73 protein-coding genes (1 of these 73 running past the window's edge) are annotated in these 115343 nt (G+C 37.7%); 62 read left to right on the top strand and 11 right to left on the bottom strand.

The features are described from left to right. The 3 genes from LUA90_RS10505 to LUA90_RS10495 form a co-directional block, all read left to right on the top strand. On the top strand, positions 1-538 hold the 3' end of the coding sequence (locus tag LUA90_RS10505) for a malectin domain-containing carbohydrate-binding protein (RefSeq protein ID WP_231490937.1). Its footprint begins 2972 nt before the window's first position; the window shows 538 of its 3510 coding nt (coding positions 2973-3510); its start codon lies off the left edge, out of view; its stop codon occupies positions 536-538. Positions 539-773: 235 nt separating this feature from the next. Further along, on the top strand, positions 774-2339 hold the full coding sequence (locus LUA90_RS10500; RefSeq protein WP_231490936.1) for a sodium:solute symporter: 1566 nt from the start codon (positions 774-776) through the stop codon (positions 2337-2339). Between the two features lie 54 nt (positions 2340-2393). Beyond that, positions 2394-3326, top strand: a complete 933-nt coding sequence (locus LUA90_RS10495) for a dihydrodipicolinate synthase family protein (protein ID WP_231490935.1) — start codon at positions 2394-2396, stop codon at positions 3324-3326. An 87-nt stretch (positions 3327-3413) separates the two neighbouring features. On the opposite strand, the gene LUA90_RS10490 is transcribed toward LUA90_RS10495, so the two are convergent. Further along, positions 3414-4283 carry an AraC family transcriptional regulator gene (locus LUA90_RS10490; RefSeq protein ID WP_231490934.1) on the bottom strand — a complete coding sequence of 290 codons (870 nt, stop codon included), beginning with the start codon at positions 4281-4283 and terminating at the stop codon, positions 3414-3416. Between the two features lie 322 nt (positions 4284-4605). On the opposite strand from LUA90_RS10490, the gene LUA90_RS10485 reads away from it, so the two are divergent. The 21 genes from LUA90_RS10485 (at position 4606) to LUA90_RS10385 (ending at position 44070) form a co-directional block, all read left to right on the top strand. Beyond that, positions 4606-6144 carry a fucose isomerase gene (locus LUA90_RS10485; RefSeq protein ID WP_231490933.1) on the top strand — a complete coding sequence of 513 codons (1539 nt, stop codon included), beginning with the start codon at positions 4606-4608 and terminating at the stop codon, positions 6142-6144. Positions 6145-6149: 5 nt separating this feature from the next. After that, positions 6150-6824 (top strand): DUF3826 domain-containing protein, encoded by a 675-nt coding sequence (locus LUA90_RS10480; protein ID WP_231490932.1) that lies wholly within the window; start codon positions 6150-6152, stop codon positions 6822-6824. Between the two features lie 33 nt (positions 6825-6857). Then, positions 6858-10028, top strand: a complete 3171-nt coding sequence (locus LUA90_RS10475; protein ID WP_231490931.1) for a TonB-dependent receptor — start codon at positions 6858-6860, stop codon at positions 10026-10028. Positions 10029-10038: 10 nt separating this feature from the next. Further along, the gene (locus LUA90_RS10470; protein WP_231490930.1) at positions 10039-11895 is read left to right on the top strand and encodes a RagB/SusD family nutrient uptake outer membrane protein; all 1857 of its coding nucleotides are present in this window, start codon (positions 10039-10041) and stop codon (positions 11893-11895) included. A gap of 115 nt (positions 11896-12010) precedes the next feature. Then, positions 12011-12988 (top strand): hypothetical protein, encoded by a 978-nt coding sequence (locus LUA90_RS10465; protein WP_231490929.1) that lies wholly within the window; start codon positions 12011-12013, stop codon positions 12986-12988. A gap of 382 nt (positions 12989-13370) precedes the next feature. Then, a complete protein-coding gene (locus tag LUA90_RS10460; protein WP_231490928.1) occupies positions 13371-15026 on the top strand; it encodes a polysaccharide lyase family 1 protein in 1656 nt (551 codons plus the stop codon). Between the two features lies 1 nt (position 15027). Next, positions 15028-16659: a polysaccharide lyase family 1 protein gene (locus tag LUA90_RS10455; RefSeq protein WP_231490927.1), complete on the top strand. Its 1632-nt coding sequence runs from the start codon at positions 15028-15030 to the stop codon at positions 16657-16659. Between the two features lie 230 nt (positions 16660-16889). Further along, positions 16890-20042 (top strand): DUF6298 domain-containing protein, encoded by a 3153-nt coding sequence (locus LUA90_RS10450; RefSeq protein ID WP_231490926.1) that lies wholly within the window; start codon positions 16890-16892, stop codon positions 20040-20042. Positions 20043-20044: 2 nt separating this feature from the next. Further along, positions 20045-21445, top strand: coding sequence for a glycoside hydrolase family 140 protein (locus LUA90_RS10445; RefSeq protein ID WP_231490925.1), 1401 nt, complete (start codon positions 20045-20047; stop codon positions 21443-21445). A 238-nt stretch (positions 21446-21683) separates the two neighbouring features. Then, positions 21684-22610, top strand: coding sequence for a glycoside hydrolase family 43 protein (locus tag LUA90_RS10440; protein WP_231490924.1), 927 nt, complete (start codon positions 21684-21686; stop codon positions 22608-22610). Positions 22611-22698: 88 nt separating this feature from the next. Continuing rightward, complete coding sequence (locus tag LUA90_RS10435; protein WP_231490923.1) at positions 22699-24525, top strand: exo-alpha-sialidase; 1827 nt, start codon at positions 22699-22701, stop codon at positions 24523-24525. 103 nt (positions 24526-24628) lie between these two features. Beyond that, positions 24629-26251, top strand: coding sequence for a sialate O-acetylesterase (locus tag LUA90_RS10430; RefSeq protein ID WP_231490922.1), 1623 nt, complete (start codon positions 24629-24631; stop codon positions 26249-26251). Next, entirely contained in the window at positions 26251-29061 is a 2811-nt protein-coding gene (locus tag LUA90_RS10425) for a glycoside hydrolase family 2 TIM barrel-domain containing protein (RefSeq protein ID WP_231490921.1), read from the top strand. Before LUA90_RS10430 ends, LUA90_RS10425 begins: the two co-directional genes overlap by 1 nt. Positions 29062-29342: 281 nt before the next feature. Continuing rightward, entirely contained in the window at positions 29343-32081 is a 2739-nt protein-coding gene (locus LUA90_RS10420) for an alpha-L-rhamnosidase (RefSeq protein ID WP_231490920.1), read from the top strand. Between the two features lie 117 nt (positions 32082-32198). Then, on the top strand, positions 32199-33335 hold the full coding sequence (locus LUA90_RS10415; protein WP_231490919.1) for an exo-alpha-sialidase: 1137 nt from the start codon (positions 32199-32201) through the stop codon (positions 33333-33335). After that, positions 33332-35161 (top strand): acetylxylan esterase, encoded by a 1830-nt coding sequence (locus tag LUA90_RS10410; protein WP_231490918.1) that lies wholly within the window; start codon positions 33332-33334, stop codon positions 35159-35161. The genes LUA90_RS10415 and LUA90_RS10410 overlap by 4 nt, the downstream gene beginning before the upstream one ends. Next, positions 35162-36085 carry a sugar phosphate isomerase/epimerase gene (locus LUA90_RS10405; protein WP_231490917.1) on the top strand — a complete coding sequence of 308 codons (924 nt, stop codon included), beginning with the start codon at positions 35162-35164 and terminating at the stop codon, positions 36083-36085. It abuts the gene before it with no gap. A 114-nt stretch (positions 36086-36199) separates the two neighbouring features. Then, positions 36200-38680 (top strand): L-rhamnose mutarotase, encoded by a 2481-nt coding sequence (locus tag LUA90_RS10400; protein WP_231490916.1) that lies wholly within the window; start codon positions 36200-36202, stop codon positions 38678-38680. A 259-nt stretch (positions 38681-38939) separates the two neighbouring features. After that, positions 38940-40025 (top strand): Gfo/Idh/MocA family protein, encoded by a 1086-nt coding sequence (locus tag LUA90_RS10395; RefSeq protein WP_231490915.1) that lies wholly within the window; start codon positions 38940-38942, stop codon positions 40023-40025. Positions 40026-40193: 168 nt separating this feature from the next. Further along, positions 40194-41780: a sodium/solute symporter gene (locus LUA90_RS10390; RefSeq protein WP_231463779.1), complete on the top strand. Its 1587-nt coding sequence runs from the start codon at positions 40194-40196 to the stop codon at positions 41778-41780. Positions 41781-41904: 124 nt separating this feature from the next. Then, positions 41905-44070: an alpha-rhamnosidase gene (locus LUA90_RS10385; RefSeq protein WP_231490914.1), complete on the top strand. Its 2166-nt coding sequence runs from the start codon at positions 41905-41907 to the stop codon at positions 44068-44070. 356 nt (positions 44071-44426) lie between these two features. Here the strand turns inward: LUA90_RS10385 and LUA90_RS10380 are convergent, their stop codons facing one another. The 3 genes from LUA90_RS10380 to LUA90_RS10370 form a co-directional block, all read right to left on the bottom strand. After that, complete coding sequence (locus LUA90_RS10380; RefSeq protein WP_231490913.1) at positions 44427-45041, bottom strand: transposase; 615 nt, start codon at positions 45039-45041, stop codon at positions 44427-44429. Next, positions 45017-45502, bottom strand: coding sequence for a transposase (locus LUA90_RS10375; protein ID WP_231490912.1), 486 nt, complete (start codon positions 45500-45502; stop codon positions 45017-45019). Before LUA90_RS10375 ends, LUA90_RS10380 begins: the two co-directional genes overlap by 25 nt. Before the next feature lie 315 nt (positions 45503-45817). Continuing rightward, a complete protein-coding gene (locus LUA90_RS10370; RefSeq protein WP_231490911.1) occupies positions 45818-46588 on the bottom strand; it encodes an IclR family transcriptional regulator in 771 nt (256 codons plus the stop codon). A 291-nt stretch (positions 46589-46879) separates the two neighbouring features. Here LUA90_RS10370 and LUA90_RS10365 point away from each other — a divergent pair, with 291 nt between their 5' ends. From LUA90_RS10365 to LUA90_RS10260, 22 genes are all read left to right on the top strand, one after another. Further along, entirely contained in the window at positions 46880-50017 is a 3138-nt protein-coding gene (locus LUA90_RS10365) for a TonB-dependent receptor (protein ID WP_231490910.1), read from the top strand. 10 nt (positions 50018-50027) lie between these two features. Beyond that, entirely contained in the window at positions 50028-51569 is a 1542-nt protein-coding gene (locus LUA90_RS10360) for a RagB/SusD family nutrient uptake outer membrane protein (protein ID WP_231490909.1), read from the top strand. 207 nt (positions 51570-51776) lie between these two features. Next, on the top strand, positions 51777-54536 hold the full coding sequence (locus LUA90_RS10355; protein WP_231490908.1) for a family 78 glycoside hydrolase catalytic domain: 2760 nt from the start codon (positions 51777-51779) through the stop codon (positions 54534-54536). Beyond that, positions 54529-55629: a glycosylase gene (locus LUA90_RS10350; RefSeq protein ID WP_231490907.1), complete on the top strand. Its 1101-nt coding sequence runs from the start codon at positions 54529-54531 to the stop codon at positions 55627-55629. Before LUA90_RS10355 ends, LUA90_RS10350 begins: the two co-directional genes overlap by 8 nt. Before the next feature lie 12 nt (positions 55630-55641). After that, positions 55642-58314: a beta-galactosidase GalB gene (galB, locus tag LUA90_RS10345; protein ID WP_231490906.1), complete on the top strand. Its 2673-nt coding sequence runs from the start codon at positions 55642-55644 to the stop codon at positions 58312-58314. A gap of 79 nt (positions 58315-58393) precedes the next feature. After that, positions 58394-59554, top strand: a complete 1161-nt coding sequence (locus tag LUA90_RS10340) for an ABC transporter substrate-binding protein (protein WP_231490905.1) — start codon at positions 58394-58396, stop codon at positions 59552-59554. Beyond that, positions 59551-60702 carry a CaiB/BaiF CoA-transferase family protein gene (locus LUA90_RS10335; protein WP_231490904.1) on the top strand — a complete coding sequence of 384 codons (1152 nt, stop codon included), beginning with the start codon at positions 59551-59553 and terminating at the stop codon, positions 60700-60702. Before LUA90_RS10340 ends, LUA90_RS10335 begins: the two co-directional genes overlap by 4 nt. A 322-nt stretch (positions 60703-61024) precedes the next feature. After that, positions 61025-62188, top strand: a complete 1164-nt coding sequence (locus tag LUA90_RS10330; RefSeq protein ID WP_231490903.1) for a CaiB/BaiF CoA-transferase family protein — start codon at positions 61025-61027, stop codon at positions 62186-62188. After that, positions 62181-63419 (top strand): extracellular solute-binding protein, encoded by a 1239-nt coding sequence (locus tag LUA90_RS10325; RefSeq protein ID WP_231490902.1) that lies wholly within the window; start codon positions 62181-62183, stop codon positions 63417-63419. The genes LUA90_RS10330 and LUA90_RS10325 overlap by 8 nt, the downstream gene beginning before the upstream one ends. After that, the gene (locus LUA90_RS10320; RefSeq protein WP_231490901.1) at positions 63416-64483 is read left to right on the top strand and encodes a Gfo/Idh/MocA family protein; all 1068 of its coding nucleotides are present in this window, start codon (positions 63416-63418) and stop codon (positions 64481-64483) included. The genes LUA90_RS10325 and LUA90_RS10320 overlap by 4 nt, the downstream gene beginning before the upstream one ends. A 273-nt stretch (positions 64484-64756) precedes the next feature. Further along, positions 64757-65197: a MaoC/PaaZ C-terminal domain-containing protein gene (locus tag LUA90_RS10315; RefSeq protein WP_231490900.1), complete on the top strand. Its 441-nt coding sequence runs from the start codon at positions 64757-64759 to the stop codon at positions 65195-65197. Between the two features lie 165 nt (positions 65198-65362). Further along, positions 65363-66652 (top strand): L-fucose:H+ symporter permease, encoded by a 1290-nt coding sequence (gene fucP, locus LUA90_RS10310; RefSeq protein WP_231490899.1) that lies wholly within the window; start codon positions 65363-65365, stop codon positions 66650-66652. Between the two features lie 82 nt (positions 66653-66734). After that, positions 66735-70145 carry a glycosyl hydrolase gene (locus tag LUA90_RS10305; protein WP_231490898.1) on the top strand — a complete coding sequence of 1137 codons (3411 nt, stop codon included), beginning with the start codon at positions 66735-66737 and terminating at the stop codon, positions 70143-70145. Positions 70146-70234: 89 nt separating this feature from the next. After that, positions 70235-72256, top strand: a complete 2022-nt coding sequence (locus tag LUA90_RS10300) for a glycoside hydrolase family 127 protein (protein ID WP_231490897.1) — start codon at positions 70235-70237, stop codon at positions 72254-72256. Between the two features lie 40 nt (positions 72257-72296). Then, positions 72297-73541, top strand: a complete 1245-nt coding sequence (locus LUA90_RS10295) for a ribulose-bisphosphate carboxylase large subunit family protein (RefSeq protein ID WP_231490896.1) — start codon at positions 72297-72299, stop codon at positions 73539-73541. Between the two features lie 4 nt (positions 73542-73545). Next, positions 73546-74943 (top strand): four-carbon acid sugar kinase family protein, encoded by a 1398-nt coding sequence (locus tag LUA90_RS10290; RefSeq protein WP_231490895.1) that lies wholly within the window; start codon positions 73546-73548, stop codon positions 74941-74943. Positions 74944-74964: 21 nt separating this feature from the next. Then, positions 74965-75630 carry an aspartate/glutamate racemase family protein gene (locus tag LUA90_RS10285; RefSeq protein WP_231490894.1) on the top strand — a complete coding sequence of 222 codons (666 nt, stop codon included), beginning with the start codon at positions 74965-74967 and terminating at the stop codon, positions 75628-75630. 4 nt (positions 75631-75634) lie between these two features. Next, entirely contained in the window at positions 75635-76930 is a 1296-nt protein-coding gene (locus LUA90_RS10280) for a bile acid:sodium symporter family protein (RefSeq protein ID WP_231490893.1), read from the top strand. Then, the gene (locus LUA90_RS10275; RefSeq protein WP_231490892.1) at positions 76911-78350 is read left to right on the top strand and encodes a sialate O-acetylesterase; all 1440 of its coding nucleotides are present in this window, start codon (positions 76911-76913) and stop codon (positions 78348-78350) included. Before LUA90_RS10280 ends, LUA90_RS10275 begins: the two co-directional genes overlap by 20 nt. 152 nt (positions 78351-78502) lie before the next feature. Continuing rightward, positions 78503-80737 carry a DUF5703 domain-containing protein gene (locus LUA90_RS10270; protein WP_231490891.1) on the top strand — a complete coding sequence of 745 codons (2235 nt, stop codon included), beginning with the start codon at positions 78503-78505 and terminating at the stop codon, positions 80735-80737. Positions 80738-80828: 91 nt separating this feature from the next. Next, a complete protein-coding gene (locus tag LUA90_RS10265; protein ID WP_231490890.1) occupies positions 80829-81617 on the top strand; it encodes an SDR family oxidoreductase in 789 nt (262 codons plus the stop codon). Between the two features lie 137 nt (positions 81618-81754). Beyond that, the gene (locus tag LUA90_RS10260; protein WP_231490889.1) at positions 81755-82768 is read left to right on the top strand and encodes a zinc-binding alcohol dehydrogenase family protein; all 1014 of its coding nucleotides are present in this window, start codon (positions 81755-81757) and stop codon (positions 82766-82768) included. A 1295-nt stretch (positions 82769-84063) separates the two neighbouring features. Here LUA90_RS10260 and LUA90_RS10255 read toward each other — a convergent pair. From LUA90_RS10255 to LUA90_RS10235, 5 genes are all read right to left on the bottom strand, one after another. Then, positions 84064-85764, bottom strand: coding sequence for a sodium/solute symporter (locus tag LUA90_RS10255; protein ID WP_231490888.1), 1701 nt, complete (start codon positions 85762-85764; stop codon positions 84064-84066). A gap of 17 nt (positions 85765-85781) precedes the next feature. Next, positions 85782-87272, bottom strand: a complete 1491-nt coding sequence (araA, locus tag LUA90_RS10250; RefSeq protein WP_231490887.1) for an L-arabinose isomerase — start codon at positions 87270-87272, stop codon at positions 85782-85784. 669 nt (positions 87273-87941) lie between these two features. Next, complete coding sequence (locus tag LUA90_RS10245; protein WP_231490886.1) at positions 87942-88643, bottom strand: L-ribulose-5-phosphate 4-epimerase; 702 nt, start codon at positions 88641-88643, stop codon at positions 87942-87944. Next, positions 88640-90340: a ribulokinase gene (locus LUA90_RS10240; protein ID WP_231490885.1), complete on the bottom strand. Its 1701-nt coding sequence runs from the start codon at positions 90338-90340 to the stop codon at positions 88640-88642. The genes LUA90_RS10245 and LUA90_RS10240 overlap by 4 nt, the downstream gene beginning before the upstream one ends. Positions 90341-90712: 372 nt before the next feature. Then, positions 90713-91744 carry a winged helix-turn-helix domain-containing protein gene (locus tag LUA90_RS10235; RefSeq protein ID WP_231490884.1) on the bottom strand — a complete coding sequence of 344 codons (1032 nt, stop codon included), beginning with the start codon at positions 91742-91744 and terminating at the stop codon, positions 90713-90715. A gap of 127 nt (positions 91745-91871) precedes the next feature. Here LUA90_RS10235 and rhaT point away from each other — a divergent pair, with 127 nt between their 5' ends. The 8 genes from rhaT (at position 91872) to LUA90_RS10195 (ending at position 100705) form a co-directional block, all read left to right on the top strand. Then, a complete protein-coding gene (gene rhaT, locus LUA90_RS10230; RefSeq protein WP_231490883.1) occupies positions 91872-92966 on the top strand; it encodes an L-rhamnose/proton symporter RhaT in 1095 nt (364 codons plus the stop codon). Positions 92967-92991: 25 nt separating this feature from the next. Further along, entirely contained in the window at positions 92992-95112 is a 2121-nt protein-coding gene (locus LUA90_RS10225; protein ID WP_231490882.1) for a bifunctional aldolase/short-chain dehydrogenase, read from the top strand. Between the two features lie 262 nt (positions 95113-95374). Continuing rightward, positions 95375-96658 carry a sugar isomerase gene (locus LUA90_RS10220; protein ID WP_231490881.1) on the top strand — a complete coding sequence of 428 codons (1284 nt, stop codon included), beginning with the start codon at positions 95375-95377 and terminating at the stop codon, positions 96656-96658. Between the two features lie 14 nt (positions 96659-96672). After that, positions 96673-98058: an FGGY-family carbohydrate kinase gene (locus tag LUA90_RS10215; RefSeq protein ID WP_231490880.1), complete on the top strand. Its 1386-nt coding sequence runs from the start codon at positions 96673-96675 to the stop codon at positions 98056-98058. Positions 98059-98071: 13 nt separating this feature from the next. Further along, complete coding sequence (locus tag LUA90_RS10210) at positions 98072-99217, top strand: alpha-hydroxy acid oxidase (protein WP_231490879.1); 1146 nt, start codon at positions 98072-98074, stop codon at positions 99215-99217. A 136-nt stretch (positions 99218-99353) separates the two neighbouring features. Then, the gene (locus LUA90_RS10205; RefSeq protein ID WP_231490878.1) at positions 99354-100199 is read left to right on the top strand and encodes an alpha/beta hydrolase; all 846 of its coding nucleotides are present in this window, start codon (positions 99354-99356) and stop codon (positions 100197-100199) included. A 42-nt stretch (positions 100200-100241) separates the two neighbouring features. After that, positions 100242-100457, top strand: coding sequence for a DUF2683 family protein (locus tag LUA90_RS10200; RefSeq protein ID WP_231490877.1), 216 nt, complete (start codon positions 100242-100244; stop codon positions 100455-100457). 71 nt (positions 100458-100528) lie between these two features. Further along, a complete protein-coding gene (locus LUA90_RS10195; RefSeq protein WP_304622671.1) occupies positions 100529-100705 on the top strand; it encodes a Txe/YoeB family addiction module toxin in 177 nt (58 codons plus the stop codon). A gap of 37 nt (positions 100706-100742) precedes the next feature. On the opposite strand, the gene LUA90_RS10190 is transcribed toward LUA90_RS10195, so the two are convergent. Then, the gene (locus LUA90_RS10190; RefSeq protein WP_231490876.1) at positions 100743-101690 is read right to left on the bottom strand and encodes an ion channel; all 948 of its coding nucleotides are present in this window, start codon (positions 101688-101690) and stop codon (positions 100743-100745) included. 274 nt (positions 101691-101964) lie between these two features. Here LUA90_RS10190 and trpD point away from each other — a divergent pair, with 274 nt between their 5' ends. The 4 genes from trpD (at position 101965) to trpA (ending at position 105833) form a co-directional block, all read left to right on the top strand. After that, positions 101965-102951 (top strand): anthranilate phosphoribosyltransferase, encoded by a 987-nt coding sequence (trpD, locus tag LUA90_RS10185; protein ID WP_231490875.1) that lies wholly within the window; start codon positions 101965-101967, stop codon positions 102949-102951. Further along, positions 102951-103586 (top strand): phosphoribosylanthranilate isomerase, encoded by a 636-nt coding sequence (locus LUA90_RS10180; RefSeq protein ID WP_231490874.1) that lies wholly within the window; start codon positions 102951-102953, stop codon positions 103584-103586. The genes trpD and LUA90_RS10180 overlap by 1 nt, the downstream gene beginning before the upstream one ends. Positions 103587-103801: 215 nt before the next feature. Further along, complete coding sequence (gene trpB / locus LUA90_RS10175; RefSeq protein WP_231459271.1) at positions 103802-104983, top strand: tryptophan synthase subunit beta; 1182 nt, start codon at positions 103802-103804, stop codon at positions 104981-104983. Between the two features lie 82 nt (positions 104984-105065). Next, positions 105066-105833, top strand: coding sequence for a tryptophan synthase subunit alpha (gene trpA / locus LUA90_RS10170; protein ID WP_231490873.1), 768 nt, complete (start codon positions 105066-105068; stop codon positions 105831-105833). A 277-nt stretch (positions 105834-106110) separates the two neighbouring features. Here the strand turns inward: trpA and LUA90_RS10165 are convergent, their stop codons facing one another. Next, positions 106111-106545, bottom strand: coding sequence for a GNAT family N-acetyltransferase (locus LUA90_RS10165; protein WP_231490872.1), 435 nt, complete (start codon positions 106543-106545; stop codon positions 106111-106113). A 938-nt stretch (positions 106546-107483) separates the two neighbouring features. Between LUA90_RS10165 and LUA90_RS10160 the strand changes: the two genes are divergently transcribed. The 4 genes from LUA90_RS10160 (at position 107484) to LUA90_RS10145 (ending at position 114437) form a co-directional block, all read left to right on the top strand. Beyond that, positions 107484-108089 carry a TetR/AcrR family transcriptional regulator gene (locus tag LUA90_RS10160; protein ID WP_231490871.1) on the top strand — a complete coding sequence of 202 codons (606 nt, stop codon included), beginning with the start codon at positions 107484-107486 and terminating at the stop codon, positions 108087-108089. 71 nt (positions 108090-108160) lie between these two features. Beyond that, positions 108161-109354: an efflux RND transporter periplasmic adaptor subunit gene (locus LUA90_RS10155; protein WP_231490870.1), complete on the top strand. Its 1194-nt coding sequence runs from the start codon at positions 108161-108163 to the stop codon at positions 109352-109354. A 492-nt stretch (positions 109355-109846) separates the two neighbouring features. Next, positions 109847-113041, top strand: a complete 3195-nt coding sequence (locus tag LUA90_RS10150; RefSeq protein ID WP_231490869.1) for an efflux RND transporter permease subunit — start codon at positions 109847-109849, stop codon at positions 113039-113041. Continuing rightward, entirely contained in the window at positions 113028-114437 is a 1410-nt protein-coding gene (locus tag LUA90_RS10145) for a TolC family protein (RefSeq protein ID WP_231490868.1), read from the top strand. Before LUA90_RS10150 ends, LUA90_RS10145 begins: the two co-directional genes overlap by 14 nt. The last annotated feature ends 906 nt before the right edge of the window (positions 114438-115343 follow it).

The following is a 115343-nucleotide window of genomic DNA, read 5'->3' as shown; positions in this document are numbered from 1 at the left end:
GAACAGTTTAAACACAAGCTTTAAGGTCTATCGTAAAAGATTTAATAAAGGAGAATCGGTAATGCTAGGCATTATTCCTTCAAATGCTTCAATGTATTCGGTTGCGGTTATGCCTCCGAGTGAATTAGAACCTGCTTACGATTTGAAAACGACAAGCAGCTATAAAGCTACTGATGCTAAACTGATTGGAAATGGTATTGTTAAAGAGGATTTAATGGGTAAACAAAGGGTAACTTTTAAATCTGCATCAAAAGATATTTTGGAATGGAGTTTTTGGGTTGGCGTGGCAGATACCTATTCTTTAACGATTAAATACCACAATCCTCTTGAGAAAATAATTAAAGCAAAACTCGAATTTCTATCTGCTGATGGTACGATAATGAAAACCGAAATGGCTGAATTTGCACCAACAAAAGCAGGTAAATGGAATTATTTTAATACAAATACCGGAACAATGATAAATGCCGGAAATTATAAATTAAGAATTTTAGCTGTTGATACCGGAGGATTATCAATTGATGCATTGGATGTTCAATAGGAAATCTGTTGCTTAGTCATCTCTTGCGAGTTTCATGTTGCCAGATATAAGTTTCCTGTTTTCGGTAACATATTGTATACGTCTTTGCTAAATTTAAATTACGATAGGTAACCAACAACATGTAACGGTTAACAGATAAAGATAATATCATACAATATGTGGCAAAAATCTTATATTAATATAGCTAACTAGCCTTGCATATTTGTTTTAACCAAATTAATAAACGAGCCAACCGATGATGAAGGGTTTACCTGTATTCGATCTTGCAATAATCTTCATCTATCTTGTTGGAATGATATTGGTTGGGGTTTATTTCTCCAGAAAAAACAAAAATTCCGAACAGTTTACAAAAGCTTCGGGCCTCATTCCCGGATGGGCAATAGGTTTATCAATTTATGCAACATTTTTAAGCAGCAATACATTTTTGGGCGTACCGGGTAAAGCTTTTGGCGGCAATTGGAATGCATTCGTTTTTAGTATCTCTATGCCTTTAGCCGCTTGGATAGCCTCAAAATATTTTGTTCCTTTTTATAGAAATACCGGTGAAATATCAGCTTATACGCATTTAGAGCATCGCTTTGGTGCGTGGGCAAGAGTTTATGCTGTAGTTTGTTTTTTGCTTACACAATTAGCCAGAATGGGTTCTATTTTCTTCGGAATTGCGCTAAGTCTGCAGGCATTAACAGGTTATTCCATGCAAATGATAATGGTTGTAATGGGTATTTCAATTATTATCTACACGGTTTTAGGTGGTATAGAAGCAGTTATATGGACGGAAGTTGTGCAAGCTGTGGTGAAAACTTTTGGCGCTTTGCTCATCCTATATTTAATTATCACCAATATGCCCGGAGGCGTATCAAAAGTAATCGAAATAGGTAAGGCAAGCGATAAATTTAGCCTGGGCAGTTTCGCTCCTGATTTTGTTGGTTCATCATTTTGGGTGGTGTTGCTCTACGGTTTTTTTATCAACCTTAATAATTTTGGAATGGACCAAAACTATGTGCAGCGTTACCATACAGCATCATCAAGTAAGGCGGCTTCTAAGTCAATTTGGCTTTGTGTTTGGTTATACATTCCGGCTTCGTTGTTGTTTTTTATTATAGGATCTTGCTTGTATGCGTATTATGATGTTAATCCAGAATTGGTACAATCCATTAAACATCAGGTTGCGATAGAAAGGCTACCTATAAGTGCCTCTGCATCAGAAATACTTGCCATGGAAAATAGCCTGAAACCAGCAGATTACGGCGATAAAATTATGCCACATTTTATGGTGACTAAGATCCCGGTAGGTTTGGTTGGTTTAATTGTTTCTGCAATCTTATCAGCAGCTATGAGTACCATTAGCTCTGGTATGAATGCTTCGGCAACGGTATTTTCTGTAGATATTTACAAGCGATACATTAAGCCAGATATAACGGAAAAGCAAAATTTATCGCTATTACACATTGCAACGGTCGGTTTTGGTTTAGCGGGAATGATTGCAGGTATCGCTATGATTGGCGTAAAAAGTATTCTGGATGTTTGGTGGCAACTTTCCGGTATTTTCGCGGCCGGAATGTTAGGCTTGTTTTTACTCGGAATAGTAAGCAAAAAAACTAAGAATCACGAGGCTATTATTGCCACAATGTTAGGAATAATAGTTATCATCTGGATGACACTATCTAGCTTTTTACCTGCTGATTTAGAAGCTTTTAGATATCCGTTGCATCAAAATATGATAATTGTAGTTGGCACTTTAACAATTTTTTTAGTGGGCGTTGCCTTAACCAAAATAAAAACAAAAGAACAAGCTACTTAATGGCTGGCAAATCTTTTTAGCAATATTTAATTAAAAATTATCCTTTACAAAATAATGGAAAACTCACAAAAAGGGTTCATCCCGGTTATGCTTACACCTTTTTTAAGCAACGGAAATATAGATTATCCGGCACTAACCCAACTTACCGAAATCTATTTGCAAGCTGGTTCGTCGGGTCTGTTCGCCAATTGCTTATCGAGCGAAATGTTCGAATTAACAGATGTTGAGCGTATAGATGCCATAAAACATGTTATTAAGGTAGTTGGTGGGGCTGTGCCCGTTGTGGCAACTGGAACTTTTGGTGGAGAAATTTCGAAACAAGCAGATTTTGTTAAGCATGTAAACGATACAGGAGTGGAAGCTGTTATTGCAATTACAGGTTTGCTTGCTGATGAAAATGCTGAGGATAATGTTTTTGATGATAATGTACATCAGCTTTTAAAACAAACCGATAATATTCCTATCGGATTTTACGAATGTCCTGTTCCTTATAAAAGGATTATAAAACCTCAGCAACTGGCAGATTTTGTTTCAACCGGAAGGGTGATTTATCATAAAGATACCTGCTTGGATTTGGCCCAGATTAAAGAAAAAATCAAGCTCACTAAAGTTCATAACTTTGGTTTATACGATGCTTATATCGTTCATGCATTAGACTCTTTAAAAGCTGGCTCCGCAGGTTTGTCATGCATTCAGGGTAATTATTTTCCTGAGCTTATTGTTTGGCTCTGCGATCATTATAATGATGAATCATTAAAGGAAGAACTGGAAGTTGTGCAACAGTTTTTGATTGACAATATGGATGTTATGCATAATGTTTATCCGCTGGTATCTAAATATTTTCTTCAAAAAAGAGGTTTGGATATTTCAACTTTTACCAGACGAGATGTAGGTAATTTTACACCTGATGTAAGGAAAGGAGTGGAGAAATTATTTGATGATTATACGGCCTTAAGGAGCGATTTGAATATTCAGGTTTATATTTAATTCTCAAAAGATTTAATTGCTTCATAGCGAAGCACGAAGCAATCTCAGGAGATAGATTGCTTCGTGCCTCGCTATGACTTAACCGACCTAATTCAAATACTTCCTTTTATAATCAAGCGGAGTCATTCCGGTTACTTTTTTAAAGTGCCTGTAAAAGTTAGATACATTATTAAATCCACAGTCAAAACAAATCATTTCAGTGGGTAACTTATTTTCAATTAGGAATCTGCAAGCATGGCTTACTCGTATTTCAATCAGAAAATCGTAGTATGTTTTCTTGGTCATCAGTTTAAAATAACGACAAAAAGAAGTTACACTCAAGTTGCTTAAGGATGCAACTTCTTCTAACGTAATGTCTTTTTTATAATTGCTAAGCGTGTAATTGCAAATTTTGTTGATACGGAGTGTTTCAGATTCGTTAGATTGGTAAAATGTATTAGAACTTGCTACAATGCTTACAAATTCGTCTGTTTCGGCTAAGGTTTTTAATATGGATAGTAAAATAATGATTCTGTCGATATTTGTTGCATCAACAGCATTCGTCATTAATTCTACTAATTTTTGTTTTGTCTCGCCACTAATAACCATACCACTTTTAGCCTTTTCGAATAATTTGGGGATAAGATAAGCTTCCGGTAAGTTGATTAAATATTTGCCCAAACAATCTGGTAAAAAATGGATAACCATTGCTTCTGTATTCAGGTTGGTGTTGTTCTGAAAATATTCATCTTTACAGCGCCAGGTATGCGGTAAATTTTCGCCGATTAACACCATTTCTCCAGGCTCAAAATTGCTGATATTATCGCCCACAAAACGAACCCCTTCGCCTTTAATAACGTAGTGCAATTCTAACTCCGGATGGTAGTGCCAGATGTTACCAAAATTTGGCTTTTTATCATGCCGAATACTAAAAGAACTTTGCAGCGTTACCGGAACTTTATGAAAATGAGGTTTCATGATTTTTACTAAAAATATTTGGTTAAAATATTCAATGGATTATGGCGAAACATAAACGTATCTTGGCTAAAGATAGCTGCTTTTAAGATAATATCCTATATTAATTAGATAAAAACTATCATAAATTAACTATTTTGATTGTTGAGTTTTGTATATAGCCACTCAGGCTCCAACCAAAATATAAACCGGCAAATTATTTTAATATAAATATTTTGTTCATTAATGAATTATGAAGCACGCAAAATTGAGCGAAATTTTACTTGTTTGCAGTGGTGATTTACGGCTTTCAGCTAACCAAAATTGCTGGCCCGCTCAACACGAAATGGAGCAAAAATTAACAGCCGAAATTGAAAAATTTGGTTGGTCGGTTAAGCGTGCTCATGCTTATGATTCAAGCAAAAAACATGGTTTTATAGATTCGCAAAGAATGGGCATTGATATCTTTAGAAATATCGACCCAAAACAACCAATAATTGTTGCCGAAAGTGTTTGGCAATATTCCCATCATGTACTGGCAGGTTTAACCACACATCAAGGACCGATTTTAACCGTTGCAAACTGGAGCGGACAATGGCCGGGTTTAGTTGGCATGCTAAATTTAAACGGCTGTTTAACCAAAGCCGATATTCCATACAGTACACTTTGGAGTAAGGATTTTAAAGACGATTTCTTTAACCAAGGTTTACAGGAATGGTTATCTACAGGTACAATCACTTACAATCAAAACCATGTTCAAAGTTTTGATTTAAGTAAAATACCAGCTGCTGATGATAAAAAAGGCAGAAGTTTTGCCAGCAATTTAAGAGAACGCAAAGTTATTATGGGCGTTTTTGATGAAGGTTGTATGGGTATGTACAATGCTATTATTCCTGATGAACTTTTACACAAAACCGGTTTTTTTAAAGAACGTTTAAGTCAATCGGCACTTTACGCGGCTATGTTAGAGGTTACAGATGCAGAAGCTGAAGCGGTTTTAAACTGGCTGTTAAAAAAAGGAATGACTTTTAACTGGGGAACTGAGGAGGAAATTCACCTTACAAAAAATCAAACCTTATCACAATGTAAAATGTACATCGCGGCTTTACGCATTGCAGATGATTTTAGTTGCGATACAATCGGGATTCAATATCAGCAAGGCTTAAAAGATTTAACCGTTGCCAGCGATTTAGTTGAAGGTTTATTAAATAATGAAGATAGGCCACCTGTTTTCTCTAAAGTGGGTAAAGAACTTTATGCCAAACAAGCATTGCCTCACTTTAACGAAGTTGATGAATGTGCAGGTTTAGATACCTTATTAACTTATAAGCTTTGGAAAGAGCTTGGCATGACTGGCGAAAACACCTTACATGATATACGCTGGGGCGAACATTACACGGGTGAGGGAATTGATGACTTTGTTTGGCTGTTTCTGATTTCTGGCGCAGCACCTCCGGCCCACTTTATTAATGGTTATGCAGGTGCAAGCAGTGATAGACAACCGGCCATGTATTTTAGATTAGGCGGTGGCTCTTTAAAAGGCATCAGTAAGCCTGGTTTTATTGTATGGAGCAGGGTTTACGTAATGGATAATGAGTTGCATTGCGATTTAGGTGTAGGCGAAGTTGTTGCCCTGCCTGATGCCGAAACGCAGAGGAGATGGAACAATACTACACCAGAATGGCCAATTATGCATGCCGTTTTAAAAGGCATTACCCGCGACCAAATGATGGCGAGACACAAGGCGAACCACATACAGGTAGTTTATACAAATTATGAAGCCAGTGCACATGAAGCTTGCAGAATCAAAGCTGCAGCATTGGATGAGTTAGGCTTAAAAGTTCATTTTTGTGGTGATGTAAAATTGATTGAAAAAAGAAATTAAAGGATATGAGATTAGGGATTATAACAATATTATTTACGGCGTTTATTTCTGTTAATGCAAATGCGCAAAGTAATTTATCGGCAGATGAAAAAGCTAAATATGTAAAGGCAATTACAGAACGTGCCGATAAAATTGTAAGCACATTAGAAATTGCGGATGCCAAAAAAGTAGAATTGGTTAGAAATACAATAAGAGACCAATACAGCAATTTGAATGATATTTACATCGTTCGCGATGCTAAATTGAAAGAGATTAAAGAAAAAAATGCTGATAATAAAGTAGAAAGAGATTCGGCAATAGCAAAACTTAATCGTTCTACTGAAGCTTCCTTGGCAAAACTTCATAAAAAGTACATCAGCAAACTTGCATCTAATTTAAATGAAACCCAGATAGACAAAGTTAAAAACGGTATGACTTACAATGTTTTGCCAATTACTTATAAAGCTTATCAGGAAGAAATTTTAACCTTAACAGATGCACAAAAGAAACAAATATTAATCTGGTTAACCGAAGCCAGAGAACACGCTATGGATGCAGAATCATCAGATAAGAAACATGCCTGGTTTGGCAAATACAAAGGCAGAATTAATAACTATTTATCAGCCGCAGGCTACGACTTAAAAAAAGAAGGTGTGGAGTGGGAGAAGAGAAGAAAAGCAGCTGCTGAAAAAGCAAACTAACCGAATAGATTAAAAACTAACCAAATCATAAATATGAAATTAAAATTTTTACGCAAATTTTCATGGTCCTTACTGGTTGCAATGCTTGTAAGTACAGTTCTTTTTGCACAACAGCGCCAAATTACTGGTAAAGTTGTAGATAAAAAGGACGGACAGCCGGTACCTGGAGTAACCGTTGGTATTCGTGGCAAAACGAATAATGTGAGCACCAACGATAGAGGTGAATTCTCTTTAGTTGCCGACCCGTCGACTGATGCATTGGTGTTCTCGTACATTGGCTATGTTAGGCAAACGGTTCCATTAGCTGGCAAGACAAACATCACTATTAACTTTGAAGAAGATAACAAAAATTTAGATGATGTTGTTGTAGTAGGTTATGGAACAAAGAAACGTTCAGAAATTTTAGGTTCTGTTGCAACTATTACAGGTACTGAAATTCAGGATGTTCCGGCACCAAATTTAGCAGGTGCTTTAAGAAATAGAATTGCCGGTGTTGGCGTTTCGCAACTTTCTGGTCGCCCGGGTGCTCCAATAACTATAAACATCCGGAATTCAAGTGTTTCGCCCACATTGCAGGGAACAGATGCTGGTGGAACTTCGGAACCATTATACATTGTGGATGGAATTACGGTTACCAGAGATGCTTTTGATAATATTGATGCATCAATGGTTGAAAACATGACTTTCTTAAAAGATGCTTCAGCCGCTATTTATGGTGCATCGGGTGCAAAAGGTGTTGTTTTAGTAACTACTAAAAAAGGTAAAGTTGGCAGACCAAGCATCACCTACAATGGTTATGTAGGTATTTCTGATGCTGCAAAAACACCAGAAATGTTATCCGGCTATGAGCATGCTAAATTGCTAAATGAAACTTATAGCATTCAAAATGCAAATGCCTCTGCCTATTTTTCTCCAGAGGATTTAGAATATATTAAAACATTAAATTACAAAAGCTGGTACGATGAACTTTGGCAACCTGCAACTACCCAACGTCATAACATAGGTATTTCTGGTGGTAGTGATAAGATTACTTTTTTTGCTGGTGGCAGTTATCAAAGTGAAAATGCGAACTATGCCGGAATGAAATTTGACAAATACAGTTTCAGAAGCGGTGTTGTGGCAACCTTAGTTGAAGGATTAAAAGCTGATATCAATTTTAACGTAGATTACGGAACAAGGGTTCAGCAACACAATGCAAGTGATACTGATGCTAACTTTTTTGAGAAACTAGTAACAACACCAAGGTGGGTGCCTATTAGTATTAACGGTAACTATGTTAATTATGTAGGTTTTCAAAATAATAATTTAAACCCTGCTGCGCAAGCAGAATCTGGCTACTACAACAATCGTAGCAATAAAGGCTACCGAATAAATGCAAGTTTAAATTACGAGCCAACATTCTTAAAAGGTTTTTCTGCAAGATTACAAATATCTCAGGCAAGTGGTTCTGCAAAGAGCACACAATATATTCCGCCTTACAGATTGTACAATTATGCCAGAATGGGAAACAACAGCTTATTGTTTACAGATCAATTAGTGAATACTTCAGCAACATCCTTTTTTGTTGAGCCAACAAGTGCAAGTGCTGCTACAATTACACCAGGCGTTTCAGAAAACAATAGTTATCAAGGTTTCTTAACCTTACAATATGGCAGAACATTTGGAAAACACACCATGAACTTATTGGTTGGTGGCGAGCAAAGCGAAGGTAATTCACAGGCTTCAACGGTTCGTTATACAAATCAATTAATACCAGGCATAGATCAATACTGGGCTTTTGATGCATCAACCTTAGCTCGTCAGGATTTTTCAAGAACAACGACTTCAAAACGTTCTGGCTTTGGGCGCTTAAGTTATGATTATGATAAAAAATATTTATTAGAAGTAATTACCCGTTTAGATGCTTCATCTCAATTTGCAACCGGAAATCGTTGGGGTGTATCTCCTAACGTAGGTTTAGGATGGGTTGTAAGTCAGGAAAAATTCTTTAAAGATTCTAAATTTTTAGGCTTTGTTAATTTCTTAAAATTAAAAGCAAACTGGGGTATTACCGGTGATGACAGAATTGGAACTCGTTTATGGCAAGATAGATTCCTGATTGATGTAACAAACGGATATCTTTATGGAAACTCTACACAAAACAGTTTAAACCGTTCTCGTTTAGCTAATCCGGATATTACCTGGGAGAAGAAACAAACCTTAAATATTGGTTTAGAAACTTCCATGTTTAACAATAAATTAGATTTTAGCGTTGAGGTTTTCAGAAATTACAATTACGATGCGTTTGATTTAGGTGGTAATAACTTATATCCACAATATTTTGGAACAGCAGCACCTATTATTAATTATAGAGAAACTTACAATTGGGGTTCTGAGTTTAGCATCGGTTACAAAGCAAAATTAGCAACCGACTGGAATTTAAACGCAAGTATTAACTTCTCGTATGGTAATTCAGTTGTAGATAAAATACTTTATGCTCCCGGAAATTTATTTAACAATGTAGCTACCGATTGGCTTATAGATTTCGGGACAGATCCTCGTGTATATAACTCAAGTAACATTGGCTTAAATACTATAGGTATGTTCAGAACACAATCTGAAGTTGATGCTTTCATGGCTAAAAATCCAAATTACAGAGTTTATGATCGCATTCCACAGGCAGGTTGGTTATACTATGAAGATACCAATGGCGATGGTGTAATCTCTGATAGTGATATGCTACCTATGTTTAAAAATACTAATGCGTTCTTTGGCGGTGGTATTAACTTAAACCTAACCTATAAGAGTTTCGCCTTAAGCACTAACATTAATGCAAGGTTTGGTGGTAAAGTTTTCTATGATGGAAGATCGAGAACAGCTCCGGCAGAAAATAGAAACGTTTTAACAATCTGGCAAGATCGCTGGACACCAGAAAATCCGATGCAAGGAAAGTATCCTCGTTTTGATGACCCATCTTTAGCTAGAAATTCTGATTTCTGGGCAGTTGATGGAACAACTATTCGTATAAACACGATGACTTTAAGTTACAAAGCTCCGGCAGGATTTACCAGAAAGATAGGTTTTAGTGGTGCACGCGTTTTACTTACTGGTAATAACCTGTGGACAATCGTAAACCCACTTCCTTACAAAGATCCTTACACTTCAAGTGCATGGGATTATCCTATCCTAAGAACAATATCTTTAGGTTTAAGTCTTAACTTATAATTTTTGAGCAATGATTAAGCAATTAAAAAACAACATAACAAAATCTTTATTGATTTTGGCCATTGCAGCAGCTTTACCTGCCTGCGTAAATAAAGATGAATTTTTTCTTTTACCAGATACCGAAGGTATTGATATTGCTATTTGGGATAATGAAGGGTCTGTTCAATTACATTTAAACAGAGTTTACGATGTAACCATACCATGGTTCCCATTACAAGTACTGCCAGATAGGATTGGTGTACACCTTGCAAGTGATGAAAATTATTATCCTAATGGAGATGCAAATGCAAGAGCCGCATTAGGTATGGAAGGTATGTTAGGTGTTAACGATGTTCGTGGTATTGTAGGTAATCAATACAGAGGTAATCCTGGTGATAATAAATATTGGGATATCGCAAGATGTAATGATGCAATTACAAACATTCCAAAGGGTGGAATGGCTCAGAACAGACAACGTGAGTATTTGGGCCAGTATTATGCTTTAAGAGCAATGGCTTATTTTGAGTTGGTTAAAATTTATGGTGGTGTGCCATTAATTTTAGAGCAGCAACTTGCAAATAGTGTTTACACAGAGGGTAGAAAAACTGCGAAAGAATGTGTTGCAGCTATTGTTAGCGACTTAAATAATGCAATGACGATGTTAGAAGGCTTTAATCCGGCTGATGGCGACGGTAGAGGCAAAATGACAAAACTTATTGCTGCGTGTTTAAAAGCTAAGGTTTTGCTTTATTGGGCTAGTCCGCAGTTTAATCCAACTAACGATCCGAAACATCCTTATGTTGCAGCTAGATGGACTGAAGCTTTAGCAGCCAACAAAGAAGCTTATGATTTATGTATTGCTGCCGGCAAAAGATTAATGCCAAGCTATATCGATATTTTCCGTACTGAAGGAACAGCCAATACAGAAGCAATTTTAGTTAGAACTTATTCGAATACTATTCCAAACAGAGGTCATAATGGTGAATCGAGAAACAGGCCAACTTCAGAAGGTGGTGGATACAATCAAATGTATACGCCAACGGTGAAAATGTTAGAGTCGTACCCAATGAAAGACGGAAAACCAAGAGGAACCTCAACCGACTTTCCTTATGATCCGGTTATGTTCTGGCAGAACAGAGACCCAAGATTTGATGCAACTTTTGCAACAAACGGTAGTGTTTATCCTTTAAGTGGTAATGCGACCAGAAAGCAATGGACTTACAATAATGCGATTAACGAATCTAACGGTAACGCTGTTTATGTGAAACGTTTTACAACACCAGGTTTAGCAGTTGGTGGTGTAAGTTACTCTAATGGTGTTGGTGGTAGTGGTATGGATTGGATTGAGTTAAGATTATCTGAGGTGATGTTAAACTATGCTGATTGTTTAAATGAAACAGGAAATATCGCCTTGGCCAAGGATTTGGTAAGACAAATCAGGGTAAGGGCTGGTGTAGTTGCAGGTAATGCAGATTATGGTTTGGGTTTAGCAAATAGCACTTCCGATTTCAGAACTTTACTTTTAGCAGAAAGACAAGTAGAATTTGCATTCGAAAACAAACGAAATGCTGATTTGAGAAGAACACGTACTTTCCATTTATTAACTGGTAACATGTCTAAATTAGAAGTTTCCTTAGCAAATACAGCAGATAAAGCAATTTTAGAAGCGGTAACAAACGGTGTAATGTTTAGAGAAACCATTAATGTAAACGATAAAACGACCTACCAAAGGTATTTCAGAAATGTAACAACTACGCCAAATTTTGGTGCTTACACAATTCCTGAGTTTCATTATTTCTATACGTTTCACAACGATTTTGTGAATTTTGGTGCCAACATAGCAACAACTGTTGGTTGGCCAGGTGGTACATTTGATCCACTTGACTAAAAACTTAGAGATTATAAACTGAGCCTATCAGATTAATAAAATTAAATATGAAACCTGCATGAGTGTGCTAATAAGCTGCTCCTGCTGGCTTCATTACCTTTAAAATGTTATTCAAATGAAAACTAAAAATATTCAAAAGTTATTCCTTATTGCAATAAGTGTAATGGTATTTGCCTCTTGCAAAAAGGAATCTGAAAATATATTTACCATGTTTAAGGATGTAACCGTAACTTTTAATAACAGCGATCCGCGTTGCGTTACAGATTACAAAGTGGTAAACGAGAAAGATGAAGTATGGATTGATTTTACAATCAACTCTGCTGCAGAAGATATGTATTCTTATGTGATAGAAACTTCGGCTGGTACAACAACACCATCCCGTATTACAACTGCAATTTCAGATCCGGCACAACGGAGAAGTTTTTCTTTTATATATAAAATTCCAAACAGCTTATACCCTGCATTAAGAGATGGTAAACAAAGTTTTAGAGTGTATGCTCTAAATCAAAAAGGAATTTATATTGGTGATGGTTACAAAAAAGTAACTATTGATGTAAACCCAAGCTACAAAATTTTTGCTAACAGAGATATCTTTTTACCAGATTCTACAGCTAAAGTTTTGCCTTCATTCTTCTCATTAAATGATGCTACAAGTTTTAGCTATACCAATGGTGCTGCAAATTCTACAAAAATAGATTTTGGAATATATCGTACCCTGTATAAAGATGCGCAAGGTGTTACTCAATATGCAATCAATTTGTATAATACTACAGCACCTGCAAGTGTGTTTCCAATTTACGATACAAGTACCTGGCAAAAAAGAGCAACAAAATTTAGTGCTCCAATCACAAATCAAGGAACAGTATTTTTAACCGGCGCTATCTCAGGCTCCACTATCGAAGCATTGGCAAAAGCAAGAACCATAAATCTAAATAATACAGTTGGAACTACAGCCGCAAACGGTTTAGCTGCGGGTAGTGCTGTATTTTTCCTCACACCAGAAGGTAAATATGGAATGATGTTAATCAATCAGGTTACTACTGACTTGCAAAAAAGACCTTATATAGACGTAAGTGTTAAAATGCAAAATTAAAATGCTTGCTTAATGGCGGGTTTAGCACCGCCACTTTTATATATATTTGGTTTGAAAAAGGGGAGCAGCGATTGCTCTCCTTTTTTATTTAAGAATGTTACATTTATATATGAATTTTTTATTTACCTTGTAACACGGCTTTGTTAATGAAGTTAATTTGTTACAGGTTATTTGTCCGATTGGTAATATTATACAATAGCTAGCGAAAATTATACATTAAAAAGGCTGTTTTTGAATGCAAATTTGAAAGATAATATACTTTCTAACCAAAATTTTTAACCAGGAATTACTACAGAATGAGCCACAATTTTTAATTTAACCCATAATTTTAATAGTTAAATTTAATCTGCTTAGCTTAGTTTTTCTTACGAGCAAAACACACATGAAAAAGAACTTATTTACGCTACTATTTTCATCGGCATTAATTCTCTCAGCTGGTTCAGCTTTTGCACAATACCCAAATATTCCAGATAAGATTAAAAAAGAATCAGATTCGATGATGAAGCAAGCTTATCGTCAATCGGATATTGCATGGGAAAAGGCAAAACCAATTATTGAGCAAGAAGCCAAACAAGGAAAGCCATATATTCCATGGGCAGGCCGACCAAATGATTTACCGCAGGCAGAAATTGTTGCTTTTCCGGGTGCTGAAGGTGGTGGTGCTTACAGTTTTGGTGGTCGTGGTGGTAGAGTAATCGTTGTAAAAAACTTAAATGATAGCGGACCTGGTTCTTTGCGTGATGCTTGTGAACAAGGTGGTGCTCGTATTGTTGTTTTCAACGTTTCGGGTATCATCCGTTTAAAAACACCTCTAATTATCCGTGCACCATATATCACAATTTCTGGTCAAACTGCACCTGGTGATGGTGTTTGCGTAGCCGGAGAATCGGTTTGGTTAAACACGCACGATGTAATTGTTCGTTTTATGCGTTTCCGCAGAGGCGAAACTTTTGTTGGTCGCAGAGATGATGCCATTGGTGGAAATCCGGTAGGAAATATTATGATTGACCACGTTTCTGCAAGCTGGGGATTGGATGAAAACATGTCGATGTACCGTCACATGTACAATGATAGTACAGGGAAAATTGAAGACAAATTAGGTACGGTAAATATTACGATTCAAAATTCTATTTTTTCTGAGGCTTTAGATTATTGGAACCATGCTTTTGGTTCTACTTTGGGTGGCGAAAATTGTGCATTTGTTCGTAATCTTTGGGCAGATAATGGTGCACGTAATCCATCAATTGGCTGGAACGGCATTTTTAATTTTGCCAATAATGTGGTTTTCAACTGGAACAACCGTTCTACTGATGGCGGCGATTATACCGCTCAGTACAACATCATCAATAATTATTACAAACCCGGACCAGTAACCGAATTAAAAGATCCGATTTCTTACCGTATTTTAAAACCAGAATCTGGCCGCAGTAAATTGCCTTATGTAGTGTTCGGAAGGGCGCATGTAGAAGGAAATATTATTGAGGGAAATGAAAAGGTAACAAAAGATAACTGGAATGGTGGTGTACAGTTAGAGGATAAAAAAGGTAATTTAATGAGTTATGAGCAGGCATCGCCATATTTTGCAGCAATGCGTGTTAAAAAACCATTCCCAATGCCAAAAATATCCATCATCCCAACGCTTCAGGCGAAAGACTTTGTTTTAACAAATGTAGGGGCAACTTTACCGAAAAGAGATCCGGTTGATGCCAGAGTAATTAAGCAAGTAAGAACAGGAATTATTGAGGTTCATCCGGATGCTAAACCATCTGCTTTTCAGTTTGAGCATCGCAGATTACCTGGAGACTCATATAAACAAGGTATTATAACAGAAATTTCTCAAGTTGGTGGCTACCCTGAATATAAGGGCACGCCTTACAAAGATTCGGATAACGATGGGTTGCCTGATGCTTACGAATCGAAAAACGGTTTAAATCCGAAAGATGCTTCTGATGCAGCAAAAATTACTAAAACTGGCTATTCAAACATCGAAAATTACTTAAATAGTGTGGTTCCCGTATCAATAGTAAAACCTAATTAATATGCGTAACTGGAATGCTATTTTAGGAGTAATTGTGCTTTGTGGTGTTGGAAATGCGGCTTTAGCCCAATATCCGGTTATCCCCGAAGCGATGGAGAAGAAATCAGATTCGATAATGGCGGTTTACGCTGAAAGGGCTAATCAACAATTTTTGAAAGCCAAAGCGGTAATGGATGCAGAAGCCAAAGCAGGTAAACCTTACATTCCCTGGGCTAATAAACCAGGTGATTTACCGCAATCAAAATTGGTGGCATTTCCGGGTGCAGAAGGTGGCGGTGCTTATTCTTTTGGTGGCAGAGGTGGTAAAGTTTATGTAGTTACAAGTTTGGAAGATTCAGGAAAAGGAACTTTACGCGAAGCTTGCGAGCAAGGCGGAGCCAGAATAGTTGTATTTAATGTTGCCGGAATTATTCGCTTAAAATCGCCATTAAATATCAAAGCACCATATATAACCATTGCCGGTCAAAGTGCACCTGGCGATGGGGTTTGCATTGCAGGCGAATCTGTATTAATTGACACACATGATGTTGTGATTCGCTATATGCGTTTTCGCCGCGGGGCAACTGATGTAACACGAAGAGACGATGCGATTGGAGGAAATCCGGTAGGTAATATTATCATCGACCACGTATCGGCAAGCTGGGGTTTAGATGAAAATATGTCTATCTATCGCCATGTTTATGATAAGAAAGATGGCTCAAAGCCCGAAAAACTAGCCACAGTAAATGTAACCATCCAAAATTCAATTTTTTCTGAGGCTTTGGATACTTATAATCATGCTTTTGGAAGCACCATAGGTGGATTAAATTCTACTTTTATGCGTAATCTCTGGGCTTCAAATATTAGTAGAAACCCATCTGTTGGTATGTATGGCGATTTTGGATTTGCCAATAATGTAATTTTTAACTGGTGGAATAGAAGTGCTGATGGAGGAGATAATGCTTCATTTTATAGCTTCATCAATAATTACTACAAACCAGGACCAATTACACCTGCGGGAGAACCGATTTCTTACCGTATACTGAAACCGGAATCAGGCAGAGATAAGCGTTTTGTAAACGATTTTGGACGTGCTTACGTAACCGGAAACATCATAGAAGGCAACGAAAAAGTAACCAAAAATAACTGGGATGGCGGTATTCAGCCAGAAAGCAAACGCGATAAACAGAAATTGTTAGATTCTATCCGTACAGATAAGCCTTTACCAATGGCGAAGATTTCAATCATCGACACAAAAAAAGCATACGATTATGTTTTGGCTAACGCAGGTGCATCTTTACCCGTTCGCGATGCAGTTGATCAACGCATTGTTAAGCAAGTTGCTACAGGGAAAATTGAGGTCTTTGAAGGCGCTCATCTAACAGAAAAGCAAAGTTATGTTAAGCGAAGATTACCTGCAGATTCTTATAAGCAAGGCATAATTTCTGATATTTCTCAGGTTGGTGGTTACCCCGAATATAAAGGAAAACCTTATACTGATTCAGACGATGACGGTATTCCGGATGGTTACGAGCTGAAAAATGGTTTAAATCCAAAGGATGCTAAAGACGCAGCAAAAATTACAAAATCTGGCTATTCGAATATTGAGGTTTATTTAAATAGTTTAGTGGATATAAATAAAGTTAGGCCTTAGGCGAGTTGTAGGTTTTACGTTATAAGTAATACGTTTTAAGTTGTACGTTTTAAGTTATACGTTATAAGTAATACGTTTTAAGTTATAAGTGGTACGTTTAAGCGGAATAACTAAAGCAGAAAAACATATACTCCTCGTCATTGCGAGGCACGAAGCAAACTCACAAAAGTATATTTTGCATTAAGATTGCATCGTGCCTTGCAATGACGGAAAATATAACAAAATAAAAAATGCAAAAAACTAACCATCTATATAAAATCAAAGTATTGCCAATATTGGCTTTACTGTTTTTTGCTACAAGTATTTCTTTCGCTCAAAAAACTAAGCCTATTGAGCCACCTAAGCCTCTTTTTAAAGATAAAGATGGTAAATTGGCTTATACATCTGATGAGCAGGGCAATCGTATCCCTGATTTTTCTTTTGCCGGATATATGGCAGGCGAAAAATCAATCCCAAATGCAAACATTAAAGTAATTGTTCCATTAAAAAATGGCGATGCAACTTTGCGCATTCAATCGGCCATCAACTATGTTTCAAAATTACCTATCGGGAAAGATGGTTTACGCGGGGCAGTTTTATTAGAGAAAGGAACTTATGAAGTTGCCGGAACTTTAAAAATTTCTGCTTCAGGCGTTGTGCTTCGTGGCAAAGGAATGGGCGAAAATGGCACAAAAATTTTTGCTACAGGTTTAGATAGAATTGGCGTTATCAGAATTTTGGGTAAGCACAATAAAATTGAAGAAAAGCCGATTGCTATCAGCGATAATTACGTTCCTGTTAATTCAACCAAACTTACTGTAGCAAATGCATCGGGTTTTAAAGTTGGCGATAAAATAGTTATTCATCGTCCGTCAACTAAAGAGTGGATAGAAACCTTAAAGACCGTAGAATTTGGTGGTGGCGAAAGTGCTTTAGGTTGGAAACCTGGGACAAGAGATATTCATTTCGATAGAAAAATTACTGCTGTAAATGGCGCTGTTATTACTATTGATGTTCCAATTACCACAGCACTTGATGCTAAATTTGGTGGGGCAACCATTTCAAAATACCAATGGAATGGAAGAATTTCAAATTCTGGTGTCGAGAATATAAAGGTAGAGTCTGATTATCACAAGGAAAATATTAAAGATGAATACCATCGCTGGACAGCCATCTGTTTAGAAAACGTAGAAGATGCATGGGTTCGTCAGGTGGTTTTTGAACATTTTGCAGGTTCTGCAGTAAATGTTTTAGAAACGGCAAAGCGCATTACCGTTGAAGATTGTAAATCATTAGCACCAATTTCTGAAATTGGTGGCGAACGCAGGTTTACATTTTTAACAACTGGACAGCAAACACTTTTTCAAAGATTATATGCTGAATTTGGTTACCACGATTTTGCAGTAGGTTTCTGCGCTTCAGGTCCAAATGTTTTCGTACAATGCCAATCCTATCTGCCATTTAGTTTCAGCGGTACAATTGATAGTTGGGCATCGGGCGTTCTGTTTGATATTGTAAATATCGATGGACAAGCCTTGAGTTACTTAAACAGAGGCCAGGATGGGCAAGGTGCTGGCTGGAGTGCTGCAAACAGCGTTTTTTGGCAATGCAGTGCAGCAAGAGTAGATAATCCACAACCTCCAACAGCTCAAAACTGGGCTTTCGGAACGTGGGCCCAGTTTTCTGGAAATGGTTATTGGGATATGTCCAACGAGCAAATTCAGCCTCGCAGTTTATACTATGCTCAACTTAAAGATAGATTAGGTAATGGGGTTGAAACCAGAACATTTCTGCTACCTGTTGAAACCGAAGCCTCGAGCAGTCCGCCTGTAGATGTTGCGCAGAAATTAACCAAACTTGCAGTTAAACCCACTTTAACAGTTGCCGAATATATTGATGCAGCAACTGAGCGAAATAAAATATCAACAGAACCAAAAGATGCGAAAACGATTGATAACATTGGTTTAGATAAAGTTGTTGAAATAAAACTGGCTGAAGCCGCAACCATCAAAAATGGTTGGTTGGTACGCGGCAATCAAATTGTTGTTGGCGATAGGCAAGATGTGCCATGGTGGAGTGGTAGTGCTCGTCCGCATGGTTTAAAGAAAACTAAATTTCATGCTACCCGTTTTGTTCCTGGTCGTGAGGGAAATGGCTTAACTGATGATTTGAATGCAATAACCGATTCTATGAAAAATGGCTTGGTTAAAGTGTTAGACCATAATTATGGTCTTTGGTACGATAGAAGAAGAGACGACCATGAGCGCATTCGCCGCATGGATGGAGAAGTTTGGGCGCCGTTTTATGAGCTGCCTTTCGCCCGTAGCGGACAGGGGAAGGCCTGGGATGGTTTAAGTAAATACGACATTACAAAGTATAATCTGTGGTATTGGGATAGGTTAAAAACTTTTGCAAACCTGGCCGACCAAAAGAGCTTAATCTTAATTCACGAAAATTATTTTCAGCATAATATTATCGAAGCAGGCGCACATTATGCTGATTTTCCATGGCGTACGGCGAATAATATAAACAATACAGGTTTCCCGGAACCGGTTCCCTATGCGGGAGACAAACGTATTTTTATGGCCGAGCAGTTTTACGATATCAGCAATGAAAATCGCAAAGCGATACACAGAGCGTACATCAGGAAATGTTTAAAAAATTTCGATGGAAATACCGGCGTTATTCAATTAATCGGTGCAGAATTTACTGGTCCGCTGCATTTTGTTCAGTTTTGGATTGATACCATAAAAGATTGGGAAAAAGAAACCGGCAAACACCCGATTATTGGTTTAAGCGTAACTAAAGATGTTCAGGATGCTATTTTGGCGGATAAAGAAAGGGCAAACGTTGTGGATTTAATCGATATCAAATATTGGCATTACCAGGCAGATGGAACGGCTTATGCACCACAAGGCGGGCAAAATTTAGCGCCTCGCCAGCATGCCCGTTTACTAAAACCAAAGAAAACATCTTTCCAGGAGGTTTATCATGCGGTATCTGAATATAAAACTAAATTTCCTGAAAAGGCAGTAATGTACTCAGGAGATAATTTTGATGCTTTTGGTTGGGCAGTTTTGATGGCTGGAGGTTCTTTAAGTAATGTTCAAAATCTCGATAAGTCTGTTTTAAATGCCATATCAACATTAAAAACAATCATCCCGATAGGGAAAAATGGCCAGCAATATGGTTTGGAAAATGCAGGCAAAACTTATCTGTTTTATAACGCATCAACAGATGTTATCAGTTTAGATTTAACTAAAACTGCTGGAAAATTTAATGTGAAGATATTCAATCCTAAAACCGGTGTATTGGTTAAGGAAGAAAAAATAAATGGTCAATCTATTTCAAAAATTAATAAAGTTGGAACTGGAGATGAGCTCATCTTCATTAATAAAATATAATTATGATGCCAAAATCTAAACTATACTTTCTACTTCTTATCAGCCTGCTCGCATTTGGATGTAAAGAAAAACCCCATTTTGGTGATAAAAGTTTATTAGTATCTGATAACGGACGCTTTTTTAGTAACGGAGATGGAAAGCCGTTTTTTTGGTTAGGCGATACAGGTTGGCTGTTGTTTAGTCGTTTAAATAGGGAAGAAACCAATACTTATCTCGAGGATAGAAAGCAAAAAGGTTTTAATGTGATTCAGGTAATGGTTCTACATGATGTTGCAGCCAAAAATATCTATGGCGATTCTGCTTTGGTTGCCAAGAATGTTTCAATACCTGTTGTTACAGATAAAAGCGATTTTAAAGATTCTACCGCTTACGATTATTGGGATCATGTAGATTATGCTATTGATAAAGCTGCAGAAAAGGGTTTATATATGGCTTTGGTTCCGGTTTGGGGTACAAATGTTAAAGAGAAAAAGGTTAATGAAGCTCAAGCGAAAGCTTACGCTAAGTTTTTGGCTGATAGATATAAAGACAAATGGAATATTATTTGGTTAAATGGTGGAGATATTAGGGGCAGTGATGGCTTAAAAGTTTGGAATACAATTGGTGAAACATTAAGAGCGAACGACCCAAATCATTTAATTACGTTTCATCCAAGAGGTAGAACAGCTTCTTCAGCTTGGTTTCACGATTCGAAATGGAGCGATTTTGATATGGTTCAATCCGGCCATCGCCGTTATAACCAAGATACTTCTGCTAAAGAGAAATTGCATTATGGCGAGGATAATTGGAAGTACATAGAAGCCGATTATAAACTTAAGCCAAACAAACCAACGATTGATGGAGAGCCATCTTACGAAGATATTCCGCAAGGTTTGCATGATACAAGAGAACCTCGATGGAATGACGCTGATGTTCGCCGTTATGGCTACTGGTCGGTTTTTGCAGGTGCTTTTGGCTATACCTACGGTCATAATTCAGTAATGCAGATGTATAAAAAAACGGATTTGAAACCCGCTTATGGTCCAAATGATACCTGGGATATAGCATTGAATGCTAAGGGTGCAACGCAAATGAAATTCCTGAAAGATTTAATGCTTTCGCGTTCTTATTTCGACAGAGTGCCAGACCAAACTTTGGTTGCAGGTACTAATGGTGAAAAGTACGATCGGGTTTTAGCCACAAGGGGAGAGGAATATGCAATGTTCTACACTTACACGGGTAAAACTTTTAGTGTACAATTGGGCAAAACCGATGGCGATGATGTAACTGCATCGTGGTTTGACCCAAGAACAGGAAAAACGACTGTTATAGGGGAATTTGAAAACAAAGGCATTAAGGAATTTAATCCACCAGGTGATGCTGCAAATGGAAATGATTGGGTTTTGATATTGGATAAGGTATAGGCAGCCTTTCATTGTGAGGAGGAACGACCAAGCATTTTATTTTACAAGACAGATTGCTTCAGCTCACACAAACCCGACTTCGCAATGACGACTGCCGTGAACGTCATTGCTACTAAAGCATAGCGAAACAGAGAAATCTTTGAACTTTATATGCTGGTTCAAAGATTTCTCCACTGTGGTCGAAATGACGACCGCTACAAAAATAGTAGATAAAGGAAATTATCAAATAGAATAATAAGTGTTAAAATCATCAATCATATCATCATTTCGCTTAGCTATAATTGGCCTGGTTTTGTGTGGATTAACATCTTGCTCTAATCAAGCGTATTTATTCACTTCATTTCACGAACCTGCAAACGAAGGTTTGAGATATTTATACAGCTACGATGCCTATCATTGGACAGATTTAAATAAAACATTTCTCAAACCAGCGGTTGGTACGCAAAAAGTAATGCGTGATCCATCAATTGCTCAAGGTCCGGATGGTACATTTTATTTGGTATGGACATGCAGCTGGAAAGGAGATAAGGGTTTTGGTTACGCCAGTTCGAAGGATTTAATTCATTGGAGTGAGCAAAAATTTCTTCCGGTTATGGCGCATGAGCCTAAAACGGTTAATGTTTGGGCGCCAGAAATTTTTTATGATGACGAAAAGAAAGAATTTGTAATCATTTGGGCATCAACCATACCATTTCGTTTTGAAAAAGGTATTGAAGAGGAAGAAAATAACCATCGAATGTACAGCATCACCACGAAGGATTTTAAATCATTCTCTGAAACAAAATTATTTTTAGATCCTGGTTTTAGCGTGATTGATGCAGTAATTGTAAAACGAGCTGCCAAAGATTATGTATTGGTTTTAAAGGATAACACCCGGCCAAATCGAAATTTAAAAGTTGCTTTCGCGGATGATGCTTTAGGTCCGTATAAAAATGTTTCTGAAACATTTAGTCCGAAATTAACAGAAGGACCAACGGTTGTGAAAGTTAAAAACGATTACCTGATTTATTTTGATGCTTATGGACAAAAAACCTATTCAGCTTACAAAACATCAGATTTCAAAAATTTTAAGGATGTAAGTTCCGAGGTTTCTATCCCCGAAGGACATAAACATGGAACTATTATAAAAGTAAAAAGGAAAGTGATTGAGAGGTTGAGGAAGTAAATAACCACCTCGTCATTGCGAGGCACGAAGCAATCTAATTTGCTGATGAGATTGCTTCGTGCCTCGCAATGACGAAATGCATAATAAAATGAAAATATTTAAAATACTTTATTTAGTCTTACCATTTGTATTTGCAAAATCGCAGGCGCAAGATACCGTTCGTTATACAGGTAAAACTTTGGTTAATGCCGATTATCATCACGGGCAACTTGCGCCGGTAATTGGAGTCCACAATATTCAGACTTTCAGGGCAAACAGAGAACATCCAGAATTAGCCGAAAACTTCGGCTGGACATATAATCATGCGCCAATGTTGGCTTATTGGAACAATAAATTTTTTGTAGAATATTTGAGTGATAAGGTTGGAGAAAGCATCCCGCCAGGACAAACATTTTTGCAATCTTCTGCTGATGGTTACACCTGGACGAAACCTGATGTAATTTTTCCGGTTTACAGAATTGCAGATGGAACCACCAAAGAAGGCAGAACGGATGTAGCTAAAGATTTAGATGCGGTTATGCATCAGCGAATGGGTTTTTATGTTTCAACAAAAAATGTATTTCTTGTTTTAGGATTTTATGCCATTAGTTTTGATGCAAAAGACGACCCGAATGATGGGCATGGAATTGGTAGAGCAGTTCGAGAAATACAAGCGGATGGCAAATATGGTCCAATTTATTTTATTCATTACAATCCGGGTTATTCAGAAAAAAATACAAAATATCCGTACTATACAAAAAGCAAAAATAAAGCTTTTGTTGCTGCGTGTAATGAGTTGCTTGCCAATAAGTTAATGACGCAGCAATGGAATGAGGAAGCCGATAGAAAAGACCCATTAATTACTTTGCAAAAGCAATATAAAGCCTTTAATTATTACCATTTACCTGATGGAAGAGTAGTTGGTTTATGGAAAAATGCACTAACTGCAATTAGCAATGATAATGGTAAAGGCTGGCCCGAAAACGCCACACGTGCACCAGGTTTTGTAAATAGTAATGCCAAATTCTGGGGACAGAAAACTGCTGATGGAAATTATGCAACGGTTTATAACCCATCTGAATATAGGTGGCCTTTGGCAATTTCGACCAGTAAAAACGGTTTAGATTACACGAACTTATTATTAATTCACGGCGAAATTACACCAATGCGTTATGGTGGAAATTACAAATCTTATGGTCCGCAGTATGTTCGTGGCATTATTGAAGGTAATGGAAAACCCGCTGACGGGAAGTTGTGGGTTACCTACAGCATGAACAAGGAAGATATTTGGGTTTCTTCAGTTCCTTTGCCCGTAAATGAAAAGGCGCTGCAACATGCTGATGATGATTTTAGCAAATTAACAAAAGGAAAAGAACTTGATGATTGGAATATTTATAGTCCGCTGTGGGCGCCTGTAAAAGTAGAAAATAGCCTTTTAGTTTTAAGAGATAAAGACCCATTTGATTACGCAAAGGCTGAAAGAATTTTTCCGGCATCGAAAAAGATAATCACATCATTCTCGGTAACGCCAAAGCAAAATGATTTCGGTTTACTGGAGATTGAATTACAAGATGCAAAAGGTATGGCAAGTGTTCGCTTAACTTTTGATACAGCTGGAAATTTAAGTGGAAAAGCTGGTGCCCGTTATAAAAATTTTATGAAATATGAAGCTGGCAAAAGCTATAATATCAAATTGAAATTGGATGCGCATACCAGATTTTACACGCTTACAGTTAATGGTAAAGAAGCCTCATTAAGTTTAGCTTATCAACCAGTTGCTGATGTTTCTCGAATTGTTTTTCGTACAGGAGCAACGCGTCGTTTTCCAAATGTAGATACACCTGCCGACCAGACTTATGATTTAAAAAATGCAGGTGAATCAGAGAAAAAAGAAGCGGTTTACTCGATTAAGTATTTAAAAACGGAAGGATTTTAGGATGGGAAGGAACATTAAACACATCGTCATTGCGAGGAGGAACGACGAAGCAATCTCATTCGATAAATTAGATTGCTTCAGCTCGCACAAGCCCGGCTTCGCAATGACACATGCATTATCGTCATTGCTTGGTACAGATAGTTCCGAATTTTCGGAAAAGCAATCGCCTCTTACCGTCATTTCGAGCAGAGCCGAGAAATCTTTGAACCTAACAAAAAAGATTTCTCGACAACGTTTCACTTTGCTCGAAATGACGGGAGTGCAATCGTCATCGGGAAATGGTAAAATGTGGCAATCTTTAATGTTCACTGCAATTTTTGCATTATTTTCATTTTCCGCTAACGCAAAAATCCTGTTGCCGCAAATTTTATCGAGCAATATGGTTTTGCAACGCGATAAATCCATTAATATTTGGGGTTATGCATCTCCTGAGGAAAAAGTAGAAGTTAATTTTGCTGGTCAAACCAAACAAACTGTAACAGATAAAAACGGCAATTGGCTGGTGGTTTTAGCGCCCTTGAAAACATCTGCAAAACCGCAAACCATGACCATCAACGGCTCCAATAAAATTGAGCTCAGCAATATTTTGGTTGGCGAAGTTTGGCTTTGTTCCGGTCAATCGAACATGGAATATCAAATGCGTAAGCTGGCTAAAATTTCGAAACCTAAAAATGAAAAACTTGGTTTCCCTGCAGATGAAGTCGAAAAAGCGGAAAACGAAGAAATCAGGATTTTTCTGGTAAACAGGAAACAATTAATTAAACCTGATTCCATTCACAAAAGCTGGGCGGTTGCGAAAGATTCAGCGCTAAAGGCATTTTCAGCAGTTGGTTATTTTTTCGCCAAAGAACTACAACATAAATTAGGTATTCCTGTCGGGATAATCTCTTCTTCGGTTTCTGGCAGCGCCATAGAACCCTGGATTGCTCCCGAAGCTTTTAATCAGGAAAAATATTTTCAGAACCAAAAGGTTAGTAACGACCCTGGAAAATTTTATACACCGATGATTGAGCCACTTTCCAAATTTAAAATCCGTGGTTTTCTCTGGTATCAAGGCGAAACAAATTGCTTTTTGAATGAAACCATTAGTTATTCGTTTAAATTAAAAACATTAATTAACCTCTGGCGGAAAGCCTGGGATGAAAAGGATATGCCTTTTTACTATGTCCAGATTGCGCCATACGATTACAGTAAGCAAAAAAGTGATAAAGTAACATTGACTGTAGAAACGCTGCCGAATTTTTGGGAAGCCCAACAGCAAATATTACGTATGCCAAATACGGGAATGATTTCTACCAATGATTTGAATGATAATGGTGCTGATTTGCACCCAACCTGTAAGTGGGAAGTGGGCAGGCGACTAGCGCTTTTAGCTTTGGGCAAAACCTATCAGCAAAAAATAGATTTCTCTGGGCCGACCCTGAAAAAAAAGCGCATCTATATGCAATATGTCATTTTAAGTTTCGAAAACCTGAAATTTTTTGTGTCACCTACTAGAGATGATTTTACAGGTTTTGAAATTGCCGGTCATGATAATAAGTACACTAAAGCAACCGCTTTTCAGAAAGGTACAGACATTGTGCTGAGTGCTCCAGAAGTTAAAAACCCTAAAAAGGTTCGCTACAACTGGTCCGAAAATCCGAAAGGAAATTTATATAATAATGGTTTACCAGCTTTACCTTTCCGAACAGATAATCCTTTAACCAATCAATTTAAACCCAATTAATGAGACTTAGATTTTTACTTTTCTTTTGTTTGGTAGTGATGTTTGATGCTGTGAAAGCTCAGCAAACGGAGAAATTATATCTTTCAGGAACTGGAAATGATAATACCGTAAATTGGGATTTCTTCTGTACGGCAGGTGCAAATTCGGGTAAATGGACAACTATTCCTGTGCCTTCAAATTGGGAATTGCAAGGCTTTGGAAAATACAACTACGGTTTTAATAAGGATGAAAATAAAGGTAAAGAACAAGGATTGTACAAGTTCAATTTTAAAGTTCCGGCAAATTGGAAAAACCAAAAAATCAATATTGTTTTTGAAGGTTCGATGACCGATACGGAAGTGAAAATTAACGGAAAACTAGCTGGAGAGGTTCACCAGGGTTCTTTTTACGTTTTCAAATACGATATATCCAAACTGATTAAACTTGGCGCCGATAATCTATTGGAAGTTAAAGTATCCAAACATTCTGCTAATCAATCGGTAAATGAAGCCGAACGCAAAGCAGATTACTGGATTTTTGGCGGCATTTTCAGGCCGGTTTATATAGAGGCTTTACCACAAACTCACATTGATAGGGTTCAGATTGACGCAAAAGCCAACGGAATTTTAAATGCTCAATTGAATTTTACTGGCGATGCGGATAAAGTTGAAGTGCAACTTATGCAAAAGGATGGCAAGAAATTCGGCAACAAATTCGCGGCTGATATTCCAAAAGGCACTCAGAAATTGTTTGTAAATCATCAATTTGATAAGCCTGAATTATGGTCTTCAGAATTTCCAAATCTCTACACCGCAAACTTTACCTTAATCAAAAAAGGGAAAGAAATTCATCAGGTAACAAAGAAAATCGGTTTCAGAACGGTAGAAGTAAAAGAACGTGATGGCGTTTACGTAAATGGTGTTAAAATGAAGTTTAAAGGCGTAAACCGCCATTCTTTCTATCCAACATCAGGCCGAACAACGAGCAAAAAAATCAGTATTGCTGATGTATTGTTGATGAAAGAAATGAACATGAACGCGGTGCGGATGTCGCATTACCCACCCGATGGACATTTTTTGGATGTCTGCGATTCTCTGGGTTTGTTCGTTATGGATGAATTGGCTGGATGGCATGGCAATTACGATAAGCCAACCGGAACAAAATTGTTAAAAGAGATGATGTTGAATGATGAAAATCATCCATCGATTATATTTTGGGCTAATGGAAATGAAGGCGGTCATAACCGAGATTTAGACCATATTTTTCCTGAAGAAGATATTCAAAAACGTGCTGTAATTCATCCATGGGAAGTTTTTGGCGGCTTTGAAACCACACATTACCGTGAGTTTAATTACGGCATAGGAAATTACGACCATGGGCATAATATTTTAATGCCAACCGAATTTTTGCATGGCATGTGGGATGGCGGTCATGGTGCCGGAATTGAAGATTATTGGACTGCTATGTGGAATAATCCACTTTCTGCCGGTGGTTTTTTATGGGATTTTGCCGACCAAGCCGTTGTGCGTACTGATAAAAATGGCGAATTGGATACGGATGGAAATCATGGTCCGGATGGAATTGTTGGACCTTATCATGAAAAAGAAGGCAGCTTTTTTACCATTAAAGAAGTTTGGAGCCCGGTTTTTGTCGAAAAAAGAGAAATGACCACTGGTTTTGATGGCTCGTTTTTGCTGGAAAACAGATACGCCTTCACCAATCTAAATCAATGTACTTTCACCTGGAAGTTGAAAAAATTAAATGCTGGCGCAGATGCCGATTTAAAATCAGGCAAAGCCGATGCCCCAAATGTTAAACCTTTTGAGAAAGGAAAATTGCAAATCAATCTTCCGGCAGATTGGAGAAATTTCGATGCACTGTATTTAACGGCGAATGGCCCTGATGGAAAGGAACTTTTTACCTGGAGCTATCCAATTGCTTTGCCAAAAGATGATGCTAACGAAATGGTAGTTAAAACTGCTTCATCAAAAGTTATTTTAAAAGAGGATGCTAAAGTTTATCAGGTTTCTGCAAATGGAATCGATTTAACATTTAATAAAGTTAACGGACTGCTGCAGCAGGCTAAAAATGCAAAGGGTGTAATTCCATTTTCAAACGGCCCCGTTTTACAGGATGCGGTAAATAATTTCAAAAATTTCTCAACCAAAATGGATGGGGAGAATTTAATTATTTCATCAAAGTTTGATAAAAAGGAAAGCTGGAATACTTTGCAGTGGACAATTTATCCATCAGGATGGTTAAAAATGGAAGTCAAATATTTTCCGTCAGCATATTTCACAACATTTGTTGGCTTAAATTTTTCGTATCCCGAAACAGAAATTAAATCCGTTGAATATAAAGGAAATGGTCCGTATCGTGTATGGAAAAACCGTATGAAAGGTACACAATTCGGTATATTTAAAAAGGATTATAATGATTCTGCAACGGGAGAACCAGCCTGGCAGTATCCTGAATTTAAAGGATACTATTCAAATTTGTATTGGTGCGAATTTGTGGGGAAAACGCAGAATTTTAAAGTGGTAACCGATAGGGAAGATGTATTTTTAAGATTATTTACGCCAAAAAAATCTAAAGATACGGAATGGGATAATATGAGTCCGACTTTTCCAAACGGCGATATTTCTTTTATGAACGGGATATCAGCCATAGGAACGAAGACACAAAAACCGGAAACTACCGGACCAATGGGCATGAAACACGTTTTTTATGATTTTGATAAGGAACCGGGCAGAGCTTTAGAAATGGTGTTGTATTTTGATTTTTCTCTCGATACGTCGTCATTGCGAGGTACGAAGCAATCTGATAAGTAAAATGATTTGACAAAAAAAAAGATAGATTGCTTCGGTTCGCTCAAATCCAGCCTCGCAATGACGATGATGGCTGCCGTCATTGCGAGGAGGCACGACCAAGCAATCTCAATTGAAAAAAGGTTAGATTGCTTCGGTTCGCTCAAACCCAACCTCGCAATGACGATGATGGCTGCCGTCATTGCGAGGAGGCACGCTGAAGCAATCTCAATTGAAAAAAGATTAGATTGCTTCGGCTCGCGCTAATCCAGCCTCGCAATGACGATAGTATAGAAATTAATTGAATGAATTTTAAAACCTACATATTAATCATCAGCATCTGCATCACGTTAGTTGGGCAAGCTTTTGCGCAAATTACTTTACAAAACACAACTTGCGAAATGCTGACTAATCCGGTAGGAATTGATGCAGAAAAGCCACGGTTTGCCTGGCATATTATCGCTAAAGAACGCAATGTAATGCAAACGGCTTATCAGCTTTTAGCCTCTTCATCAGAAGAAAAATTAAAAGCGAACGAGGGCGATATTTGGGATTCGGGAAGGGTAAATTCATCAGAATCTATCCATGTTAATTATGATGGAGAACCACTTAAAAGTCGTTTAAAAGTTTACTGGAAAGTTAAAATCTGGACAAATGTCGGACAAAGTGAATGGTCGGCGGTTAACTCATTTTCTATGGGTTTGTTAAATTACAAAGACTGGCCAAAAGGTTGGATTGGTTTCGACAGAGCCTTCCCATGGGATAATATTAAAACAGATTCGAGGTTATCTGCAAGGTATTTCAGGAAAGAATTTCAAAGCAACAAAACCGTGAAATCTGCAACGGCATCCATCATTGGTTTAGGGTTGTACGAACTATTCATCAATGGTAAAAAAATTGGCGAAGATGTTTTAAAACCAACCGCTACAGATTACACCCGCAATGTAAAATACAACACTTACGATGTTACATCACACATCATTAATGGCAAAAATGCTGTTGGAGCTATTTTAGGCAATGGTCGTTTCTTCGCTATGCGCCAAAATGAAAAGCCATATAAAATTAAAACTTTTGGTTTCCCGAAAATGCTTTTGAACATTCATATTGTTTACAGCGATGGTTCAATTGCAAATATCGATACAGACGATAGTTGGAAAGGAACGACAGATGGCCCAATCCGAACCAATAATGAATATGATGGCGAGGAATACGATGCAACGAAAGAAGCTGCTGGTTGGAATACTGTAGGTTTTGATGATAGCAAATGGGCGAAAGCAGAATTTGTACAGGAACCTAGCGGAATTATTGAAGCCCAAATGAATGAAAATATGCGTGTGATGAATACGCTTAAACCTATTTCGATTTCAAAATTATCTGGTGGTAGATACGTACTTGATATGGGGCAAAACATGGTTGGCTGGTTGCAGATAAAGGTTAAAGGCTTGCGTGGAAAACAAATCAAACTACGCTTTGCCGAATCTTTGCAAGATAATGGTGAACTTTTTACATCAAATCTTCGCAATGCGAAATGTACCGATTTATACACTTTAAAAGGCGGCGAGACAGAAACCTGGGAACCGACATTTACTTACCGCGGTTTCAGATATGTGGAATTAAGCGGTTTTACTTATCAGCCATCTGTAAATGATTTCGTAGGCAAAATGATTTACGATAATATTAAAACCGTAGGAACTTTTGAAACATCGGATGCGCTAACGAATCAGATTTTTAAAAATGCCTGGTGGGGAATTGCAGGGAATTATAAAGGCATTCCGATTGATTGCCCGCAACGGAACGAGCGCATGCCTTGGCTTGGTGATAGAGGTGCGGTTGCCTATGGCGAAAGTTTCGTTTTTGATAATGGCAGATTTTATACAAAATGGTTGCAAGATATTCGGAATTCACAAAAAGGAGATGGTGCAATTCCTGATGTTGCACCGGCATTTTGGAGGTATTACAGCGACAATATGACCTGGCCAGGGGCAATGCTCTTGGTTACGGAAATGGTTTACAAACAAACTGGCGATGTTTCTACCGTTCGTGATAATTATCCGGCGATGAAAAAATGGTTGGCTTATATGCAAAGCCGTTACATGCAGGATTATATTTTAACCAAGGATAGTTATGGCGATTGGTGCATGCCGCCAATTACCATCGAATTTGGCAGAGGAAAAAGTGCCGATAAAAAGTATCCTTCTGCATTAATTTCTACAGCCTATTATTATCATTTCACAAAGTTGATGATGCAGTTTGCTAAAGCCATTGGTAAAGAAGAAGACATTAAAAATTATGAGGATTTGGGTAATAAAATTAAAGACGCTTTCAACCAAAAATATTATAATGAGAAAGGTTATTATGCATCAAATGCTTTAACCGATAACATTATTCCACTTTATTTCGGAATGGTGCCTCAGAATAAAGTGGATGACGTTTTTAAAAATATTACCCATACCATCGAAGTATCCAATAAAGGGCATTTAAGTAATGGTTTGGTCGGAATACAATGGCTTATGCGCTGTTTAAATGATTTCGGTCGCCCGGATTTAGCCTACACCATTGCCACAAAAAAAACATACCCAAGTTGGGGTTATATGGTTGATAATGGCGCAACTACCATTTGGGAATTATGGAATGGGAACACCGCCGACCCTAAAATGAATTCGCAAAATCATGTGATGATGCTGGGCGATTTACTAATCTGGTATTATGAAAACGTTGCCGGAATTAAATCCGAAAATGCTGCTTTTAAGCAGATTACTTTAAAACCAGAAATGATTAATGGTTTGAATTTGGTTAATGCAAGTTATAATTCAGTTTATGGAATGATTAAAAGTAATTATACTAAAACTGGTAGCAAGTTTAATTGGAAAGTAACTGTGCCGCCAAATACATCGGCACAGGTTTATGTTCCTGCAAATAACAGAAATGAAGTTTCGGAAGTAGTGAAATCGATTAAAGAATTAAAATTTATAAAAATGGATAATGGCAGGGCAGTTTATGAAGTAGGTTCTGGCGATTATGAGTTTGTAGTAGAAGGGAAATAGATAAAGTGGTTATGACGAGTGGAGTGCAACTTTATGGTCGAAATGACGAAGAAGTGTAATTAAGCATTTTATTTCGCCTCATGACAACCATTTATAGAAAATTGATTAAAAGTAATTATGTTAAAAAGAAAATTATACATCACGATAGGACTTGTTATCGCTTTAGCAATAACGGCGAAAGCGCAAGTAGAAAAATGGCAAAAGGGCGTTGTAAAGCAAGAGTATTTGTACGAAAAAGCACCATTTCCATCATGTCATTCGGCAACCCTTGCTGAAACGCCAACAGGTTTGGTCGCTTCATTTTTTGGAGGTACAAAAGAAAGAAACCCCGATGTAGAAATATATATTAGCCGTTATGTTGATGGAAAATGGCTAGCTCCGGTTTCTGCGGCAAATGGTATTCAGCCGGATGGTAAGAGATTACCAACATGGAACCCGGTTTTGTATCAGGTTCCAGGCGGAGATTTACTGCTTTTTTACAAAATCGGTCCTAAACCCTCTGAATGGTGGGGATTAATGAAAACATCAAAAGATGGCGGATTAACATGGTCTGAGGCTACTAAACTTCCTGATGGTTACATTGGCCCGGTAAAAAATAAGCCAGTTTTATTAAGCAACGGAAATCTTTTTGCTCCATCAAGCAGAGAAGGTAATGGCTGGAAAATTCATTTTGAGGTTACCAAAGATAATGGCAAAACCTGGAGAACAGTTGGCCCAATTGCCGAAAATGGAATTAAAGCCATTCAACCAAGTATTTTACAACATGGAAATGGTAAACTTCAAATTTTGGCCAGAACTGCAAATAGGGCAATTGTTGAGTCGTGGTCTGAAGACAACGGAGAAACCTGGTCGGCATTAACCAAAACATCTTTACCAAATAACAATTCGGGTACGGATGCAGTTACGATGAAAGACGGTCGACATGTTTTAGTTTATAACCATGTTTTACCTCCCGGCGATTTAGCAAAAGGTCCGAGAACGCCGTTAAATGTTTCGGTTTCTAAAGATGGAAAGGCATGGTCTGCAGCTTTGATTTTAGAAGATTCGCCGATTAGTCAATATTCTTATCCCGCTGTTATTCAAACCGCTGATGGTATGCTGCATTTTATTTACACCTGGAGAAGAGAAAAAATTAAACATGTAGTTGTAGACCCATCAAAACTAAAGCTTAAGAAAATTAAGAATGGCGTTTGGCCAAAGCTAAATGGATATACAGCACCGGTAATTACAGAAACTAAAAACGAAGAGCCATGAGAAAGATTGAGAAATCATCACGAAATGCCATCATTTCGACCGAAGTTGAGAAATCTTTTAAGTTAGTTACAAAGATTGCTTCGGTTGATGAAAAACCAAACCTCGCAATGACGACCGCTGTGTATGCTCCACGTATCGCCACCTCGTCATTGCGAGGAGCCACGACGAAACAATCTAATTTCTTTATAGAGATTGCTTCGGTTGATGAAAAATCAAACCTCGCAATGACGACCGTTGTATCTGCTCCATGTATCGCCACCTCGTCATTGCGAGGAGGCACGACGAAGCAATCTAATTTCTTTGTAGAGATTGCTTCGGTTGATGAAAAATCAAACGTTGCAATGATGATAGGTTGCTCTTCATTACTAGATAAAGCTCGTTCCGGTTTTTCGGGAAAGCAATCACTTTTAAAATATAAAAATGTTATTAACTTTTTCTTGCTGTTTCTTAGCTTGTTTTTTTGTGCTTTTACAAGCCTCTATGCCCAAACTCAAAACTCTGATAAACTCTATAAAAAACCGCTAACAGACGTTCTGAAAGAAATTCAAACGCGTTTCAAAGTTCAAATAAAATACAGTGAGCCACAGGTACAAGATAAATGGGTTAATTATGCCGAGTGGCGATTTCGGGCCGATGTAGATGAAACTTTAGCTAACGTTTTAGCGCCTTTGGATATGAAAGTAAACAAAGAAAAGCCGGGCGTTTATAAGTTAAAGGAATATGAATATTATCGTTGGGAAGTTCTGGATGGGTGGAACTACCTGGACAGTTTAGCTACAAAATATTCTGATAAAAACAGTTGGGAAAAACGTAAGGAAGAAATAAAACCGGAGCTTTATAAAGCCTTGTTATTGTCTCCGTTGCCAGAAAAACCAAATTCAAAGCCAATTGTAACAGCTAAAAGAATTTTTGATGGTTATTCGGTTGAAAACATTGCTTTAGAGATACTTCCCGGTGTGTGGATTAATGGTTCTTTGTATAAACCACTTAAGGCAAAAGGAAAAATTCCGGTTATTTTAAGTCCCGACGGACACTGGGAGAAACAACGTTACCGTGCCGATTGTCAACTGCGTTGCGCCACAATTGCACGTATGGGCGCTATGGCTTTCAGCTACGATTTATTTGCCTGGGGCGAATCGATGTTGCAATTTAAATATGAAGACCATCGCAAAAGTTTAGCTCAAACCATTCAAACCTTGGGTGGAATAAGGATTTTAGATTATTTCTCATCACTTAAAGAAACAGATACAAACCGAATTGGCATTAGTGGTGGCTCGGGCGCCGGAAGTCATTCAATTTTAATGACCGCAATGGACGAAAGAATAAAATTAAGTGCTCCGGTTGTAGCCATGTCGTCATACTTTTATGGTGGTTGCCCATGCGAAAGCGGTATGCCAATCCATCAGTGTGCAGGCGGAACAGATAATGTGGAGCTAGCCGCAATGGCTGCACCTCGACCGCAACTTTTAGTTTCAGATGGTGGCGACTGGACAGCGCATACACCTGAACACGATTTTCCGTATTTACAAAAAATGTATGGTTATTATGGTGTGAAGAATAAAGTTGAAAATGTTCACTTGCCTGCGGAGAAGCATGATTTTGGCATCAATAAACGCATTGCGCTTTACGATTTTTTGATTAAGAATTTCAAGCTTAATGCATCGGCGGTTAAGGATAAAATGGGTAAATATGATGAAAGTAAAGTAACCATCGAGAAAGAAAACGCATTGTATGTATTTGGCGATAATGGTGAGAAATTGCCTAAAAATGCGGTTATGGGATTCGAAAACCTAGAGAAATTATTCCCATCAAACACTACGAAATAAATGGAGCAAAACAGGAGAACTTTTATCTCAAACGCCGCTTTGCTAACCGGTGCTTTGCTTTTGCCAAATATATTACTGGCATCAGCAAAGAAAAGCAGATATAAAATAGCAGTAATCGATTTAATGATTCTTAAGCGTCAAAAAATTAGTGCTTTACCATTAGCGAAAGAAATCGGTGCAGATGGATTGGAACTGGATATGGGCGGCTTAGGCAATAGAGAAACATTTGATAATAAACTGGCCGACCCAAAAATCCGTGATGAATATTTAGCTAAAGCAAAGGAGTTAAATCTGGAGTTTTGCTCATTAGCCATGACCGGTTTTTACGCTCAATCTTTCGCAACACGGCCAACTTATCAAAAAATGATTCAGGATTGTTTGGATACTGCCAAGGCGATGAATATCAAAGTTGCGTTTCTTCCTTTGGGAGTTCAGGGCGATTTGGTTAAAAATCCAGAATTGCGACCAGCAATTATCGAGAGGCTAAAAATTGCCGGACAGATGGCTGCAAAATCAGGAGTTATAATCGGGATAGAAACTTCCTTAGATGCTCGCGAAGAACTAAAATTGCTTAAAGAAATTGGTTCTAAAAATGTTAAAAGCTATTTCAACTTCTCAAACGCGATTAAAAACGGAAGAGATTTGCACGAGGAATTACGGATTCTTGGTAGGAAAAATATTATCCAAATCCATGCAACAAATGAAGACGGTGTTTGGCTACAGAACGACCCAAAAATCAATTTATTAAAGGTTAAGGAAACCCTTGATGATATGCGTTGGAGCGGTTGGCTGGTTATTGAAAGAAGCAGAGATGCAACACAACCAACCAACGTGAAATATAATTTTACCGCCAATACAAGCTATTTAAAGTCGGTTTTTCAAAATCATAGTTCGTCATTGCGAGGTGCTAAGCAATCTCATTAATAGATTTATGGTAAGAGAAAAGCCAAAAGAATGCTAAATATGTATCGCAATAGAAAATACCACCACTGTTTTAATTCACCTAGAATTTATCAAGCTAAAGCATATTTTGTTTTAGTGTCTTCACTGTTGTTATTCAGTTTAAATGCATCTGCTGTAGATATTTATGTGTCTTTAAATGGCAATGATGCTAATTTGGGTACTAGAGAAAATCCATTGGCTACACTACATTCGGCGATTAGAAAAGCTCGTGAATTACGCCGGTTAAATGATAAATCAATCAATGGGGGTATAAAAATTTATATCGAAAAAGGTTTTTATCAGCTTAATGAGCCCATCGTTCTTCGTCCTGAAGACTCTGGAACAAAAGCTAGCCCTACGGAAATTATAGCCACCGAAAAAGTAATTTTAAGTGGTGGTGTAAAAATTAAAGGCTGGAAAATACTTGTTGGCAACCTGCAAAGCTTACCTAAAGAAGCTATGGGTAAAGTTTGGGTAACCGATATGCCGAATTATGATGGAGGCGACTTACAATTTCGCCAGCTTTGGGTTAATGGAAATAAAGCTACCCGAGCTAAAAACTATAATGGCGATGTTATGGGGAGGATTTTATCGTGGGACAAGGAAAAACAAACTTGCAGAATTCCGCTTCAAAGTAACATCAATCTGGCTAATATTAAAGGCATGGAAATGCTTATTCACCAATGGTGGGCAATTGCAAATCTTCGGGTAAAATTTGTTAAAATTGTTGGTAATAGTGCCGAATTAGCTTTCATGCAACCCGAAAGTAGAATTCAATCTGAGCACCCATGGCCGGCTCCCTGGATTTCTGAAAAAACCGGAAATTCTGCTTTTTACTTAAGCAACGCAATTCAATTCTTAAATGAACCCGGCGAATGGTACGCGGATTTAAAAAATCACAAGCTTTATTATTGGCCTAAAGCATCAGAAAATTTGCTAAATGCAGAAGTTGTAGCGCCGGCAATCGAAAATCTTTTGAAAATTGAAGGAACAATTGATAATCCGGTTTCATTTGTGAGTGTTAAAGGCATTTCATTCGAGCATTCTACTTGGTTAAGGCCATCAAAACAAGGTCACGTTCCGCATCAGGCGGGATTGTATATGCTGGATGCCTACAAACTCAAAATTCCAGGAACAAAGGATAAATCTACGTTAGAAAATCAGGCTTGGGTTGGCCGACCTGCATCAGCGGTTGAGGTTACTTATGCCAATAATACCTCGTTTGAAAATTGTCGTTTTGAACATCTGGCTTCCACAGGTTTGGATTATAAAAAAGGCACATCTGGTAATTTAATCAAAGGAAATTTATTTAAAGATATTGGCGGTTCGGCTATTTTAATCGGAACTTTTTCTGATGAAGCAACTGAAGTTCATTTACCTTATAATCCATCTGATAAGCGAGAAATATCTACCAATGATAAAATCGAAAATAATTTTATTACCGATGTAACTAATGAGGATTGGGGTGCCGTTGGCATTGGTGCTGGTTATGTTCAAGGCATAGAAATTCTGCATAACGAGATTAGTAATGTTTCCTATTCAGGTATTAGCCTAGGTTGGGGTTGGACAAAAACAACAAATGCGATGAAAAATAATAACGTCAGCGCAAATAAAATTCATCATTACGGCAAACACATGTACGATGTCGCCGGAATTTATACCTTATCGGCGCAACCTAATTCTTTCATCACTGAAAACGTAATTGATAGCATTTACAAAGCGCCTTACGCTCATCTTCCCGAGCATTGGTTTTATCTTTATACTGATGAAGGCTCGTCGCAATTCACCATCAAAAATAATTGGACACCAACTGAAAAATACCTCCAGAACGCCAACGGGCCTGGTAATTTGTGGGCAAGCAACGGACCGAAAGTTTCTGATAACATTAAATTAAGTGCCGGCTTAGAACAAAATTATCAGTATTTACTAAAAGAGAAAACTGCTTATTCTAAGCGTGGAATTAATATTGCCGAAGATAAATCTGTTGTTTTTGAATTGATTTATGAAGATAAAAAACAGCCTTCGGATGATGTTCTTGAAAATTTTGCGAAAGAAAATAATCTTTTGCCAGGTGAAATTTACAAATGGAACAATAGGATTGTGCTCTACTCTTCATCATTAAAAGTAGAAAGTTTACAGCAAACCTTAAAGCGATTAAATGCTAAAGAAATTAAGCTGTACGATAATCTGTTTTATGAATTTACAAGAGCAAAAAACTGCAATGAAAAGCCGGTAGCTGAATGGGAAAATATCATTTTATCTGCCAATTTAGTTAAAGATGAAAAGATGCAACAAGAATATCTGGAGTACCATAAAACACAATTCGAAAAATGGCCGGAAATTTCAAAAGGCTTTTGCAATGCAGAATTTCAGCGCTTAGCTATTTTTAAAAACGACAGGCAATTAATGTTGATTATCAGCATCCCGAAAGGGAAAAAAATAGATGATTTAAATCCAAAAACGACTTTAAATAATCCAAAAGTTGATGAATGGAATGAAATAATGAAAAAATATCAGGAAGGAATAGAAGGCACAAAAGCTGATGAAGTTTGGGTGTTTTTTAAACCGATAGAATAATTTACACGTCATTGCGAGGCAGGAAGCAATCTCTTATAACAATCGCTATTACTGGCGCATTAAGATTGCTTTGCGCCTTGAAATGACGACTAAAAATAGACAAGACTCATGCTTTAGCGGTCATCACCCTGAACTTGTTTCAGGGTCTTAAAGCTGTAGTTATGAAGAATGTGTGATGCTGAAATAAATTCAGCATGACGATTGGTTAACATATTGACCAGAAAAAAGAAAAAAACAATAACGCTTAGAAAACAATAACATGTTAAGATTAGGAATTTTAGGATTAGGAGAAGGCAGAAGTACAATTTCTGCATCGTTGGCGAGCAAAAAATTTAAGCTCATTCAAATTTGTGATGCCAATAAAAAACTTTGCGAAGAAAGAGCTTTGGAATTTGATTTTCAAAACTGGACAACCAATTATGAGGATATGTTAACCAGTGATAAAATCGATATGATTGCGATTTACACGCCAGACCATTTGCATTTCGAGCATATAAAACTGGCTTTGCAACATGGTAAACATGTGGTTTGTACCAAGCCTTTTATTGATGATTTATCTCAGGCAAATGAGCTTTTAGAATTGAGTAGAAAATCGAGAAGGAAAATTTTTGTCGGGCAAAGTTCTCGTTTTTTTGAACCGGCAATGCGCCAGAAGAAAGATTTTGATAAGGGTTTGATTGGTGAATTGATTACCATCGAGAGCTATTACCACGCCGATCATCGCTGGTTTTTAGAGAAAGGCTGGTCGTTAAAAGAGTCTTTTAAATGGTTGTATGGCGGTTTAAGCCATCCGGTTGATTTTGTGCGTTGGTATATGCCTGATATTGAGGAAGTAATGGGTTATGGAATGTTAAGTTCAAATGGCTTAAAGGCGGGTTTGAAAAATCAAGATACCATGCACTTTATTTTTAAAGCTAAGGATGGTAGAATTGCACGTGTTAGTGGCGCATATACAGGCCCAACGCAACCTGCTAGTCGCGATAGTGGCATGAGTTGTATTTTACGTGGAACGGAAGGCGCAAGCCAGGCCGATTACCACGAATTGCGTTACTCGGTAACCACCAAAACCGGCGAAGAAAAAGTAATTACCTGGGGCGATGCTACTTTGAAACATTATTTTCGTTTTGAAGGACAAAGCCATCATGCCGGTGAGTATCAAAATTACTTAGATTATTTTGCAGATAGCATTAACAACAAATTTACGGCTTATCCTGATTTGAAAGAAGGCATCGGAACTGTAGCGCTTTTACAAGCGATGGATAAATCGATGGAAACAGGTTTGCCGGTTAAGATTGATGAAATTTTAGAGGCGAATAACATTACAAGGGAATCGATAGGATTGTAGTTTTTTGCCACGGAAACACATAAGACACTGAAAAGGAACAAAATTGAAAATTACTTATAACGGTCGTCATTACTTCGTGCCTCGCAATGACGGATGCTTTAATAAGTTCCGTGTATTTTCCGTTTTTCCATGGCCAGATAAATAAAACCAAACTAACCAAATAAACCAATGAGTAACATTGTAGAACGATTAACGAGCTTAGATTATTTTATCGTTGTAGCCTACGTCATTATTTTAATGATAATTGGCTATAGGGCTAGTTTTTCGAAGAAAAAAACTGATGAGAATTTATTCTTAGCCAATAAATCATTAGGCTGGAGTAGTATCGGCTTCAATATGTGGGGTACAAATGTAGGTCCGTCTATGTTAGTTGCTTTTGCCAGTATTGGCTATACAACCGGTATTGTAGCTGTAAATTTTGAATGGTATGCTTTTATTTTTCTTTTCCTTTTAGCAATTGTTTTTGCGCCAAAATATTTAGCCGCCAAGGTAAGCACCATGCCCGAATTTATGGGCAACCGCTACGGCGATTCTACTCAAAACATATTAGCCTGGTACGCTTTAGTGAAAATATTAATCTCCTGGTTATCATTAGGTTTATTTGCTGGTGGCGTTTTGGTCAGGCAAATACTGGGCGTGCCGATGTGGCAATCGGTAACGGTGATTGTAGCCTTTGCAGGTTTATTTACCTTTTTTGGAGGATTAAAGGCCATCGCGAAGGTAAACGTATTCCAAATGATTTTGCTCATCTGCGTATCTTTAGCGTTAACGTATTTGGGTTTAGAAAAAGTAGGAGGCGTTGCTGCACTCTACCAAAAAACACCAAAGCACTTTTGGAATTTGGTTCAGCCCGCAACCGACCCACAATATCCATGGTATGCAATTTTGTTAGGTTATCCGGTTTCGGCAGTTGCATTCTTTTGTACAGACCAGTCTATGGTTCAATCGGTTTTGGGTGCTAAAAATTTAGAGCAAGGTCAGTTAGGTGTTAGTTTTATTGGCTGGCTTAAAATACTTTCACTACCATTATTTATTGTAACCGGTATTTTATGTTATTTACTTTATCCTGGTTTAGAAAATGCAGACATGGCCTACATGACTATGGTAACTACATTGTTTCCTCCCGGGATGAATGGTTTAGTAATTGTAGTACTCATTGCAGTATTGGTTGGCTCAATTGGCTCTTGCTTAAATTCTTTGAGCACCGTTTTTACGATGGATGTGTACGTGAAGAAAATCAATCCTCAGGCAAGCAACAATCAGATAATTAAGGTTGGCAGATTAACAGTTATTGCTGGTTGCGTATTTGCTATTTTGGTTGCTTTGGCTATAGATAACATTCAAGGTTTAAAACTATTTGATATTTTTCAGGCGGTGCTTGGATTTATTGCTCCGCCACTATCAGTAGTGTTTTTATCATCGGTATTTTGGAAAAGAACGAGTAAAAAGGCGGTTAATTTCACACTTTCCGTAGGCTCAATAATCAGTTTAGGTATCGGCGTTTGTTATTTATGGATTTTTCCATCTTCAGAATACCATTTTTGGCCACATTATTTGGTTTTATCCTTTTTGATTTTCGCTCTGCTGGCAATTTTATTAGTGATAATTACACTTACCGATTCATCGCCATCAATTTATAAAATTAATGAAGAACACTTAGCAAATACAGAAAAACCAACCCGAAGGGTTTGGATTTCTTTCGGCGCTTTAACCATTATTATGATTGCCTTATATATTTTCTTCAACGGACATTAGTGCATTATAAATAAGTCGTGATTTCGACTGAGGCGCAGCGGAATGGAGAAATCTTTTAACAGGACTAAAAGGTACAAAGATTTCTCCGCTACGGTCGAAATGACGACACATAAATCCATACAACATGAAAAACTTAAAAAAAATACTTTTACTATCAATTCTAACGAGTTTAGTAGCTCCAGTTTTTGCTCAAAAAGCCTCGTGGATTTGGTACCCGGGCGATTTTGATATTTACATGAGTAACGCAATGCAAAATCGAAGAACAGAGCGGGGGTCATTTTTTCCGGTATTTTGGAAAATGGATAGCCATTATGTGTTGGTCGATTTTCATAAAGAATTTACGCTTACCGAGGCTGAAGATGTTAAACTTTTTGTAGAAGGAACATACAACGTAAAAATTGATGGTCAGGCAATTTCAGGCTTTCCAAAAACGATAAAAATTCCGGCAGGGAAGCATAAATTAAGCTTAAAAGTTTACAGTCAGGCAGCGGTTCCGGCAATTTTTGTTCAAGGCAAAACGGTTGTTTCTGATGAAACCTGGTTGGCAACATTTGAAGATAAAGAATGGATAGACCAAAGTGGAAAAGTATCAGATAAATCGGGAACCACATTTGTTTCAGCGGGCTCGTGGAATTTAAACAACCCAACACAATTACCATCTCAATTTAAGTTGCCAACTAAACCGATGGCTGCGGTTAGCAGAAAAAAGCATGATGGTGGTGAATTGCTAGATTTTGGCAAAGAAACTTTTGGTTTTATAAAACTGCATGGATTAAAAGGCAAAGGCAGGGTTAGTCTTTACTACGGAGAATCGCCTGAAGAAGCACTTTCTACAGATAAATGTGAAACTTTAGATTATGTTGATATTGATTTATCACAGCGTAAAGATTCTATCATGCCGCTTTCAAAGGCTTTTCGTTATGTTAATCGTGAATTTTCAGGTAATGTAACAGTTGATTCGATATCCATGCTTTACGAGTATGCACCAGTTACCGAGCGTGGGAGTTTCAAATCATCAGATGCCGAGTTAAACAAAATTTACGATGTAGCGAAATACACATTTCATTTGAACACACGAGAGTTTTTTATCGATGGTATAAAACGCGACCGTTGGGTGTGGAGCGGAGATGCTTATCAAAGTTATCTGATGAATTATTACTCGTTTTTCGATGCGCCAACCGTTAAGAAAACTTTATGGGCACAACGTGGCAAAGACCCCGTTACAGCACACATCAATACCATTATGGATTATTCTTTCTATTGGTTTTTAGGAATTTACGATTATTATAAATTTACCGGCGACCAAAAATTTGTGCAGGATATTTATCCTAGAATGCAATCGCTTATGACTTACATAGACGGCAGGAAAAACAAAAACGGTTTGTTAGAATGGATGCCGGGCGATTGGATTTTTATTGACTGGGCAGATAAATTAAGTAAAGATGGCGAAGTGAGTTTCGAGCAGTTATTATATGCCAGAAGTTTAGAAACCATGGCTTTATGCGCCAAACTAGCAAATGATGAAGAAGGTTTTGCAAAATATGATAAGCAGGCAAAAGAACTAAAAAGCAAAATTTTCGAACTGTACTGGAATCCAAATAAAAATGCCTTAGTACATAGCAGAATTGATAATAAACAAACCGATAACGTAACCCGTTATGCTAATATGTTTGGAATTTTCTTCGATTATTTTACACCCGAACAAAAATTAGGCGTAAAAAAGAATGTATTACTGAACGATAAGGTAGCCAAAATTACCACACCATACATGCGTTTTTACGAGCTGGAAGCATTATGCGCCATGGGCGAACAATCTTACGTACTTAAAGAAATGAAAAGTTATTGGGGAGGGATGCTGAAATTGGGCGCAACTTCATTTTGGGAAGAATACAATCCTGATAAGAAAGGAATAGAGCATTTAGAAATGTATGGCCGCCCATATGGAAAAAGCCTTTGCCATGCTTGGGGCGCTAGTCCGATTTATTTATTAGGGAAATATTATTTAGGTGTAAGACCCGTTAGTGCAGGTTACGAAACTTATATCATCGAACCAAGTTTAGGCGGTTTAGAATGGATGGAAGGCAAAGTGCCAACAGTAAACGGTGATATTTCTGTTTACATGAACAAAAAAGAAATCAAAATTAATTCTGCTGTTGGCCTGGGAACGCTAAAGCTTAAAAGTAATTCGAAACCGGTTGTTAAAGGCGCAACGGTTAAAGAGGTTGCGAAAGGCGTTTTTGAAATTGCAATTGAGAAGGGGAAGGATTATTTAGTGAAATACAGTGGGTAAAAGCTCATTGCCGTCATTGCGAAGCACGAAGCAATCTTAAAGCGCTAGATATAACACCTTAGTTGTAAGATTGCTTCGTGCCTCGCAATGACGAGCGCCTTAATAGCAATGAACTTTAAAATTAGTGCTACGGGTTTTCTCTTTAATAGTTTCACTGTTTTGTCCATTTAAACCCGATTGCAGTAAAAATACTTTTCCTAAACCTATAAGGTTTTAAAAACCTTATAGGTTTAAAAGATTGAAACGGAAAGGTACTGTCTTTAAAAGCAAATAAATTTGATAAAAATTCAGCTTCTGAGTAGCATTAATTTAAAATCCCTCCATTTGTAATATAGCTCAATAACTTTACCTTTGCTTTAGTGAAGATTTCCTTCGGGAATTTTATCATGGGTAGCCCCGGAGTTTTCTGGGGTTATTATTTTTATTTCCTTATCAAACGCCGGGTTGTAGGCCTCATTTCTTCTCCAAAGGTGGTATGCCATTACCAATAATTTTTTCTGTACAGCAACATAGCCCTTCATCTTTTTACCTGTTCGCTGATAAACCCTTTCAAATAAATCCCTGAACTGTGGCTGGTCATCTCGTACCGCACAAAGTGCAGGCATGTGGAGGATCCTCCTTATTCTTGAATTGCCCTTCTTCGATATCTTTGTTCGGCCCACATGGTTCCCGGATTGGTTTTCTACAATATCATAACCTGCATAGCTCACCAATGAGCTCACATTCTTAAAAAGGGCAAAACCATTTGTTTCTGCCGCAATCACTGCAAATGACAATGTGCCTATCCCCTTTATTGCTGTTATGTTCCTGCAATGGGCTGCAAGGATAGGGTCTGTACTGATGAGTTTTTCAATGGCCGCCACCATCTCAATTATCTGTTTTTCTATCAGCCCCATAGTTTTGTTTAGTTGCTTAACAATATCCCTGCTCTGGTACTGGCTATGTTCTATCGCCTCAAGCTGGTTGCCCAAGGCGGTATGGAATTCGCAGAGGCTCTGATGCTGGCGTGTATAACACCTGAGCTCATAGAGCTTTCTGGTTGGCGGCACCCATAGTTCCAGTTTTTTTTTGCTCCGATCTGCGAAAGGCCGCGGGCATCAATCTTGTCATTTTTGGACTTGGCACCATTTGCCTGAAGATACCGTTTTGCTTTGTTTGGCAATAAGATGCTTACTGCAATTGCCTGCCCTTCAAGAAACCAAGCAAGCTGCTCGTGATAAACCCCTGTAGCCTCCATTACACAAAAAACAGGCAGCTGCTCCTTTAGGTTCCGCCTTAGCCAATCCATGAAAAGCTTAAACCCAGGCTTGGAGTTTGAAAACTTGTGGCTGACCTTAACTTTGACGCACTGTTCGGTATCTATGGCCGAAAGGCAGCAGTGAAAATCTTTTTTGGATACATCTATCCCAACCGAATACTTTAGATTGACCATGTTCTTTAAATTTAAGTTCGCAAATCAGAAACTACTCTTAGTCCTTGCTCATGTTAATCGTTGATCCAGATAGAAACAAATGGTCATTAGGTACTGTTCGGACTTTAAGAAAGTAAAAAGGGAGGATTATCCTTTTACGTCGACATCAGTTAATCATCGTGTCTAGCGGGGCTACAACTTGCCTCCCTCTTTCTGATTGTTTAATAAATATAAAGATATGAGCGGGGCTGCTGTTTCCAAAGAAATGCAAGCCCCGCTTTTCAAATAATTAATAAGATTGCTTCGTCATGCTTCTTCAGCAATGATGAATTTGCTTTACACCCCAATCCTCTGTTCTATTTTTTTAACACATTTATAAGCTTCTGCAAGTATCACATCGTTATCTACATTTTTGTTAAGGTTTAAGGCATTTAGCATGGATATGGTTAAGCATGCGATAATTCCGCCGCCATTTGAAACGCCAATAGGTACAGAAATATCCGTTACACCTGCTGCCAAATCACTTGTTTTTAAGTAAGCTCCTTTTTCATGAATCTCTGCTAATGAAGCCATAAAATCATCCTGCTGTGGCTTAAGATATTTTTTAAAAATGGCATTGTTTTTTAAAGCATTACTTCTCTCGTTTTCTGGCATGTAGGCTAATAAAACCTTTCCAGAAGCCGTTAAAGGCAATGGGAACAGGTTTCCTTCTTCAATGGAGAGTGCAATTGGTCCGGGGCTTTTGGCGTGTATAATTACCATTACCTGGTTCATATACAAAATACTCAAATGGCAGGATTGACGAACCGTATTAGCCAATTCTTCCAATGGAAATTGGGCAGCTTTTCGTAGCTCATCCATTGGTGAGTGCCTATGTGAAAGGTAAAATAATTTTAGGGAGAGGCGGTATTTTCCTGAAACTTCATCTCTTAAAATATAACCACGACTTTCCAAACTCATTAACATCCTGTAAATCTCGTTTGGCGTTTTTTCGATGCCTGTAGCAATTTCAGTTTGCGATAGTGGTACAGATTGGGCAGATAAGTATTCGAGAATATCCAAACCCTTGTCTAAAGCAGGTGCCTGGTATTTAGTATCGTTATTCATTGATTAGAATTTAAACAAACTTAATAATTTGAATTAGAAAAAATAATTTATCTGACAGTAGAAATTGCTATACAAAAGTTACATTCATATATGAAATAACTATTTATATTTGAGATAGCCGGTTAATCTATTAAAATATGAGATTTACATTCCTCTGAGAATGATTAGGTAACAGGTCAGTAAAATCAACCAAATATTCACGCTTAAAAAAATCATTTCCAGAATCTGAGTTGCCTCTCCGATAATGATCATCAATTATCAAAAACTTAACCTAACCAAATAAATTCAATTATGAACCCAATTAAATGCAAAAGCTATTGCCAATTCAGGCTACGCAATGTTTTAATCGCTAAACTCATTTTTATAATGTTGTTTACTGCGGTTTCAGGATTTGCGCAAACATTACCAGGAACATTTATTATTAAAGGGACAGTAACATCGCAAACCGGAGAACCAATTGCCGGTGTGAGTGTGAAAGTGAAAGGCACAACTACTGGTGCAACAACCGATAATGATGGGAAATATTCAGTTTCTGCTTCTTCAGGAAGCGTAACATTAATATTTTCTTTTGTTGGCTACACCAATCAGGAAATTCTGGTAAGCAACAGAAATACAATTAACATAAAGCTGGCCGAAGAGCAAAATGACTTAAACGAAGTAATTGTTGTTGGTTATGGTACTCAAAAGAAAATTAATTTAACAGGTGCCGTTGCTACAGTTTCTGGTGCCACATTAACCGAAAGACCAGCACCCAATGCCGCAAATTTAATACAAGGTAGAATAACAGGTGTGCAGGTTACACAACCATCAGGCGAGCCTGGAAGAGATAATCCTAACTTTTTAATTAGAGGAAGATCTACTTATGGCGGAAGTACAGATCCACTTATCCTAATTGATGGCGTAGCTGGTTCATTCAATAATTTATCGCCAGATGATATTGAAAACGTTACGGTTTTAAAAGATGCATCATCAGCTTCAATTTATGGTGCCAGAGCAGCAAATGGCGTAATTTTAGTTACCACCAAAAAAGGTAAAAGAGGTGAAACGGTTTTCAGTTACCGCACCAATTTTGCACGCCACACACCAACTGCTTTGCCAGATCTAATTACAAATTCGGCGCAATACATGGAAATGTACAATACGGCTGCTGCACGTTCGGGTATCGCATTCAGATATCCGCAGGCTGATATTGAATTATACAGAAATTCGCCCAATAAGGCACAATATCCTGATTTTAACAGTATGGATTATTATATCAATCCGGCAAATGTTATGCAGCATAATCTTTCTATTTCTGGCGGTACAGATAAAAGTACCTTTAATATTTCTGCCGGATATTTAGACCAAAATGCAGTTTTTGAAGGCTACAAATTTAAACGTTACAATGCTCTATTGAACTATAATAACTACTTAACAAAAAGCATTAGCGTTGGTACAATCATCAACATGACTTATAAAGACCGTAAGGAACCTCCGTTTACCGGAGAAAATATGGCTTTATTGGTTTATGCCGCCGGGCCACTTTATGGTCCTTTTTTACCTGATGGTAGCGGTAGAGTAGTTTCTAGAGCTTACGCTAATGAAGGTAGGAATCGTAACCCGCAGGAAGTTTATGCAATGGGCGAACAAACCACAAAAGAATATAATATTAATGCTCAGGCTTATATAGATATTAAACCTTTCAAAGGATTTACCTGGAGTTCGAAAGTTGCAATTAATTATGTTGATGAATACTATAAAATGTATCAGCATCCATACTCAGCTTATTTATTGCAAGATAGAGCCGCCGGAACAAACGAATATGTTGCAAACTCTTTCGGTCCGGATATTTTAGGGGTAACAGACCAATATTCAAAAGTTTTAAATCCAACGGTTTACTCTACAATTACTTACGAAAAAACTTTAGGCACATCACATAACCTTAAAGCTTTAGCTGGTTTTGAGCAGTTATCTTATAAAAATCAAAATTTAAGGGGCAGAAGAATTAATTCAGTTGCACCAATTTTAGAAGACTTAACAGGATATTCTGCTTCGGGTGAGTCATTATATTTCACCCATCCACGTTTACCATCGTTAGCTGCACCATCAGAATGGGGTATGCGTTCTTTGTTTGGGAGAATAAACTACGATTTTAAAGGAAAATATCTATTAGAGGCTAACATCCGTTACGATGGAACTTCAAAAGTTTCTCCTGATTACAGATGGGGCGTATTTCCTTCATTTTCTGCAGGTTGGTTAGTTTCTGAAGAAAGTTTTCTGAAAGATAAATTAAGCTGGTTAAGCAGTTTTAAAATAAGAGCATCATACGGTACACTCGGTAATCAGGATATCGGAACCTACCTATATCAGGATAACATCATCATCAATAACGTTAATTATCCATTTGGAAATGGCGCATTGCAGCAGGGTGGTGTAATTAACGATTTTAAAGATGTGAGTTTAAGATGGGAATCTACCAGAAGTATTGATGTAGGTTTCGATTTGAATGTCAAAAATGGCCTCTTCGGCGCTACATTCGATTGGTTCAGACGGTCAACCTTTGATATTTTGGCAAGGCCAAATGTTCCTTTGAGTTTAGGTTTGGGCGCATCAACAGTTAATGATGGAAGAATGAGAAGTCAGGGTGTTGAGCTTGCATTAACGCATCAAAATAAAATAGGCGAATTTACGTATGGTTTAAATGCCTTAATCTCCACAGCTAAAAATAAAGTAATTGAGCTCAGAACACCGGCAAAAGGCAGTACAATAAACGAAGTCGGCTTACCATATTCTTCTTTTTACTTGTATGAGTGGGATGGTATTTTCCAGGTTGAGGATATTGGAAACCCGAGCGTACCCGTGCATGAATTAAACCGTAATCCAAAAGCCGGTGATTTAAAAATGAAAGATGTTAACGGCGATGGTATTGTAAACGCCAACGACAGGGTAGTGGTTGATGGCGCTTATCCGGATTTTAACTACTCGTTTGGCTTAAATATGGGTTACAAAAGATTTAGTTTCAGCGCATTTTTCCAAGGCGTTGAAGGCATTAAAAACCGTGTTAACAATTGGGGAATCGATCCATTTATGCAGGGAACTGCGCCTTCAACAAAATTCTTAAATGCCTGGACGCCAGAAAACAGAAGCAATACGGTTCCGGCATTGTATGTATCGGGTTACAGTGGCGTTGCACCTTACACGGCATCAACTTATTATTTACAGGATGCATCTTATTTAAGGTTGAAAAACGTAATGTTAGGTTATGATGTTCCGGTTGGAGCGATTTCCAGGATTGGCATTAAAAATTTGAACGTTTACGTATCGGCAGATAACCTTTTTACGGTTACAAAGTATGAAGGTGGCGACCCCGAGCGAGCAAGTTCTACGGGTAACCTTGCACAGTATCCACAAACCAAAATTTTTAATATCGGTCTAAATGTTAAATTCTAAGCTGTATATCATGAAAAATAAAAATATATTATTCTGTACCCTGTTCGGATTATTAGCATTCGGATCATGTAAAAAAGATTTTTTAGATAAAAATCCATTAAATAGTGTTTCTTCACAAATCTTTTGGGCATCAGAAGGCGATGTTCAAACCGCTTTGGCAGGTGTTTATTCTCGCTTGCAGCAAAACTTTTTAGGTTACGAAAGGGTATATATGGATGCCCTAAGTGATAATGCTTTTCCATATCAAAATACAAACCAGGCAAATTTACTGGAAATGACTACCGGTAGTATTTCTCCTGCTTTGAGTGGGGTTTTACCAAACCTTTATTCATCGCCTTACCGGGCAATAACTTCCTGCAATTACTTTTTGGATAATGTTGATAGAGCTCCGATAACCGATGCCAAGAAGAATTTATACAAAGGTGAAGTACGGTTTATAAGAGCCTTAGCTTATTTCGATTTAGTTCAAAATTTTGGGGGCGTTCCAATTAACAGTACTTACCCAAAAACTGTTGATGAAGTCAAAATTGCGAAAAGCAGTAAAGAACAGGTTTATGCGTTTATTCAGCAGGATTTAGATTTCGCAATCGCAAATCTTCCTAACGAAAAATATAACGGGCATGCAGTAAAGGGTAGTGCCCAAGGTATTAAAGCGAGGGTTTTAATTACGCAACAAAAATGGGCTGAAGCAGTTCCAGTTTTAAAAGAAATAATGGCGGATAATAAATTCGCTTTATCTAATAATTACGCAGCATTATTCAAAACCAGCGGACAAGCAACTGCAGCGGTAAATACTGAGATTATGTTTTCTACACAGTATCTGGCACCCACAAATCCGCAAAGAATTTCGCCTGGTGCTGCAGGTATGGATGTAGAATTAGGTTGGTTTTCTCTAATTCAACCCTATAAAGATTTGGCTGATGATTATGAAATGACCGATGGAAAGCCAAGTGCAGAATCGCCATTGTTTAATGCGGCAAATCCCTATGCTAACCGCGACCCACGTTTAGATTTAACCATGAAATTACCGAACGAAACCTGGAGAAACTCAACCAATGTAATTTGGAGCGGCTTTGCGCAATCTTTTACAGGCTTTTTGATGGAAAAATATGTTGATTTATCGCGTGCACCAATTACTGCAGCAACAGCAACATTAACCGACCAGGATTACATCCACTTGCGCTACGCGGATGTTTTGCTAATGTACGCCGAAGCTCAAAATGAATTAAGTGGTCCTGATGCTACAGTTTACAAAGCAATTGATGATGTTAGACAGCGCCCTGGCGTTGCAATGCCTGCAACCGATAAAACTAAATATGCTACGCAGGCTACCTTGAGAAATTACATTCGCCATGAAAGACGTATTGAATTAGCACTTGAAGGTCAGCGTTACAACGACTTAAAACGTTGGAACATTGCACACATAAAATTGCCTACATTGAAAACACCAGCTGGTGCATCTTTAATTTTCGATACAAAAAATTATGTTTTGCCTTTTCCCGCATCCGAATTAGATAATAATTCTCAGTTGGTACAAAACCCTAATTATTAAAAATAAATAATTGTAGCGCGTATTACGCTACAGTTATTTTACAGTTTTATTAGAGTTAGTTTGTGTTCATATTTAAAAAAATAATTTATATTTGAATTGATTGAAGGTTGTTTATTTAAATTGAACATCCTAAAATTGATTTTTTTCAATCTAAATATTAACCAAATTATGAACCTAAACAAGCATCACTAACGGTGTAGAAATTTAATGAGTAAAATCGCAATTTTTTCTTGTCTGTTTTTAATAAGCATTTCGCTGTTTGGGCAAGATATAAATATTGCTGAAGTTCAATGCAGTTATCGTAAAAATCCTATCGGGATTGATTTAGTTTCGCCAACATTAAGCTGGAAATTAACATCATCAAAACAGAATGTAACGCAAACGGCTTATCAGATTCTGGTTTCAAATAGCGCCAGTAATTTAGATAAGAATATGGGTGATGTTTGGGATACTAAAAAGGTAAATTCATCAAAATCTATTCAAATACAATATAAAGGCGCAAAACTTTCATCAACAAAAACATACTATTGGAAAGTTCGGGTTTGGGATAACAAGGGAAATCAATCCAGCTGGAGTAAAACTGCCTTTTGGCAAATGGGTTTATTAAATGTTGCCGATTGGAAAGGCGCAAAATGGATAGCTTACGAGAAGCTTGCCGATAGCAATGTGAATATATTGCCAACGGATGGTAAGAAAGATAAGTTTGATTCAAACAATATTTTGCCCATGTTTCGCAAAAGATTTGCAGTTAACAAAACCATAAAAAAAGCAACTGCTTTTATTTCCGGTTTAGGGCATTTCGAAATGAGCTTAAACGGCCAAAAAGTTGATGATGATTTTCTTGCACCAGGCTGGACTAAATATGATAAGGAAGCTTTGTACGTAACTTATGATATCACAAAGCAAATAAAAACGGGCGATAATGCCATTGGCGTAATGCTTGGGAATGGTTTTCATTATGTTCCGCCGGTAAAAGATAGATATAGAAAATTAAAAGTTGCTTACGGCTTCCCGAAAATGATTTGCAGGGTTTTGGTAGAATATGCTGATGCAACAACGGAAAACATCGTCAGTAACCAGAGCTGGAAAACGGATAAATCGCCTGTAGTTTTTTCGAGTATTTATGGTGGTGAAGATTATAATGCAAACCTTGAGCAAAAGGGTTGGAATTTAGCTGGTTTTGATGATAGAAATTGGAAATCAGCCTTAATAGTTGATGGACCTAAATTAAATGCTCAAAAAGAAGAACCTGTAAAAGTTTTTGAATATACGGCTGCTCTAAAAACTACTCCGGTTGCCAATGGCGAATGGGTTTATGACATGAGACAAAATTCATCATCTATAATAGAATTGAAAGTTCGTGGCAAAAAAGGTGATACCGTTCGTATTACACCTGCTGAATTATTAAAAGAAGATGGTTCGGTTACGCAGAAAAATATCGGTGGGCCGTCTTACTTCACTTACATCTTGAAAGGTGAGGGTGTCGAAATTTGGCAGCCTAAGTTTTTTTATACTGGATTTAGATATTTGCAAGTTAAAGGCGGCACACCCACGGGAAAAGAAAATTCATCCGGCAAAGCCGTTATCGAAGATTTGAAAGCCTTGCATGTTAGAAATGCTGCGGCGCAAGTTGGCCAATTCTCATCTTCTAATGATTTATTTAACAAAACTTTTAAGCTGATTGATTGGTCGATTAAAAGCAACATGATGAGTGTTTTTACCGATTGTCCGCACCGTGAAAAACTGGGTTGGTTAGAGCAATTACATTTAATGGGCAACTCTGTTGGTTACAATTATAATGCTGCTCCACTTTTCAAAAAGGCATTGCAGGATATGAAAAATTCGCAATTACCAGATGGCTTAATTCCTGAAATTGCGCCTGAATATGTGAAATTTGATTGGGGTGGAGGAATGTTTCGCGATTCGCCTGAATGGGGAAGCAGCGGCATTTTGTTGCCATGGTATTTGTATCAATGGTATGGCGATAAGCAAGCATTAGTTGATTATTATCCAATGATGCAAGGTTACATTAACTATCTTGCCACTAAAGCTGATAATCATATTTTATCTCAAGGTTTGGGTGATTGGTATGATTTAGGGCCAAACCCTCCGGGCGTTTCACAACTAACACCAATGGGCGTTACCGGAACAGCCATTTATTATTATGATTTAAAAATCCTTGAAAAGATAGCTGCAATTTTAGATAAAAAAGCGGATGAAAATGCTTATTCAAATTTGGCTGTTGAGGTAAGAAAATCATTTAATAATAAATTTTTCGATGCTAAAACTAAACAATATGCAACCGGTTCGCAGGCTGCAAATGCTATGGCAGTTTATATGGGTTTGGTAGAAAGTGCAGATAAAAACGCCGTTATTGATAATCTGGTTAAGGATATTAGAGATAGAAAAAATAGTTTAACGGCCGGCGATATCGGTTACCGCTATGTGCTGCGTGTGCTGGAAGACACAGGAAAATCTGACGTGATTTTTGATATGAATAGCCGCTCGGATGTACCGGGTTATGGAATGCAAATTGCTAAAGGCGCAACCGCACTTACCGAAAGCTGGGCGGCTTTGCCAACAGTTTCAAATAATCATTTTATGCTTGGCCATTTAATGGAATGGCTATACAGTGGTTTAGGTGGCATTCGTCAGACTGAAAATTCCATTGCTTTTAAACACATTAAAATTGAGCCTGAAGTTGTCGGCGATTTAAAAGCTGCGGATGTTAGTTACGATTCTCCCTATGGAAAGATATCTTCCTCATGGAAAAAAACGGATAAAAACTTTACGTTGGAGTTGAATATTCCGGTAAACACTAAGGCTGATGTTTATTTTCCGGGTAAAACAAAACAAACCATAACCGATGAGCTTAACCCAAAGATGAATGTTTTAAGTGCCGAAAACGTTAAAGTAAAAGTTACAATAGGTTCTGGCCATTACAAATTTATATGCACAAATGAATAGGATTAATATGATCATATTTCTACTGTTTTGTGCTGTTAATTTGCAGGCTCAAAAAACTAATCCAGTTTCTGCAGAAACAATGGAAAAGATTTATCAGGAAGTAAAAACGCCTTGTAAATATGGTTTGGTAATGGTTCCTGCCGATAAAGACCATAAAATGGATTGCCCAACTGTTTTTAGAAAGGGCAAAGATTGGTACATGACTTACCTGATTTTTAGCGGTCGCGGTTACGAAACCTGGATGGCAAAAAGCAGTGATTTATTAAACTGGCAAAATCTTGGTAAAATCATGTCGTTCGAAGATTCCGGTAAATGGGATGATAATCAAAAAGCAGGTTACAATGCGCTTTTAGATACGAAATGGGGTGGAAGCTACGCAGCAAAATCGTTCAATGGAAAATATTGGATGTCGTATTTTGGCGGAAAAGAAAAAGGTTACGAAGTAGAACCATTATCAATTGGTATGGCTTATGCAACTCAACATCCATCAGTAGTACAGGAATGGAGCAGATTGGATAAGCCTGTTTTAAGCTCATTGGACAAAGATGTTCGCTGGTGGGAAAACAGAAATAAGCTTTTTAAAAGCACAGTAATAGAAGATAAGAAAAAGTTAACCGGGCATCGCTTTGTAATGTATTATAATGCGGTTGGCGATTCGTTGGCAAATAACAAAAAAACGCGTTGGTACGAGCGGATTGGTATGGCTGTTTCTGATGATATGATAAATTGGAAACGATTTAATAAAAATCCTATGGTTCATCATCCGGTAGGCATAACTGGCGATGGCGTGATTCAGCAAATCGGTAATCACTTTGTGATGTTTTACTTCGGCGCATTTTGGGAAGACAGAAAAGGCTCTTTTAATCGCTTTGCGGTTTCAAAAGATTTAGTAAACTGGACAGATTGGACTGGAGATAATTTAATAGAATCATCCGAAAAATATGATGAATTGTATGCACATAAATCTTTCGTTTTAAAATATAAAGGTGTGGTTTATCATTTCTATTGTGCGGTAAATAAGCAAGACCAACGTGGTATTGCAGTTGCAACATCAAAAGATTTAGGTAAAAGTAAAGTGAATTTTGTTCAATAATTAGAAATGAAGATGCTCGAATTTAAACATAGGATTTTTGGTTTGATTCTTTTGGTGTTTTTAGCATCAAGTAATTGCGAGGCTTCTGGTTTCGTCATTTCGACTGAAGCGCAGCGGAATGGAGAAATCTTTGAACGTAGTTTAACAACAAACGGAAAAGATTTCTCCACTACGGTCGAAATGACGACCCCCTCAGTAAAGCCATTTAATGAAATTAGTAATAAATCCAGCCTTGAAATAACGCTTCCTTTATCGTCATTGCGAGGAGGAACGACGAAGCAATCTACTCCAGAACCTCGCACCAGAACCAGCTTTAACAAAGATTGGAAATTCTTTTTGGGCGATGAACCTGGTGCAAAATCTCCTGCTTTTATCGATGCCAAATGGCGAAAGTTAACTTTACCGCATGATTGGAGCATTGAAGGAAAATTCGATGAAAAAAACCCTGCAAAACCAGAAGGTGGTGGTTTACCTACAGGAATTGGTTGGTATAGAAAAGAGTTTACAGCTCCTGCAAATTTCCAAAACAGGTTAATTACCATCGAATTTGATGGCGTTTATAAAAATTCGGAAGTTTGGATTAACGGCAAGTATTTAGGCAAACGCCCTTATGGTTATATTTCTTTTTCTTACGATATCAGTAAATACCTAAAAGCAGGAAAAAATATTATTGCTGTTAAAGTTGATAATGCTTTACAACCAGATTCCCGGTGGTATTCAGGTTCGGGTATTTACAGAAATGTTTGGTTAACTTCTACAGCTAAAATTGCGGTTGCACATTGGGGAACTTTTGTAAGAGCTGATTTTGTTAAAGCAGACGCAAAAGATGTACATTATCCAGATCCTCATGCTATTGTTGAAATAAAAACAAAGATTATAAATAAAACGGGAAAGATTCAGTCAGCTGATGTGATTGAGAAGATATATGACCCCAACGGTAAATTAGTAAACAATACAACTTTCAAGGTTAAAAAATTAGGCAATGAAGAAAATGTATTTACCAAATTATTCGATTTAAAAAATCCACTCCTCTGGTCGGTAGAAAATCCTTATCAGTACAAATTAGTTACTCAAATTCTGCAAAACGGTAAAGTAATTGATGCTTACGAAACCAAATTTGGTATACGTTCTTTCAACTTCGATGTGCAAAAAGGCTTCTCTTTAAATGGAAAACCGATGAAAATTTTGGGCGTTTGTTTGCATCACGATTTAGGTGCATTAGGCGCCGCGGTTAATGTTCGTGCAATGGAACGCCAATTAGAAATTATGAAAGAAATGGGTGTTAATGCTATCCGCACAGCACATAACCCACCAGCACCTGAGTTTTTAGATTTATGTGATAAAATGGGTTTTCTTGTTATGGATGAAGCTTTTGACATGTGGGCAAAAAAGAAAAACAAAAACGACTACCATTTGAATTTTCAGGAATGGCATAAACGTGATTTGGAAGACATGGTGCTTCGCGATAGAAATCATCCATCAATTATTCTTTGGAGTATCGGAAACGAAATTCGCGAACAGTTTGATAGCACAGGCATTGCACTTACAAAAAAATTGGTTGGCATTGTAAAAAATTTAGATACCACTCGCCCGGTAATTTCGGCTTTAACTGAAACCGATTCTGCCAAAAATTTTATTTATCAGGCGAAAGCCTTAGATATTTATGGCTTAAATTATAATCACAAAAAATATTCTGATTTCCCTAAAAACTATCCTGACGTTAAATTTTTAGCAACAGAAACTACATCGGCTTTAGAAACCAGAGGTTTTTATGATACAGCCGATACAATTCGTCGCTGGCCAAGAGATGGCAAAACAAAGTTTGTTGAAGGCAATAAAGAATGGTCTGCATCATCATACGATAATGTTTCAGCTTATTGGGGCTCTACTCATGAAGAAACATGGGCGGCAGCTAAAAAATACGACCATGTTTCGGGTTTGTTTGTTTGGACGGGTTTTGATTATTTAGGCGAGCCATTGCCGTATCCTTGGCCGGCAAGAAGCTCGTATTTTGGGATAGTCGATTTAGCCGGTTTCCCCAAGGATTCATATTACATGTACCAAAGCGAGTGGACTAACAAACCAGTTTTACATATTTTACCACATTGGAACCTGCCATTCGGACAAGCAGAAAGGGAGCAAGGTAAACCTGTTGAGGTTTGGGCCTACTATAATAATGCAGATGAAGTTGAATTGTACCTCAACGGGAAATCATTAGGAAAAAAATCAAAACAAGGCGAAGATTTACATGTAAAATGGGATGTAAAATACGAGCCTGGAACACTGAAAGCAGTATCCAGGAAAGCTGGTAAGGAAGTTTTAGTGCGTGAAATAAAAACAGCCGGTGCTGCGGCTAAAATCGAATTAATTGCCGATAGAAAGAATATTAAAGCTGATGGCGTAGATTTATCTTTCATAACCGTTCGCATTTTAGATGCTGATGGGAATGTTGTGCCAAATGCCGATAATCTTGTTGATTTTAAAGTAGAGGGCGTTGGTTTTATCGCTGGCGTAGATAATGGCTTTCAGGCTAGTTTAGAGCCTTTTAAAGCGAATTACCGCAAGGCATTTCACGGTTTATGCTTAGCTATTCTTCAATCAACAGAAAAAAGCGGTGCAATCAAATTAACTGCTACATCAAATGGCTTAGCTTCCTCATCAATCACAATTAACTGTACTAAATGATGATGAGCGTAAAAATTAATAGCATTCATTGCCGTTGGCTTAAGTTAGCGGTTTAATAAATATAAATAGAGTAAATAAAGTGGAGAAGACGATAAATTTAAAAGGAATAACCTGGAACCACAGCCGCGGACTTTTGCCTATGGTTGCAACGGCACAGCGATTTTCTGAACTCAATCCGAATGTGAACATCACTTGGGAAAAAAGAAGTTTGCAGCAATTTGCAGATTTTTCAATTCAGGAATTAGCAGAGCGATTTGATTTGCTGGTTATCGACCATCCTTGGGCTGGTTTTGCTGCAAAAACAAAATCAATTGTTCCTTTAGATTTTTACCTATCGGATGAATATTTAAATGACCAGGAGCAAAATTCTGTTGGTCAATCATATGAAAGTTACTTTTATGATACGCACTTATGGGCTTTGCCAATTGATGCGGCAACGCCTGTAGCCGCATCGCGACCAGATATTTTTGCCGAAAAAGGCCTGCAATTGCCTAAATCATTTGATGATTTATTAGCACTTGCAAATAAAGGCTTAATGGCTTTTGCTGGTATTCCGATAGATGTTTTAATGAACTTTTACACGCTTTGCTGTTCTTCGGGCGAAGACCCTTGTCAAAATGATGAACAAGTGGTTTCGACTGAAACTGGGGTTAAAGCATTACAAATGTATCGTGAGTTAGCTTCAAAAATGGATAAAGCAAATTTCAACCGAAACCCAATACAGGTTTATGAAGCGATGACGCAGAGCGATGAAATTGCTTATTGCCCGTTTGCTTATGGCTATTCCAATTATTCTAGAAATGGTTACGCCCGTAAAACTTTGCATTTCCACGATATGATATCCTTAGATGGAAAAACAAATCTGCGAAGCACCTTAGGTGGAACAGGTTTGGCCATTTCATCCAAATGCGAAGATTTAGAAATTGCAGCCAAATATGTAGAATTTGTAGGTTCTCCAACTTGTCAGGCTACATTGTTTTATGAAAATGGCGGTCAGCCCGGTCATTTAGCCGCCTGGCAAAATGAAGAGGTAAATCGCCAGAGCCAAAATTATTTTGCAAATACTTTACCGGCACTGCAACGTGCTTTCCTTCGCCCACGTTACCATGGTTCTATGTATTTTCAAGACCACGCAGGCGATGTTGTTCGCGATTATTTAATGAATGGTGGCGATGAAATTCAGGTTCTATCAAAAATGAATGAGCTATTCCAAAAATCTAAAACTTTAGTTTTATCATGAACAGACCATTAGAAGGACTTTTGGTTTTAGAGTTTTGTCAGTTTTTGGCAGGGCCATCGGCTGGCTTAAAACTGGCTGATTTAGGTGCCCGTGTAATTAAAATCGAGCGACCAAACAGTGGCGACGCCTGCAGACAATTATCCATCAAAAATCTTTTTGTAGAGGAAGATAGCTTGCTTTTTCATACCATTAACCGTAATAAAGAAAGTTATGCTGCCGATTTAAAAAATCCGGAAGATTTAGAAAAATTAAAGAAACTTATAAGCAAAGCTGATGTAATGACGCATAATTTCCGTCCGGGTGTGATGGAAAAAATTGGTTTAGATTACGCAAATGTTCAAGCCATAAATCCAAAAATCGTGTACGGCGTAGTAACCGGTTACGGTAATGAAGGTCCATGGCGAAATAAACCTGGTCAGGATTTGTTGGTTCAGGCCGTTTCGGGTTTAACATTTCTATCCGGATTAGATACCGACGGTCCGGTGCCATTCGGTTTGTCAGTTTCTGATATTATGTGCGGAAACCATTTGGCGCAAGGTATTATGGCGGCCTTAATCAAGCGGGCAAAAACGAATAAAAGCGTTTTGGTTGAGGTAAGTTTGTTGGAATCGATTTTAGATGTTCAGTTTGAGGTTATTACCACATATTTAAATGATGGTGGAAAATTACCTGATAGAAGCGGGGCGAAAGGTAGTGCACATGCCTATTTAAGCGCACCTTACGGGATGTATGAAACCAAAGATGGCTATATTGCAATGGCCATGGGTAATCTGCCAAATATTTGTGCCATTATAAATTGCAATATCGATGATTTATATGTCGAAGCCGGCTCAGCCTTCGATAATCGCGATAAATTAATTATTCGTTTGGCGGCAACATTCAAACAAAAAGAAACTAAAATTTGGGTTAACCTTTTGGAAAGTAATGGCATTTGGTGCGCCGAAGTTCTAAATTATCAAACGGCAACATCTTTAAGCACTTATAAAAATTTGCAGATTGAACAAGATTTAGAATTAAGCAACGGAAAAAAAATAAACACAACTGTAAGTCCGATTCGTTTGGATAATGAAAAGTTATTTGCGGCAAAACCTGCGCCAAAACTTGGATTTGATACGCAGGAGATTAATAGAGAGTTTGAATTAACTTAACTCCGTCATTGCGAAGAGCTACGACGAAGCAATCTCATTTAAAAGCACTCTTTATAATTTACACAAAAGAAGAGATTGCTTCGTACCTCGCAATGACGAGGTGCGGATGCAAATAGTAAAGAAAAGAAGTTTGAATTAAACAAATTGTCACGTTGAGCCTGTCGAAACGCATTTAAAAAGTTCTTCGGCACGCTCAGAATGACAATTAAAATGAAATAAAATAACAGTCGTCACCCTGAATTTATTTCAGGGTCTTAAGCAAAAAGATGCTGATCCCGAAAATTCAGGAGAGCATGACGAATTTTTAATAAAAATTATAATTATGCAACCGCTTGAAGATTATTTAGTTATCGATTTCAGCCAGTTTCTTTCTGGGCCATCGGCGAGCTTGCGCTTAGCAGATATGGGTGCTCGGGTAATTAAAATCGAGCGTTTAGGCGTTGGCGATATTTGCCGTACGCTATACACCTCAAACCTGATTATGAATGGCGAATCGTCGGTTTTTCATGCCATCAACAGAAATAAAGAAAGTTTTGAAGTCGATTTAAAAAATGAAGATGACTGCGAAATTGTTCGCGAACTGCTTAAAAAAGCAGATGTAATGATTCATAATTTCCGCCCTGGTGTAATGGAACGCTTAGGTTTTGATTATAAATCTGTTACCAACATAAATCCAAATATCATTTATGGAGAAATTTCTGGTTATGGAACCGAAAGCGAATGGAAAAATAAACCCGGACAGGATTTACTTTTGCAATCCGTAACTGGCTTAACATCCCTTACCGGAAATGCAGACAGCGGCCCGGTTGCTATGGGTTTATCCATTGTAGATATGCTTGCCGGAGCACATTTAGCCCAAGGTTTACTAGCTTGTTTGTATCGCAAAGCGATTAAAAATGAAGGTGGTTTTGTGCAAATAAGCATGATGGAATCTGCTTACGATTTTCAGTTTGAAACCATTACAACATTTATGAATGATGGCGGAACTTTGCCAGAACGTTCTAAAAACAACAATGCGAATGCATATTTAGGTGCTCCGTATGGCATTTATCAAACAGAAAACGGATATTTAGCACTGGCGATGGGTTCAATACCACAACTTGCTGTTTTGTTAGATTGCGAAGCTTTGGAAAACTACATTGAAATTAATGAAGCTTTTGATAAACGTGATGAAATTAAGGCGATTCTGGCCAACCATCTTTTATCTGATACCACCGAAAACTGGCTTTCTAAACTAGAGCCAGCCGATATTTGGTGTGCTGATGTGTTGAATTGGAATGCTTTAATGGCTCACGATGGTTTTAAGGTTTTAAATATGATACAAGAGGTTGAGATGGTTGATGGTTATAAATATCAAACCACCCGATGCCCCATTCGTATTGATGGAGAATTATTGTTTTCATCAAAAGGCTCGCCTAAATTAGGTCAGGATAACGAAAAAATTATCCAGGAATTTATTACCCAGAATACAACTGCAAATGCATAACCAAATAAGCACTTTTAAAATTGCCGTTCGCAAGTTTGCACCCTTTGAAACTGCTATGCAGGATTTTTGGACTAAATACTGCAAATTTTCGGGCTGTAAACTGGAGTTGGAAATGGTGGTGATGGATTTACATGAACTTTACGAAAACACTATCACTAAAAAAGGATTAGCCAATGGCGATTTTGATATTGCGCACATCAGTACAGATTGGGTTTTAGAAGGCTATTTTAATCAGGATTTTGAAGTTTTAAATCCTTACATCAATAAAAATAAACCGCGGGATTTTCCGAAAGGTTGGAGTAAATCGCTTTTAACCTTACAACGTTTTGGCTGGGAGGTTGTTGGTTTGCCATTTCATGATGGACCTGAATGTTTTATCTACCGTAAAGATTTATTTGAAAGTGAAACTGAAAAAGCAAACTATCAGTCTACTTATGGTAAAGCGCTTGAAGTTCCTAAAACATGGGAAGATTTCTATCAGATAGCACAGTTTTTTTATCGCCCTGCTGATAATTTATACGGAAGTATTTTTGCGTGTTATCCTGATGGCCACAATACAGTATTTGATTTCTGCTTACAACTGTGGACCAGGGGAGGAAGTTTAGTTGATGCGAACGGGTTAATCCAGATTAATAACCAGGCTGCTATTGATGGCTTAAATTTCTATCGGACTATTGTAAATGATAAAACAGCTGTTCACCCAAAATCTAATGAATTTGAATCTGTAGCCGCCGGAATTGCGTTTTCGCAAGGCGAAGCAGCCATGATGATTAACTGGTTTGGCTTTGCTGCAATGTGTGAGGTTGATGAAAATTCAAAAGTTAAAGGCAAAATTGATGTAGAATTACTACCATCGGTAGAAGGTAAAAACTCAGCATCCTTAAATGTATATTGGCTTTATACCATCGCCAAAGGCAGTAAAAATAAAGAAATTGCTTACGATTTTCTTCGCTTTGCCTTAGCCGAAGAACAAGATAAACAGCTTACATTAGAGGGTGGCATTGGCTGTAGAATTTCAACCTGGAATGATGAAGAAACTAATCAAATCATTCCTTATTATCATAAATTAGCGCAACTGCATGAGGTTGCGAATATGCTTCCGCAGAAGAAAAATTGGGCTGCAATAGCAGCAATTATTGATGAAATGGTTTTAAATGCAATTAATACAGATGCACTTACCGAGCAACTTATCGAGAAAGCTCAAAAACGAATTAACGAGATTGATAAATGAGTATTAATATAAAATATAAGCCTGAATTACCAAAAACGAAGCAACCCATCATCATTATCGGTGCGGGTGGAATTGTTGCCGATGCCCATCTTCCGGCATATAAAATTGCAGGCTTTAAGGTTTTCGGAATTGTAAATCGAACTAAAGAGAGAGCGCAAAAATTAGCTGATGCTTTCGGCATTCCGAATGTTTATGATACGGTTGCTGATGCTGTTGCCAATGCTCCTGCAAATGCTGTATATGATTTAACCACCATGCCACCGCAGTACATTGATGCGTTAAACCAATTGCCAGATGGTAGTGCCGTGTTAATTCAAAAGCCAATGGGCGATGATTTTGCACAGGCAAATGAAATTTTAGAACTATGCAGGGCGAAGAATTTAAAAGCGGCAATAAATTTTCAGTTACGTTTTGCACCTTTTGTAAGTGCGGCCAGATATTTAATCGATAAAGGTTTAATTGGCGAATTGTACGATGTGGAAGTTCGGGTTACGATTAAAACGCCATGGGAGATTTTTCCGCATGTTATCATTCACCCACGGTTAGAAATTCAGTATCACAGTATTCATTATGTCGATTTAATTCGTTCGTTTTTGGGCAATCCGCAAAGTGTTTTAGCTAAAACTTTGAAGCATCCGGCAAAGAGTTTATCATCATCTCGTAGTACGATTTTATTTGATTATGGAGATACTATGCATGCGGTAATTAACACCAACCACGACCATGATTTCGGTCCAAACCATCAGGAAAGCTATATAAAATGGGAGGGAACTAAAGGCGCAATTGTAGCCAAAATAGGCTTATTGATGGATTATCCGCACGGCGTGCCTGATGTTTTTGAATACTGCCTAATTGAAGATGGTAAATCGCCAGAATGGCAAAAGGTTAATTTAGATGGTTCATGGTTTCCGGAAGCGTTTATCGGTACTATGGCTAATTTAATGCGATATAATGAGGGAAGTGATGAGGTATTGCATACAAGTGTTGAAGATGTGATACAAACGATGGCAGTTGTAGAAAGTGCATATAAATCGAGTGATATTGGAGGGGTTAGGGTTGGATAGGCGCATCGTCATTGCGAGGCACGAAGCAATCTTTTAGTTTGTCTTAGCCAGACAGGCTTTTTTCTTTTGACCGCAAAAGAAACAAAACTCCCGGCTTAAAATTTTTCTATTAAAGTTTCTGATTAGGCAAGGAAACTGCAACCCGAAAAATTTGTTAGGCCGGTTTAAGTAGAACGAAGATGTAGTGGCTAGGCCCAGTTGGGTGTCAATGCCAATGTGGAAATAATATAACCCATGATTTTAATCATGGCAAATAAAAGATAGATAAAAAATATGTATTTCAAATCAACATTTTTTGAAGATTACCAATTACAAGATAAACGTGTAACCTTAGGTCGCACGATAACCGAAACAGATTTTGTAGTGCATGCAGGCCATACCGGCGATTTTTTTCCGCACCACATGGATGCAGAATGGTGCGCCACACAGCCTTTTAAAAAGCGTATTGCCCATGGAACAATGATTTTTAGCATTGGAATTGGATTAACCGCCTCAGAAATAAATCCTGAAGCGATGTCTAAAGGTTACGATAAATTACGCTTTGTAAAACCTGTTTTTATTGGCGATACCATCCATTCGGAAATTACGATTTCTGAAAAAGGAGAAAGCAAAAGACCTGAATATGGAACGGTAACCGAGCATGTAGAAATAATAAACCAGCAAGGAGAAGTCGTTCTTGTTTGCGATCATCTTCTTGTAGTAAGGAAGAAATAGTTCATTGGCTCATTTGTTTATTAGTGAATTGGTCTGGATGCCTATTACCACTTTAGAACAAATGAACTAATTAGCTACATGTTTTAATACACTCGCTAACAAATGAACAAATGACTAGTGAACAATTGAACCAATAAACCACTGAACCAAAATAAACCAAATATAATGAACCACAACACACAACCAGAAATTATTACCGAGGGCGACCAATCTTCAGGGAAAAATTACCTTTTACCTTTTATACTTGTAGTAAGTTTATTTTTCCTTTGGGGGATGGCACACAATTTAGATTCCATCCTTATTCCGCATTTAAAAAAGGCTTGTAATCTGAGTAATAGCCAATCTACCTTAATTGATACTTCAGTATTTTTAGCTTACTTTTTAATGGCTATACCTGCCGGAATTCTTTTAAAAAGATTTGGTTATAAATCAACTATGATTACCGGCTTGTTAGCCTTTGCTTTTGGTGCGTTTTTATTCGTTCCGGCAGCAAATAACTTATCCTATATAACCTTTTTAGTTGCGCTATTTATCATAGGTTGTGGATTAACATTATTAGAAACCTCCGCGAATCCTTATGCAGCGATTTTGGGCAGTCCCGATAAAGCAGCATGGCGATTAAACCTTGCCGCAACATTTAATGGCTTAGCAGCACCTTTAGCCACCATTGTAGGTCGTTTTATTCTTTCAGGAAAATCTCACACTAAAGAAGAATTAGCCGCAATGACAGATACTGTTAGAAATAATTATTTCTTAACGGAAGCTTCAACTGTAAAAACACCATACATCATTCTCGGAACAATTTTAGTTCTCGTGGCCATATTATTTTATTTTATGAAGTTACCCGAAGTGAAAACAGCCAGTAAAGATGGTATTTCCCAAGGAAGCTTTTTAGGTGCATTAAAGCATAAACATTTGCGTTGGGCGGTTATTGCACAGTTTTTCTATGTTGGTGCGCAAGTTTGTGTAACCAGTTTTTTTATCAGGGCGGCACAGCAAGCTGGAGGTTTTGATGAATATACAGCATTATATTATTTAGGCTTATATGGTACGCTATTCTTAGTAGGTCGTTTTGTAGGTACTGCTTTGCTACGCTACATCGCATCAAATAAATTACTGGCTATTTATGCAGTAATATCAGTGCTGTTGAGTATTGTAGCCATTACTGGTAGCGGTGTTGTGGTGGTTTATGCCTTAGGCGGTTTAGGTTTTTTCATGTCGATAATGTTTCCAACCATATTTGCGCTGGGCATTGATGGCATTGGCGATGATACTAAGCCAGGTTCATCTTGGTTAATCATGTCGATTGTTGGGGGAGCAATTTTACCTTATGCGATGGGAAGTTTAATTGATATGTACGGCGATAATATTCAAATCGGTTACAGCATTCCATTAGTTTGTTATTTAATTATTCTATTCTTCGGATTAAGAGGTTATAAAATCGTTCATAAATAATAATTGAATCGTCATTAAGTGGCGCTGCCTATCATGTATCTAAGGGAAAGCAATCTCTTTTGAAATAAAAAATTAACCCAATATGAAATTTAGGTTTAGTACAATTTTTTTGCTGCTTTTTGCCATTTGCTTTAACCTCAAGGCTCAGCAAAGCGATGGTGCAAAACCGTGGGTATTTTGGTATTGGGTAAAAGGTGCGGTTTCAAAAGAAGGCATAACTGCTGATTTGGAAGCCATGAAAACTAATGGAATTGCAGGTGCATATTTAATGAGTATTCAAGGGCCAGATAAAAATCCGGTTTACAATCCTCCTGCAGTGCAGCTAACGCCAGAATGGTGGAAACTGGTAGAGTTTGCAATGGCTGAAGCTAAACGTTTAAACCTAAAAATTGGGATGCATGTAAGCGATGGTTTCGCTCTGGCTGGTGGTCCATGGATTACACCAGAACTTTCTATGCAAAAGGTTGTTTGGTCTAAAATAAATGTCACTAAATCAACAGGTAAAATAATTTTACCTAAACCAGAACATAACGAAGATTATTACAAGGATATTGCCATTTACGCTTATCCCTCGCCAGTTGGCGAAGGTATATCTACGCGAAACATTAGTCCGAAAATTTCAGCAAGTAACGGGGCTGATGCAACAGGCTTGGTTCAGGTTGGAAACAAAAAAAGTTTTGGTTCAAATGAGCCTTGTTACATTCAGTACGAATTTGAAAAGCCTTTTACTTGCCGAACGGTAACTATCAAAATCAGTGGGAATAATTACCAGGCACAGCGATTAGCCATCGAGGTAAGTGACGATGGAAAAAACTTTCGTTCTGCCGGCAGGTTAGAAGCGCCACGCCACGGTTGGCAAGATACGGATGAAGATGTAACGCATTCCATCAAACCTATTACAGCAAAATTCTTTAGATTTATTTATGATAAAAAAGGCTCTGAACCTGGTGCTGAGGATTTAGATGCGGCAAAGTGGAAGCCATCTTTGAAACTGTTAAACCTCGAGTTATCTTCCGAAGCACAAATTAACCAGTTTGAAGGCAAAAATGGTTCGGTTTGGAGAGTGAGCCATAGAAGCACTGATGAACAAATTGCTAAAAATCTATGTGTTCCATTAAATAAAATCATCAATATAACGGATAAATTGAATCCTGATGGAAGCTTAAACTGGAAAATACCGAATGGAAATTGGACAATTCTTAGGGTTGGGCATACATCAACCGGGCATACAAATGCAACTGCAGGTGGAGGTAAAGGTTTAGAATGTGATAAATTTAATCCAGAGGCGGTAAAATTGCAGTTCAACAGCTGGTATGGCGAAGCAATCAAACATGGTGGGCCAGAAATAGCAAAGAAAGTTTTAAGCACTTTTCATGTAGATAGTTGGGAATGTGGTAGTCAGAATTGGTCGCTGCTGTTTAAAGCAGAGTTTTTGAAGCGCAGAGGTTATGATTTAACGCCTTATCTTCCGATAATGACAGGATTACCTGTGGAAAGCAGCAAATTGTCTGAGGATTTCTTATATGATGTTAGAAAAACCATTTCTGAATTGGTTATAGATCAGTTTTACAAAACTTTAGCCGCTTTAGCCAAAGAACAAGGTGTAACTTTTACTGCGGAAAGTATTGCGCCAACCATGCTGAGTGATGGTTTAATGCATTACAAAATAGTTGACGTACCAATGGGCGAGTTCTGGTTGAATAGCCCAACGCATGATAAACCAAACGATATGTTGGATGCCATTTCAGGAGCGCATATTTATGGTAAAAACATCATCCAGGCAGAGGCTTTTACAACTGTTCGTATGGATTGGAATGAAAGTCCGGCGAATATGAAGACGCTTCAAGACAGAAATTATGCCTTAGGGATAAACAAACTGGTTTATCACGTTTTTGTGCAAAATCCTTTTACAGATAGAAAACCGGGCGTTACTTTAGATGGTGTAGGCTTATATTTTCAACGAGACCAAACCTGGTGGAAGCTCGGTAAAGCTTGGATAGATTATGCAGAGCGGACTCAAAATTTGTTGCAAAAAGGAAAACCCGTAATTGATGTTGCCGTTTTTTCTGGAGAAGAATTGCCTCGTCGATCGGTTTTGCCGGATAGATTGGTTGAAACTTTGCCAGGGATTTTTGGCGATGATGTTATTGAAGCTGAGAGAAAAAGGTTGGCAAATGTTGGTGAACCGTTAAGGCAAATCCCGGCAGGTGTTACACATTCTGCAAACATGGCCGACCCTGAAAATTGGGTAAATCCGCTTCGCGGATATGCTTACGATAGCTTTAATCCGGATGTATTAAGCGCTGCAACCGTTAAAAATGGGGAGGTGGTTTTTGAGAGTGGTGCAAGCTATAAAATATTGGTTATTCCCGGACAAATGAAAATGAATCCGAATTACCAATACATGAGCTACGAAGTTGTGCGCAAACTTGCAGAATTAATTAAAGCTGGTGCCAAGGTAATCATCTCAGATAAGCCGCTTTATCAAAATGGAATTAAACAGGTTTCTGAATCAGATTTTAAACAGATTGTAGAAGAAATCTGGGGTGGTAATTTCGATTCGTTCAAAAGTGGTGGTAAGCCTATTTACATCAAGAAATTAGGTTTGGGTCAAATTTACAAAGCACCGTTTGAAGGCAATGCTTTTAACAGTCTGGGCTTAGAAAAGGATTTAGAGATACAAGAAAAGGGACCATTGTTGAGTTCGATGATTCCGCTACCGAAGCACATATCATACGCACATAGAAAAAGTGATTTTAAAGATGTTTATTTCATTTCAAATCAAGAGAATAAGCAACGAGATTTAATTTTTTCATTTAGATTAAATGGAAAGCTTCCAAAGCTTTATAATGCTGTTACAAATGATACAACTACTTTAAGTAGTTGGTCTGTAAAAGATGGAAGAACAAATATTGCTTTAAAGATGGATCCTAATCAATCTCTGTTTGTAATTTTTGATAAAAGTACTGCTGAAACTCAATTTTCCAACGGAAATAATTGGTCGAATTTTAAAACTGCACAGGATATTTCAAAAAGCTGGCAAGTTCAATTTGATGCCACTTACGGCGGTCCGGCAAAACCAGTTTTGTTTAACGAGTTAATAGATTGGTCAAAGCATTCGGATAGTTTAATAAAATACTATTCCGGAAGGGCTATTTATACTAAAACATTTAATTACAAAGGTGATGTCAAAAACGCCTGGATTGATTTGGGTGGTTTTTCGAGTATGGCCGAGGTTAAAATCAATGGTATAAGCTGCGGAACTTTATGGACTGCACCTCATCGGCTAAATATTAGCAAAGCCATCAAAAAAGGTAAAAATGAAATAACCATTGAAGTCGTAAATACCTGGGCTAACCGTTTGATTGGCGATAATAAACTGCCAGAAGATAAAAGACTTACAAAAACAACTGCTCCTTTTAGATTGGAAGGAAAATCATTAAATCCAGCTGGTTTATTTGGCCCTGTTGTTATACAGTTTGAAGAGAAATAAATCAGTCGTTATTGCGAGGCACGAAGCAATCTAATTATTAAAATAGATTGCTTCGTTCCTCGCAAAGACGGCAAGAAAATTATAGAATTATGAACAACAAATTTGCATTAATTATCATCTTAGCCTCAAGCTTTTTAAAGATAAGCGCTCAAGATAAAGCTCTGTTAAATACTTCAAACAGCAAGTTTGCCAAGTTGCACAGCATTGATATGAGTGATGTAACCTGGACGAAAGGTTTTTGGGCAGATAGATTTAAGGTAGCCACCGAAACCATGGTTCCAAATATGTGGGCAATATATAACGACCCGAAAATTAGCCATGCGTTTAAAAATTTTGAAATTGCTGCTGGTTTGGATACAGGTTCACATTCCGGGCCATCATTTCATGATGGAGATTACTACAAAACTTTAGAAGCCGTTGCGGTGCTTTATGCATCAACAAAAAATCCTAAGCTTAACGAAATGATGGATAAAGCCATCGAAGTTATAGGAAAATCGCAACGTGAAGATGGATACATTTACACCAAAGCAATGATTGAGCAACGTAAAACGGGCTCTAAAAATCAATTTCAGGATAGATTAAGCTTTGAATCTTACAATATCGGCCATTTGATGACGGCTGGATGTATTCATTATCGTGCTACAGGCAAAACGAATTTGCTAAATATCGCCAAAAAAGCAAGCGATTATCTCTACAATTTTTACAAATCGGCCTCGCCAACTTTGGCTAGAAATGCCATTTGTCCTTCGCATTACATGGGCGTTGTAGAGATGTATCGTACCACGCAAGACCCACGCTATTTGGAATTGGCACAGCATTTAATTGCCATTAAGGGTAAAATTGACGATGGAACAGACGATAATCAGGATAGAATTCCATTTTTGCAACAGAAAAAAGCAATGGGTCACGCCGTTAGGGCAAGTTATCTATATGCTGGCGTTGCCGATTTATATTCAGAAACTGGGAAAGACTCGCTTTTAAATACTTTGAATTTGATGTGGGATGATGTTCAAAGCCATAAAATGTACATCACTGGCGGTTTAGGGTCATTATATGATGGCACTTCTCCTGATGGTACTTCGTATAATCCAGCGGATGTTCAAAAAATTCATCAGGCTTTTGGTCGCGATTATCAACTACCAAATTTCACAGCCCATAACGAAACTTGTGCAAACATTGGTAATGTACTCTGGAACTGGCGAATGCTTCAAATTACAGCTGATGCAAAATATGCTGATGTAATGGAATTGGCTCTGCACAACAGTGTTTTATCTGGAATCAGCCTTGATGGGAAGAAGTTTTTGTATACCAATCCGCTGGCGCAAAGCGATGATTTACCTTTCAAACAGCGTTGGTCTAAAGATAGAGTGCCCTACATTGGCCTCTCAAATTGTTGCCCTCCAAATGTAGTTAGAACAATTGCCGAAGTTAGCGATTATGCTTACAGTATATCTGATAAGGGCTTGTATTTCAATTTATATGGTGGCAATAACTTAAGTACAAAATTAGTCGATGGAAATAAAATTTCTTTAACCCAGGAAACCAATTATCCTTGGGATGGAAAGATTAAAATTTCTGTTAAGGAAATTGCTAACAAAGCATATTCGGTTTTTCTGAGAATTCCGGCATGGACGCAAAATGCGCAAATTACCATCAACGGGAAAGTTGAAAATGTAAAGGCAGTTTCAGGAACTTATGCAGAAATAAATCGGGTTTGGAAAAAGGGCGATGTAATAGAGTTGAACTTACCAATGGAAGCTACATTAATTGAAGCAAACCCTTTGATTGAGGAAAACAGAAACCAGATTGCCGTAAAACGCGGCCCGGTGGTTTATTGCTTAGAGTCGACCGATTTACCAGGCAAAAGTATTTTCAATGCTTTCGTACCACTGTCTACCAAATTTGAGTCAAAGCCAATAAATATTGATGGTGCAGAAATGATGAGCCTGGTTGGAAATGCCAAAATCGTTGAACCAAATAATTGGAAGAACGTTTTGTATCGCCCGGTAAGTAAAAACAACGTAGAGACTGAAATTAAACTGGTGCCATATTTTGCCTGGGGAAATCGTGGTCATTCAGAAATGTCGGTTTGGTTGCCGGTGAGTAAGTAAATAGGTGAATCGCCTCGCAATGACGGCAAGAATAAAAATAATGGAAAGAATTACAGCAACATATTATATTGAAACACCGCTTGATTTAGAAAAGTCGGCTCAGGTTTTAGCTGGCGAACAATCTTCAGGTACTTTTATTGCCGTTCCTGGTGAAACTGAAGAGCTGAAAGCAAGATTTGCAGCTCGTGTAGAATCAATCGAAAAATTAGATAATTCAAGGCAACCATCAATTCCAAGTGTAAAGTTAAAGCCCGGAATTTATCAAAGGGCAATTATAAAAGTTTCCTGGTCGATAGAAAATTTTGGATACAATTTGCCTGTGCTTATCTCAACTTTACAGGGTAATTTATACGAATTAACTCAATTCACCGGCTTAAAATTAATGGATATTGATTTTCCAGATTCTTTTGCTAATGTTTTTAAAGGTCCGCAATTTGGGATTGACGGATGTAGGAAGTTAACGGATGTGAAAGGCCGGCCATTAATTGGAACCATCATTAAACCAAGTATTGGTATGAGCCCGGAGCAAACTGCCGAATTGGTGAAAACCCTGGCAGAAGCCGGTATCGATTTTATCAAAGATGATGAATTATTGGGCTCGTCGGCTAATTCTCCATTTGATAAACGTGTTGATGCGATTATGAGTGTGATTAATGATCATGCTGATAAAACTGGTAAGAAAGTGATGTACGCCTTTAATTTAAGTGATGAAATTGACCAAATGCAACGCAATTACGAAAAGATTGTAAAAAGCGGAGGCACTTCAGCAATGATTAGTTTAAATTGTGTTGGCTTGGCTGGTGTAAAAAAAATTAGCGATAATAGGGAATTAGCCATTCATGGGCATAGAAATGGCTGGGGAATGCTAAACAGGCATCCGCTTTTAGGTATCGATTTTCCGGCTTACCAAAAATTATGGCGCTTGGCAGGGGTAGACCAAATCCATGTTAATGGCATCCAAAACAAATTCTGGGAATCTGACGATTCTGTTGTAACCTCAATTGAATCGTGCTTAAAACCATTTTTAACTGGTTTTTCTGTATTGCCTGTTGTCTCTTCTGGGCAATGGGGCGGACAAGCTGTAGAAACTTACAGGCGTACCAAAACGGTCGATTTATTATATATGGCAGGTGGCGGAATTATGGCGCATCCAAGCGGTCCTGCTGGTGGCGTTATGGCTTTACAGCAGGCCTGGGAAGGCGCAGGTAATGGTCTGTCAGTTGAAGACACCGCAAAAAAATATCCAGAATTTAATCAATCAGTTTCCGTTTTTGGAAAAAAATAATTTCATGGAGCATACAGAAAATAACCGTTTATTGATTGCTTTTTATGGTGATGATTTCACTGGCTCGACAGATGCTTTGGAATTTTTGTGCAGAGCAGGAATTAAAACAATTTTATTTATTGATGTTCCATCAGCAAAACAATTAGCGCAATATCCGGGCATACAAGCCATCGGAATTGCCGGTATAACCAGGTCTTTATCTCCGAAAAATATGGAGGCTGTTTTAAAACCGACTTTCGAGGCTTTAAAACAACTCAACCCTATACATGTGCATTACAAAGTTTGCTCAACTTTTGATTCATCACCAACTATCGGGAGTATTGGCAAGGCCATTGATGTTGGTCAAAGCATATTTAATACCCCTTTTGTGCCTGTGGTTGTTGCAGCGCCTGCTTTAGGCAGGTATTGTTTGTTTGGTAATTTATTTGCCCGAATGGGGATTGGGAGTGATGGTGATATTTATCGTTTAGACAGGCATCCATCAATGCGTAAACATCCGGTTACGCCTGCGGATGAGAGTGATTTACGCCTGCATTTAGCAAAGCAGACGACTAAAAATATTGGACTTTTTAACATTATAAATCTTCATCAATTTGCCGGAAAGACATTATTTATGCCTGATTTTGCGGACAATGAAGTTGTTCTTTTCGATGCCCTGACAAATGATGATTTAAAGCCTATAGGTGAAATTATCGAAAGTCAGTCTACATCAGTAAATGTAGTTTTTTCTGTAGGTTCATCTGGTGTAGAAATGGCTTTAGGTTCATATTGGCGAGAAAAAGGTATTGTAAATAATGAAGCTTCCTGGCAGGAAATTAATATTTCAAAACCTATACTCGTTATTTCCGGGAGCTGTTCTCCGGTAACCTCACTACAAATTGAAAATGCAATAAATAGTGGTTTTGCCGAAGTTGGTATTGATACGGTTTCATTAGCTGAACAATATCATGCAGATTTTGAAATAGATGAAAATATCGAAATTGCTTATGCGGAAAAAGTTTCAAAACTTATTAAATCGGGAGAAAATGTTATTGTACATACAAGTTTTGGACATAATGATGTTAGGGTTATTGAAACTGATAAAATATTCAAAAGCAAATTATTAGATAAATCAATTGCATCAAAACTTTATGGAAAACTACTTGGCTCGATAGCTAAAATTGTTGCCAAACAAACCGATATAGAGCGTTTAATTATTGCCGGAGGAGATACATCAAGTTATGCGGCACGAGCTATGGAAATAGAGGCAGCGGAGATGATTTTACCACTTGCACCCGGAGCACCCCTTTGCATGGCAAGCTCAAAAAATAATGCGGTTAACAATTTACAAATCGTTTTTAAAGGCGGCCAGGTAGGTAAACCAGATTTTTTTATTCAGGCAGCAACAAATAATTTCAATTAAAAATTTAACAAATAACCAAATATGAAAACTAAAACCCTCGGACTTGTACATACCTCAGCTACGCTTGTGCCTGTATTTCAACAATTATGTTCAGTGCATTTGCCAAACGTTAACGTTTTTAATATAGTGGATGATAGCTTGATAAAAGATGTTATTGCTCGGAATGAACTCACAAAATTAACCGCCAGAAGAGTTGTAGATCATGTTGGTTCTGCTGCCTTAGCTGGTGCAGATTATATTTTGGTAACCTGCTCTTCAATTGGTGCAGCTGTAGAAGCTGCTGCAGAATTAACCGGTGTTCCGGTTTTGAGGGTAGACCAGCCAATGGCAGATTTGGCCGTACAATCAGGTAAAAAAATCGGTGTTATTGCAACTTTACCAACAACCCTCGGTCCAACAAGCGATTTGGTAAAACGCAGAGCTGCGGTAGCTGGTAAAGAAATCGAACTTACAGCTAAACTATGTGAAGGTGCATTTGAAGCTTTAATGGGAGGAAATCCTGAAAAGCATGATGAAATGGTTGCAACCGCTTTAAAAGTGCTTTCAACCCAAGTGGATGTTATTGTACTGGCGCAGGCATCCATGTCGCGTGTAGTAGATGGTTTGCAGGAGTCTGAGAGGAAAATTCCGATTTTAGCTAGTCCGGCGTTAGCTATACAGCATATTTCCACATTGTTAAAAGATTAGGGATATGCAAAATATCCGAAAAATCTGCCTGGTCATATCAGCTATTGCGTTTGCAGTATTGCTTTTTGGTTGTTTTACCAACAACGCAACTTATTGGCAGCCTGCTTCTGTTGTGTTGGCCGTAAGTTTTGCAATTGGCATTGGCGCAATAGAAAGCCTTAAGAACTACCAATACACCATGTGGATAATCGTCGCCGTTATTGCGGGAATGGTTTATCCCTCAGCATTTTTAAAATGGGGTAATTTTGATTTACGCAATAAGTGGCTGGTATTGGTTGTTGTGCAATTTGTAATGTTCGGCATGGGCATACAAATGGGTTTAAAAGATTTTTCTGGACTTGCAAATTCGGGTAGAGGAATAATTATTGGTTTACTTTGCCATTTTTCTATAATGCCCTTAATGGGTTTGTTACTGGTCAAAATATTCAATTTTGAACCTGAAATAGCGGCTGGAATTATATTAATAGGTTCTTGTTCAAGTGGTTTGGCTTCAAACGTAATGGTTTATATAGCTAAAGCAAACTTGGTGTTATCGGTTGCAGTTACGGCTATCGCAACCTTGGTTGCACCGATTATGACACCTTTATTGATGAAACTTCTAGCGGGAACTTTAATCGAAATCAAGTTTTTAAACATGATGATGGAGATTATTAAAATCGTTATTGTGCCTATTGGAGCAGCATTGGTTCACGATTATCTTAAAAAAGCAACACCTAAAGGAATTAACATTATAAAAGTTATTGTTGGCTTTAGCGTTGTATGGCTTGCCGCACTATATTTTGGTTTATGGAATAGTTTAGCCCAAAAATTACCTGAAGATGCCATGCATTCTGTTGAAATTTTCAGCTTTTTTGCTGGTGCAGTTTTGGTTGGTGTAATCTATCATCTGCTTACACTAAAAATTATGAATTTGGATGATTTAATGCCTTACGTTTCCATGTTTGGTATTGTTTACTTTACAACCGTAACAACAGCAGCAGGTCGCGATAATTTATTAAAAGTTGGCTTTCTGCTATTTTTAGCATCCGTTATTCACAATGGCGCAGGTTATTTATTTGGCTATATGTTAAGCCGGGCATTTGGTTTGGATAAAAAATCATCAAGGACGGTTGCTTTTGAAGTTGGCTTGCAAAATGGCGGAATGGCATCTGGCTTAGCAGGCGGAATGGGTAAATTAGGAACCGTTGGTTTGGCAGCAGCGGTTTTTAGTCCCTGGATGAATATCTCGGGTTCAATTTTAGCAAACTATTGGAGAAGAAAAGCAATAAAAGAAGAAGAAAATGAACATAAACTTGCATAAAATAATATTAAGCATCAGTTTAATAACCTTTGCACTTTTTTCAAATGCAACGGTAAAACCTGCTTCAATATTCACTAATCACATGGTTTTGCAGCAACAAAGTAAAGTTGCGATTTGGGGTTGGGCAAAACCATCATCAAAGTTAAAAATCATCACTTCGTGGAATAAAGAAAGCTATTCTGTAAATACCGATACGGAGGGAAAATGGAAGGTTAAAATAGCTACACCATCCGCCGGCGGACCATACACTATCGAATTTAACGATGGAGAAAAATTAATTCTATCAGACATTTTAATTGGCGAAGTTTGGTTTTGCGGTGGGCAATCAAATATGGAGTTGCCTATGAAAGGTTACAAAGGACAGCCGAATATTGGTAGTAATGAAGCCATCTTAAAATCTAAAAACCCCAATATTAGGTTGTATACAGTGCCCAGGTCTTCTATTACCGAAAAAAAAGATAATAGTAAAGCATCAGAATGGAAATTAAGTGAGCCAGAAGTTGTCGCAAATTTTAGCGCCACAGCTTACTATTATGGTAAACTATTGCATGAAATTTTAGATGTTCCGGTTGGCATAATTAACGATAGTTTTAGCGGTTCATCTATCGAAGCATGGATGTCGCCCGAGGATTTAAAACCTTTTCCTGAAATAAAAATACCATCTAAAACCGATTCAATAAAAGAAGTTAGCCGAACACCAACCACGCTTTACAACGGAATGTTATATCCGGTAATTGGTTATGGTATAAAAGGTGTAATCTGGTACCAGGGCGAATCCAATTATGAGCGGCCAGACCAATACGAAAACTTGTTTCCAGCAATGGTTTCGTCCTGGAGAAAAAATTGGGACATTGGAGAATTTCCTTTTTATTACGCCCAGATTGCACCCTATAATTACGCTCAGCTGGCACCATTTCATAAAGGTGGAAAATACAATTCTGCTTTTCTTAGAGATGCACAGCGTAAATCTTTATCAAAAATTCCGAACGCAGGGATGGCTGTTTTAATGGATATTGGTGAAGAAAATATGATTCATCCATCACGAAAAAAAGAAGGCGCAGAGCGATTAGCATATCTGGCTTTATCAGAAATTTATGGGGTTAAAGGTTTTAACGCAAAAAGCCCGCTTTACGAATCATTAACAATCGATAAAAATACGGCTGTTGTTAAGTTTAAAGATGTTGCTAATGGTTTAACTTCTTTCAGTAAACAATTATCTTTATTTGAAATTGCTGGCGCAGATAAGAAATTTTATCCCGCGAAAGCGGTAATAAAAGGGAGCAGTGTTGTCGTGTCTGCCGAAGAAGTTAAAAATCCGATAGCTGTGCGTTATGCCTTTAAGGATTTTGTCATTGGCGATTTATTCGGAAACGATGGCTTGCCGGTTTCATCATTCAGAACCGATGATTGGGATAATTAACTATATATCATTTTGAGGCATGAAGTAATCTCCATTATAGATTGCTTCGTGCCTCGCAATGACGAGAACCTTAAATAGAAACAAGGAATATAATGCCGAAAAACACGGTTTTCAAATATCTAAAATGCACAAGGAATGTAAAACTCTTCCTCGTGTTCTTCCTGTTTTTGTGGTTTATACAAACAACGCAAGCGCAAGAAAGCGTTATCTGGAATAGCCAGAGCAAAAATTCAGCTGAATCGATGCCGGTTGGTGGTGGCGATATCGGACTAAATTTATGGGTTGAAAAAGGAGCGGTTTACCTTTATTTATCGCGTAGCGGAACCTTTGATGAAAACAATACACTGCTAAAACTTGGTCGTGTAAAACTTAAATTTAGTTCTAACCCATTTGATGGAAAAACATTTAAGCAAGAGCTTGTTCTAAAGGATGGATACGCTCAAATTAATGGTTCAAAAATAAAGATTAAGGTATGGGTTGATGTTTTTAATCCGGTTGTTCATTTGGAAATAAAATCAAATCAAAAGATAATTACCGAAGCAAGTTACGAAAGCTGGCGTTATGAAGATAGAATAACAAAAGGCAAGGAGAATAATCAAAATTCATACAAATGGGCGCCACAAGGCATTGTTAAAACTACAAAAGATGAAATTGCATTTAAAAATAATGGCGTTCAATTTTTCCATAAAAATAAAGCAGAAACCGTTTTCGATGTTGCTGTTAAACAACAAGGGTTAGAAGATAGAAAAGCTGGGCTATTCAATCCGTTAAAAAATCTGGTTTTTGGTGGTTTAATGCAAGGAAAGAATATGATTCCGGCAGGTAATGAAGATGGAACATATTTGAACACGCCATTTAAATCGTGGAAATTAAAAAGCAAATCGCCAAGCCAATCACAGGAAATTACAATTGCTTTAAATACCAGCAAAGCTGATATCCAAAACTGGGAGCAAGAGCTAAAAGCAATTAAAACTAACTCAAATCAAAAAAATAGTTTGAAATGGTGGAATGATTACTGGCAAACAAGTTTTATTTACATCAATTCTAATAATGAAGCTGCAAACCAATCCTCAAAAAATTATCAATTATTTAGATATATGTTGGGTTGCAATGCTTTTGGTAAATACCCAACGAAGTTTAATGGCGGTTTATTTACCTACGATCCTCAACTTATAGATTCTACATTAAAATATACACCTGATTTTAGGAATTGGGGTGGCGGAACGCATACCGCTCAAAATCAACGTTTGGTTTATTGGCCAATGCTTAAAAGTGGCGATTTTGAAATGATGAAGCCACAGTTTGATTTTTATCTGGATTTATTGAAAAATGTAGAAATTAGAACTGAAGCCGCTTGGGGACATGATGGCGCAAGTTTTACCGAACAACTTGAAAATTTTGGCTTACCAAATCCTGCAGAATATGGCTGGAAACGTCCGGCTGATTATAATAAAGGTATGGAATACAATGCCTGGCTGGAGTATGAATGGGATACAGTGCTGGAATTTTGTATGATGATTTTAGAAACGGAAAGGTATGCTGGCAATAACATTGAAAAATATATTCCTTTAATTGAAAGTTCATTAACCTTTTTTAAAGAACATTACACCTATTTATCCAAGCAAAGAGGAGCAAAGGCTTTAGATGCTAATGGACATTTGGTTTTTTATCCTGGTTCAGCTGCCGAAACGTATAAAATGGCTTACAATTCTACCTCTACAATTGCCGCCTTAAAAACGGTTGTAGAAAGATTAATTCAGCATCCAACATTAACGCAGAACAAAAAGGCAGAATGGATGGAAATGCTTAAAACCATTCCGCCAATTAGCTTTAGGGAATTTAATGGCAAGCCTACAATAGCACCTGCAAAACTCTGGGAACGCATTAACAATACCGAAAGTCCGCAGTTGTATCCTGTTTACCCATGGGGGATTTATGGGATTGGCAAACCTGGTTTGGATACCGCAATTAATACTTTTAAATATGATACAGATGTTTTGAAATTTAGAAGTCACATCGGTTGGAAGCAGGATAATATTTTTGCAGCAAGATTAGGTTTAACAGATGAGGCCGCTAAATTTACAACTGAAAAATTAAAGGATTCTGGAAGAAGATTCTCGGCGTTTTGGGGGCCAGGTTTTGATTGGACACCAGACCATAATTGGGGCGGTTCTGGAATGATTGGCATGCAGGAAATGCTAATGCAGGTTGATGGAAAGAAGATTTATCTTTTTCCGGCATGGCCGAAAGAATGGAATGTGCATTTTAAATTACATGCACCATACCAAACTACAATAGAAGGTAAACTGAAAGATGGAAAATTAACGGATTTAAAAGTATTTCCCGAAGCGAGAAAGGCAGACTTAATAAATAAAATGATAGAGTGATAGAAGGATTGAATTAGAGATTGTTGGATAAAGATTTTGTTTAGCACATTCACTCATTCAAAATTCAATCATTCATTAATTAAAAAATGATATGGATTTAAATTTAAAAGAAAAGGTTATCGTAATTACTGGTGCTGCAAAAGGTATTGGAAGAAGCATTGCAGAGGTTTTTGCAAAGGAAAACGCAATTGCAGTTGTTGTAGGCAGAAAAGCTAATGATAATCAAATTGTTGTCGATTCAATTATTGAAAATGGTGGTAAGGCTGCACAATTTGTTGCTGAGTTATCAAACCCGGATGATTGCAAAAAGGTGATTGCAGAGATTGTAAGCCAATTTGGAAGAATTGATGGTTTGGTAAATAATGCGGGTGTAAATGACGGTGTAGGTTTAGAAAGTGGTAATTATGAAGATTTTATGGCTTCTTTGCATAAAAACGTAGTTCATTATTATTTAATGGCACATCATGCTTTGCCCGAGTTAATTAAAAATAAAGGTGCGATTGTGAATATTACTTCAAAAACTGCAGAAACCGGACAAGGGAATACATCAGCTTATGCCGCGGCAAATGGGGGTAGAAATGCCTTAACCCGCGAATGGGCTGTAGAATTGTTGAAATATGGTATCCGTGTAAATGCAGTTGTGGTGGCCGAATGCTGGACACCAGCCTACGAAACATGGATTGAAACCTTGCCAGATGCGCAAGCCAAACTGGATGAAATTACGGCTAAAATTCCTTTGGAAAATAGAATGACTACAGCTGAAGAAATTGCAAATATGACGGCCTTCTTAATGTCTGATAAATCGAGCCATACAACCGGACAAATCATTCACGTAGATGGTGGTTATGTGCATTTGGATAGAGCTTTAGCGAACGCGTAATTTTAAATATCTTAATTGGCGGTCGTCAATGCGAGGCACAAAGCAATCTCTCTTAGATTAACAATGAGATTGCTTCGTGCATCGCAATGTCGAAAATATTCACTCATTCTATCATCCAAAATTCAATCATTAAATAAATGAAAACCCTAACCTGTACAACACCTGGAACTTTTGAATATTCAGAAACCGAAAAACCCGAATTGAAAAAAGACCATGCAATTATAAAAATAAAGCGAATTGGCATCTGTGGAACTGATTTACATGCTTTTGAAGGTACACAACCATTTTTTAGTTATCCCAGAGTTTTGGGGCATGAGCTTTCTGGTGAATTAGTCGAAGCAGATGGCGCAACAGATTTTAAAATAGGAGAGGCGGTAACTTTTATTCCATATTTTAATTGTGGCGAATGTATTGCCTGCCGTATGAATAAACCAAATTGCTGTGTAAGAATGCAGGTTTGCGGTGTGCATGTGGATGGTGGCATGCGTGAGTATTTGCAAGTTCCATCGCGTACACTGTTACACGGAGAAGGTTTGAGCTATGATGAATTAGCACTGGTAGAGCCTTTGGCTATCGGCGCTCATGGCGTTCGCAGGGCTGATGTTCAAAAAGGAGAATTTGTATTGGTTATTGGTGCTGGTCCGATTGGTTTGGGTACTATGGAATTTGCCCGAATTGCAGGCGCAAATGTTATCGCTTTGGATATTAACAACGACCGATTAGCTTTCTGTAAAGAAAAACTTGGCGTTCAGCATATAATCAATGCCCTTTCGCTTGATGTTACAGAGCAATTAAGTAAAATTACAAATGGAGATATGCCTACGGTAGTTATCGATGCAACGGGAAACCAAAAGGCAATAAATAATGCCATTAATTACATGGCGCATGGCGCAAGATTTGTTTTAATCGGCTTGCAAAAAGGCGATTTAATTTTTAATCACCCAGAATTTCATAAAAGAGAATCTACATTGATGAGCAGTAGAAATGCTACTATCGAAGATTTTGAACATGTAATTAAATCAATGAAAGCCGAATTGGTAAATCCTACAAACTATATTACGCATCAGGTTAATTTTGATGAAGTGAAAGATAATTTCGAAAGTTGGTTAGACCCGAAGAATGGTGTGATTAAGGCAATGGTAAGTATATAGTGTCGCACAGATTACCATTTATCGTCATTCTCGCGTATGAGGGAATCTTAAAGCACATTTTGGTACAAGCGCTTTAAAATTCTCAATCAAATGGGGAATGATTAACGCCTCAAACTCAACACCACGTTATTGCGAGGCACGAAGCAATCTCTAAGCTATAGTTATTAAAATTCAATATATGAGGTTGCTTCGTGCCTCGCAATGACGAATGAGCAAGCACAGCAAAAATAGCATCATCAGCATTCTCGCGTATGCGGGAATGTTAGTGCATCGTTTAAATACATGCGCTTTAAAATTCCCAATTAAATTGGGAATGACGAAGGCCGCAAACCCAACACCACGTCATTGCGAGGCACGAAGCAATCTCTAAGTTATCGTTATTAAAATTTAATAATGGGATTGCTTCGTGCCTCGCAATGACGGATGGATAATCAAAAGTGAAAATAGCATCATCAGCAGTCTCGTATATGCGGAAAGGTTAATGCTTAGTTTAATATATGCGCTTTTAGATATCCAATTGAATTGGGAATGATTAACGCCTCAAACTCAACACCACGTCATTGCGAGGCACGAAGCAATCTCTAAGCTATCGTTATTAAAATTTAATAATGGGATTGCTTCGTGCCTCGCAATGACGGATGGACAATCAAAAGTGAAAATAGCATCATCAGCATTCTCGCGTATGCGTGAATGTTAATGCGTTGTTTAAATACATGCGCTTTAAGATTCCCAATTAAATTGGGAATGGCGAAGGCCGCAAACTCAACACCACGTCATTGCAAGGCACGAAGCAATCTCTAAGCTATCGTTATTAAAATTCAATAATGAGATTGCTTCGTGCCTCGCAATGACGAATGAGCAAGCAAAGCAAATATCATCATCAGCATTCTCGCGTATGCGGGAATCTTAAAGCACATTTTGGTACAAACGCTTCAAGATATCCAATTAAATTGGGAATGACGAAGGCCGCAAACTCAACACCAGGTCATTGCGAGGCTCGAAGCAATCTCTAAGCTATCGTTATTAAAATTCAATAATGAGATTGCTTCGTGCCTCTCAATGACGAATGAGCGAGCGAAGCAAAAATAGCATCATCAGCCTTCTCGCGTATGCGGGAATGTTACTCAACACCAGGTCATTGCGAGGCACGAAGCAATCTCTAAGCTATCGTTATTAAAAATTCAATAATGGAATTGCTTCGTGCCTCGCAATGACGAATGAGCAAGCAAAGGAAAAACAAAAAGGGCAATTTCTGATAAAGAAACTGCCCTTTTTCGTAATCATAATTATCCTGTCTACCAGAATTTCACATATATCAATGTAATCAACAATAAAGTAATTACAATTAATACCAATGTAGATGGTTCAACTTTAAACATCGATTTATCTAATTCAAAAGCTTTAGGATTTACTTTCGGACCTAATAAACTTAAGCTAACCATAACAATCATGGTAAACAAGAAAGATAAACCCATGCATATTAAAAATGGAATCTCATAAATGCCGTCTTTGTTTATATATGCGGTATACAAGAAATTCTCGTGTCCGAACCAGCTTGGTGCGTAGTTGTTAAATACTACAGAAAGCAAAAATCCGGTAACTAAACCTGCAATTGCTGCTGTACCTGTTGTACGTTTCCAAAACATACCCAAAATAAACATGGCAAAAACACCCGGACTAATAAAGCCGGTATATTTCTGGATAAAAGTGAAACCACCTTCACCACCAATGCCAAGCAAATCATCCCATGTGAGCGCAACAGATAATAATATTGCAAAGAAAATACTTAATCTACCAACTACAACTAATTTTTTATCGTCAGCATTTTTGTTAATATATTTTTTATAAATATCTAAAGTCCAGATAGTTGAAATACTATTTGCCTTACCGGCTAAAGATGCAACAATTGCTGCGGTTAATGCTGCTAATGATAAACCTTTTAATCCGTTAGGCAAGAAAGTTAATACAGCAGAATACGCATTATCTGCAATTACTTTACCATCTGGAGCCATTTCATGTTGTAGAGCCCCATTTCTGTGTAAAACATAAGCTGCAATACCCGGTAACATTACAATAATCGGCATTCCTAATTTTAAGAAACCTGCAAATAAAATACCTGTTCTGGCTGTTTTTAAATCTGCACCCAATGCCCTCTGTGTAATGTATTGATTACAACCCCAATAGTTAAGGTTAACAATCCACTGACCTGCAAAATACATAGCGATACCAGGTAAAGCCAGGTATTTATTAACGTATTCCTGAGATGAATTAGCTGTTGGCTTATCTAAAATCATTTTAAAATGATCAGGAGAATCCTTCATCAACATTTTAAAACCTGCAATTGCATCTTTACCTAAACCAAAGTGGTCACTCACCATGGTAAGCGCAATATATGTGGTAACTAAACCTCCGGCAATTAGTACAACTACTTGAATTACATCTGTAAAGCCAATTACCTTCATTCCGCCTAAAGTAATAATTAACGAAAAGGCAGCTAAACCAACTACGATGTATTTAAAATACATTGGATCTACCATGCTACTTATAGCAATAGAACCTAAATATAATATAGAAGTTAGGTTTACAAAAATGTACAAGAACAACCAGAAAATGGCCATTATTAAACTTACCGTTTCATTATACCTCGTTTGCAGAAACTGAGGCATCGTATAAATTTTATTCTTCAGATATACCGGAATAAACCAAACGGCCACAATAATTAAGGCAATTGCAGCTACCCATTCGTACGCAGCTACAGCCATTCCCACCTGGAAACCTTGCCCGCTCATTCCAATAAATTGCTCTGCAGAAATGTTTGATGCAATAAGCGAGGCGCCAATTGCCCACCATGTTAAAGAACCCTCAGCAAGAAAGAAGTCGTGACTCCCTGATGTAGCTTTATTTTTCTTACTACTGTAAATCCAATAGCCATAGGCAGAAATAAGGATGAAGTAGAAGATAAAAACGGTGTAATCAACCGTCGAAAATCTGTTCATAATTTAGTTTATTTTGGTTATTTATAAAAAACTTCGTTCCACTGAAGCTCGTTTCTGAATTGGTTTATTTTGGTTTCTGCACCAATATTTACGTATTCTAATCCGGCAATATTAGCAAAATCTGCCAAATGCTCGGTTGTTAAATTCTGACTGTAAGCCGTATGGTGTGCTCCACCTGCGTAAATCCATGCCGCACAACCTGTTTTCATATCCGGAAGCGGTTTCCACAATACACGAGCTACAGGTAAATTTGGTAACTCATTTTCAGTTTCAACGGCTTTAACCTCGTTAACTAATAAACGAAAACGGTTGCCCATATCAATTAATGATGCATTTAAAGCATCGCCGCTACCAACATTAAATACCAAACGAGCCGGGTCTGCTTTACCACCAATACCTAATGGATGAACCTCTAAACTTGCTTTTCCTTTTGCCAAAGAAGCATCAACTTCTAACATGTGCGAACCCAAAACCATTGCATTTGCCGGGTCGAAATGATAGGTATAATCTTCCATAAAGGCATTACCACCTGGCAAACCAGCACCCATAACTTTGCAGGCACGTACCAAAGCGGCAGTTTTCCAATCACCTTCGCCTGCAAAACCATAGCCATCGGCCATTAATCTTTGCGCAGCAATTCCTGGTAATTGAACCATACCGTGCAGGTCTTCAAATGTATCAGAAAAACCCTTAAAATTTCCATCCTCTAAAAATTTTCTTAAACCTAATTCAATTTTAGCTGCTTCATAAACCGAAGCATGTCTTTCGCCACCAGTTTTTAAGTCAGCACTCATTTCATAAGTTTCTTCGTATTCTTTCAATAAGTTTTGAATTGCATCTTCACTTATCGAATTAATAACCGCTACTAAATCGCCAATGCCATAGGTATTAACAGCAAAACCAAATTTCATTTCAGCTTCTACTTTATCGCCATCTGTTACCGCAACATAACGCATATTATCGCCAAAGCGAGCAAATTTTGCGCCTTGCCAATCGTGCCAACCAGCAGCAGCTCTGGCCCAAACATCAATTTGTTTGGCAACATCTTCATCTTGCCAATGCCCAACCACAACCTTACGGTCTTTACGCATACGCGATACCATAAACCCAAATTCTCTGTCGCCATGCGCACTTTGGTTAAGGTTCATAAAATCCATGTCAATCGTATTCCATGGAATATCGCGGTTAAACTGAGTGTGTAAATGCAACAAAGGTTTTTGCAAAACATTTAAACCTCTAATCCACATTTTTGCAGGCGAAAATGTGTGCATCCAGGTAATTACACCAATACAATTTTCGTCGATATTGGCTTGCTGCAAAGTCTCAAAAATCTCTTCGGTAGTTTTAACTATTGGTTTGTAAACTACTGTTACCGAAATTTCTTTATTTGCACTTAACGATTTTGCAACTTCTTCTGCATGTTCTGCAACTTGTTTTAAGGTTTCCTCACCATATAAATGTTGCGTACCGGTAATAAACCAAACTTGTAACTTTTTTAAATCAATCATTGCTGTTATATTATTTTTTGTTTCTCTTCTATGGTTTGTATTTCCACAGATAATTTTTATTTTTTTTTGAAAAGCAGGCTCGGTTTTATTGGTTCCGATAGCCCTGCCTGCGGTAGGCAGGCTTTCCGTTTTACTCAGCCGATGAAAAATCGGCTTTCGTGCTCACTGCAATCAGGTTTATTTTACTTATGTAAATCGTTCAACCTTAAACCCGATATCTTAAACTGTCAGTCTGAGCTTGTCGAAGACCTTTATTTAAATGCTTAGACAAGCTCAGACTGACAACTTTAAGCTTCATGTCTTTAAAGAGCGATGATTTAGTACGGTTCTAATTTCATCTTTTCAATTTGGTTATTTTACTTAAGTTAACCATTCAACCCTAAACGCGACAGTAGCGAAAATCCTTTTTGTAGATCCTTCGACAAGCTCAGGATGACAGTAACAAAAAGATTGTAGCAAATGGCGGGACTGCTTTTCCCTAAGTATTACTACAATTGCTTTTCAAATTATTTTAATCTTTACTCTGTTTTTTTCGTTGGGTGAGAAGACTAACCAATTGGACAAATTTATCTTTATACTTGCCGCAACCCAGGAATTTGCTGTCATACTGAGGAACGAAGTATCTGCAACCTATAAAACAGATGCTTCGTGCCTCAGCATGACAAAAAATTATTCTTGCCCATAATATGCATCAGTTCCGTGTTTGCGGTCGTAATGCTTTTTAATAAGCGAATCTTTCAGTTTTGGTGCTTGGTGGTTGATTTGCTGCGTAAGCAAAGCCATTTGAGCAACCGCTTCCAACACGGCACTGTTGTAAACCGCTTTGTCGGCAGTTTTGCCCCAGGTAAAAGGAGCGTGGTTGCCAACCAGAATCATCTCTACTTCTTTGTGGCTTAAGCGCAAATTTTTAAAGTGGTTCATAATCTGGAAACCGGTTTCGTACTCGTAATTACCTTTAATCATTTCATCGTCCATAGGTGGTGCACATGGAATATCAACTGTTAAATGGTCTGCATGTGTAGTTCCAAAAATCGGAATTGCCTTTTGCGCCTGTGCCCAAGCCGTTCCGTAGGTAGAATGTGTATGTACAATTCCGCCAACATCTTCCCAGTGTTTATATAAAACTGCGTGGGTTTTGGTGTCAGATGATGGTCTTAAACTTCCTTCAACTGTATTACCATCAAAATCTACAATCACCATTTTTTCTGGTGATAAATCTTCGTAAGGAACACCGCTTGGTTTTATGGCGAAAACGCCTTTATTTCTATCAGCAGCGCTTACATTTCCGAAAGTAAACAATACCAAACCTAATTTTGGCAATTGCATATTTGCGGCATAGGCCTGCTCTTTTATATCTTGATAGTTGCTCATGATATATATGGTTTTACATCCTTCTTGTTGTATTTTTCGAGGTATCTGCCTAAGCCTAAATATTGCTGATAGTGCTGACGGTAAAGCTTTTGAGTTTTGATATTTGGCTTATATTCCTTTTCAAATCCGGTTCCCATTGCATTCATAGCAGTTTCTACATCAGGGTAAAGGCCGGCCGCTACCGCTGCAAACATGGCCGCACCTAATGCACAAGTATGCTCAAAACGGTGTATACGAATTGGCATTTCTAATACGTCAGCCATCATTTGCATAATATAAGGCGATTTTTTAGCAACGCCACCAATGCCAATAATGCCTTTAACCGGAACACCTTCATCTTTAAATCTTTCTACAATGGCTTTGGCACCAAAACAAGTAGCGGCGGCTAAAGCTCTGAAAAACCTTGGCGCATCTGTACCCAAACCTAAACCGGTTATTGCACCTTTTAACTCCTGATTTGCATCTGGCGTTCTTCTTCCGTTTAGCCAATCAATTGCTAACTCTGCGTAATCTTCGTTTGGTAATTCTGCAGCTTGTTTGCTTAGTGTAGCTATAATTTTATGTTCAAGTTCTTCTTTTAACGCAATTGCTGTTTGCTCATCAATTAAGCTAGATTCGGTTAATAAATTATCGAGTGGCCAGCTAATCAGTTTTTTAAACCATGCATAAACATCTCCAAAAGCCGATTGACCTGCCTCTAAACCTGCCATGCCCGGAATAACGGAGCCGTTAACCTGTCCGCAAATACCGTTAATTAACTTGCCTTCCATATCTGTGTTGGGTGCAACAAGAATATCGCAGGTACTTGTGCCCATAACCTTGCTAAGGTAATAAGGCTCAATTTGCCCTCCCACAGCGCCCATGTGCGCATCAAAAGCACCTACACCGATTACAACACTGGTACTTAAACCCAATTTTTCAGCCCATTCGGGACTTAAATTACCAGCTGATACATCTGATGTATAAGTATCTGTAAAAAGTTTATCGCGGAAACCTTTAAGTACAGGATCTAAAGATTGAAAGAAATTTTCAGGCGGAAGTCCATTAAATTCTTCAGCCCATAAAGCTTTATGCCCGGCAGCACATCGACTGCGTTTCATTTCCTTTACATCGGTATTTCCGCAAAGTAAAAATGGAATCCAATCGCAATGCTCAACCCATGAAACGGTACTGTTTTTAATTTGTTTATCGGTTCTTAATATGTGAAGTAATTTTGCCCAAAACCATTCAGACGAATAAGTGCCACCAACGTATTTTAGGTAGTTTACATCAAATTTTTTAGCGTGATTGTTAATTTCTGCAGCTTCTTTAACCGATGTATGGTCTTTCCATAACACGAACATTGCATTTGGATTTTCGGAAAATTCTGCCTTCAAAGCTAATGGAGTGCCAGTTTCATCTACCGCAACCGGGCTTGAACCTGTAGTGTCTACAGATATTCCTTTAACAAGTGCAGCGATAGAATCTCCGCCCGCCTTCGAAATACAATCTTTAATGGTATGGGTTAATCCTTCAATATAATCCAAAGGATGTTGTCTGAATTGGTTAAGTGATGGTTTACAATATAAACCTTTCTGCCATCTTGGATAAAGAAAAACGGAAGAAGAAATTTCCTTTCCGTTGGCGGTATCAACCAAAACCGAACGGACAGAATCTGTCCCGTAATCTACACCGATTACATAGTTTGCTGTGCTCATAACAATAAATAAATGTCTAATTAACGTTTATTTATTTACAATTAAAAATTTTTAATGTGTTTTTAACATTGTTAAATTTCAACATCTGTAATGGAAGGTGTTTGAGGCTTATTCTCCCGCAGATTAAAAAGGATAAGGTTCGCAGATTTTCGCGGATAAGGAAAAAAAGGAAAAAATCATTTTAAGTTTGCTATAGAAATCAGCGTAAATCTGTGTAATCGAAGGACGGTTTACCTGCTTATTCTTCCGCAGATTTAAAAAGATAAGGTTCGCAGATTTTCGCGGATGAGGAAAAAAGAAAAAAATCATTTTAAATCTGCGAAAGAAATCTGCGTAAATCTGCGGGAAAACTCATACGCTTCTCTACAAAATCTATAACGACTTTCTCAAATTCAAATAAAACGGAACCTGAACTTTACCTACAATATTATTTAAAATGCAATTCGCGGTTTCGGTGCCTAACATGGCAAAATCAGTAGAAATTGTGGTGATGCCATTCAATATGATTCTTTTCAAGGGTGTTTCATTGTAAGAAATTACCCCAACATCCTGGCCTACTTCCAGTTTTTGTGAAATAATCTTTTCGATAAGATAAACCAAATCATCTTCCATCAAGCTTATATAAACTTCGCCTTCATTAATTGCTTCATCAGCAATTTTATCTACTACCTTGGGTTCAAATGCATATTGCTGACAAAATCTGTAAAAGCCATCTAATATTTCTCTGGGAAAATAACTTCCCTTTGGGAAAATAATTTTTAAAGTATTGTATTTTGAAAGCGGTGTGAGCGCCTGTTCTAAAGCATTGTAAATATCAAGTGCAAAATTTTCATAAACTGCAGCGTAATCACCCGAAATTCCTGGCAGCAACTTATCTAAAATTATTAATTTTTCCCTTGGGATTGTATTAATAATATCTTGAGCCTTCTCATCGCCTTCGTTAAAATGTGGAATAATTACATAATGAGTGTAATCATCTTTTTTTGCGTTTAGTAAGCTTCTGAAAAGTGTAAAATCATTGTTATAAACGTATAAATCTATTGCTGCACTTTCACCAATCGCTTTACTAAACGAATCGTAAATGATTTTTTTGTGCGTGCTAAGCTTGTTAAAAAGCAAGCAGATTTTAAGTTTTCTGGAAAAATCTGTGTTAATTACAAAATAGCCTTTTCCCGGAATCGACTCAATTACACCTAATTTACGCAGCCTTCTGTAACCTTTTTCGGCCGTATCTCTCGATATTTCTAAAGCAAAACTCAACTCATTTATCGAGGGTAAAAGGTTGCCTTTTTCAATTTTGCCGATTTCTATTGCATACAAAATTGCATTAACTAACTGCTTATATTTTGGGGTTGCAGAATATTCATCAATAATAATGTGACTTAATAAATCTTCAGATTTCACGGTTTCGGCCTTATATTTCCCAAATATAGCAAACACATTCTTATTTAACCGTAACTGCCATAACAGTACATAACAGTTAAGTTTGAATCTATCTATACATTCGAAAACCAAATATAAAACCAGTTTTATGCAAGCAATTTTAGGTGTAATATTCCATTTTATCGGCGGTTTTGCCTCCGGCAGTTTTTATATCCCTTATAAAAAAGTTAAAGGCTGGGCCTGGGAAAGTTATTGGATAGTTGGCGGAATATTTTCGTGGTTAATTGTTCCGCCTTTGGCAGCATTTTTAACCATTCCAAACTTTACCGACATTATTGCCAGCACAAGCGGGAGTATTTTATGGCTAACTTATTTCTTCGGCATATTGTGGGGAATTGGCGGTTTAACATACGGTTTGGGCGTTCGGTATTTAGGCGTTTCGTTAGGTAGTAGCATCATTCTGGGCCTTTGTATGGTGCTCGGCTCAATTTTACCATCAATTTATTTCGATTTTTTCCCTCAGGAAGGTAAAGATATTTTCAGCATGTTTATCCATACAGATTGGGGAAGAATGGTTCTTCTGGGTTTGCTTGTTTGTGTTATTGGTATTATTATTTGCGGCAAAGCCGGGATGATGAAAGAGAAAGAGATAAAAGCCGATGTTACAGACCCGCATGGTATGGAGGTAAAAACCGAATTTAAGTTTGGTTTGGGTTTATTTGTTGGAATTGTGTCTGGCGTTTTAAGTGCCTGCTTTAATTTTGGTATTGAGGCCGGAAAACCAATGGCTGATGCAGCAAATGAAATCTGGAAAGCCGCAAATCCATCAGAAACAGGAAATTTTCTCTTCCAAAATAATGTAACGTATGTGGTTGTGCTTTGGGGTGGCTTAACAACAAACTTTATATGGTGTATGATTTTAAATGCCAGAAATAAAACTTTTGGCGATTATACCAAAGCAAGTACGCCACTATTAAAAAATTATATTTTTTCGGCATTAGCCGGAACAACCTGGTTTTTACAATTCTTTTTTTACGGTATGGGCGAAAGTAAAATGGGTAATGGTGCCAGCTCATGGATATTACACATGGCCTTTATCATATTAATTGCCAACGTTTGGGGCTTAATATTAAAAGAATGGAAAGGCGTATCTAAGAAAACGATGATGACTATCCTTGCCGGTATTTTAACCATTATTGTATCCGTTCTGATTGTTGGCTATGGTAATTCAATTAAAGCATAAAATTTAAAAATAAATATATACTACAATGTCAGTAGATACTAAAAATTATAAACACGTTAGTTACTTATGGAACGAGGAAGAAGCCGCTAAACTGGCTGGAGATGAAGTTGCATTGCTTATTTATCGTTCAAACTTATTAGGTGCCGATTTACGTTTAACCAATTATGGCGGCGGAAATACTTCCTGCAAGTTGTTAGAAAAAGACCCATTAACAGGTTCGGAAACTGAAGTAATGTGGGTTAAAGGCTCTGGTGGAGATTTAGGAACACTTAAAAAAAGTGGTTTAGCTGCCCTTTATGTGGATAGATTAAGAAGCTTAAAAAATATTTACCGTGGAGTAGAACATGAAGATGAAATGGTGGAATTGTTTAATCACTGTATCTTCGATTTAAGCTCAAAAGCGCCATCTATCGATACACCTTTACATGGCTTTTTACCATTTGCACATATCGACCACTTACATCCGGATGCTGCAATTGCAATTGCTGCTGCAAAAGATGGTAAAAAAATTACTGAAGAATTATTTGGGGGCACAATTGGTTGGGTGGAGTGGAAAAAACCAGGATTTGAGTTAGGCTTAACATTGAAAAAATGTTTAGACGAAAATCCGAGCATTCGTGGTATTATGTTGGGTTCTCATGGTTTATTTACCTGGGGCGATACCGCTTACGAAAGTTATGTAAATACTTTAGATGTTATCGAAATTTGCTCAGCTTATCTTGAAGAAAACTACGGCAAAAAAGCTCCGGTCTTTGGCGGACAGAAAATAGCTAGTGCTGAGGCCGATAAGCGTAAAAAACAAGCTGCAACTTTAGCACCGATTTTACGTGGTTTATGTTCTTCTAAACAACACATGATTGGTCATTTTACTGATGATGTTCGGGTATTGGAATTTATTAATTCGAATGATTTATCCCGACTTGCGCCAATGGGTACAAGTTGTCCGGATCACTTTTTAAGAACTAAAATCAGTCCTTTGGTTTTAACTTTAGCACCTGATGCAGATTTATCGAATACAAAAGCTTTAAAAGAAACTTTGGAGCCTGCTTTTGAGGCTTATAGAAAAATGTATACCGATTATTATGAAAACTGCAAGCATTCAAATAGTCCGGCGATTCGTGATACCAATCCGGTTGTAATTTTATATCCAGGTATTGGCATGTTTACTTTTTCGAAAGATAAACAAACCGCCCGCGTTGCTGCCGAATTTTACACCAATGCAATTAACGTAATGAAAGGTGCGGAAGCGGTTTCTGAATACACTTCGTTACCACATCAAGAAGCTTTCAACATAGAATACTGGTTGCTAGAAGAAGCGAAACTTCAGCGTATGCCGAAACCAAAACCTTTAACCGGTAAAATTGCCTTAATTACAGGTAGTGCAGGTGGTATTGGTAAAGCTATCGCGAAAAAGTTTGTTGCTGAAGGTGGTGTAGTGATTTTAAACGACATGAACGCCGAACGTTTGGAAGCAGCCGGAGAGGAGTTTAAAGCGCAGTTTGGTAAAGACTCTTACGCAACGGCGATTTTAAATGTAACCAGCGAAGACGATATTAAAGCTGCTTTTGATGCTGCAGCATTGGCTTTTGGTGGTGTAGATATTATTGTAAACAATGCAGGTTTATCCATTTCAAAAACCATTGCCGACCATACCGAAAAAGACTGGGATTTACTTTATGATGTTTTAGTTAAAGGCCAGTTCTTTATTACACAAGCTGCTACAAACACCATGCAAAAACAGGCGATTGGTGGCGATATCATCAACATTGTTAGTAAAAATGCTCTAGTTAGCGGACCGAATAACGCAGGTTACGGAAGTGCTAAAGCTGCACAACTTCATTTAAGCAGATTAAATGCAGCAGAACTTGGTGCAGATAACATCCGTGTTAATGTAGTAAATCCTGATGCTGTAATTAGCGATAGTAACATTTGGGCAGGCGGCTGGGCTGAAGGCCGTGCAAAAGCTTATGGTATAACTGTTGCTGAATTGCCCGCTTATTATGCAAAACGTACTTTGTTAAATCAAATTATTTTGCCTGATGATATTGCAAATGCATGTTTCGCCTTTGTTGGTGGCTTATTGCATAAATCAACAGGAAACGTTTTAAATGTTGATGGCGGTGTTGCTATGGCATTTGTAAGATAGATTTTCAAAGTGTTTTGAAAATACTGAGTTCACTGCAAGCCTTGGTCTGTGTCTTCACAGGCCAAAACAGGGAAAATATAATCGGCTTGTGTCATCACAGACTGATAAAGTTCTTTAATTTAGTTTTAGTAAGTTGTTTCAAGTGCCCGTAGCTCATTGCGGGCCGAAATAACTTTTAAAATGATTAATTTTCACCACGGGTGAAATAAAATAATACATTAACCTAACCTCAGTTTTTTAAAACTGTATAACCGAATAAATAATGAATATTGAGCAGAACCATATAGAAAAACACAATGATGCCCTTTTAACCTCGCATCAGCGTAAGCTTAATTTTTTAAAAGAAGAATGGAGTCATGTTGATTTAGAAAGCGTCATCCAGAAATTGGTCGATTTTCAAATTGCCATACCGAGTTGGGCATTAGGTACCGGTGGAACTCGTTTTGGTCGTTTCGCAATAACGGGCGGTGAGCCAAGAACAATAGAAGAAAAGATTGAAGACGTTGGTTTGCTACATGCCTTAAATGGTGCAAGTGGCGCAATATCTTTACACATACCCTGGGATATTCCTCAAAATGCAGAGGCATTAAAAAGCCTTGCAAGTAGCTATGGCTTAACTTTCGATGCAATGAATTCGAACACCTTTCAAGACCAGGCCGGAAGTGCGCATAGTTACAAATTTGGTTCACTTCAAAATGTAAACAAGGCTGTTCGTAAACAGGCAATTGAACATAATATTGAAGTAATTAAGCAGGGCGTTGCATTAGGTTCAAATGCTTTAACTGTTTGGCTTTCAGATGGTTCTTGCTTTCCTGGTCAGCTCAATTTTCGTAAGGCATTCGAAAATACCCTCGAAAGTTTAGAAGAAATTTATTCGGCTTTGCCAGATGATTGGAAAATGTTTGTTGAATATAAAGCTTTCGAGCCTAATTTTTATTCAACAACTGTTGGAGATTGGGCTCAATCGTTACTTTACGCTAATAAATTAGGCAGTAAAGCATATACTTTAGTTGATTTAGGGCACCATTTACCCAACGCAAATATTGAGCAAATTGTTGCTCTACTTTTAATGGAAGGCAAGTTGGGTGGTTTCCACTTTAATGATTCGAAATACGGTGATGACGATTTAACTGCGGGTAGCATTAAACCATATCAATTGTTCTTAATTTTTAACGAACTGGTTGAAGGTATGGATGCGAAGGGAATGAATCATGCAAAAGATTTAGGATGGATGATTGATGCTTCGCATAACGTTAAAGATCCTCTGGAAGATTTATTGCAATCTGTTGAAGCCATTACGATTGCCTACACACAGGCATTGTTGGTGGATAGAAAAAGCCTGAATGCTGCGCAATATAACAACGATGTTGCTGCTGCGCAGGAAATTCTTCAGCATACTTTCCGTAGCGATTTAAGGGCTTTGGTTGCCGAATCAAGGTTAAGAACCAATGCAGCGCTATCGCCAATTGGTTTATATCGCGATCTAAAAGTTAGAGAAAATTTAGTTAAACATCGTGGTTTAGGAACGGTGGCAACAGGTTTATAAGAGGAGAATAAAAAATGCCAAAAACTGTTGCAGCCATATTTGATGTAGGAAAAACCAATAAAAAATTGTTTCTAATCGATGAAAATTACAACATCGTTTATGAGCGATCGGCTCGTTTTGTAGAAACAAAAGATGAAGATGGCGAGGTTTGTGAAAATCTTGAAAGTCTGCGTTCGTCGGTATTTGATTCGCTTAATCAGGTTATGCAATTAAAGGAATACGATATTAAAGCGATTAACTTTTCATCTTATGGAGCAAGTTTTGTTTACCTGGATGAAAATGGAGAGCCTTTAACTCCACTTTACAATTATTTAAAAGAATATCCTGAAACTTTAAAACAAGAGTTTTATGCCAAATATGGCGGTGATGCAAAAATTTCATTAGAAACCGCTTCCCCGATTTTAGGAAGTTTAAATTCGGGATTGCAATTGTATCGCCTGAAAAAGGAAAAACCAGAGGTATTTGCTAAAATAAAGTATGCGCTTCATTTACCTCAGTATTTAAGTTATTTAATCTCAAAACAAGCAGTTGCAGATATTACCAGTATTGGTTGCCATACCCATCTGTGGGATTTTGCTAAAAATGAATACCACCAATGGGTTTTTGATGAAGGTTTAGAAGAAAAATTTGGTGCTTTTACACCTGCGGATGCTGTTCTTGATGCCAAATTTGAAAGTCTTGATGTTAAGGTTGGTGTTGGTTTGCACGATAGTTCGGCAGCCTTAATTCCATATCTGGCAAATTTTTCGGTGCCCTTTATTCTACTTTCTACCGGAACCTGGTGCATTAGTTTAAATCCATTTAATCAGGAAGTTTTAACAGAAGAGGAATTGAAACAGGATTGCCTTTGTTACATGCATTTTAAAGGCAAGGCAGTAAAGGCTTCGCGTATTTTTGCCGGTTACGAACATGAAGTACAACTGAAAAGAATTGCCGAACATTTCGACCGAGCCGCTTATTTATTTAAGCACCTACAATTTAATCCGGGTATGATTTTAAAACTGGCAAATAAGGTTCCTGAAAATCAAATACCTCAAACAGCGTTTTCTGAAAAGTCAGCTTTTGCTGAACGTGATTTAAATCTTTTCCAAACGGCCGAAGAAGCTTATCATCAATTAATATTCGACCTGGTTAAACAACAGCTTTATTCTTTAAAACTTGTACTAAACTCAGGCGTAAAAAGAATTTTTGTTGATGGCGGTTTCGGTAAAAATGCCATTTACATGCACTTGCTTGCAACTTCTATTCCAGATATTGAAGTTTATGCTTCATCTGTATCTCAGGCAACTGCCATTGGTACAGCATTGGCCATTCACGATTCCTGGAATTCAAATCCGCCACCAAGTGATATCATTCAATTAAAATATTATTCTGCCATACAACGCAGCATGCAATTCTAAAATATAAATACAAATGAGCTGGAAATATAATGCAGATTATCCATCTATTGATGATTTAAGAAACAAAGCAAAATCTAAAATCCCAAGGTTTGCTTTTGAATATCTTGATGGAGGCTGTAACGAAGATGTAAACCTTTTTCGTAATACTGATGACATCAGAGCTTTAGAACTTTTGCCTTTTTACATCAGAGATTTTAAGGAAGCATCATTAAAAACAAATTTATTCGGGCATACTTATGATGCACCTTTTGGCATCGCACCTGTAGGCTTACAAGGATTAATTTGGCCAAATGCACCCGAAATATTAGCTAAAGCAGCTTTTGAGCATAATGTTCCTTTTATTCTGAGTACGGTAAGTACGTCATCAATAGAAAGAATTTTAGAAATCACCGAAGGAAATGCATGGTATCAACTCTATCATCCGGCAGAAGAATTAATTAAAGACGATATTATAAACAGGGCAGAAGCTTCTGGTTGCAAAGTTCTGGTTATTCTTTGTGATGTACCGAGTTTTGGTTTCAGACCAAGAGATATTCGCAATGGATTGGCAATGCCGCCAAAAATGTCGGTAAGAAATATGCTTCAAATAATGGGCAGGCCAGAATGGGCATTAAGAACACTATTCCATGGTCAGCCGGCTTTTGAAACCATGAAACCTTATATGCCGAAAGGTTTAAATATGAAGCAGCTTGGTTTATATATGAATCGTACCTTTTCTGGTCGATTAAATACCGACAGAATTTCATCCATTAGAGATAAATGGAAGGGTAAATTAGTTTTAAAGGGTGTTGCAACCGATGAAGATGCACAAATGGCCGTAAATTTAGGGCTTGATGGAATTATTGTTTCAAACCATGGTGGCAGACAATTGGACGCCGGGCAATCTGCTATTAAGCCTTTAATACAAATTGCACCAAAATTTAAAGATAAGTTAACAGTAATGATGGATAGTGGAGTTCGCTCTGGTCCGGATATTGCCAGAAGTATTGCTGCCGGTGCAGATTTTACGTTTCTAGGTAGAAGTTTTATGTATGGTGTTGGCGCTTTAGGTAGTGAAGGTGGAAACCACACAATAGGTATGCTGAAAACGCAACTGAAACAAGTGATGGACCAGCTGGGCTGCGAGCGTGTTGAAGATTTGCCTCAACATTTATCATAGTTATTTAAATCATAACATTTTTTGAGATGCCTGTTTGTAAAAGAGCAGGCATCTTTTTTTATCCCTAAAACGTAAAGAAAATCTGATTGACCAACAATTTCGTTAATTTACTGTTCAAAAAAGGAAAAGCTTCAATATGCTCAAGAAATTGTTATTTATAATGCTCTTATTTCAAACCCTAATATCATCCGCTCAGGTAAAAACAGTAAAAAACATTAGCTATGCTAATAACTCTGACGAAAGTAATACACTTAACATCTTCTACAAAAATGACGATGTGAAAAATAAGCCTGTTTTAGTTTTTATACATGGCGGTTCATGGAGTAGTGGCAAAAAGGAAACGTATTGGTGGCTAGGCAGAAATTTTGCAAGAAAAGGCATTGTTACCGTAATTATAAATTATCCATTAGCGCCAGCAGCGCAATACGAAAAAATGGCTGGCGATTGTGCTTTGGCCGTAAAATGGGTACAAAAAAATATTGCGGACTATCAAGCCAGTGGCGATAAAATTTATGTGATGGGGCATTCTGCCGGTGCGCATTTAGGCGAGTTAATTAATGCTGATCCAAAATATTTTCAGCAGGTTGGGATTAAAAATCCAATTAAAGGCATGATATTAAATGACCCTTTTGGTCTGGATATTTTTGAATACTTAATATCAGCAGAAAAAGACCATTATTACTATGATTTTTTAAGAACTTTTACCGATAAACAATCGGTTTGGAAATCGGCATCGCCATTAAATTACACCAAAAATATTCACAATCCACACTTACTTTTTTACGGTGCTAAAACCTATCCGGCGATAAAATTACAAACACCGCGTTTGTACGAAATATTAAAAGCAAACAATGTTCCTGCAGAGATGAAAGAAATAAAAGGTAAAAGTCATGTACCGATGATTAGTCAGATGATATTTGGTGGAAATGATCTGTATCAAGAGATTGTAGGTTTTATGTTAAATGTTTCGTCAGATAAATAAGTTCGTTATATTGTTTAATTTTAATTATTGTAAATTTGTTTTATGGAAACATTAATCGTACAACCGAAAGATAGAAAGCAATTATTTGCTGTTAAGGCTATTCTTAAAGCTTTGGATATCGCTTTTGAGAAAGGGAATGATGATGAAACCACTTACTTGAGCAAATCTTTAGCCAATAAAAAAGCATTAAATAAAAGTATAAAACAAGCTGAAAATGGCGATACAGTTAAGATCGCCATTACAGATTTATGGAAATAGAATTTACTCTTGATGCACAAAAGCAACTTGAGGAATGGAAAAAATCAGGTAATAAACAGATTCAATAAAAGATTACTGAATTAATTCAATCGATAATAGAAACGCCTTTCACTGGAATTGGTAAACCTGAGGCATTAAAGCACAATTGGGCAGGTTTTTGGTCTCGTCGAATTAACGATGAACATCGTATAGTTTATCAAGTTTTGGGTGATAGAATCATCATTGTACAGCTAAAATATCATTATTAACATCTGACCTTTTTCAATCAAATTTTCTTTTGAAAAACTAATTAACGAGCAGCTGTTCTGTTTTATCAAATAAGCTATAATCCATAACCATTTTGCCGTCTTCGTTATGGTAATGCATAATTTTAAACTTCGCATTCCACTCAATATCTTCATCCTGATAGCTTGTACGGCTATGAATGGTTTGGGCAAAAGTATCATCAAACGCTTTTAAAACTACAAAAATTTCTACCTCGGCATTGCTTAGCTCTGCAAGGCTTTTCTCAAAAATGGGGCTATCTTCATTAATCGGATGAACCAATGTCCAGTTTAAAGAGAGCATGCTTATTTTACTTCGCTCCAATTCAAGCGGATAAAAACTGCGTTTTAATTTACCATCAACCGTTTCGTTAAAGGTCATGTACATCTGCGCTTCAACATCAATTAAAGAATTTTTTCTAAGATTTACCAAACGGCACATTAAACCGGTATGGTTTTGATAAGGCGCAACAACCATCTTTTTGCTAAATGATACTTTTGATGTTGGTCTGCTGAAACGACCATAAAGTAAGCCTGTAGCCAATGCAAAGGCAAGTAAGCCCAACATACTTTCAAAAGCAGCTAAAACACTTGTTATAAAACCTTGCGGCGATATATGTCCGTAACCAACGGTAGAAATGGTTTGAGCAGAGAAAAAGAAAGCATCAAAAAACTGGTCTCGCAGGGTTTTGCCTTTTGCGCCATTTAAATTTTCAATGCCTATTAAATTGTAAGCAATGGCAAAAATCGTGTTAACAATAAGATAGGCGGTTAAAATCACTATGAAAAATCTGGTCCAACTCATGGTAACCAGGCGGGTGTAAGTATCATCAAATTTAAACCAGGGCAAGCCTGTACGTTCAATATTTGGAGAACCGTCTGTATTTAAAACGCGTTGATTTTTGATAACGGGAACAGAGCCGAAACCTAAATCGTCATTAAACTGAACTTTTCTTTTGAAAAAGGCCATATATTTTAGAAAGATTTTGGATTTATAAAAATTATATCAATATTTGTTTTTACAAACATGATAATTAAAAACTTAAATAACAATTGGTGGTGGCATAACGATATTTGTTAGGCAAATTCTGTTGTTATATATTTTAAAATATTTTATAAACGATGAAAAGGATTGCCCAAAAAGCAATCCTTTTTTTATGGGCTATCGTCATGCTGATTCATTTCAGCATCTGTCAGAATAGATTCTGAACAAGTTCAGAATGACGGAAAAGGAAAACATCAACATGAAAAAAATATTAAATCATTTATTTGAAAATAAGAGCTTTAGCAGGGAAGAGGCAAAGAATATCCTGATTTCCATTACGCAAGGCGAATTCAATTCATCGCAAATTGCTGCATTTATTACGGCTTATGCAATGCGTAATATTACGGTTGATGAGTTGCAGGGTTTTCGCGATGCTATGCTTGATTTAGGGATAAAAACAGACTTTTCTGATTTCGAATTAATCGACCTTTGCGGAACCGGAGGTGATGGAAAAGATACTTTTAATATTTCTACGCTATCTTCTTTTGTGGTTGCCGGCGCGGGTCATAAAGTGGCTAAACATGGTAACTACGGCGTTTCTTCGGGTTGTGGTTCATCAAATGTTATGGAATATTTAGGTTATACTTTTACAAACGACCAAAGTATTTTAAAACGTAATCTGGATGATGCAGGAATTTGCTTTTTGCATGCGCCATTGTTTAATCCGGCAATGAAAATTGTAGCACCAATTCGTAAAGATTTAGGTATAAAAACCTTTTTTAATATGTTAGGCCCTATGGTTAATCCATCGCAACCTAAATACCAGATGGTTGGTGTTTTTAGTTTAGAATTGGCTCGTTTATACAACTATTTATACCAGGATACAACAAAAAGTTATACCATTGTGCATGCGCTTGAAGGTTATGATGAAATCTCCTTAACCTGTGATGTGAAAACATTCAATAATAAAGGAGAAAGCATTTTAACCTTGGGCGATATGGGTTTTGAAAAGGTTTCTACAAGTGATATAAAAGGTGGTGATACCGTAGAATCGTCGGCAAAAATATTTATGGATGTACTTAATGGTGGCGCTACAGACGTGCAAAACAATGTTGTGCTTTGTAACTCGGCATTGGCGATTAAAACCATAAAACCAGCAGCCTCATTTGCCGATTGTTTTTATGAAGCTGAAGAATCTTTAGTTAGTAAAAAGGCTTTAGAAAGCTTTAAAAAACTTGTAGCCTAATGAGTGGTTTGAAACTTAAGGTTTGCGGAATGAAGTTCGCGGCGAACATTGCTGCGGTTGCGGCTTTGCAACCAGATTATTTGGGGTTTATATTTTACGATAAGTCGCCACGTTTTATAAACGATGTTTCGGCAGAACTGATAAAATATATTCCATCAGAAATTAAAACGGTTGGCGTATTTGTAAATGAAGATTTAGAAACGGTTAAGCAAAAGGTAAAATTGCATAAGTTAAAAGCTGTTCAATTGCATGGAGCCGAAACTCCTGAATATTGCCAAGAACTAAAAGACAGTTTTAACGGTTTAGAAATTATAAAAGCCTTTGGCATTTATGAGGATTTTGATTTTAATACATTAAATACTTATGTAGATCAGGTTGATTATTTTCTGTTCGATACTAAAACAAAAGTGCATGGTGGTTCAGGAAAAACCTTCGACTGGAAGATATTGGCTAACTATAAATTAGATAAGCCTTATTTTTTAAGTGGTGGTATTGATATGGAACACGTTTCGGAAATAGTTGAAATAGACGATTCAAGATTATATGCTTTAGATATTAACAGCAGGTTTGAAACTGAACCGGGTTTTAAGGATGCAGGCAGGATTGAGGCTTTTGTCGCAAAGCTCGAAAATTAGTTTCTGCGTTATGCTACCCCACTTTGGAGGGGGCAGGGGGAGGAGTTTAGGTATTTCTCCTAACCGAACGGGCTCTTCTCTTTTGATAGTTAAGGCTTCGTTAGATGGAATGACAAATTTTGAAGTTGAAAAATAACTCATGATTTCAATCATGGGCAATAAATAGAATAGAATTCATTGCCGTTGGTTTCTGCCGACGGAATATTGATTAAGATATGAAATACAAAGTAAACGAAAAAGGATACTACGGAGATTTTGGAGGCGCATACATCCCAGAGATGCTTTATCCAAATGTAGAAGAATTGCGTCAAAATTATTTGAAGATTATTGATGATGCTGACTTTCAGAAAGAATTTCATCAGCTGTTAAAAGATTATGTAGGTCGCCCTTCGCCTTTGTATTTAGCGAATCGGCTATCTGAAAAGTATGGTGCAAATATCTTCCTGAAAAGAGAAGACTTAAATCATACCGGAGCGCATAAAATTAACAATACCATTGGTCAGATTTTACTGGCCGAAAAGTTGGGTAAAAAGAGAATTATTGCAGAAACCGGCGCCGGACAGCATGGCGTGGCTACAGCTACCGTTTGTGCTTTGCGTAATCTGGAGTGTGTAATTTATATGGGCGAGGTTGATATCGAGCGCCAGGCTCCAAACGTTGCCCGCATGAAAATGCTGGGTGCAAAGGTTGTTCCGGCGAGTTCTGGTAGTAAAACTTTAAAAGATGCTACAAATGAAGCCATGCGTGACTGGATTAATAACCCGGTTGATACGCATTACATCATTGGTTCAGTTGTTGGTCCGCACCCTTACCCCGATATGGTTGCTATTTTTCAATCCATCATTTCAGAAGAAACCAAAAAACAGTTGATAGAACAAACCGGAAACGACCAACCAGATTATGTATTGGCTTGCGTAGGTGGTGGCAGTAATGCAATGGGCATGTTTTATCATTTTATGGATGATGAAGATGTTAAATTGATTGCGGTTGAAGCTGCAGGTAAAGGCGTATCGAGTGGTTTTTCTGCTGCAACAACTTATTTGGGTAAGGAAGGTGTTTTACACGGAAGCCGAAGTATTTTGATGCAAACAGAAGATGGACAGGTTGTTGAACCACATTCGGTTTCAGCTGGTTTAGATTACCCTGGTATTGGTCCGCAACATGCACATTTATTTAAAACCGGCCGCGGAAAGTATGTATCTATCACAGATGAGGAAAGCCTTGATGCGGGTTTATTGCTCACCCAATTAGAAGGCATAATTCCGGCGATTGAAAGCGCACATGCATTGGCTTACCTGGAAAAAATGGAATTTAAAGGCGGCGAAAATGTCGTGATTTGTTTATCCGGCAGGGGAGACAAAGATTTAGATACTTACATTAAATATTTTAATTTATAGAGATAAGTCGTCGTTGCGAGGCACGGTTTATCCCGACTCTCCTGGATAAACCGTACCTCGCAATGACGGAAAGATTAAGGGTATGAACAGAATCAAACAACTCTTCGATAAGAAGAAAAATATATTATCAATTTATTATACAGCTGGTTATCCAAATTTAGACGATACCATTCAAATTGCTGAAGCTTTACAAAAATCTGGTGCAGATATGCTGGAGATTGGTTTCCCGTATTCCGATCCGGTTGCTGATGGTCCGGTTATACAGGCAAGTAGTAAAAAATCTTTAGACCAGGGCATGAATTTAAAATTGCTTTTTGAGCAATTGAAAGATTTAAGAAAGAATGTAACTATTCCGGTTTTATTGATGGGTTATGTTAATCCGGTTTTACAATTTGGGGTAGAGAATTTTTGTAAAGCTTGTGCAGAAGTAGGTGTAGATGGCTGTATCGTGCCTGATTTGCCGATGGTAGAATATGAAGAGTTTCACCAGACTTGCTTCGAGGAACATAATTTGAGCAATGTGTTTTTAATTACACCTCAAACAGCTGAGGAGCGTATCCATAAAATTGATGGCTTAACTAACGGATTTATTTATCTGCTTTCATCATCTGCAACCACAGGTAAAAACCTGGAAGTTGGCGATACTACAGAAAATTATTTCAGCCGCATTAAAAGCATGAATCTTAAAAATCCAACAATGATTGGCTTTGGTATTAGTGATAAGCAAACCTTTGATAAAGCTTGTTCGTATGCAAACGGTGCTATTATTGGAACTGCTTTCGTTAAGGCAATTGAAAGTGGAAATATTGAAGAAAGTGTAAGTGATTTTATGAAGAATTTTAAGGGGTAGTTAAAAACCCGTTATTGCGAGGCACGAAGCAATCTATAAACAAGGATTGCTTTGTGCTCTTTGGATATTAATATATTTTGAAGCGCAAAACCTGTGTCTTTTGGCTTACAGCAGTCCCGCCGCCGCTTCAAGTCCTCATTCCGCTTTGTCGGGGCTATTTAACTTAATATTTTGCAAGAAAAAGCGGTCTTCATTGCGAATTACGGTTTTTACCGACAGTTCGGGTAAGCAACTCTATTGTAAAAGATTGCTTCGTACCTCGCAATAACGAATTATGTTATTTTACCCAATCATTATAACACATTTCAAATTTTACTTCGCCCTTGTTAACCATTCCAACATTTTTCCAGCCCTGTAATTCGTAAAACTTTTGTGCTCTGGTATCTGGTGCCGTTCCTAACCAAACTGTTTTTTTTGTTTGATTGAAGTACCAATCTATCATAAGCCTATGTAATTCTTTTCCAATGCCTTTTCCTTCAAACTCCGGTCTTAGAAAAAGTGCCCAAATGTTATTTTCTTTCAAATCGACAATAGAGAAGCCAACAATTTCATTATCAATTTCACAAACCCAACCTTTGCCTCGTACAGTAATAAATTCTTCACAATCGGCATCTGTTACAAGTGCCGGGTTGGATAAGGTGTTTTCTTTAACAGCATGTCTAACGATTTGAATTTGCGGGATGTCGGTTGTTTTGGCTTCACGATAAATCATAATCTAAGATAAAGTTTTGGTTATTATTTTTTCATTCCGTGAGTTTTCATCTGGAATTTTTCATTTGTCTTGTTACAAAAGAAATAAACCTGAGCATAGCGAAAGCACGCCCACCTAAAAAAACAAGGAACGAAAGGGCATACCATCAAGGCTTTGAATTGATGTCTGATAGATTCGTTAAAACATAAATTGCGTCAGCACAAGCTGCGATGAAGAATCGCAGTGGGTGTGCTGCCTTGTTCCATGGTATATTAAAGGTAGTTCAAATGCTTTAACGTTTTCTCCTTCCCACACTTCCTATGCCAGATAGCAGAGTGGCTACAGCGACTTTCATCTTAAGTTGGTAGATGAGTTTTATGGCACTCGCTATCCCCCTTCGAAGGGGGTTGGGGGATGATTATTTTACACAATAAGCAATTTTTTGTATTGACTTTTTGTTTTTGACCATCGAAATGGTCTTCAACTCCGCTCAGACTGACAAGGTTTTTTGGGCTTAAAATAATGATATGACAGGTATGGGATGGTTTTTCTGTTCCTTGCAATTACCTAAGTTTTCTAAACCCGACCGAAATGGAAATACTTTTTGTAGCTCTAGTTAAGAGATTGCTTCGTCGTTCCTCCTCGCAATGACGGCAATTGGTGCAGTAATGTGCCAAAAAGATTGCCTGCCTGCGGTGGGCAGGAAGTAAAGGGCGGGACTGCTGTTCCAAAAGAACTACAGACATTGCTTTCCAAAAAAAATAAGTCTGTTTGTCAGGATTTATTTTAGTTGCGGTTGATTTAAAAAAAATAATGAGAAACAAATGTGCACCTATTTCTATTTAAACGTATATTTTATGTTGTTCAAATCTATTTGACAATTGCATGATTGTTGATTTCTGAATTGGTTATACATTTGCTTAACGGTGTTAGATTATTTACGCTTAATAAATTCCGTCATGGGAAGTAAAGAAAGAATTTTACGTTTGAAAGAAGAAACCAGAACCAATATTCTGGATGCAGCCCTGAACATTGTTCAAAATGAAGGGTGGCAGGCTTTAAGTATGCGTAAAATTGCCGACCAGATTGAATACACCGCACCGATTATTTACGAATACTTTCCAAATAAAGAAGGCATTTTACTAGAATTAACCAGGCGAGGTTATTTAATCCTTTCAAAAGATATTAAGGAAGCCCGCGATAAATACGAAAACCCGGAAGATAAAATGGAAGCCATGTGGGTTGCCTATTGGAACTTCGCTTTTTCGCATAAGGAGTTTTATCAGTTGATGTATGGTGTAGATATGGTATGTTGTAACGTTAAAAGCGCTATGCCAGAAGCAGAACATGTTAGCACTATGCTGGGCGATGTAATTGAATCTTTATTTACGAAAAAACCAGTATCAGATGATGATATCTGCATGAAATACTATACCTATTGGTCGATTATTCATGGCTTGATTTCTATTAACCTGGTAAGGCCAAACGGAAGAACTACAGACGAACTAAACCAACAAATTTTAAAAGACGCTATTAAGGGTATTACCTTATCTATTAATAGTTAATATTTTTTTAACTTCTATTTAACGGTGTTAAATAGTTTATAACCTATAAATCCATTATAATTTTTAATCATATGAATGCTATCCATCGTTTATTCATTTTACTTAACAGTGTTAAACCATTTAATCAGGTTAAGTCTCTATTCGTTCTATCATTATTTTCAATCGTTCTTATTAGTTGTAAATCCTCTCCAGACCAAACAGCAGCTGCACCACCACCTCCGGTATTGCCTGTAAGCCAGATACATGAAAGTACCGAAACAACTTTTATTGAATATCCGGCTGCTATACAGGGAGCCGTAGATATTGATGTTCGTCCGCAGGTTAGCGGTTATTTGCAAAAGGTATTAGTTAATGAAGGCGCTTATGTATCTGCCGGGCAAACACTTTTTAAAATTAATGAAAATCCTTATAGAGAAGCTTTAAATAATGCTAAAGCAAGCTTACATGCAGCTGAAGCTGCTATACTTAACGCACAATTGGAAGTCGATAAGTTAACACCTCTTGTTCAAAATAAGGTAGTTTCTGAGTTTCAGTTGAAAACGGCAAAAACAGCCTATAAAATAGCTCAGGCAAATGCCGAACAGGCCAGAGCAAGTGTTGCATCGGCTCAAATTAATTTAGGTTATACCAATGTTAAAGCTACTGTAAGTGGTTATATCGGTCGTATTCCTAAAAAACAAGGGAGTTTGGTTGCACCAACAGACCAGGAAGCTTTAACTCAATTATCAGACATTCATGAAGTACATGTTTATTTCTCTTTGGCTGAAAATGATTTCAACAGTTTCAACGCAAATTATCCGGGTAAATCTCCTGCTGATAGGATTAAACATTTGCCTGCCGTAGAGTTGCTTTTATCGGATAACACTACATATCCGATTAAAGGCAAAATTGATATGATAGATGGTCAGTTTGATAAAAACACTGGTGCGATAACACTAAGAGCCAGTTTTCCAAATGCCAGCGGGACTTTACGTTCCGGTAATACCGGTAAACTTCGCTTAGGTTTAAAACATGATGATGCCATATTAATTCCTCAATCGGCTACGGTTGAAATGCAGGATAAAGTTTTCGTATTCGCACTAAATAAAGGCAATAAAGTTAGCAAAATGCCTATCACGGTAATCGGTAAAAGCGGTAACAATTATCTGGTTAAAGATGGTGTAAAATCAGGCGACCAAATTGTACTAAGCGGCTTAGACCGTTTGCAGGAAGGGCAAGTGATTACACCAGAGCAAGCAAGTGATAAAGCAGCGAGTTTGAAGTAGAAAGTCAAAAGTCAAAAGTTAAAAGCTTGGATGCTAAACTAAAAGCTTAGATGACCTTAGATGCCTTAGATGGTGAAATACTTGGGAGTCAGAAGTTGAAAGTAAAAAAGTTAAAAGTAAAAAGTAGAAAGTCAAAAGTAGAAAGTTAAAAGCTTGGATGCTAAACTAAAAGCTTAGATGACCTTAGATGCCTTAGATGGTGAAATACTTGGGAGTCAGAAGTTGAAAGTAAAAAAGTTGAAAGTAGAAAGTAGAAAGTAGAAAGTTGAAAGTAGAAAGTCAAAAGTCAAAAGACTTGGATGCTAAACTAAAAGTTTAGATGACTTTAGATGGTGTAATAGTCAAAAGTCTAAAGTAAAAAGTTAAAAGTTGAAAGTTAAAAGGCTGATACTGAAAATACAAAAAGAAAACAAAAATTAGTTCTCAATAATATACGCTTCATAATCACTCCCTTCCGGGGAGGGCTGGACTGGGGCTTAAATAATAGAAAAAATGTTTAAGATATTTATACAAAGGCCTGTACTGGCAACTGTTATCTCCATTTTGTTGGTAATACTCGGTGTACTTGGTCTAACGAAATTGCCTTTACAACAGTTTCCTGATATTGCACCACCTTCGGTTTTGGTAACTGCGGTTTATCCTGGTGCAAATGCCGAAACGGTTCTACGTTCAGTAGCGCCATCGCTCGAAGAATCTATAAATGGTGTAGAAAACATGACTTACATGAGTTCTACGGCTAGTAATGATGGTTCTTTGGCCATCACTGTTTTCTTCAAATTAGGTACAAATGCCGACCAGGCTGCCGTAAATGTTCAAAACCGTGTGGCTCAGGCCACTAGTCAGCTACCGGCTGAAGTTGTACAACAAGGTGTAACTACAGCGAAACAGCAGAACAGTTTCATCATGGCAATTGGCATGTACACAGATGATGAATCTAAATACGACCAGACTTTTGTAGCCAACTATGCACAAATTAACATCATTCCCGAAATTAAACGTATTCCCGGTGTAGGTTCTGCTGCTATTTTTGGTGGCGTAAAAGATTATTCTATGCGTGTCTGGTTAAATCCAACGCAAATGTCTACTTATAAAGTTACGCCTAATGAGATAATGAAAGCCATTCAGGATAAAAGTCTGGAAGCTGCCCCTGGAAAATTTGGTGAGAAAAGTAAGGAAGTTTTCGAATACGTAATTAAGTATAAAGGGAAATTAACCAAACCAGAAGAATATGAAAATATAGCTATACGTGCCAATGCAGATGGCTCTATACTACACCTTAAAGATGTTGCTAGGGTAGAATTAGGTGCTTATTCTTATAACAGTATTACCCGTATTAACGGGAAAAAAGCAATTGTAATCGGTATTATTCAATTAGCGGGCTCAAACTCAAATGATATACAAGTCGCGATTAATAAACTGATGGAGAAATCTGAAAAAAGTTTTCCGGCAGGGATAAAAAAGAATATTTTCTACAGTACAAAAGTGGCCTTAGATCAATCTATAGAGCAGGTAGAGCATACTTTGGTTGAGGCCTTTATCCTGGTGTTTATCGTGGTGTTCTTATTCCTTCAGGATTTCAGGTCGACTTTAATTCCGGCGATTGCCGTTCCGGTAGCTATTTTAGGTACATTCTTCTTCATGCAGTTGTTTGGATTTTCGATTAACTTATTGACATTGTTCGCATTGATTTTAGCCATAGGTATTGTAGTGGATGATGCCATCGTGGTCGTTGAAGCGGTACACGCAAAGATGGAGCACAAAGGTTTAGGTCCGAAAGCGGCTACCCATGAAGCGATGCACGAAATTACCGGAGCGATTATATCCATTACATTGGTTATGGCCGCGGTGTTCTTGCCGGTAGGTTTTATGGAAGGCTCTACAGGTGTTTTTTATCGCCAGTTCGCCTTTACCATGGCTATTGCAATTGTAATATCAGCGGTTAACGCTTTAACTTTAAGTCCGGCTTTGGCTGCCTTATTCTTAAAAGATAATCATTCTTCACATGGTGATAAACCGGAAGTGAAGCCAAACTTTAAGCAAAGGTTTTTCAACGGATTTAACCACAGTTTCAATTCCCTTACCAATCGGTATGTTGGCGGTTTGAAGTTTTTAGTTCGCCACAAATGGTTAAGCATGGGCGGTTTGGCCTTGATTACCTTGGCTACAGTTTTCATGGTGAAAACGACTCCTGCAGGATTTATCCCTACTGAAGACCAGGGATTTATCGCCATTGCTGTTAATACACCGTCCGGAACATCGTTAGAAGGCACACAGAAAGTAATGAATGAAGCCGAAAATGTATTGAGTAAACTCGATGCCTCGAGAGATGTAACAGCAATATCAGGTTTTAACTTGTTAACCAACTCAACAAGTCCGTCATCAGCTGTAGTTTTCGTACTCTTAAAACCGAATGAAGAACGTGGCGCAGTTAAAAATATCGAAGAAATCATGAACCAGGTTCGTGGTACATTAGGCGCCATTTCTGGTGGTAGTTTCTTTGTGTTTAGTTTTCCAACTGTTCCGGGTTTTAGTAATGTTGAAGCTTTGGATATGGTATTGCAGGATAAAACCGGCGGTAAACTTGATAAATTCAGCGGAATCTCCCAACAATTTATTGGCGAGCTGATGAAACGTCCAGAAATTGCGGTAGCCTTTACCAGTTTTAAAGCAAATTATCCACAATTACAATTGGATATTAATGATGAAAAAGCCGACCAATTGGGTGTAAATGTGAAAGATATTTTGCAAACCATGCAGACTTACTTCGGTAGCGCACAGGCATCAGATTTTAACCGTTTTGGTAAATATTACCGCGTGGTTGTTCAAGCAGATGTTCAGGATAGGGCAGACCCATCATCAATCGACCGTGTTTTTGTGAAAAGTAATCGCGGCGAAATGGTGCCAATTAATACTTTGGTAAAACTGAGCCGCATTTATGGTTCAGAAACGGCTTCAAGATACAATCTGTTCAATTCGATTTCAATTAATGCCATTCCAAAACCGGGCTTTAGTTCTGGTCAGGCCATAAAAGCCATTCAAGAGGTAGCAGAGCAACATTTACCATCAGGTTATAGTTACGAATTCTCCGGACAAACACGGGAAGAAATCTCTTCAGGCGGGCAATCCACTGTGATATTTTTATTGTGTCTGGTTTTTATTTACTTCCTGCTTTCTGCACAGTATGAGAGTTATATTTTGCCGCTATCGGTAATTTTATCTATCCCTGCCGGAATATTCGGTGTGTTTGTAGCAATAGGTTTAACCGGCATTCAGAATAATATTTATGTGCAAGTTGCCCTGATTATGCTTATCGGTTTACTCGCTAAAAATGCCATTCTAATTGTAGAGTTTGCAGTTCAACGAAGAAGAAGCGGACAGCCATTGGTTGCCTCAGCATTAGAAGCTGCAAAATCAAGGTTACGCCCGATTATCATGACTTCCCTTGCTTTTATTGTTGGTTTAATTCCAATGATGGGGGCAACTGGTCCATCGGCGCAAGGTAACCACTCCATCAGTATTGGTGCAGCAGGAGGGATGGTTTCAGGAGTAATTTTAGGATTGTTCATTATTCCGGTACTCTTTGTCATCTTCCAGGCATTACAAGAAAAAATTTCAAGAAAATCAAATGAGGTTGTTCATCATCACAATGAAGAATCTGTAAATCATGTAGTTTATGAAACGGTTTAATATTTTAAGCATCCTGCTCCTTGCCTTAATCTGGAGCGGATGTTCAATCTCTAAAGATTTAGCTTTACCACAAAGTTTAGCGCCAAAAATGTTTAGAAATTCGGCACCAGCAGATTCTTCAAGTGTAGGCGATTTGCCTTTGAAGAACTTTATCAGCGACCTTACTGTACAGAATTTAATCGATACAGCGCTGGTTAAAAATTACGACATGCAAATTGCATTAAAAAATATTGATGCGGCTGAAGTGTTGTTCAAACAATCAAAATTAGGTTATTTACCTGAGTTGAAATTACAGGTATCGGCAAGTTCAAGCCGCCCCTCTGATAATAGTTTAAACGGATTGAGCTTAAATCAATTTACGGGTTCTACCCACATTGAAGATTACAATGCCAATCTGGGTGTGTTTTGGGAAGCTGATATCTGGGGAAAAATCCGCAATCAAAAAGCTGGTGCTTTAGCCACTTTTTTACAAACCGAAGAAGCTCGTAAAGCGGTTCAAACCCGTTTGGTCGCCAATGTTGCACAAGGTTATTATAATCTTTTGATGCTGGATGCACAATTGGAAATCGCAAGGAAAAACTTAAAACTGAACGATAGCACACTAAGAATCATTAATTTACAGTTCGATGCCGGACAGGTAACCTCATTAGCCATTCAACAGGCAGAGGCACAGCAGCTCAATGCAGCACAGCTTATCCCACGTTTAGAACAAAATGTTGCCTTACAGGAAAACGCTTTAAGTGTTTTAATCGGTACTTTGCCAAAGGCGATAAACCGTTCCAGCCGCTTAGATAAAATGGCCATCCCTCAGGATTTGAGCGCTGGTTTTCCATCAGCTTTGCTAAGCCGCAGACCAGATATTAAATCTGCTGAATTAGCACTCAATGTGGCAAATGCGAAGGTTGGCGTTGCAAAGGCGAGTTTATATCCTTCTCTTGTGATTACGGCAAGCGGAGGCATCAATTCTTTTAAAGCCAGTAACTGGTTTAGTGTGCCTGCATCTTTATTTGGTTTAGTTTCAGGTGGCATAACGCAGCCTATTTTTCAGAGAGGTCAGCTGAAATCAAATCTGGAATTGGCAAAAATCGACAGGGAGAAAACCGTTATTCAATTCCGCCAATCGGTAATTAATGCAGTAGGAGAGGTTTCTGATGAATTAACTAAGGTAGAGAAGTTGAAGAATCAATACAGCATTGCAGAGAAAAGAGCGCAGACTTTACAACAAGCTTCGCGAAATGCAAGTTTGTTATTTAAAAGTGGTATGGCCAGTTATTTAGAGGTGATTACCGCTCAAGGCAATTTGTTGCAAAGCGAACTGGAATTAACCACTATTAAAACCGAGCAGTTGAATGCGGTTGTTGGTTTGTATCGTTCTTTAGGCGGGGGTTGGAATTAAACCCCCAACCATTTAAAGAGAGCAGGGTAGGGATGCACAATCGTCATTTCGACCGTAGTGGAGAAATCTTTTTAATAGGGTTTTAATTATTAGATTTTTAAGATGGAAAGGAGTGTGATTTTATAAAATACCTCACCCCCCGCCCCCCCGGATTGCCGGGATAATATCTCCTTGAAGAGAGGGAGCTGCATAGTTGGTGAAAAAACACTATTCCACAATGCCGTCATTTCGACCGTAGTGGAGAAATCTTTTCAATTAGGTTTTAATTATTAGATTTTTAAGATGGAAGGGGTGGTTGGGTGGGAGTGTGATTTTATAAAATACCTCACCCCCCCGCCCTCTCCTTGAAGAGAGGGAGCTACATAGTTGGTGAAAAAGGGTTTCCTCTTGCTCACCTAAAATTGCATGTTACTGCGCAAATTTCAATGCTCAATTCTATGAATATCTGCTATGCCGGAGAGCAGGGTGCAGAGCCCCTCGGTTTTCTAAAATGAGCGGATTGAGTGGAGTGTGCTAATGTTTAATCATCTGTCATGCTGATTTCTATGGCACTCGCTATCCCCCTTTGAAGGGGGTTGTGGGATGATTTACTATACCTAAATGGGCAATCTCTTGTTAATGATTTAGTCAACTTTAAGGGTCAAACTCCATCCTTATTTTTAATCGGGCGGGGTGGTTGGGTTGTGATTTTTTAATTTTTACTTTGCCTCATCGGCGGTGGCCTTTTTCTTTTGTCTTGATACAAAAGAAACAAAACATCAAGGCTTGCATCTATTCTTTAATTGAACTATCGAAATTTTAATGGCGATGATATGAGGCCTTCTCTACACAATCCCTTCGCAGGCTACATATCCTCTTGTTCACCTAAAATTGCATGTTACTGCGCAAATTTCAATGCTCAATTCT

The sequence above is a fragment of the Pedobacter sp. Leaf170 genome (assembly GCF_920984665.1).
Taxonomy (GTDB): Bacteria; Bacteroidota; Bacteroidia; order Sphingobacteriales; family Sphingobacteriaceae; genus Pedobacter.
This window is presented reverse-complemented; position numbering and strand designations above follow the sequence as displayed.

What these genes read in the sequence shown, in the direction of transcription:
- LUA90_RS10245 (WP_231490886.1), bottom strand. Translation starts at nt 88,643, where the DNA reads ATGAGCAACTATCAAGATATAAAAGAGCAGGCCTATGCCGCAAATATG.
- LUA90_RS10395 (WP_231490915.1), top strand. Translation starts at nt 38,940, where the DNA reads ATGTTAAGATTAGGAATTTTAGGATTAGGAGAAGGCAGAAGTACAATT.
- LUA90_RS10210 (WP_231490879.1), top strand. Translation starts at nt 98,072, where the DNA reads ATGAGCTGGAAATATAATGCAGATTATCCATCTATTGATGATTTAAGA.
- LUA90_RS10470 (WP_231490930.1), top strand. Translation starts at nt 10,039, where the DNA reads ATGATTAAGCAATTAAAAAACAACATAACAAAATCTTTATTGATTTTG.
- LUA90_RS10500 (WP_231490936.1), top strand. Translation starts at nt 774, where the DNA reads ATGATGAAGGGTTTACCTGTATTCGATCTTGCAATAATCTTCATCTAT.
- LUA90_RS10385 (WP_231490914.1), top strand. Translation starts at nt 41,905, where the DNA reads ATGAAAAACTTAAAAAAAATACTTTTACTATCAATTCTAACGAGTTTA.
- LUA90_RS10265 (WP_231490890.1), top strand. Translation starts at nt 80,829, where the DNA reads ATGGATTTAAATTTAAAAGAAAAGGTTATCGTAATTACTGGTGCTGCA.
- LUA90_RS10425 (WP_231490921.1), top strand. Translation starts at nt 26,251, where the DNA reads ATGAGACTTAGATTTTTACTTTTCTTTTGTTTGGTAGTGATGTTTGAT.
- LUA90_RS10365 (WP_231490910.1), top strand. Translation starts at nt 46,880, where the DNA reads ATGAACCCAATTAAATGCAAAAGCTATTGCCAATTCAGGCTACGCAAT.
- LUA90_RS10145 (WP_231490868.1), top strand. Translation starts at nt 113,028, where the DNA reads ATGAAACGGTTTAATATTTTAAGCATCCTGCTCCTTGCCTTAATCTGG.
- LUA90_RS10370 (WP_231490911.1), bottom strand. Translation starts at nt 46,588, where the DNA reads ATGAATAACGATACTAAATACCAGGCACCTGCTTTAGACAAGGGTTTG.
- LUA90_RS10410 (WP_231490918.1), top strand. Translation starts at nt 33,332, where the DNA reads ATGAGAAAGATTGAGAAATCATCACGAAATGCCATCATTTCGACCGAA.
- LUA90_RS10455 (WP_231490927.1), top strand. Translation starts at nt 15,028, where the DNA reads ATGCGTAACTGGAATGCTATTTTAGGAGTAATTGTGCTTTGTGGTGTT.
- LUA90_RS10330 (WP_231490903.1), top strand. Translation starts at nt 61,025, where the DNA reads ATGCAACCGCTTGAAGATTATTTAGTTATCGATTTCAGCCAGTTTCTT.
- LUA90_RS10255 (WP_231490888.1), bottom strand. Translation starts at nt 85,764, where the DNA reads ATGAACAGATTTTCGACGGTTGATTACACCGTTTTTATCTTCTACTTC.
- LUA90_RS10315 (WP_231490900.1), top strand. Translation starts at nt 64,757, where the DNA reads ATGTATTTCAAATCAACATTTTTTGAAGATTACCAATTACAAGATAAA.
- LUA90_RS10280 (WP_231490893.1), top strand. Translation starts at nt 75,635, where the DNA reads ATGCAAAATATCCGAAAAATCTGCCTGGTCATATCAGCTATTGCGTTT.
- LUA90_RS10160 (WP_231490871.1), top strand. Translation starts at nt 107,484, where the DNA reads ATGGGAAGTAAAGAAAGAATTTTACGTTTGAAAGAAGAAACCAGAACC.
- galB (WP_231490906.1), top strand. Translation starts at nt 55,642, where the DNA reads ATGCTCGAATTTAAACATAGGATTTTTGGTTTGATTCTTTTGGTGTTT.
- LUA90_RS10420 (WP_231490920.1), top strand. Translation starts at nt 29,343, where the DNA reads ATGAATTTTAAAACCTACATATTAATCATCAGCATCTGCATCACGTTA.
- LUA90_RS10335 (WP_231490904.1), top strand. Translation starts at nt 59,551, where the DNA reads ATGAACAGACCATTAGAAGGACTTTTGGTTTTAGAGTTTTGTCAGTTT.
- trpD (WP_231490875.1), top strand. Translation starts at nt 101,965, where the DNA reads ATGAAAAAAATATTAAATCATTTATTTGAAAATAAGAGCTTTAGCAGG.
- LUA90_RS10300 (WP_231490897.1), top strand. Translation starts at nt 70,235, where the DNA reads ATGAACAACAAATTTGCATTAATTATCATCTTAGCCTCAAGCTTTTTA.
- LUA90_RS10325 (WP_231490902.1), top strand. Translation starts at nt 62,181, where the DNA reads ATGCATAACCAAATAAGCACTTTTAAAATTGCCGTTCGCAAGTTTGCA.
- LUA90_RS10200 (WP_231490877.1), top strand. Translation starts at nt 100,242, where the DNA reads ATGGAAACATTAATCGTACAACCGAAAGATAGAAAGCAATTATTTGCT.
- LUA90_RS10225 (WP_231490882.1), top strand. Translation starts at nt 92,992, where the DNA reads ATGTCAGTAGATACTAAAAATTATAAACACGTTAGTTACTTATGGAAC.
- LUA90_RS10180 (WP_231490874.1), top strand. Translation starts at nt 102,951, where the DNA reads ATGAGTGGTTTGAAACTTAAGGTTTGCGGAATGAAGTTCGCGGCGAAC.
- LUA90_RS10405 (WP_231490917.1), top strand. Translation starts at nt 35,162, where the DNA reads ATGGAGCAAAACAGGAGAACTTTTATCTCAAACGCCGCTTTGCTAACC.
- LUA90_RS10390 (WP_231463779.1), top strand. Translation starts at nt 40,194, where the DNA reads ATGAGTAACATTGTAGAACGATTAACGAGCTTAGATTATTTTATCGTT.
- rhaT (WP_231490883.1), top strand. Translation starts at nt 91,872, where the DNA reads ATGCAAGCAATTTTAGGTGTAATATTCCATTTTATCGGCGGTTTTGCC.
- LUA90_RS10445 (WP_231490925.1), top strand. Translation starts at nt 20,045, where the DNA reads ATGATGCCAAAATCTAAACTATACTTTCTACTTCTTATCAGCCTGCTC.
- LUA90_RS10290 (WP_231490895.1), top strand. Translation starts at nt 73,546, where the DNA reads ATGGAGCATACAGAAAATAACCGTTTATTGATTGCTTTTTATGGTGAT.
- LUA90_RS10490 (WP_231490934.1), bottom strand. Translation starts at nt 4,283, where the DNA reads ATGAAACCTCATTTTCATAAAGTTCCGGTAACGCTGCAAAGTTCTTTT.
- LUA90_RS10305 (WP_231490898.1), top strand. Translation starts at nt 66,735, where the DNA reads ATGAAATTTAGGTTTAGTACAATTTTTTTGCTGCTTTTTGCCATTTGC.
- LUA90_RS10275 (WP_231490892.1), top strand. Translation starts at nt 76,911, where the DNA reads ATGAACATAAACTTGCATAAAATAATATTAAGCATCAGTTTAATAACC.
- LUA90_RS10205 (WP_231490878.1), top strand. Translation starts at nt 99,354, where the DNA reads ATGCTCAAGAAATTGTTATTTATAATGCTCTTATTTCAAACCCTAATA.
- LUA90_RS10320 (WP_231490901.1), top strand. Translation starts at nt 63,416, where the DNA reads ATGAGTATTAATATAAAATATAAGCCTGAATTACCAAAAACGAAGCAA.
- fucP (WP_231490899.1), top strand. Translation starts at nt 65,363, where the DNA reads ATGAACCACAACACACAACCAGAAATTATTACCGAGGGCGACCAATCT.
- LUA90_RS10295 (WP_231490896.1), top strand. Translation starts at nt 72,297, where the DNA reads ATGGAAAGAATTACAGCAACATATTATATTGAAACACCGCTTGATTTA.
- LUA90_RS10465 (WP_231490929.1), top strand. Translation starts at nt 12,011, where the DNA reads ATGAAAACTAAAAATATTCAAAAGTTATTCCTTATTGCAATAAGTGTA.
- LUA90_RS10190 (WP_231490876.1), bottom strand. Translation starts at nt 101,690, where the DNA reads ATGGCCTTTTTCAAAAGAAAAGTTCAGTTTAATGACGATTTAGGTTTC.
- LUA90_RS10460 (WP_231490928.1), top strand. Translation starts at nt 13,371, where the DNA reads ATGAAAAAGAACTTATTTACGCTACTATTTTCATCGGCATTAATTCTC.
- LUA90_RS10155 (WP_231490870.1), top strand. Translation starts at nt 108,161, where the DNA reads ATGAATGCTATCCATCGTTTATTCATTTTACTTAACAGTGTTAAACCA.
- LUA90_RS10485 (WP_231490933.1), top strand. Translation starts at nt 4,606, where the DNA reads ATGGAGCAAAAATTAACAGCCGAAATTGAAAAATTTGGTTGGTCGGTT.
- LUA90_RS10220 (WP_231490881.1), top strand. Translation starts at nt 95,375, where the DNA reads ATGAATATTGAGCAGAACCATATAGAAAAACACAATGATGCCCTTTTA.
- LUA90_RS10435 (WP_231490923.1), top strand. Translation starts at nt 22,699, where the DNA reads ATGAAAATATTTAAAATACTTTATTTAGTCTTACCATTTGTATTTGCA.
- LUA90_RS10260 (WP_231490889.1), top strand. Translation starts at nt 81,755, where the DNA reads ATGAAAACCCTAACCTGTACAACACCTGGAACTTTTGAATATTCAGAA.
- LUA90_RS10350 (WP_231490907.1), top strand. Translation starts at nt 54,529, where the DNA reads ATGAATAGGATTAATATGATCATATTTCTACTGTTTTGTGCTGTTAAT.
- LUA90_RS10215 (WP_231490880.1), top strand. Translation starts at nt 96,673, where the DNA reads ATGCCAAAAACTGTTGCAGCCATATTTGATGTAGGAAAAACCAATAAA.
- LUA90_RS10240 (WP_231490885.1), bottom strand. Translation starts at nt 90,340, where the DNA reads ATGAGCACAGCAAACTATGTAATCGGTGTAGATTACGGGACAGATTCT.
- LUA90_RS10430 (WP_231490922.1), top strand. Translation starts at nt 24,629, where the DNA reads ATGACACATGCATTATCGTCATTGCTTGGTACAGATAGTTCCGAATTT.
- LUA90_RS10415 (WP_231490919.1), top strand. Translation starts at nt 32,199, where the DNA reads ATGTTAAAAAGAAAATTATACATCACGATAGGACTTGTTATCGCTTTA.
- LUA90_RS10150 (WP_231490869.1), top strand. Translation starts at nt 109,847, where the DNA reads ATGTTTAAGATATTTATACAAAGGCCTGTACTGGCAACTGTTATCTCC.
- LUA90_RS10450 (WP_231490926.1), top strand. Translation starts at nt 16,890, where the DNA reads ATGCAAAAAACTAACCATCTATATAAAATCAAAGTATTGCCAATATTG.
- LUA90_RS10495 (WP_231490935.1), top strand. Translation starts at nt 2,394, where the DNA reads ATGGAAAACTCACAAAAAGGGTTCATCCCGGTTATGCTTACACCTTTT.
- LUA90_RS10480 (WP_231490932.1), top strand. Translation starts at nt 6,150, where the DNA reads ATGAGATTAGGGATTATAACAATATTATTTACGGCGTTTATTTCTGTT.
- LUA90_RS10375 (WP_231490912.1), bottom strand. Translation starts at nt 45,502, where the DNA reads ATGGTCAATCTAAAGTATTCGGTTGGGATAGATGTATCCAAAAAAGAT.
- trpB (WP_231459271.1), top strand. Translation starts at nt 103,802, where the DNA reads ATGAAATACAAAGTAAACGAAAAAGGATACTACGGAGATTTTGGAGGC.
- LUA90_RS10165 (WP_231490872.1), bottom strand. Translation starts at nt 106,545, where the DNA reads ATGATTTATCGTGAAGCCAAAACAACCGACATCCCGCAAATTCAAATC.
- LUA90_RS10355 (WP_231490908.1), top strand. Translation starts at nt 51,777, where the DNA reads ATGAGTAAAATCGCAATTTTTTCTTGTCTGTTTTTAATAAGCATTTCG.
- trpA (WP_231490873.1), top strand. Translation starts at nt 105,066, where the DNA reads ATGAACAGAATCAAACAACTCTTCGATAAGAAGAAAAATATATTATCA.
- LUA90_RS10475 (WP_231490931.1), top strand. Translation starts at nt 6,858, where the DNA reads ATGAAATTAAAATTTTTACGCAAATTTTCATGGTCCTTACTGGTTGCA.
- LUA90_RS10360 (WP_231490909.1), top strand. Translation starts at nt 50,028, where the DNA reads ATGAAAAATAAAAATATATTATTCTGTACCCTGTTCGGATTATTAGCA.
- araA (WP_231490887.1), bottom strand. Translation starts at nt 87,272, where the DNA reads ATGATTGATTTAAAAAAGTTACAAGTTTGGTTTATTACCGGTACGCAA.
- LUA90_RS10285 (WP_231490894.1), top strand. Translation starts at nt 74,965, where the DNA reads ATGAAAACTAAAACCCTCGGACTTGTACATACCTCAGCTACGCTTGTG.